The sequence below is a fragment of the Rhizobium sp. CB2179 genome, from assembly GCF_057653455.1.
In genome coordinates, this window is the sequence record NZ_JBYGKR010000003.1 from 504,431 (window position 1) to 618,601 (window position 114,171).

Sequence of the window (114,171 nt, forward strand, 5' to 3'; positions counted from 1 at the left end):
CGCCCATGATGATCGGGATGTCGACTTGCTGGATCGCCTGCCAGGCGAGCTGGCCGATGCCGGGCCAGCCATAGACCGCCTCGACCACGACCACGCCGCCCATGAACTGACCGATATCGATGCCGATCATGGCGATGATGGGCAGTACGGCGTTGGGCAATGCGTGGCGCAGGATGACTCGCTTCGAGGAAAGGCCCTTGGCGCGCGCCGTGCGGACATAATCCTGGTTTAGCACGTCGATCATCGACGAGCGGACCATGCGGGCGTACCAGCCGGCGCCGCAGATGCCGAGTGTTACGGCAGGCAGGACGAGATGCGAGAAGCTGCCATAGCCACTCATCGGAAACCAGCCGAGCGTTGCCGCCAGCAGGTAGAGCAGCAGAAGCGCGACGAGGAACTGCGGCGCCGAGGTGCCGACAAAGGAGGCCATCATCACCAGTCGGTCGATGAAGCCGCCGCGGCGCACGGCGGCGATGGTGCCGAGCGTCAGGCCGAGCACCACCTCGACGAAGATGCCGGCAAGCATCAGCGTCAGTGTTGCCGGCAGGCGCGCGGCGATCAGCGTCCAGACATCGGTCTTCTGCGCATAGGAGCGGCCGAGATTGCCGTGCAGCAGATTGCCGAGATAGGTGCCGAACTGGACCAGCAGCGGCTGGTCGAGGCCGAGCTCATGGCGGATGTTGGCGACCGTCTGGGCCGTGGCGCTGCGGCCGGCGATCATGCGGGCCGGGTCGGCCGGAAGGGCGTAGAGCAGCACGAAGGTGATCGCCGCGACACCGAGCAGGATCAGAGCCGCCTGCGCCAGCCGGCGGAGCATCACGAAACCCATCAGCCCCTCCCGCGCTGGGTCGGGTCGAGAATGTCGCGCAGCGCGTCGCCCACCAGATTGAAGGAAAGTGCCGTCAGAAGGATGATCGCGCCGGGAATGAAGACCAGCCAGGGGGCGGCCTGAAAATAGCTTTGGCTCTCGAAGATGATGTTGCCCCAGGAGGGCTGCGGTGGCTGGACGCCGACGCCGAGGAAGGAGAGTGTGGCCTCGAGCAGCACCGTCGTGGCGATGCCGAGCGTCCCCCAGACGATTGCCGTCGGCATGAGGTGCGGCAGGATATGCATGAAGAGCACACGCATGTGGCCGGCGCCGAGCGAGCGTTCGGCCATGATGAAATCGCGCTCCACCAGGCCGCGAGTCTCGGTATAGACGATGCGGGCGACCTGCACCCAGTTGACCAGCGCGATCACCATGGCGACGATCCAGAGACTCGGCTTCAGCAATGCGGCGAGCACGATGGCGAGCAGCAGCGCCGGAAAGGCCATCATCAGATCGGTGAAGCGCATCAGGATGTTGCCCAGCAGCCCGCGGAGATAACCGGCAACGATGCCGACGAGGAGGCCAATCGCCACCGCGATGCCGTTGGCGACAAGGCCGATGATCAGCGAGGTGCGGGCGCCAAAGAGCAGGCGGGAGAAGAGGTCGCGGCCGAGCGTGTCGGTGCCCAGCAGATAGGGCCCGCCCGGCGGTAGCGGCGCGCCTTCGAGCGAGAGGCCGTCAAACATCTGCTCGTCGGGGCTGAACGGCGCGATCCACGGCGCTGCGATGGCGAGCGCGATGACGAGGGTGACGACGATCAGGCCGAAGAGAGCCGTCGGCTGGCGGATCATCTGTTTCAAGACATGCATCAGCCGGCCTCCGGCAGGGGTTCGGCACCCGCCAGGATGAAGGCTGATATCTGCTCCATCGGCAGGCGGCGGCGCATGGCGCAATTGCGCAGGATTGCGTAAGCGCTCTCCTCGTCGATGCCGTGTGCGGCCTGAAGCTTCTCGACGGCGGCGTGAACGAGCGGCCGCAGCCGGACGCGCTCTTCGAGATATTGCAGTTTTTCCGCCGTCGCCTTGCGTTCCTGATGAATGGAGACGGCCATGACAAGCGCCGGATAGACGGCCGATGTGGCGATCGGCTTGGCGATGATCGCGCCGGCACCCTGTCCGAGCGCCCAGGCGATGCGGCCGGGGGCTTCCGAACCAAGCAAGGCGACGACGGGGCAGGCAGGTGTTTCGCCGTTCCAGGGCAGCAGATCGTCCCAGCCCTGATCGGCATCGACGATGACGAGATCGGGCAGTGCCGCGGCCGAGAGCGGCGCCCATTGCAGCGTTGCATGGATGCCGAGCAGGCGAAGTTGGCGGATCAGCTTTTCGGTGTTGCCGTCCTCGCGGTGCAGGACCATCGCCTGCCAACCGGTGAAATTGGGTGTCTCTCTCATGACACCACCCTTAGCCGTGGCAAGGCCTGGCGGTTGCGGCCGGTCAGATAGGGGTCGGCGGCGAGCGGCGGCCGTGAGGCGACGACATCGAAGCCGTTGTCGGCGTTGATCCGGCCGAGATGGAAGGGCAGGGCGGCATGATTGGTCTCGCGGTCGATCGAAAGCGTGCCGAACGGGGTCGGCCAGGATCGATTGTAGAGCTCGCGCCGGACGGCGTCGGGCTCGTCACCTTCGGCAGCGACGATCGCGTCGACGCAGAGCCGGACGGCCGTATAGGCGCTGGCAAAGACGCTGGAGACACGCCGCTCGGCGCCGTGACGCTCAGTGACACGGGCCTTGAAGGCGGCATTTTCGGGAGTCGCGATACTGTCGAAATAGGAAGCGGCGCAAAGCTGGCCGGCAGCAGCGCCGGCGGCGATATCGTCGAGCTCGCATTCCATCAGGTCGCAGCTCACGACCGGGCAGTTTTCCGCGCGGAAGGCCGGGTCGCGATCACCGAGGGCCTTGATCGCCTCCAGGAAGGCGTAGCTCGAGGGGCCGATCAGATTGTTGAGGATGAAGCTCGGGCGGCGTTGTGCGATCTCGGCGACAATGCGCTCGACGGCGGTCTCCTCAAGCGGAAGATAGCGTTCGCCAAGTATTTCGCCGCCGGCATTGGTAATCAGTTCGCGGGCGAGCCGGTTCATCTCCCAGCCCCAGACATAGTTGGCGCCGACGAGATAAGGCCTTGCGCCGAAACGCGGGATCAGGTGCTCGAAAAGCGGCAGCAGATGCTGGTTCGGGCAGCCGCCGACATAGATGACGTTCTCGTTGGCCTCGAAACCTTCATAGGGGCACATGTACCAGAGCAGGCCGTCATGTTTCTCGACGAGCGGGATGACTTCCTTGCGTGCCGCAGAGGTGATCGTTCCGACGATATGGCGGCAGCCGGCGCGCAGAAGATGGCGCGCGCCATCGAGATAGGCGGCAAGATCGGCATGCGGATCGAAGAAGACGGGTTCGATCGCCAGCCCTTCGACGCCGCCATATTCGGCCATCGCGAAATCGGCGCCATCGCGCGCGTCGCGGCCCATCGAGCCGTAAGGCCCGGTGGTCGAATAGAGGATGCCGATTTTCAGCGCGTCATTCATGAGGTGACCACATCAAAAACCCCACGACGCTGGTCCCATCGAGCGATGAGGCGTCATGGGGCGAAACTGCCCAGAGACATCGGAGTCATGTCAATGCGGCAGGCCTTCTGCCTAATCCGCAGGCTTGAGTAAAATACAGGCAGCTTGTCTTTGTCAAGTGTGCTGCGCCGCACTCGCGGTCATTTGATCTTGTTCTCTCTGTAGAGCCGCAAAGAACGCTCTTCTAGCTCAAATCATGCAGATCCCTAGTAATCGCCGGCCCAATCGAGAATTCGGAGAAGCGGACTGCCAATCCGCTGCGCTCCGGCGTGCAGGCCGTGGGTCCGACCTCGTAGTGATCGGCAGCCGGGAAGGGGGCGAGCCGCAGCAGCGGCCAGAAACTGCCATCGCGCGAAGCCTGGATGCGCATCGCGCCATTGGCGACGGTGACGCGGATATAGAAATCCTCGAGTTCCTTGAAAAGCTGGGCCACGGACCAGTCGGACCTGCCATCGGTGACGACGGTGCTGAGGAAGGGTTCGCCGTCGGTGAACTCGACGCCCGTCTTCACCCAGCGTTTTTCGTCGATGCGCACCATCAGGCCTGCCTGGTCGTAGAGCGTGCGGAATTCGCCCTGAACGCGGATTTGCGCAGTGAAGCCGTCGGCCGTGGGAAAGGCGAGGAAATGGCCGCTGTCGCGGGTGAAGCCGTAATGGGTCTCCCGCCAGAAATCGGTTTTTTCGTCGGTCGTCAGGGTGAGGCCGGCGTCGGTCGCCTGCCATTGAGCCGGCTCGTTCAGCCATTTGCCGTCGTTGAAATCGATGCTCATCCTGTTCTCCCGTTCCGTTGAAAGTCTCACCGCAGGGCGATTGGCTCATCTTGGCATAATGCCCGGTCTTGTTGCAGGCTGGCGCAGCCGAAGATTGTGTGTTTTTCCGGCGTCCCGATATCCGCCGAGGGCATAATCCGTCGCTCGTGCTTGACAGGATCGATCCATCTCCTATTCTGTTACAAAAAGATGAGTTACATAATTGTGGAACTAAACGGGAGACCTCACATGAAAACACTGGTCGCATTCCTTCTTGGCACTGCGCTCGTCGCCCTGCCTTCGACACTTCTTGCCCAGGAAAAAGGCGGCGTCATCAATGTCGCGACGATCGGCGAGCCGCCGACGCTCGATCCGATGTCGTCGACGGCCGATCTGGTCGGCATCGTCACGCAGCACATTTTCGAAACGCTCTACACCTTCGACAAGAGCTGGAACGTTACGCCGCTTCTCGCCGAAAGCCTGCCAGAGATCAGCGCCGACGGCAAAACCTATACGATCAAGCTCAGGACCGGCATCAAGTTCCACGACAATACCGATATGACCTCGGAAGATGTCGTCGCCTCGCTTGGCCGCTGGATGAAGATCGCCTCGCGCGGCAAGCAGGTGGCCGGCTTCATCGATAAGGTCACCGCCGTCGATCCCTCAACCGTCACGATCACGCTGAAGCAGCCCTATGCGCCGCTGACCTCGCTGCTCGCCTTCAACAATTCGGCCGCCATCATCATCCCATCCGAGAAGCAGGACGAGCCGATGAAGGACTTCATCGGCACCGGTCCCTACATGCTGAAGGAGCGCAAGGCCGACCAGTATATCCAGCTTGTCCGCTTCGATGGCTACAAGTCACGTGAAGGCGACAGCGATGGCTATGGCGGCGCCCGCCACCAGTATCTCGATGAGATCCGCTTCGTGCCGGTGCCGGATCCGAACACCCGCGTCGAGGCTGCCGTTTCCGGCCAGTACGACTACGTCGACTCGATCCCGGTCGAATCCTACGACAAGCTGAAGGCCTCCACCGCCTCGCAGCCGATCATCCTGAAGCCCTTCGGTTATCCCGTCTTCGTCTTCAATACGAAGGAAGGTATTGCTGGGAATGTCGAGGTCCGCAAGGCGATCCGCCAGGCGCTCAGCATGGAAGACATGCTGGCCGCGGCTTTCGGCAGCACGGATTTCTACGCGCTCGACGGCGCCATCTATCCAAAGACCTTTGCCTGGTCGACGGATGCCGGCGTCGAGGGCGCCTATAACGCCGCCGATCCGGAAGGGGCTGCCGCCGCCGCCAAGAAGGCCGGCTACAACGGCGAACCGATCCGTATCCTGACCAGCCGCCAGTATGAGTTCCACTATAAGATGGCGCAGGTCGCCGCCGAATATCTGAAGCTTGCCGGCTTCACCGTCGATATGCAGGTTGTGGACTGGGCGACGCTGACGCAGCGCCGCACCGATCCGAAGCTCTGGGATATCTACATCACCCATAGCCCCTTCCTGCCGGAGCCTGCCCTGATCGGCTCGCTCTCGACCAGCTCGCCGGGCTGGTGGGATACGCCGGCCCGCAAGGCTGCCGTCGATGCCTTCACCTCGGAAGTCGATCCGAAGAAGCGCGTGGCGCTCTGGGCCGATGTTCAGAAGGCGATCTATGCCGACGCACCCTTCATGAAGATCGGCGACTTCAACGCCGTTTCGGCGGAATCGACCAAGCTCGAAGGCGTCGATCCGGCTCCGTGGCCGTATTTCTGGAATGCTTCGATCAAGAAGTAAGCATCGCCACCGATACCGGCTATCCCTGGTCGGTATCGGTCTTCTTTTTCGTAGCATCTGCAAGGGTTTGCCAGGTATTCATGATACGCTACATCCTCCAGCGCCTGTTCGGCATGATCGTCGTGATGTTTCTCGTCGTCACGATCGTCTTCGTCATCGTGCGCGTGACCCCGGGAGATCCGGCCGCCGTCATGCTCGGGCCGGATGCGACGCCGCAGGATATTGCCGACCTCAGGGCTCGCCTCGGCCTCGATCAGTCGCTAGGCCTGCAATATGTCTATTATATCGGCCAGATGCTGAGAGGTGATCTCGGCCAGTCGATCTTCCTCAACATGCCGGTCACCTCGGCCTTGCTCGACCGGGCCGAGCCGACCTTCTTCCTGACTTTGTTTTCGCTCGCAATCGCCAGCATCATCGCCCTGCCGATCGGCATTTATGCCGCTTATCGGCGCGGCTCCTTCATCGACCAGGCGGCAACGACGCTCGCGATGTTTGCCGCCAGCATTCCGAGCTTTTGGCTCGGCCTGATCCTGATGCAGTTCTTCGCCGTCAGGCTCAATCTCTTCCCGGTCTCGGGTTATGGCGGTCCGGGCTCGACCTTCTTCGAGCGCATGTATCATCTGACGCTGCCTGCCTTTGCGCTCGGCATCGTCTCCTCGGCGCTGATCCTGCGTTTCACCCGCGCGTCGATGCTCGATGTGCTCGGCGACGATTATATCCGTACCGCCCGCGCCAAGGGATTGATCGAGCGACGGGTGATCCTCAAGCACGCGCTGAAGAATGCGCTGATCCCGATCCTGACGGTGATCGGCCTGACGGCAGCGGTGCTGATTTCAGGCGCCGTCGTCACCGAGACCGTCTTCGGCCTGCCGGGTGTCGGCAATCTCGTCGTCTCCGCGGTTCTGCGCCGCGACTATCCCGTCATCCAGGGGGCGCTGCTCGTCATCGCCGCTCTCTACGTGCTGATCAATTTTGCGATCGACATGCTCTATCTGTTGATCGATCCGAGGGTGCGCTACTGATGGCCGATATCGCAATCAAGCCCGCCGAAGGCGAGGGCAGCAAATTCACCAGGCGCCTGCTGAAGCGCAAGACGGTCGCCTTGGGTCTGCTGATCCTGACGATCTTCGTGCTTCTGGCAGTCTTTGCACCTGTTGTCGCGCCCTATTCGCCGTCGAAACTTTCCATCGTCAACCGGCTGAAGCCGCCGAGCGGCATGTTCTTCTTCGGCACCGACGAGTTCGGCCGCGACGTCTTTTCGCGTACGATCTTCGCCGGCCGCTTGTCGCTGCTCGTCGGTGTTGCGGTCGTGACGCTCTCGGCTGTGATCGGCGTGACGCTCGGCCTGCTTGCCGGCTTCTTCCAGAAGCTCGATACGCCGATCGCCCGGCTGATCGACGCGATGATGGCGTTTCCGGATATTCTGCTGGCGATTGCGCTCGTTGCTGCCCTCGGTCCCTCGCTGACGACTGTTATCATCGCGCTGTCGATCGTCTATGCGCCGCGCCTTGCCCGCATCGTTCGCGCTTCGACGCTTGTCATTCGCGAACTGCCCTATGTCGAGGCGGCGAGGGCGCTCGGCATTTCGACCTTCCACATCATGACACGGCATGTGCTGCGCAATCTGCTGTCGCCGATCCTCGTGCAGGCGACGTTCCTATTCGCCAGCGCCATGCTTGCCGAAGCCGGCCTATCTTTCCTCGGCCTTGGCGTCAGCCCCGAAATCCCCACCTGGGGAACGATGATCGCCGCCGGCCGGCAGTATATCGGCCAGGCCGACTGGATGACGCTTTTTCCGGGTGTCGCCATCATCCTCTCCGTGCTGTCGCTGCAGATGGTCGGCGATGGCCTTAGGGACATGCTCGATCCAAGACTGCGCAAGGATCTTTAATCCGCCGACCAAGCGTCGGCCCAATCGAAATTCGCCAAATCGAAAATTGCATGACAGGAGTTTGCGTGAATCAGTTTCCCACCGCCGCCGGCAAGGTCGAGAACTCGCCTTACGAACGGCTTGCCGCCCTCGGCATTGCGCTGCCGCCGCCGCCGCCGCCGATCGCCAATTTCGTCACGCACGTAATCGAAGGCAATATGCTCTATCTCTCCGGCCAGGGACCGCGTGAGGCCGACGGTTTCATGCATGCCGGCAAGGTCGGCGGTGGAGTCAGTATCGACGAGGCCTACGGCCATGCGCGGCTGACGGGCATCAACCTGCTTGCCGTCATGCAGGATGCGCTTGGCGATCTCGCCCGGGTCAAGCGGGTGGTGAAATTGCTCGGCATGGTCAATGCCGTGCCTGAGTTCGAGGATCATCCGAGCGTCATTAACGGCTGCTCGGATCTGCTGATTGAAGTCTTCGGGCCGGCCGGCGAACATGCCCGCTCGGCCGTCGGCTTCGGCTCGCTGCCCGGCAACATCACCGTCGAGATCGAGGCAATCGTCGCCTTGCACGGCTGACGGGAACTCGACACACTTGATCGACCGCCCCATGTTTCGTTTTTCGACCCAGAATCCTGGAGATCTCCATGTCCACTGATATCCGCCCGTCGCTCGGCCTTCGCCCTGTCATCAATGTATCGGGCACCATGACCAGCCTCGGCGCCTCGATCGTCGTTCCAGAAGCGATCAGCGCGATGGCATCGATCCTGCCGCATTTCGTCGAGATCAACGACCTGCAGCGCAAGGCAAGCGGCGTCATCGGCCGGCTGACCGGCGGCGAGGCGGGCTTCGTCACCGCCTCCTGCTCGGCCGGCATTTCGCTGGCTGTTGCCGGCGCGATCACCGGCAACAATCTGCTGGCGATCGAGAGGTTGCCGGATGTCGTGCCGGAGAAGAACGAAGTGCTGGTGCAGATGGGCCATGTGGTCAGCTACGGCGCCCCGGTCGACCAGGCGATCCGGCTTGCCGGCGGCAAGGTCGTGCTTGTCGGGCAGGCGACCTCGACGCATCGCTTCCACATGGAAAACGCCATCACCGACAAGACCGCGGCTGCCGTCTATGTCGTCTCCCACCATGTCGTCGATTACGGCCTTTTGAACCTCAAGGAATTCGTCGAGATTGCCCATGCCAAGGGCGTGCCCGTCATCGTCGATGCCGCCTCGGAATATGATCTCAGGATTTTCCTGGAGCAGGGGGCCGATATCGCCCTTTACTCCGGCCACAAATTCCTCGGCGGTCCGACTTCGGGCATCGTTGCCGGCAGCAAGGAGCTGGTGCGTCATGCCTTCCTGCAGAACATGGGCATCGGCCGCGGCATGAAGGTCGGCAAGGAGAGCATCTTCGGCGTCATGGCAGCGCTAGAAGCCTGGGAAAATCGTGACCATGCCGGCATCCGGGAACGCGAGACCGGCTATCTCAACCTGTGGAAGCGCACGCTCGACGGCCGCCCTGGCCTTACCGCGCTGATCGAGCCCGATCCGACCCACAATCCGCTCGAGCGGCTGCGCCTGATCGTCGATCCCGAGCAAGCCCATATCACCGCCTGGGATCTGGCCGATGCGCTTGCCAAGGGCAGCCCGCCGATCATCGTGCGCGATCATGAGGTGGAGCACCGCTATTTTTATCTCGACCCCTGCAACCTGCACCCGGGCGAGGAGACGGTCGTCGCGGAGCGCCTGGCGCAGGAGCTCGACAAGGCGCGCGCGTCCAATGAGATCATCGCAACGCCCATCGAGAACCGTAGCAGGCACCGCTTCGACGGTGCGCTGCGCTGGCCGGATTGATCCGCCGCTTACCTGTCGCAAGAGGAACCACCATGGCCAGTGCCCAAACCCAACCGATCCCGGCGACGACCGACGTTCTTTCCGTCGAAGGTCTGACGACATCCTTCCTGGTGGACGGTGTCTGGAAACCGGTCGTGCGCGATGTGTCTTTCACGGTGGTGCCAGCCGAGACAGTGGCGATTGTCGGCGAATCCGGCTCGGGCAAGAGCGTCACCTCGCTCTCGATCATGCGGCTGCTGCAGGCGGACACGAGCCGTGTCGAGGGCCGCGTCATGCTCGGCGGACGCGACCTTCTGGCCTTGCCGGAAAATGCCATGCGGCAGGTTCGCGGCAACGAGGTGGCGATGATCTTCCAGGAGCCGATGACATCGCTCAATCCGCTCTTCACCATCGGCGACCAGATTTCCGAAGCGCTGCTCTGCCATTCCGACATGAGCAAAACCGATGCGAAGGCGGAGACGATCCGGCTCTTGGAAAAGGTCCGCATCCCCTCGGCCGCCTCGCGCTTCGGCGAATATCCGCACCGTTTTTCCGGCGGCATGCGCCAGCGGGTGATGATCGCCATGGCGCTCGCCAGCCGGCCGAAATTGCTGATCGCCGACGAGCCGACGACGGCGCTCGACGTCACCATCCAGGGCCAGATCCTCGATCTCATCAAGATGCTGCAGGACGAGGAGGGGACCTCCGTTCTGTTCATCACCCATGACATGGGTGTCGTCGCCGAGATCGCCGACAGGACGGTGGTGATGTATCGCGGCGAACAGGTGGAAAGCGGCGCCACCGCCGATATCTTCCACCGCGGCAAACATCCCTATACCAGAGCGCTACTATCCGCCGTGCCGGTGCTCGGCTCGATGCAGGGCAGGCAAAGGCCGCTGCGCTTTCCCGTGGTCAACACCGCAACGGGTGAATCCGACATTCCCGTCGAGGTCACCGATACGGTGGCAGCGACGCCGGTCCTGCAGGTGAAGAACCTCACCAAGCGTTTCGATATTCATTCCGGTCTGTTCGGCCGGCTGACCAGCCGGGTGCACGCAGTGGAAAACGTTTCCTTCGACCTTCATGCCGGCGAGACGCTGTCGCTCGTCGGCGAATCCGGCTGCGGCAAATCGACGACCGGCCGCGCCATCATGCGGCTCATTGAGCCGCAGGCCGGTTCCGTTCTCGTCGAGGGCAGGGAGGTGCTCGGCCTCGACAGGAAGGATCTGCGCGAGATGCGCAAATCCGTGCAGATGATCTTCCAGGATCCCTTTGCCAGCCTCAATCCGCGCATGACGGTCGGTGCTGCGATCGCCGAACCCTATCTCGAACACAGGATGGGCAATTCGAAACAGGCAAAAGACGTCGTCGCCGATCTGCTGGTGAAGGTCGGTCTGTCGGCGGATATGGCAGCGCGCTACCCGCATGAATTTTCCGGCGGCCAGCGCCAGCGCATCTGCATCGCGCGCGCGCTTGCCTTGCAGCCGAAGGTCATCGTCGCCGACGAAAGCGTCTCGGCGCTCGACGTCTCGATCAAGGCGCAAGTCATCAACCTGATGCTCGACCTGCAGCAGAGCCTCAACCTTGCCTTCCTGTTCGTCTCGCACGATATGGCGGTAGTCGAGCGCGTCAGCCACCGGGTGGCGGTGATGTATCTCGGCGAGATCGTCGAGATCGGCCCGCGGGCCGCGGTCTTCGAAAATCCGCAGCATCCCTATACGAAGAAACTCATTGCGGCAGTGCCCGTGCCGGATCCGGACCGTCGCCACGAAAAGCGGATGGTGGCGAATGACGAGATCAAGAGCCCGATGCGCCCGGTCGATTATCAGCCCGCGAGCACGTCTTATCGCGAAGTCGGGCCGGGCCATCTGGTCATGGCCGATCGGTAAGCCATAACGCAGCCCGTTTTTTCGTGACGCCTGAAGATCGCGCTGTAACATCCTGAATTGCTGTCTAGTTTATCCTGAGGCCTGGTCCGATTTCAGGAATTATGCAGTCCGTCAGTTGGCTCCGCTCGGCCCATTGGGAGTTGCCTAACGTGCAAACGGCGCATAAAGCAGATGCATAACCAAATGCCGCGAAGCCTGGACCGATGAACAGAGATTATTATTCCAAACTCGGCGGATTGCCGCCGCAAACCGAGCTGCTTTCCAGCAAGGCCGTCTTCACCACAGCCTATGCGGTTATCCCACGCAGCGTCATGACGGATATTGTCACCAGCGTCCTTCCGCATTGGACGGGGACACGGGCATGGGTTCTCTCCCGGCCGCTCTCCGGCTTCTCCGAGACCTTCTCGCAATATGTCATGGAAGTTCAGCCGGGCGGCGGAAGCGACCGGCCGGAGCCCGACAAGCGGGCGGAAGCGGTCCTGTTCGTCGTCGAAGGCGAGATGACCGTGGAACTCGAAGGCGTCAGCCATGCGCTTCGCGCCGGTTCCTTCGCCTATATTCCGGCGGGTTCGGTCTGGCGCCTGAAAAACGGCGGCTCGACTGCGGCAAAATTCCACTGGATTCGAAAGGCATTTCAGGAGGTCGAGGGGCTGGAGCCGCCGCCGGCGATTGTCACGCATGAGGACCAGCACCCAATCTCGGCAATGCCCGATACCGATGGACGCTGGGGGACGACCCGGTTCATCGATGCGGCCGATGTCCGCTACGACATGCACGTGAATATCGTGACTCTGGAGCCGGGCGCCGTGATCCCCTTCATGGAAACCCATGTCATGGAGCATGGTCTCTATGTGCTGGAGGGCAAAGCCGTCTATCGGCTGAACCAGGATTGGGTCGAGGTCGAGGCCGGCGACTTCATGTGGCTGCGCTCCTTCTGCCCGCAGGCATGTTACGCCGGCGGCCCCGGCCGGTTCCGCTACCTGCTCTACAAAGACGTCAACCGTCACATGACGCTCTGGTAGGAGCTATGGTGAGGGACGATGCAGCTCGAAACTGAACGCCTGATTTTGAGACCCTGGCAACAACAGGATCGCAAGCCCTTCGCTGCGATCAATGCCGAGCCCGACGTCGTCCGATATCTCAATCCTCTGACCGACGAACAGTCGAATGCGATGCTCGACCGCATCGACCTTCACTTCGAGGATCATGGCTGGGGGTTCTGGGCGCTGGAAGAAAAGGCAAGCGGCGCGTTGATCGGCATGTGCGGCCTCGCTAAGGTTTCACCTGCTTTGCCATTTGCTCCGGCAGTCGAAATCGGTTGGCGGCTTTCAGCGTCTCGGCACGGCGCCGGCTATGCGCGCGAGGCCGCGGAACGGTCTCTCGACTTTGCATTCAACGAGCTGAAGCTTGACCGCATCGTCAGCTTCACGGTGCCCGCAAACAGCAATTCCTGGGGTTTGATGAGACGGCTAGGGATGAACCGGATCGGTGAATTCGATCACCCCAATCTGGCCGAGGGGCATCCGTTGCGCCGTCACGTGCTCTATGAACTGCGATCACCAAACGATATTTGAAAGCCGGATCTCAGGGGGGGCCCGGCTGAGTTTCCCAGGAAACTGGAGTGCATGTAGTGAATTGATGCAATCTATAATTGTAAAAGTGGCATAATCTATCTTATGGAACTGAAATATATTGAGCCGCGTTTCGCGCTGCTCGCAATCTCGTTTCATTGGGAACCCCTGTTGGCGTCCGACAGTCAAATTTGCGATAAAAGTTCGAGGACCTTGCCTCGTTGAAGACATTCATCGCGGAGAAGTCGGAACTGTTTTGCTGGGCGCTCGTTAAATCCGCGGCGGGGGAACCAGAGATGACCAGGTCGAAATTTGAATGGCTTGCGCGGGCTGGATATAGCGCCCGAGGCATTGTGTTTTTGCTCGTTGCTGCGCTGGCAGTATTTTCGAGCTTCGGCGGCGGAAAGGCCGATACCAAATCGGCGCTCGACGCTGTCTTGGAACAGCCATTGGGCCGGGTGTGGCTGGGCTTGATAGGGCTCGGGCTACTCGGCTTCGTAGCATGGCGGCTTGCCCAGTCCATCGCGAACGCGGACAACCATGACCACAGTGTGAAAAGCTACCTGATCCGTGCCGCCCTTCTCGGGAGCGCGGTGACGTACTTGGGGTTGGCGATATACGCCTTTCAGGACGCACTTGGCTTTGGATCCGGTGGCGACGGCGGAGAAAAGGGCTTGGCAGCCTGGGTCATGTCGCAACCGTTTGGTCGATTCCTAGCTGGTGCGATTGGTCTCGGGTTTGTCATTGGTGGCGCCGTTACCGCGCTGAAAGGTATCACGAGGCGGTTTGAGCGATATCTCACGCTCGGTCAAAGCCGACCTCTGTTATTGGTTTGCATCTATGGGCTCGTTTCCCGTGGGGTCGTTTTCGTGATCGTCGGCATCTTCTTTTGCTATGCGGCCTTTACCGTCGATCCGGGCCAGGCAGGGAGCATAAGTGATGCCTTGACCTTCGTGAGACAGCTTCCGTTCGGAGCTGTTCTCTACCTCGTCGTGGCTATCGGCTTGGCTGCGTTCGGAATCTATAATTTGGTCGAGGCACGATATCGAACCGTGTCGACCCCAAATCTCTCGCAGGTACGGTCGGAGCTGCCACTATCTCACACCTGAGAAGCATTCGAGAAAAGTCATGTCAACCTTGATGTCCATGACGGCTTTGACTTCGGCGGCGCTGGTGCTCATGCGTCCAACCCGCGCTTCTGCAGCGAGCGCCTGCGCTTTGAATGCCGCTGCCTCGGTTTACGGGTGGTGGGAGTTTTTCATTTAGGGGGAGATCAAACTTGAGTGTCGCGATCACGCGCGAGGATTTCGATAGAAGCAAATTTTTTGCAGGGATCGCACGCGGTATTGCGGGAGCATTGCTTTTCGCGCTGCCCATGTTCATGACCATGGAAATGTGGGAGCTCGGCTTCTACATGGACCGCAGCCGCCTGTTTCTCTTGCTGATCGTCAATATTCCCCTTCTCGTTATTCTCTCGGACCGGATCGGATTTGAGCGGACGTCAACCTGGCGACAAGCGATCCGTGATGCAAGCATTGCCTATGGCCTTGGGGTTCTGGGCAGCGCACTTATCCTCTTCGCCATGGGGGTTCTGAAATACGACCAATCTCCGCACGAGATTATCGGAATGATCGCGATCCAGTCCATACCTGCCAGCATCGGCGCGATGCTAGGTCGGAGCCAGCTCGGCGGACAATCGGACGATGGCGACGATGCCAAGGAAGGCGATAGTGATGACCCAATCCACGAACGGGAAACGAGCTACGCCGGTGAACTATTCCTGATGGCGGTCGGCGCCCAGTTCCTCAACCTCAACGTCGCGCCCACCGAGGAAATGATCTTGCTCTCCTACAAGATGACGCCGTGGCATGCCTTGCTCATGATCGCCGCCTCGCTGGCAGTCATGCATGGGTTCGTTTACGCCCTTTCTTTCAAGGGGAGCCACGATCTCGCCGAGGGTACGCCAAGCTGGCACGCTTTCGTTCGCTTCACCCTGCCGGGCTACGTAATTGCCGGTCTGATCAGTGCCTATTGCCTCTGGACGTTCCATAGAACCGATGACATCGGGTCTACCCAAATCCTTATGGCCGTTGTCGTTCTGAGCTTTCCCGGTGCCATTGGCGCGGCAGCAGCTCGCCTGATCCTGTGAGGCACGATGACAAAAATCTCCAACGGCAAAAATCTGGAAGCAGGCGAACCGCATTGGATTGAATGGGTGACGGGTGTCGTCTCGGCCGTAATTGTCCTTGGCGTGATTGCTTGGATTGGCAAGGATGCATTGGTTGACCGTGACTCTTCGCCGAACCTGGTCGGGGTCGTGCTGCAAACCGAAAAACGCGGCGATGGTTTTCAAGTTCTCTTCGAAATCCGAAACGATTCAAGCGCGACCGCGTCGCAGGTAACCGTCCAGGGCGAGATACGAGAACAAGATTCGGTCCTTGAAAACGTCGAGACCGTCTTGGATTATGTCCCGGGACACTCGAAGGCCAAAGGTGGGCTGATATTCCAGCAAGACCCCGCCGGGAAGACGTTGACGGTCAGAGCGTCCTCATTTGATGAGCCATAGTCGAGTTGGGATTTCTTGCGAGACCAGCGCCTCCCCAACCGTGCCAGGCTGATTAGCTCAACGAAGATCGGATATATGCTTGGGAGACATTTTTATGACCGAGGATGCCACTGACCCGGTTGTCGTACACGAGCTGCAGCTACAGCGAAGCAGCTGGGTGCCAAACAACCCGAAACTGTCAGTTCTAATCTATCGACGTGCGCTTTCAGCCGCAGCAGGCAGCAAGAGTTTCGAAGACCTGTTCGCGAGCAACGGATGGACCGGGATATGGCGGAATGGCATCTTCACCTACGACCATTATCATTCTGGTGCCCATGAGGTGCTTGGTATTGCCAGGGGCACGGCGAAGCTGTTGCTCGGCGGGCCAGAGGGCAAAGAAATCGATGTCGCAGCGGGCGATTGTCTGATCTTGCCAGCCGGGACCGGCCATCGGAACCTTGGGGCGAGTGCGGATTTTTCTGTGGTAGGAGGCTATCCGCCCGGACAGCATGCAGACATACTGACATCAGCTCCGTCTGAAGAGCAACTTTTGACCATTGCCGAACTCTCGATCCCGAGCAGCGACCCTATCGAGGGCGCCGATGGATACTTGGTTCGCGCATGGCGCAGAGATTGATTGAGGTTCATTGGGATGCCTGGTCAAACTGAATATGCGAGGGCGCGCTCCATGCCACTAATCACGCAGCCGCCGTGTAGTCAGCACGCCGCGCGAGACCGTTCGGATAGTCGGCATTCCGACAAGAGCGTCGATTATTCCCGGAGTTCTATTGGTCAGGCCGTTCGTCCAAGGGTGGAAAGTGCGTCCTGAAGTCTGAGCGTCGCCAGAGCCTTGGTTGCCTCGTCCGAAGACCATCCCGCTTCCAGCGCCGCAGACAGAACCAGCGATTCCGTTTGAAGCTCGAGCTTCTCATAAAGCGGCTCGATGGCTTCGCGCGCCGTTACAACGTGCTGGTCCGGTGGGGTGATGGGTGTGGCGGCAACCGTAGGCATGAAATGCTCCTCCTATTGAACGCTAAGGTTCGAAACCCGTTAGGGGCATCCTTGTTCCATTCATATCGCCTTTTCGGTCTTCGAGCGGCGATGCGAAAGATGACGACGCCACATATGGCGAAATTTTCTCCATCGCAGGAACGCGCGAATGATGATCGCCGGCGGGATCTTCTTGTGGTCGCCGACAGTCCCCTGCTTGGTGATAGTTGCGTTCGGGTCGAGCAGAAACGCGACCAACGTACTTGCACTCTGCGCCTCTACTTCGAGCTTGTCACCCGATAAATGCAGCCCCTGCTCGCCTTCGGCGAACGGTCGCGTACCGACGACAACGAAACCGCTAAAGACATAGAAATAGAGGTCTCGGCCATGTTTCTGCGGGAATTCCACCCGTATGCCTGCGTCTAGCCGGATATCAAAGACGTCGATCGCACTGCGGACATAGAAGGGCGCGCCCTCTCCTTCGGGCCCGACCAGGTGTCGCCAGACGTTTGCCGCGGCAGCTGCCATCGGCCCGTGCTGGATCTTCGGCTCCAGATCGACCGCGTAAGGGCGAACGAGGATCTGCAGCATTCGCAAAGGTGGATCGGATGCCAGCGTCTCTTCGGAATGCCAAAAGCTTGCTCCGGCATTCATCACCATCAGATGGTCACGGTCGATAACCAACCGGCCGGCAGCCTTGTCGTCGTGACGCATGACGCCTTCCGGCACCCAGGAAATAATCTCCTCGTTCCTGTGCTCATGCATGGCGATCAGGCGGCCAGGATCGAGGATGGATTCAACGACCATGGCGAGAGGGCCGTGGCCGTGATCAGTCGAATTGGGCTTCAACCACCCCGGCATGTTGAGGTGCGTGACGAAGCCTCCCATATCCCGCACCACGAATGTTCGTTCGCCCTTGAGCAGCATCGCAACCTCCATGCTTGCAAGGCAGTGATGAGCCCGGGCTACGACCGCGTCTGTTGTGATCAAGAACCAGGGCGCGCGTCGTCCCGCTTTACAAATCGATCACGATGTCGCCGTCAGGCTTCGAGCAGCAGATCAGCACATTGCCGTCCGCCGCCGCATCGATGGGGTCCGGGCGGTAGCGGACCCTTCCCTCGACAAGTCCGGTCTCGCAAGTATGACAGACGCCGGTGCGGCACGACCATCGCACTGGCACGTCGCAGGCCTCGGCCAACTCGAGCAAGCTCTGGAATGTCGGCTCCCAGCGCACATTGAGGCCGGTGCGGGCAAACGAGACCAGTGGCCCGGAACCTGCAAGCCCTTTCGGCAAATGTGGTGGCCGGCGCGGCGAGGCAGCTATGCCCGGGGTCATCGCGGGACCCGCGCTGAACATCTCGGTGTGGATCCGGTTCGGCGCGATGCCCAAGGCTGCAAGGCCGGCGCTCAGATCGCTCATGAAGCTCGACGGCCCGCAGACATAGACGTCACAATCGCGCGGCAGGTTGAGCGACTTGAGCGCCTGCGCATTCAAATGGCCGCGAGCGTCGAAATCTATATCGGGCCGATCCTTGGGGTCGGGAGTGCTGTAGCAAACATGGCTGTGGTGGTGAGGAAGCCTCTTAAGCAGCCCGCGCGCCTCCTCGGCAAAGGGATGTTCGCGGCCGTTGCGGGTTCCATATAGCCACCAGACTTCCCGGGACGATGCTTCGGCGGCCAAAACATGAAGCATCGCGAGCACGGGCGTCACCCCGATCCCGGCGCTCAACAGAACAACCGGCGTATCGCCCGGTCGCAACGTGAAACTGCCGCGTGCCGCACTTGCCTGCACGATGTCGCCGACCCGCAATTCCTCGTCGATGTAACCGCTGGCAGCGCCATGGGCTTCCCGCTTGACGCTGACGCGGTAATGCGTGCCGCCGGGCTCGCCCGACAGCGAATAGCTGCGCGTCAGCGCAGGCGCCGAAGCCGGGCCGAACCGCAGCACCACGAACTGCCCGGGGAGTGCTGCGGCAACAGGTTGGCCATCTGCCGGTTCGAGCACGAGGGAAACGACGCTACCGCTTTCGCGCACCTTGCGCGACACACGCAATGGGCGGAATCCGCGCCATGCCGGAGGCGGCCCGGACCCGGCTGCCAGCCCGGCATTCCCTGTCGTCGCGCCCTCCTTTCGCTCCTGCTTGAGCAGCGCCTCGAATGAACCGCGCCATCCTGCGCTTAGTGCCGGGATGCGCAGGGCGCGCTCCAACTGATCGTGAGGGTGACCCGGCATATAAAGTAGCGCGTTGATCTCGAAAACGCTCATGCCCTCCGGTCCGGACCCGACCTTGGTGATCTCGTCGCCGGCCTGCACTTCGCCTTCCTCCAGCACACGGAAATAGAAACCAGGTCGGCCGTGCTTGACCACCAGCGCGGCCATCTCCGGCTCCTCCATGCGTATGCCGAGCCGGTAACAGGTGACGCGCGGTTGCGTCACTTCGAACAGGGCACCGCCGATCCGGTAACGGTCTCCTATGCATACCTCTACGTCCGGCAAGCCATCGACGGTGAAATTCTCGCCGAACTGCCCGTAGACGAAGTCGTCTCGGCGCAAGTGCTCCTGCCAGTACCCATAGGAATCGGTCTGATAGACAAAGACTGCGCGGCGTTCGCCGCCGTGGCCGGCCAGATCGCCTTGTCCATCGCCGTCAACGTTCAGGCGCCGCGCCATGCGCGGGCCGTCGACCGGCGTCTTCCAAATGGCAGTGTTGACGATCTTGCCTTGCCAGTTGATCTCGCGCGGCAGGCCCACATTGACCGAAAGCAAGCGTCCCATGACATTTCTCCCGAATGATGATCACCGCAATTTCGAGATCGACGAAGGACGGCTACAGCGTCAATCTCAGGTCGAGATAGTGTTCGGTCAATGTCGTCAAGGTGAAGGCTCTGTTGAGGCCGCTCGGATTTGGCAACAGCCAGACGTCTGCGCCGGCAAATACCTCAGGCTGCCGACCCCATTCAACATCGGCTCGAAGACTGATCGCCGCGTATGCCGCCTTTCCGAGAAAGGCCAAATTGGCTGGCGCAATCTTTCGTATCTTGTTTTCCAGGACGGGCGCGGCGCTGCGATAGTCCTGCGTCTTGAGCTCGCTTGCGCTTTTCGTAGGACGTGACACCGCGGATGTCAGACCGCAGCCATATTGCAGCAGCTCGCGCTCTTGATCCGCCCGCAGCAGACGCGGTGTAAATCCGGCTAGATGCAAGACCCGCCAAAAACGGTTGCTCGGGTTCGAGAAATTATGGCCGTCGCGAACCGCGGACAGAGCCGGATTCAATCCGCAGAAAACCACGGAAAGGCCAGGAGCGAGGATCTCCGACAATCCGGCTCCCGGTATTGTGGAGGCGTCTGGACTATCGAGATCCGCGGACCTGGCATCATCTTGCATTATGGCACATCGCTCGAATTAAGCCTGTCAAATACACCAACCATGTGTCGATCGGACGATGCTTATCATCTTGCTGAAAATGCCGATGAATGGCCTTAGTGGCAATTTGAAAAATATCGGCGCAATCGATTCTTTGACAGGATCTGCAATGACCATCGAAGCACGTAGTTCGCATCCCATCTACTTCGTCGGCGCTTTCGCCACGGGCGGGCTCCTGACTTTCATGGTGCACCTCAACGGCGAGTTGGCCCGTTATGGCAATCCTCTGTTCTCATCTTGGACCGCACACGGCACAGGCATCATCGCCGCCGTCCTTCTTCTCCTGATGGTCCACCGCCGGCGCACGCCCAGGGTAGAAAAAGCTCCCGATGCACCTTGGTGGGCTTATCTCGGAGGGATATCCGGCGCTGCAACGGTAATTCTGACCTCTACTGCGGTCAACTCACCGCTCGGGCTCTCCGGCACCTTGGCTTTGGGTTTGGCAGGCCAGGTCGCCTTCAGCGTCGCGGCCGACAGTTGGGGACTGTTCGGTCTGCCAAAGCGGCGCCCAGACAGACGAGACATCGTAGCACTCGGCTTGGTCGTCACGGGGGCTGCACTCATTATACTGTTTGGGCGAGGTGCGGCGTGACAATGTTCATTCTCCTGGCGTGCCTGGGCGGTGTGCTCGTCGGCCTCAGTCGTCAGCTCAATGGACGGTTGAGCGTATCGACGACGCCGCTGATCGCATCCTTCTGGAACCATGCGATAGGCTTTGCCGCCCTCACCTGCCTCGGTCTTTTTGTGGGAGGTTTGCTTCCTGCGGGTGCGGCCGAGGCGCCTTGGTATGCCTATCTGGGTGGTCCCATCGGCGTCATCTTCGTGGCGGCGGGCAGCTGGGTCATTGCTCGAATAGGCGCGGTCAATTCGGCTCTGCTGATCATCGGTGGTCAGATGGTGACAGGGGTGGCGTTTGATTATATCAGCGCCGTGCCCGCGTCGTTTTGGGCGAACGCGACCGGAATTGTTCTCATCGTCGGCGGAATGATGGTCAGTCGGGGACGACGCAAAGCCGGCGGCTCGCAATAGCCAAGCGCAGTGCTGCGATTCCGGTGCCATTGCAGCACGAACAATTTTATCGGCCGGTCGCAAGCAGTGGGGATTGATGGACGGCGGAGACATGGCTCCGCGCCGCATTTGCTCTTTCACCCAGCTCCTAGTCGCCTGGCCAGATCAATGAGCATCCTGTCGGCGCCCCTTGCGCCGAACAAGGAAAGCGAACCGCTCCCCGCGCAATTGACAATGGGAAAAGCCAGTTGCGGGCAGCCGCTAAGGCCTGAAAGACACAGAAGCTTGATGCAGGCGGAACGAAATGCGGCAAAGCTTTCCGGTTCTGCGTCGCGCCTTGGCGGGCTCGTGGCCAAGGTCGGAAGAGCGACAACCACATTTTCGCGGAGCAATCGGTCGATCTCCGCGGAAAAAAGTTTGCGGATCCTGCCTGCCTCGCGCACCTCCTCGTCGACCAGGTGAGATCCTGACAGAAGACGCGCCGCAATATCGGGCGCAATGGCTTCAGGGCTCCGCTCGAAGAGTGTTCTGTTGCTTTCCCAGGCTTCCCTTTGCAGGATGGTGATGAACGTCAAAGCAAGATCGGCGAGGCTGAACGAGGCGATAGCATTGGTCATGCGAATAGGCATGCCCGCTGATCGAAGGCGGGCGATCATCTCGTCGGCGACCGCGTCGTCAATGGTTGCGAAGATATCCTTGGGAATGAGAATAGATGATGGTTGGTCATTTACCGCGGGCATGCCGACGGCGCTCATCACCGCGGCCATTGGTTCCAGGCTTCTCGTCATGAAGCCCGGCACGTCGAAGCTTGGCGCCAGCGGACGCAGCGCTCTGTTGTCGAGGCTTCCATGTGTCGGCCGCCAGCCGATGAGGCCGTTGACGGCGGCGGGCAGACGGATGGAGCCGGATGTGTCTGTTCCAAGGCCGATATCGGCGAGACCAGCGGCAACCGCGACGGCCGAGCCCGACGACGATCCGCCGGGAACGAGGTGGGGATCGCGCGGATTGATCGGCATGCCGAAGTGGATGTTGCCGCCGATCAGGGAATAGGCGAGCTCATCCGTATTGGTTTTGCCGACGAAACAGGCGCCGGCATCCAGCAGCGTCTGGACCAGAGGCGCCGTCGATGTCTTGATGCCGGAGGCAGCGAGTACCGCGGCGTTGCCGGCCGCGGTCGGATAGCCGGCAACGTCGAAAAGGTCCTTGACCGCCAGGCGAAGGCCGGAAAGCGGACCGATAGCCGCGCTCCCGACATCCGCATCCAGATAGGGCATGAATGCGTTCCATGGGTCTCGCACTTGCCCCGGCTCCCTAGATCTTAAGGTGTTGCAGGACGTGGTCGCGGCTGTCTGGACCATTGGGGCTTTCGTCTTCGATCGCCCCAAGTTTGAGAATGGCCCAGCGGTCGGCCACCGAAAGGGCAAAATCCAGGTTCTGTTCGACGAGCAGAATGGTCGTGCCACGTTTCTCGCGATCGTCCCTTAATGCTTTGGCGATGTTCTGAACGACGGAGGGTTGCAGGCCTTCGGAGATTTCGTCGATCAGCAGCAGTTTTGGACGCAGCATCAGTGCCCGTGCGAGGATCAGCATTTTCTGCTCCCCGCCCGACAGGGTGCCGGCCTTCTGCGCCAGCCGGTCCTTCAGGAACGGGAAATAGCCATAGACCCGCTCCAGGGCGGATGGCAGATCCAGATCGCCCTTGAGCGCCAGGCGGAGATTGTCGCGGATGGAGAGATCCTGGAACAACGGCAATTCCTGAGGGGCGTAGCCGATGCCGGAAGCGATCAGCTCCGCGGGCTTCCTGTCGGTGATACTAGCACCGTCCACCTCGATCGTGCCCTTGCCGGCACGCAGGAAGCCGAGGATCGTCTTCAGCAGCGTCGTCTTGCCCATGCCGTTCTTGCCCATGAGCGCGAAGATCTCCCCCGGCCGGATGGCGAGCGACACGCCATTGACGACATCGACCGCGCCATATCCGCTCGAGACCTCGCCGAGCTTGAGTTTGAACGTATCAGCCATGGGCGCCTCCTGCGTAGATGGTGCGAACCGTTTCGGAATTGACCACGTCATTCACCGTGCCGTCGAGAACGAGCTTGCCCTGGTGGAGAACCACGATGCGGCTCGATATGTTGCGCACGAAATCCAGATCGTGTTCGACCAGGATGGCGGCGAAACCCATTTCGTCCGTCAGTTTCTTGAGGATGGTTCCGATGGTCATGCGCTCAGTCTTGGTAAGACCCGCAGTCGGCTCGTCGAGAAGAATGATGCGTGGTTCCAGAGCGACGACCATCGCCAGTTCGAGAGCCTGTCTTTGACCATGCGACAGCAGCAAGACCGGCTTGTCCAGCATATCAGCCATGCCGGTGAGCGTCAGGATCTCGGCTGCCGCTGCCGGCAGCATGATCTCGCCAAGCGACCGCATCGCGTTGGGTCTCTCGCGGCTGAAACGCGCCATCTTGAGGCATTCACCGATGGTCATGCTGTCGAAGATGCTGGCAACCTGAAATTTTCGGCCGACGCCGAGGGCGACGATCCGTTCGGGTGCACGACCGGCGATATTTGTACCGATGATGTCTACCTGACCTTCGATCTGCTGGGTACCGTCCGACAGACAACGCATCAGCGTGGTCTTGCCGGCGCCGTTGGGGCCGACCAGGCTGACGAGTTCTCCAGCGCCGATTTCAAGGTCGATGCCCTTGAGGACGGAGAAGCTGCCATAGGACTTGCCGAGACCGCGGATCGACAGAAGGCTTTTGCCCGCCAACGCACCATCCTTGGCGACGATGCGGGTCGGCAAGGACTTTAGAGTGCTGCTGGAGTTCGCCGACTGCAGGAACCGCGTCACCAGGGAAGCGAGGCCGCCCGGCAAAAGGATGATCATGGCGACGAAGAGCGCACCGATGATCAGTTGCCACAGGAAGGGCAGATCGCCCGAAAGACTGGCGCTCAGATAATCGATGCCGATTGCGCCAAACAGCGGTCCGATAATCGTTCCCCGGCCGCCAAGCGCCGTCCAGACGACGAGTTCGGTTCCAAAAACGAAACCGGTGTTTTCAGGAGCGACGACACCGGAAGCGTTGGCAAAAAGGAAGCCCGCCAGGCCGCATACGCCAGCCAGAACGCCCGTCAGGACGATCTTCAGCCGGGCGGGGTTCATGCCCAGATAGGCAACGCGGGCTTCATTGTCGCGGATTGCGACGAGCAGGCGGCCGGCGTCCGACCGGACGAAGACGATGGCAAGAACGGCCAAGACCAGCAGGCACGCGCCTGACAGGCGGAAATAGCCAGGAAGCCCGAGCGGGAGGGTTTCGTAACCGACGAGGCCACTCGAGGAACCAGTCCACGTGCCGCCCGAAAAGACGAGCTGTGTGACGACGATCGGCACCACGAGCGAGATCACGGTGGCATAGAGCGGTGTCGAGCCGTGATAGAACGACAGCCAGCCAACGGCGAGGCCAAGCACGAGTGGAACGAGCACGGCGGCGACAAGCGCGACGACGAAAAGCGCCGGGCTTGCGCCGATATGGGTAAGAACCATGGCGGTGGCATAGGCGCCCACGCCAAAGAACGCCGCCTGCCCGAAAGTGAGGACACCCGTGTAGCCCCAGAGCAAGTCGACGGTGACCGCCAGCATGGCGTAGATCATCGAACGCGTCAGTACGTTGAGGCTGAAGCGGCCGAGAAACATCGGTCCGAAGACGATCAACAGCAGAGCTGTGAGCGCCAGCGCCAGAAGAAGGAAAAGCCGGAGTCTTTGTCTGTCACGCACGGGCAAATCCCTTCGGACGGATGCGCAGTGTGATTGCGCAGAGGACGGCGACGGTGATGCCGCCGAGGATTGGACTGAAATAGATGCTGACAAGCACCTGAGCGGCCCCGAAGATGAGGCAGGCGGCGGCAAGCGCGCCGAAGGAAGAGCCTGCGACCATCACCAGCATGAAGGCGCCCGTCAGCCAGGCGACACCCATATTGGGATCGACGCTGGTCAGCGGCGCGAGCAGCACGCCGGCAAGGGCGGCAAGGCCGGTGCCGATCATGAAGGTCGCCAGCCGCACCTTTTCGGTATCGATACCAAGTCCGCGCGCCAGCGTTTCATTCATGATGACCGCCCGGGCGGAAAGACCAAGCCTTGTCCCATCGAGCAGCAAGGTGAAGCCGAGCCCCAGACCGACAGCCGCGACAATGGCGAAAAGACGGTAGGCCGAGTAGCCGGCGCCAAAGAGATCGAAAGTGCCGGGCAGCAGCGCCGGCGTGAACTGGACATCACGGCCAAACCAGAGCGTGATCAACTGGCCGATGACGATGCCAAGGCCCCAGGTTGCAAGAATGGCATCGAGCGGCCGACGATAGAGAGGCCGCACGATGAACCGTTCGGCAACACCGCCGAGGATCGCTCCGACCAGAAACGCGAAGGGAATGGCAAGCCACGGATTGAGGCCGATCCGGCTTACGACGACAGCGCAGTAGGCCCCGATGGTCAGCCATGCGCCATGGGCGAAATTGATGATCTTCAGCACGCCGAAGATCGCAAGCAGCCCGGCGGCAACGATGAAGAGAATGGCCGCAGTGCTGACAATATCGAGAAAGAGCGTCATTTCTAGAACTCCGATGCTGGAGGCGGGGCACCCTGCCCCGCCACGCTGGTTTCAGAGATTCGGGCACTGATCGCCGGGATCGACGTCCTTGAAGCTATCGACGACTGCAACGCTGCCATCGTCCTTTACCTGGCCAAGATACATCGTCAGCGGCGCGTGGTGCTGTTTGTTCATGGAGATCTTGCCGCGCGGACCGGTGAAGGATGCGTCCGGGAGGGCTTTGAGCACGTCCGCCGTATCCGTGCTGCCGGCCTTTTCGACGGCTGCCTTGTAAAGGTAGATCGCTTCATATTGTGGCACGGAAAGATCGTTCGGCGTGCGCAGTTCCTTGCCGAACTTCTTATCCATGGCCGAGAGAAAAGCCTTGTTTTCCGGGCTATCGATGCCGGTGACGTAGGATGCCGAGAGGAAGATGTCCTTGGCATCCGCGCCCATGCTCTTGGCGGTGCCTTCGTCAACGGCGAGATTGCCGTAAGGCAGGGTGACGCCAGACGAGCGCAACTGCTTGGTCAAGGTCACGTTCGGTGCGCCGCCGGCTGTCGAGGTGATGATGGCGTCGGCGCCCGAGGAGCGGACCTTGGAGATGATGGCCGTCCAGTCGCTGCCGTCCATCGGCAGATATTCCTCGCCGACGACCTGAGCCCCGGCTTTTTCGATATAGCCCTTGGCGAAGGTCAGCATGCCGCGTCCGAAGGCATAATCCGAACCGATCAGGAAGAATTTCTTTGCGCCCTGTTTGCTGATGAAATTGTCAACGACAGGCGGCACCTGCTGTTCTGGAACCCAGGCATCGACGAAAAGATTGGCGTTGCAGGATTTGCCTTCGTAGAACGACGTGTAGATGTATGGCACGTCACCCTTGGAAATAATCGGCAGTCCGGCATTGCGCGCAGCACTCGTCTCCATGGAGATGATCACGTTCACCTCCTTTTGGAAAACCAGGGAATCGAAGGCCTTTTGCGCGCCGGCCGCCCCTGATGCGTCGTCGGCGATCTCAAGCTCCAATGGCCGCCCGAGCACGCCGCCTTTGACATTGATCTCTTCGACGGCAAGCTCCGCAGCTTGGACGACGGATGGCGCGACCACGCTGTTTGCGCCAGACAGCCCGACCGGCACGCCGATCTTGATCGGGTCCTCGGCGAAAGCTGCGGTGGCGAATGCCGCAGATGCCAGCGTCAGGATTATGGTTTTCATTTGCATTTTGTTCCCCTTTCTTGAGTGGGTCGATGTTACCCGTAGACATCGGCTCGGCGGTCGCCGAGCAGATGATTGAAACTGTTGAGCGTGCGGGTTTCCGTCACGCTCGACAGAGCGATATGCGCAAGGAGGATTTCCTCGCGATCGGCGCTGGCCGGACCAGATACGGGCCAGCCTTGCGGGCCGACGATAAGGCTTCGGCCGATGAAGGACTGGCCGCGCTCGATGCCGATCCTGTCGGCGCAGGCAATGTAGAGACCATTGGTGTGGGCAGCCGCCTTGTGGAGGATATTGGCCATCGGCTCGGGAACGCTTTCCGCACCGGCCATCGGGACCCAGTTGGTGGGGACGCAGACCAGCTCGGCGCCGGCCAGCGCCAACTGACGAAACGTTTCCGGAAACCAGCCGTCGTAGCAGATAGCGATGCCGATACGGCCGAATGGCAGGTCGAATACCGGCAGCCCGAGATCGCCTTTTCTGAAAAAACGGTTTTCGTTGTTCCACAGATGAAGCTTGCGGTATTTGCCGATATATCCCTCGGGACCGCAGAGAAGAGCGCTGTTGTAAAACCGGTCGCCATCCTGCTCGGCAACGCCGCTGACGATGTAAAGGCCAAGCTCCTCGGCAAGACGGCAGAGCGTCTCGGCACTCGGGCCGCCGGGTACCGGGCCGGCCAATGTGGCAACCTCATCGCCGTCACGGAAGTTATAGCCGCTATCGGCGAGTTCCGGCAGAACGACGATCTCCGCGCCCCTGGTCTTTGCCGACCTCACCAGCCGCTCGATAGCCGCAAGATTACCGGCGCGATCACCGACGATCGGTTCGAATTGGACGGTTGCGACGGTTACCGTCCGTGCGGCTGAGGTCTTGACGGTCAATCTTGTCTCCAAACGCAAAAAACCTCTGGCACGGAATTCAATCCGTGAACCAGAGGCTACATAGCCATGATGTGAATGCGGCAGCCCTGCCGCCGAGCAAACCTGCTCGTTGTCTTTAGGCTTGCACGAAAGAATGTGACCGTCAAGCGGCTTTAGCAGGCATCTTCAGGGCGCATAGGTTCGGCGACTTAAGGTTGAGTTTTTGCGCTTATGGAAAGTCCGAGGCTTTTCATGGTGTCTTGCGCGGCGATGATGGATTCGGCAATCGTCGCCATCGGAACGCGCTTTGACGTCGCCTGATCGCGCAACAGCTTATAGGCCGCCTCCTCGTCGAGACCGTTCATGACCCGCAGCGCCGAAACGGCCTTTTCGACCAGCCGGCGACTTTTCAAGGTTTCCTCGAGTTTTTGCACTTTGCCGGCGAGCCGTTTTTCGTAGCTATGCCGATAACGTGCAAGCGCAAATTGCGTCAGAATGCCGAGTGGCCGCAGCGGTTTACTGATCACGCCGTGAGCGTTGAGATCGATGATCGCTTGGAGGGCGGTCGGGCTCTCATAGGTTACGATGGCGATGATCGCCGTCTGCTGGAGGTCGATAATCTGCAGCGCGTGCTCGACATGCACATCCTCGACGTGCAGAAAGACGGTGTCTACGTCAGGAGGCAAGGCTGGCGGAAGCGGCCAGGTGGCCCGAACCTCACAGCCAAGGCGCTTGAGGTGGGCGATCAGAACGTCGCCGTCCTCGTCGCGAGGATGGACGACCAGAACGCGTGCGCGCCGCAGATCCTGAACGATCCTGCTCGGTCCCGCCATCTCAGGCCTCCAGCCAAACGTCTTCGAACCGCGAAGCCGTCAGGTAGGGATCCGGCCGGATCGGGCCAGGCGCCTGCCAGGCAATGTCGAAAAGTCCATCGGCGCGCGCCACGCCAATGCGGGGATGCAGCCAGAGGTGGCGGGTATCGGCGTCGAAATTGATCCGGCCTTCCGGAGCAAGAAAGTCTTCCAGGAGAATTTCCTCGGAAATGCGATGGGTTTCAAGCGAGCCGGCCCGAGCAAGCGCTCGGGCGAAAAGGTGAACCTGCGCATAGGCCGGCTGCGACCATACGCTCGTGGTGAAATCCTGGCCGAAGCGGGCTTTGAATGCCCCTACGAAGCGCTCATTCGCCTCGTTTTCGACCGTCTGGAAATAGGTCGCAGACAGAATATGGCCGGTGCAAGCGTCGGCTCCGATCTCGCGAATCTCGCTCTCGGCCATGGTCAGACTGGCAATCGGGACCCGCCTGCGATCGATCCCGGTCTCGGCATACATGCGGTAAAAACGCTGCGCCGGCCGGCCGATGATCGTCGAGAAAATGGCATCGGGCTTGAGACGAACGATATCGGAAATAACCGAACGCAAGGTTTGTTCGTCGGCATGAAGAGGAAGATATCGTTCGCTGACGACTTCACCGCCCTTTGCCTCCACCACATCGCGCATGACCCGATTGGATTCGCGCGGATAAATATAATCTGCACCGACGAAGAGGATCCGGCGTCCATGGTGGCGGAGAAGGTATTCCGCGAGCGCGAAAGTATTCTGATTGAGGGTGGCGCCGGTATAGACCACATTCTCCGAATATTCGAAACCTTCATACATCGACGGATAAAACAGCAGTCCGTTGTGCCGCTCGACGATCGGCAGCACCGCCTTTCGGCTGGCTGACATCGACGCACCGAAAATGATGTTGACGTCGTCATCGGCCAGAAGTCGCCGCGCCAGATTGCGATAGGCGGTTTGATCCCCGCCCGGATCATAGGCGATCGGAACGATGGGCTTGCCAAGCACGCCGCCCGCCGCATTGACTTCCTCGATCGCAAGTGCGGTGCCAAGAAAGTGCTCGGTTTCCGTAATTTCGCTAATTCCGCTTCTGGAAAACAGCACTCCCACCCGCCATTCGGAGCTTGTCATCTTTGCCTTTTCCGAGATGTTGGAGGTTCGAAAGCGGTGAATGCCTGAGTTCCGCGCTTTCGACTTCCATACCCTTAGTGCTTTTTCATGCAGTGCTGCAAGCGGGTACAATGCAGGTCACCCGCGTATCACCCAACGATGGAGACAGGTTACCGGCTATGAACCGATGCAGGCATCACATCGTCGGGTATCGGGCACACATAGGCTTTGCCGCTGGTCTTTTCCCGCCACTCGGCCGTCGCGGCTGCCAGAAGGTCGGATGACGACATCAATGCGAGCCCCGTTGTCGCAAGCGTCTTGGCCGCATGCGCCATGGCTTTGTGCGCGGCCGGGCTTTTTCCCTGCGCGACGACCTGCCAGGTATGGGGATTGGTGCCGATCGCCCAGGCTGGTGCCCAGCATTGCGCGGTCGGCGTCACCCAGCTGACATCGCCGACATCGGTCGATCCGGCCCGGAAATGCGATTGTCCCTCGAAATCGCGCAGGCCGGTGTGCAGGGGCGCCGAGCCATCGACCTTGGCGTTGGAGAACACATCGCCCTTGATCTGATAGAGGCGGATGCTGCTCCTGATCGCTTCGGGTGTGAAGGTATCCTGGATTTTGCTCGCGAAGGCGATGTCGGCCTCGTCAAAGGCTATCGGCCCGAGGGCGACCATGTTCTCGTGCATCGCCGTTTCAAGTGTGATGTTGGGAAGAAGGTTCGTCGAGGCGGTGTCGAACACGATCTCGACCTCTGTTTCGGTCATCATCGCCGCACCTCGTGCAACCTTCTCGACCCGCCCGGCAAGCTCAAGCGCCTGCGGCATGTCAGGCGCCCTGATCAGATAGAGAACCTCGGCGCTGGCCTGCACCACATTGGCGGCCCTGCCGCCGGTGTCGGTGATCGCGTAGTGAACGCGACAATCCTGCGGCATGTGTTCACGCAGGAAATTGACGCCGACATTCATCAGTTCGACCGCATCGAGCGCCGAGCGGCCGAGATGGGCGCTGTTGGCCGCATGTGCTGCGACACCCCTGAAGCGATAGTAATATTCGAGAACGGCAAGATTGTTCGTCGAGCGAACACCGTTGAACGGAGCCGGATGCCAGGTCAGTGCGGCATCGACGTCATCGAACGCGCCGGCGCGAACCATGAAGGTCTTGCCGGAACCGCCCTCCTCTCCCGGGCAGCCATAATAGCGCACCGTCCCGGGCAGGTTGTTCTCCTTGAGGTGGCGGGCAAGCGCAACCGCCGCCATCAGCGATCCGACGCCAAGCAGATTGTGCCCGCAGCCGTGACCGGTTGCTCCCGCCGCCTCGGGAAGAGGCTCGGCTAGGTCGGCGGTCTGGCTCATTCCGGCCAGGGCATCGAATTCTCCGAGGAAAGCAATCACCGGCTTGCCGCTGCCGGATTCGCCGATGAAGGCCGTTTCCATGCCTGCGACGCCGCGGCGCACGGCAAAGCCGTTTTCCTCGAGTGTCCTTGCCAGCAATTGCGACGAGCGCCGCTCCTCGAACTTCAACTCTGCGAAGTCCCAGATGCTGTCGCTGAGGGCAGTATAGTCCGGCTTGATCTTTTCGATCGTCGCGGCAATGGAGCTGATCGCGTCAAGATTCATGGTATTCCTCGCTGTCTGCCCTGCCGCCACAGGGATGTGTTGCACCGGACCCGGCAGGACTGCCTGCCGGATCTCCTGTTGACTGTTGAGTGGGATGGTGGCGCCCGACCATCGGGCGCGGAGTTCAGGATCAGTTGTCGAGCGAAACTTCCCAAAGACGGGCATTCGATTGCCAGACGGGCTGGCCCTTCAGCTTCTTGGTCGCGCCCCAGACATCGACCATGTCATAGAGGAAGATGCCCGGCATTTCCTTGAGCATCAGCGTGTGAAACTCGTCGAAGATCGCTTGACGCTTCGTCTGGTCGGGTTCCGCATAGGCGGCCTTCATCAACTCGACGGCCTTTGGATCATCCCACATCAACGACGCATTCTTATCCTTGTTGCCGACATAGAAGCCGTACATCAGCGCCGGATCGAGCCGCGGCGCGACCGATTGCGAGATGATCTGGTAGTTGCCGGACCGGCGGCGATCGACCTGCGTTGCATAGTCGAGCACCTCGATCTGCACATTGAGACCTGCCTGCTGCATCATGGCCTGCGCCATCACCGCGGCCGGGAAGCTTGGCACGTTGCTGCGCTTGTTGGCGATGATGGTAATCGGCTCGCCCTTATAGCCGGCCGTCGCAAGTTCTTTCTTCGCGGCCTCGACGTCGTAGGGCAGACGCTCCTTCTGGACATCGTCGAAATAGAGCGAGTCTTGCGAAACCATCGAACCGTTGGCTGCGCCGGTGCCATTGGAGGCGGCCTCGACGAGTTGGTCGAGATCGAGCGCCATTGCCATGGCGCGGCGCACGCCGGGATTGCTCAGAACCTTGTCGCGCGTCTGGATGTAGAAGAGGTTTTTGCCGTTGTTGCGCGCCACGATCAATTGCATCGTGTCGCTCGTCTTGAATTCGGGAATGAGATCCGGCGAAATCTCCGCGGTATCGAGCACCCCGGACTGAAGGCCGGCCTTTACGGTCGAAGCATCGGGAATCACCATGAACTTGATGCCATCGACGAGAGGGCGTTTGGAGCCGACCATGCCGTCGGGCTTGCCGTCATTCTCTGGCGAGACATAATCGTCGAACTTGGCGAGATGGATATACTCGCCCTTTTTCCATTCATCCCATTTGAAGGGACCAGTGCCGATCGGCTTGACGAAATTTCCGTCTGCGCCGACCGATTCCGGGGAAATGATCCCGGTGTAACCGCATTCGGGGCGCGACATCAGGCCAAGGAAAACCGCGGATGGCTTTTCCAGCGCGATGGTGACGGTCGACGCATCGACTGCCTTGACCCCCGTAACATGCACGCTGCCGCTGCCGTCGAAGTCAGGAAGGCAGGTCCATTTCGTTTCGGGCTTGAGATAGCGGTTCCAGTTCCAAACGACGTCATCGGCGGTCAATGTCTTGCCGTTGTGGAATTTGACGTCGTCACGCAGTTTGAAGCTGTAGGTCAGCCCATCGGCCGAGACTTCGAAGCTCTTTGCCAGCAGCGGCTTGACCTCGCCGTTGTTGGCATAGCCGACGAGCCCTTCGACGATATGCAGGATGACGCCATCGGTATTGCCGTCGCGATTGACGCCCGGATTGTTGCTGCGCAGATCGGAACTTTGAGCCACGACGATGTCGCGGGCGTGGATCACGCCGGTCATCGCCATCAACATGGTGCCTGCAAGAAGAAGCTTGTGCATCGTTCTACCCTCTTTTTATGATCGTCAGGATTGGAATTCATCCCAGCAGGCGCGTGAAAGCCTGCCGATGGTTTCAAGCGCGACGGTGTAGCCGGGGGTGCCGTCCGGCATCTCCTGCGGCACGTCGTCGGTATAGGCGGCGATGATGTAGAAGGGGGAACCGTCGCGATAGACGATACCGGCATTCATGCGGCCGCGCTTTCCCGTGCCGCCCTTGTGGGCGACGAGCACACCGAAGGGCAGCCTGGAGGGAATGGCATAACGCAGGATCTGGTTCTTCAGGGTCTGAAGCGCGTAAGCGCTGAGCGCCTGCGAGCAGCCGAGCCGGTCCGCGGCTTCCCGCGAATCCTGCGCATCCAGGATGGTCTGCAGCAGATAGACCTGATCCCGCGCCGTCGTCGTGGTGACGGCTTTCAATGAGTGATCGGGCGACAGCGCCAAGGGAGGGATGAGGAAGCGATGGTTGGTGCCCGTCATGCCGATCGACTTGCAATAGCTGTCGACCTCATCGAGCGTCAGCCTTTCGAAGACCATCTTGGTGCAGACATTGTCGCTCAGCACCATCATGCCGGTGATGGCATCGCGCAGCGATATGACGATACCGGGCGTCAGATAGCGGAACATCCCGCTCGCCACTTCCTCGGCGAAACGCTTTTCGTAGGTGATCCGTTCGTCCAGGTCCAGGCGGCCTTCATGGGCGGCCTTCAAGGCTGCCATCATGATCGAGGTCTTTCGGGTGCTGGCGGAAGGGGTTTCCTCGTCCGCGCCTCTGCCGATCGTTTCACCTGTGCCAAGCGCACGCACCATGAAACGCGTGACGAAAGGTTGGGCATCGCAGATCGCGTTCAATCGCTCGCCGAGCTTTGCGGATTCAATCATCGTCGTCATGTCAGTTCTCCAGGCGCCATTTGAGGATCACGCCGCCCTGAGCATTGTGGTCCAGAGCGGGGATGGCCGAGAGAAGCCTTTGCGTATAGGCCTCCTTCGGGCGGTCGAAAACCGTATCGCGGTCGCCCTCCTCGATGATCCGGCCGTCCTGCATGACGACGACGCGATCGGCCACCTGTTCGACCACGCCGAGATCATGGCTGATGAACAGGCAGGAAAAGCCGTAGCGTTTTTGCAGATCGGACAGGAGTTCGAGCACCTGCGCCCTGACCGTCACGTCGAGCGCCGATACCGGTTCGTCGGCGATCAGGAATTTCGGCCGGCGCGCAATGGCGCGGGCAATCGCCACGCGCTGCCGCTGGCCGCCCGAAAGCTCATGCGGGTAGCGCCCGGCATAGTCGGACCCAAGACCGACTTCCTCCAGCGTCTCCAGGGCGCGCTTGCGCTTAGTCATGGCGTCGAGATCGGGAACGAGCCGCAGCGCTTCTTCCACGAGCGCGAGGATGGTCATGCGCGGATCGAGCGAGGAATAAGGATCTTGAAACACCATCTGGCAATTCAGCCGATAGTCCATCCAGTCGGCGTCGCGGCTGCGTCCCTTGAACCGGATATCGCCTTCGCTCTCGCGGACCAGTCCGGCAATGGTGCGGCCGAGCGTGGTCTTGCCGGAACCCGAACCGCCGACCAGCGCCACGACTTCGCCCTCGTGGATATCGATGCTGACGCCATGCAGCGCCCGTTTCGGCGTTGCCTTCTTCATCAGCGACCGCCGGCCCGGATAGTCGACGACGATATCGCGCGCAGAGACCATCGGCGCCCTAGTCTTGTCGATCGTCCGCGTCTCTCCGCGAAACGGCAGGGAGGAAAGCAGTTTCTTCGTATAGGCACGCTGCGGTGCGTCGAGCAGATCGGCGGTGCGTCCTTCTTCGACGATCACGCCCTTTTCCATCACGACGATGCGGTTCGTGTAGCGGGCAACCATCGGCAGATCGTGACTGATCAGCAGCACGGCGGTGCCTTCCGCCTGCGTCAGTTCCACCATCAATTCCATGACATCGCGCTGGATCACGGCATCGAGCGCGGTCGTCGGCTCGTCGGCGATCAAGAGCGCCGGTTTCAGCAGCATCACCGATGCCAGCATGATGCGCTGGCGCATGCCGCCTGAGAATTCATGCGGATAGGACGTGAGCGCCCCGGCGGGGTCGCGGATCCCGACCCGGTTCAGCATGTCGAGGATCCGTTTGCGTCGTTCCTCCTTCGAAAGTTTCGTATGCAGCTGCAACCCTTCTTCGAGTTGGCGGCCGACGGTCATCGAGGGGTTGAGCGAGGTCATCGGCTCCTGGAAGACGACACCGATTTCCGCACCACGCAACTGGCGCAATTGCGCGCCGTTCATGGAAAGCACGTCGCGTCCCTTGTAGGCAATGGAGCCGCCGATCACCCTGATGGGTGCCGGCAGCAGCGAGATCAGGGCGCGTGTTGCCAGCGTCTTGCCCGATCCGCTTTCTCCGACGATGCCGAAGATTTCGCCCGGCGCGATGTCGAAGCTGACGTCCTTGACGACCTGCACACCGGTCCCAGTGACCTGAAGCGACAGGTTGCGGACATTCAAAAGCGTTCTATTGGTCATTTCAGCCCCCTCATCCGCGGATCAAGCTTGTCCCGTAGAGCGTCGCCCAGAAGATTGATGCCGAGAAGCGTCAGGGCGATCGCCAGGCCCGGGAACAGGCCCAGCCAGACAGCCTGCTCGATGAATGGTCGCCCGGCAGCCAGCATGTTGCCCCAGGTTGGCGCTGGTGGCGGGACGCCGAGACCGAGAAAGCTGAGCGCGCTTTCCGAAAGGATCGCCCAACCGAACATCGAGGTCGCCAGCACGGTGATCGGGGCGATGCAATTGGGGAGGATATGGCGGAACATGGTGTAGAGCTCGCCATTACCCATCACCTTGGAGGCCTCGATGAATTCCCGCTCGCGCAGCGACAGGACGGCACCCCGGACAACGCGGGCCATGGAGGGAGAATAGGCAATGCCCAGCGCGAAGATGATGCCATATTGGTTGGCGCCGAAGACGGCGAGCAATCCAAGCGCCAGAAGGATGCCCGGAAAGGCGAGAAGCGCATTGTTGACGGCCATGATGGCGGCATCGATCCAACCGCGGGCGTAGCCGCTGACGAGACCGATCAGAGTGCCGCAGACCGTTGCGAATGTGACCGTCAAGGTGCCGATCCAGACGCTCGCCCGGGCGCCGACGATCAGGCGGCTGAGCACGTCGCGGCCGAATTCGTCGGTTCCGAGCCAGTGGGCGCTGCTTGGTGCCGCCAGCCGTGCGGTGAAGCCGAGCTTCATCGGATCATAGGGGGTCCAGAAGAGGCCGATCGCAGCGGAGATGAGCAGTGCGGCAATCAGAATGCTGCCGATGAAGCCGTTGAAGGTGACGTTTTTCATTCGGCGACTACCCGCGGATCGAACAGGGGATAGAGCAGGTCGACGACCAAATTGACCAGCACATAGGAAAGCGAGACGAACAGCAGACACCCCTGGATCACGGGGTAATCGCGGGCAAAAATACTGTCGACCATCAGTCGCCCGAGCCCCGGTATGGTGAAGACAGTTTCGATGACGGCAATGCCGCCGAGCAGATTGCCGAGGATCAGACCGATGACTGTCCAGGTCGGGCCGAAGGCATTCTTGAAGGCGTGCCGCCAGAGGACGGCGCTCTCGGAAAGCCCCTTGGCCCGGGCGTGGGTGATATAGTCGAGACGCAGCACTTCCAGCGTCGAGGCGCGTGCCATGCGGATCAACACACCCATCTCGTGAATGACCAGGGTCATGATCGGCAGCACGAGGTAAAGCAGGCCGCCGGTGAGATTACTGCCGATCGAGACATAGCCGAGGACCGGTAGCCAGCTGAGTTTCAGGCCGAAGAAAAGCAGGAGCAGGAGGCCGAGCCAGAATGTCGGGATCGACAGCAGGATCGTGGCCGTGCCGACGAGCGCCAGGTCCGTCAGACTGTTCTGCCGCCAGGCGGCGATGACACCGGCCGGCACGGCGATGAGGCTCGCCAGAAGGACGGCGATGACGACGACTTCGGCGCTGACCAGAAAACGTGATGCAACGAGCGGCAGAACCGGCTCGTCATTGACGATCGAGCGGCCGAAATCACCCTGGACGACATTGGCGGTCCAGATCAGGAACTGTTCCGGCAGCGATTTGTCGAGGCCGAGTTCGGAGCGCATCGCCGCGATCTGACCCGGCTCAGCCATATCACCCAGCATCAATGCCGCCGGATCGCCGGGTATGAAGCGGATCAGCGTGAAGACCGTCACCGAAACGAGGACGATCGTCGGCAATGCCATCAACAGGCGGTTTAGAACGAATTTCAGCATTTTTGTTCCCCGCGATGGGTAACGGATAGTGCCCGGCGCCATCGGTTTCGTTGCCGCAGACTATGATCGAATGAGGAAATATCCGCAATATTATGCGATTCTGTCATAAGTCTATGCGGAATACGACCGCAACCAAAGCGGCTGCGCTGGAATAGGAATGCAGGCTAAATATTTAATTTCAAATGTCTTTTTGCGATAGCTTGATCTGTCGCTTTAAGGCGTCGCTGAGAGCATGGGCGGCAATCGAGAGTGGCGTTCCGACCGCCCTCGCCAATCCGAACTCCTGGGTCGCGCGTGGCACGAAAGGACGGTGCACCACCGGCAGGTGGCGATAGAGATTCGCATAAAAGCTGCTGATGATCGTGACCCCAAGGCCATGCGCGACATAGGAACAGGCGGAACTGTTGGTATGCGTCTCGATCTTGACGATCTGCTTGATGCCGGCCCGCCGGAAGGTCTGGTCGAGCGCCATGCGGTTCGGCCGTTGGCGGCCGATCAGAATGAGGGGCACGTCGCGCAAATTTCTGACTGTGATTTCCTCCAGTTTCGCTAGAGGATGATCCTTCGGAACGACGCAGACGCTTTCGCCGGTTGCGACCCGCTCGACCTCGATGCCCGGTCCGCTCTCGCCCTCCATGCGCAGAAAGCCGAAATCGATCACCCTCTGCTCGACGAGCTTGTTGATCGCGGTCGTCGTCTCGAAGAAGGTTTCGATCCGCACACCGGGGAAATCGCTGAAGTAATCGGCCAGCATTGCCGGCGCGAAATGCTCCCACATGCTGCTCGGCAAGCCGACGCGGACGATCTCCGGGCCGGCAGCGCCGCTTCTCAAGTCCTCCGCGTGGCCCGACATCCGATCGACTGCGAGCAAGATGTTCTCGGCATCGCGGGCGAGAAGCAGGGCCTCGGGGGTGGGGATGAGACGGCCTTTGTCGCGCACGAAAAGCGACATCGAAAGGTCCGCCTCGAGCTGCTGGAGAAGGCGGCTGACGCCGGACTGACTGAGGCCCATCGTCTTTGCCGTGGCAATCGTCGACCCTGTCGCCAAAAGCGTGCGCAGGACTTCCAGTTGCTTGATATTCATGCGTTTGCGACCCCCCGGTACGGTTCAGGCGCCGTCATCATACCCAGTCCGAAATGCTTTGAAGGAAGAGGCTGGCGGCCTTGGGTATCGGAAATTTCTCTCCGCTGATCAGCGCGTAAGCAACCGGCAGTTCCGGTTCGAGCGGAATGAACTGCAGCGGCAGCGTCGCATATTCGCGGGCGATGATCTCGCCGACCAGTGCAATGCCGAGCCCCTGCGCGGCCAGCGCGCAGGCACTCGCCACCGAATGCGCCTCGAGCAGGGGGCGTTGACGGATGCCGGATTTGTAGAACAATGCCTCAAGCTCATGGCGAACCGGTCGCTCCCTGTTCAGCATGATCAGATCCTGCCCCTTCAGGTCGCCGACCGACAATTGGCGGCTGCCGGCCTTGGGATGATCGTTGTGCAGGGCGCAAATGACCCGCGACGACAGGATCTTCTCCTGTTTCAATCCCGGGCTCATCAGCGGCAGACGCGCGAAGCCGAGATCGGCCTCGCCGTCAGCCACCATCCGTTCAATTGCCAGATAGCTGCCGGATGCGACTTCGACGCGCATCGGTCCATTCGCTGCGAGAAAGTTCTTCACCAGCTTCGGAATGCGCGTCGAGGAAAGACTGGAGGGAAAGGCTAGCCGCAGCATGATCTCGCGCGATCGACCGCTCTCGAGTTCCATCGCCGCCGTTTTCAAGGCGCGTAGCCGGTCGGAAATGGCCCGGATTTCCGGGCCGAGCTGCAGGCCCTCGCGGGTTGGTTGAAGCCGGTTCTTTTCCCGGTCGAAAAGCCGGACGCCGAGATAGTCTTCCAGTTGCTGCAACAGGCGACTGGCGTTCGATTGCGAGATCCCAAGCTCGACGGAAGCGGCGATCGTCGAGCCCGTCGCGGCGATCGCGTCATAGGCCTCGATATGCTTCAGGCTGATCGCCGCACTCGTGTGTCGCGCCATTCTATCTCCAACGTCGATAGCCCTACCCGCAAACCGCATAAGATTGCGGAGCTGCGGAAAGTTGAACATTTTCCGCTGAGAACCAAACTCACGGAAAGACTTTCGTCAATGGCCACCATTCTCCGGAAGATCGCGGAACAGCTCCTGTCGCGAACGACGTTCTCAAACCTCGCGATGGACCGGGCAAGAGATGCTGCGGTGGACACCATCGGCTGCATGATTGCAGGCAGGGGCGATGACAGCGTTGCCGCACTCACCCGTGCCTTCGACGGGGAAATCGCCGGAGGCGGGCAAGCGCGGCTCGTCACCGGCGGCTCCGCCTCGCCCTCTTTGGCCGCACTCATCAACGCAACGGCGGCGCATGCGCTCGATTTCGATGACAATTTCCATCCGGCAAGGGCGCATGCTTCCGCGGTTCTGGTGCCGGCGCTGCTGGCCGTTCTGACGCGCGGCAAGGCCACCAGCGGAAGACGGTTTCTCGAGGCCTACCTGGCCGGGCTGGAAGCGCAAGCGGCGGTTGGCTTTGGCGTCAATCCCTCCCACTACAACAGGGGCTGGCACGCAACGGCGACGGTCGGCGGCATCGGGGCCGCGGCTGGCGTAGCACGGCTTCTCGGCGCCGACGAAAACGGCTTAGTCGCGGCGATGAGCCTGGCGACGAGCTTTGCCTGCGGCCCGAAAGGGCAATTCGGCACGACCGCCAAACCGCTTCACGCCGGCATTGCCGCGCGCAATGCCGTGGACGCGGCGCGAATGGCGCTGGCGGGCATGAGCGGGCGGCCGGATATCCTCGAACGGCCGCAAGGCTTCCTCGATCTTTTCGGCGGCGATGACGCCAAGGGCTGGGACGGCCTGACATTCGAGGCGGAGCACATCATCGAAAGCCGGGGCGTGGTGACCAAGCGCCATCCCTGCTGCGCCTCCACTCATCGCGCCATCGACGCGCTTCTGGATCTGAAGCAGGAGCATGGGCTTTTGGCGGACAACATTGCCAGGATCGAGACGAAAGTCGGCATATCCGCTGCCCGTAACCTCGCCTATCCCGAGCCCACCGACGAGATGCAGGCACGCTTCTCGATGCAATATTGCCTGGCGACAGCTTTCCTCAGAGGCTCCCTTAGCCTTTCGGACTTTACACGGCAGGAGATTGGGCGAGCGGAAATCCGGGAATTCATGCCGCGGGTCGACATGCAGTCCTATTCGGCTGATGAGGAAAAAGGCGTGGAGCGCCTCCCGCATGTCGTCACGGTGACGATGCGCGACGGGCGCATTTTGAACAAGTCCCGCTTGCATGCGAAGGGATCGCTCGAAGCGCCGATGAGCGTCCATGAACGCGAAGTCAAATTCATGGACTGCTTGCGCTGGGGAAATCGGAATGTGTCCGGCGCCGCTTTCCTGCGGCTTCGCCGGCTTGCCGATTTGGAAAACCTGTCCGGCGACGATCCCTTCTGGAGCCTGATCACAGACCGTCAGTCGCCTTGACAAGCCGCGGGACGGAAAAGCGGCGGGGAATGGCTCCCCGCCGCGGCTCGTTCAAGTCCGGTTTCTCAGGCGAGGTATTTCGTAAACCAGTCGACCGTTCGCTGCCAGGCGAGCTTGGCTGCCGCCTCATCGTAGCGCGGCGTGGAATCATTGTGAAAGCCGTGGTTGACGTCAGGATAGACGTAGGCCTCGAATGTTTTTCCCGATGACTTCAGCGCAGCTTCGTAGGCCGGCCAGCCCTCGTTGATGCCCTTGTCCAGTCCGGCATAATGGAGAAGCAACGGGACCTTGATCTTCGGCACGTCTTCGGCGCGCGGCTGCCTGCCGTAGAAGGGCACGGCTGCGGCAAGCTCCGGATAGGCGACCGCCGCAGCGTTGGCAACGCCGCCGCCATAGCAGAAGCCGGTGATACCGACCTTGCCGGTGGTGAGATCGCTGTGCATCAAAAATTCGACCGCCGCGAAGAAGTCGTTCATCAGCTTCTCCGGGTCGACCTTCTGCTGCAGTTCCCGTCCCTTTTCGTCGTTGCCGGGATAGCCTCCGACCGAGGTGAGGCCATCCGGCGCAAGTGCAATGAAACCTGCCTTCGCCACGCGACGCGCCACATCCTCGATATAGGGGTTCAGGCCCCTATTCTCGTGAACGACCACCACGGCCGCGACTTTGCCGGTCGCGTTTTTAGGGCGGACGAGATAGCCACGGACATCGCCATTTCCCTTTGGCGAGGGATAGGTGATGTATTCGGCTGAGATATCGGGATCGGTGAACTCGACCTGGGTCGCCAGCGCATAGTCAGGGCTCAGCGATGAAAGAATGGCAGCTGCGGTCAGTCCGCCGACAGCGAATTTGCCGGCCCGGTCGAGAAACTCGCGCTTGGTAATTCTCCCGTGCGCGTAATAATCGTAGAGTTCGAGAAGTTCCTGAGGGAAATCCTTGGCTGTCATACGTGTCATGATGGCTCCTCCTTGCCTCCGGGTTGTCGCGCCCATCCTACACACGTAAACTCGCGGCTCTTTTCAACATTTCGCGAGTTCCGCGTGAGCTTGCCGGGGCGATCGCTGGCTGTGCCAACAGTCGCTGAATTCGCTGCCCCGGCGTTAAGTGATGCGCACACGTCCCTTGTGCAATCTGCGTCCGGCCGGTGACAGCCAGCAATCGACCGCCGGCTATCGATCTATGAAAATTAATTTCATGCTTGCGCTTCGATGCCCGTTTTCTATTGACGCCCCCCGATTTTTGTCCCAACTTAAAGAAAATAAATTACTAAATGGGAACTTGATCGGCATGAAAGTGGGAATCATCGGGCTAGGATTCCGGCTCGGCTATCTCGGCTATGTTTTCAAGGCAATCGATAGCAGCTTCGACATTGTCGGCTATGTGGATCCGGAACCCGCCGGACTTCCGGGATTGACGGAAAAGGGAATTTCGGTCGGCAAGGCCTATGGTTCGCCGGAGGACCTCCTTGCCTCTGAAAAGCTCGATCTGCTGATGATCGGCTCCCCCAACCACCTGCATCTCGACCATATCAGGCTCGGACTTCAAGCCGGCCTCAAGGTCTTCTGCGAAAAGCCGATCGTCACGACGATCGCCGAAAGCATCGAACTTGCCCATCTGATGGCAAAATTCGGACATGAGCGACTGATGGTCGGTCTCGTCTTGCGCTATTCTCCTCTTTATAAGGATCTTCGCGCCATCCAGGCCGAGGGCAAGCTTGGTCAGATCGTGTCGATCGAGGCTTCCGAACATATCGAGCCTTATCACGGCGCCTTCTTCATGCGCGACTGGCGCCGCTATGAGCGCTATTCCGGCAGCTTCATGCTGGAGAAATGCTGCCACGACCTCGATCTTTATAATGGCGTCGCCGGCGCACGGCCGGAGCGCGTCGCAAGTTTCGGCGGCCGCAAGAGCTTCATTCCGGCAAACGACCCGGCGCGCGAGGGCATCAACGACCTCGAGCTCTTCCACCGCAAGCCGAGCGGATGGATGGGATCGGACAAGGTGTTCGACAGCGATGCCGATATCATCGACTATCAGGTCGCGATCGTCGAATATGCCAATGGCGTCGGCATGAACTTTCACACCAATCTCAATGTGCCCGACCAATTCCGCCGTTTTGCCATCATGGGTTCGCGCGGCATGGCCGAAGGCGATTTCGTTCGCGGCTATCTCGACGTTCACGAACAGCTGACCGGCAACAAGGTGCTCGAAAACAAATATGCCGCCACCGAGCTCTCTCAGCACTACGGCGCCGATGAGCAGATGGCGAGCGACCTGCTTGAAAGCGTGCGCACCGGGCTCGAACTTCCTGTTTCCACCCTGAATGCGCTCGAAGCCGGCATCCTCGCCTTGGCGATGGACGAAGCGAGGATGAAGAAAGCGGTCGTCGATCTCAGACCCGTCTGGGACCGCTTCGACGAAGCCCTTCACGCGAGAGCGGCTTGAGGAGGGCGGCAAGATGAGTGTTCAAAGAAGCACCTTCATCTTCGCTTGCGTCCTTCTTCTTCCGGCTGTGCTCTATGTTCTGGCGATCGTCGCCTATCCGCTGGTCGATACCTTCATTCTCTCCTTCACCGACGCGTCCCTCAGGAAGACCACCAATTGGGTCGGCTGGGCCAATTACGAGAAGATCTTCAACGAGCGGTTTGCCGAAGTCATCATCCGCACCTTCATCTGGACCTTCTTCTCGGTCGCCCTGAAAATGGTGATCGGCACCTTCGGTGCGACCATGCTGAATGCCGCGGTCCCCGGCCGCTCATTGTTCCGGCTTTTGACCATGCCGCCATGGATCGTGCCGATGGCCATCGGCATCTTTATGTGGGGCTGGATGTATAATGGCCAGTTCGGGATGATATCGGGCATGCTGCAGCGCTTCGGTCTCGTCGACGGCCCCGTCGCCTTCCTCGCCTATGGAAACACCGCCTTCTGGGCAACGATCATCACCGACGTATGGATCGGCGTGCCGCTGGTGACGATCTACTTCCTGGCGGCGATCCAATCCATTCCGAAGGATCTCTACGAGGCCGCCTGGACCGACGGCGCCGGCCGCTGGTACCGCTTCCGCCGCATCACGCTGCCGCTGATGGTGCCGGCGATCATCACCATGTCGATGCTGTCGCTGATCGCCACCTTCAACTCGTTCGACATCATCTGGATCCTGACGCAGGGCGGACCGAGCGGCGAGACGACGACGATGATCATCGATACCTATCAGACCGCGATCGGCTCGAAGAAATACGGTGAAGGTGCAGCGCGCGCCGTTTTGATCTGCATCTTCCTGTCGCTGTTCTGCTTCGCCTATTTCCGCGTCACCCGCCGCCTCAACCCGGAGAAGCGCGCATGAGCAATGCAGCCATGATCGACCGTTACCGTTGGTGGGAAATCATCCTGATCTATTGCGGCATCGCGCTGTTTCTTTTCTTCGTGCTGTCGCCCTTCGTCGAAGGTTTCCTGGTTTCGCTGAAGCCGCTCAGCCAGCTTTTCTCTTCGCCCTACCGTTTCTGGCCGGAGAACGGCTCGTTTGAAGCCTATCGGACGATGTGGATCAGCGTGCCGGGCTTCGGACGTTATATCTTCAACTCGTTCTTCATCTCGATCATCGTCACGCTGATCGTGCTCTGCCTCGTCATTCCGGCGGCTTATGCCTTTGCGAAGTTCGAATTCAGGGGCATGGGCATTCTGCTCGGCGCCTTCCTGACGGTAAACATGTTCTCCGGCGCCGTGCTGTTGATCCCGCTCTTCCGGCTGATGCGCAGCATCGGCGTGCTCAACACCTATCTCGCCATGATCGTGCCGGGCGTCGCCTTCCTGATCCCCTCGGCGATCTGGCTGCTGCGAACCTACATGATCCGTATTCCGCAGGAACTCAACGAAGCGGCCTACATGGATGGCGCCAGCCACTTCTACACGCTGCGCCGGGTCATCCTGCCCATTGCGATGCCGGGGATCATCGTCGTCGCCATCACCACCTTCATCGGCGCCTACGCCCAGCAATTCATCTTCGCGCTGACGTTCAACTCGAAGACCGAATACATGCCCTTGCCGGTGGGGCTCTTTGCTTACTTCGGCAAGCAGGAGGTCATCTGGAACGAACTGATGGCGGCTTCCTTCGTCGGTATTGCGCCGGCGATGGTCGTCATCTTCTTCCTTCAGCGCTACCTTGTCGGCGGGCTGACCGCCGGTGCGGTGAAACAATAAGACCAAAAAACGAGTGAACAGCTAACACAAGAATGGGAGTCACGACGTGAGCATATCAATCAAGACAGGCCTTATGGCGCTCGCCCTGCTCGGTTCGACGGCACTGACGGCCGTCACTGCCCAGGCCGCCGACAAGGAAATCAGCTGGATCTATTGCGGCGACACGATCGACCCGGTCCACACCAAATACATCAAGCAGTGGGAAGAAAAGAACACGGGCTGGAAGATTGCCCCTGAGGTCGTCGGATGGGCACAGTGCCAGGACAAGGCAACGACGCTCGCTGCCGCCGGCACGCCGGTGGCGATGGCCTATGTCGGCTCGCGCACGCTGAAGGAATTCGCGCAGAACGACCTTATCGTTCCTGTGCCGATGACGGACGACGAGAAGAAGACCTACTATCCGAACATCGTCAACACCGTGACCTTCGAGGGCTCACAGTGGGGCGTTCCGATCGCCTTCTCTACCAAGGCGCTCTATTGGAACAAGGATCTCTTCAAGCAGGCCGGCCTCGATCCCGAGACGCCGCCGAAGACCTGGGCTGAAGAAATCGAGATGGCAAAGACCATCAAGGAAAAGACCGGCATTCCGGGCTTCGGTCTCTCCGCCAAGACCTTCGACAACACGATGCACCAGTTCATGCATTGGGTTTACACCAACAACGGCACGGTGATCGATGCCGACGGCAAAGTTACGCTCGACAGCCCGCAGATACTCGCCGCGCTAAAGGCCTACAAGGATATCGTCCCCTACTCCGAAGAAGGCCCGACGGCCTACGAGCAGAACGAAGTCCGCGCCATCTTCCTCGACGGCAAGGTGGCGATGATCCAGGCAGGATCGGGTGCAGCCGACCGCCTGAAGGCGACGAAGATCAGCTGGGGCATCACGACGCTGCCGCTCGGTCCCGACGCCAAGGGCCCCGGCACGCTGCTGATCACCGACAGCCTGGCGATCTTCAAGGGTTCGGGGGTCGAGGACAAGGCGACGGAATTCGCCAAGTTCATCACCTCGCCCGATGTGCAGTCCGAATACGAATTGCAGGGCGGCGCCGGCCTCACCCCGCTGCGGCCGTCTGCAAAGGTCGATGAATTCGTCGCCAAGGATCCCCATTGGAAGCCGCTCATCGACGGCATCAGCTACGGTGGTCCCGAGCCGCTCTTCACCGACTACAAGGGCTTCCAGAACTCGATGATCGAGATGGTACAGTCCGTGGTGACGGGCAAGGCCGAGCCGGAGGCTGCTCTCAAGAAGGCTGCCGGCGAAGTCGAGGCGTTCAAGTAAGCCCATTGGGCTCTTCGGGATCGCGGGAGACCATCCGCGATCCCTTCTCTGATGATCGAATGTGCGACGGCCGCCAGCGGAGACAGATTTTTGGGACAGCTCCTTCTCAACAAAGTTCAGAAGTTCTATGGCGACTACGAAGTTCTGAAGGGCGTGCAGCTCGATGTGAAGAACGGCGAGTTCGTCGTCTTCGTCGGTCCGTCCGGCTGCGGCAAATCCACCTTGCTGCGCATGATCGCCGGTCTCGACGCGACGAGCGCGGGCGACATCGTCATCGATGGTATCAGGGTCAATGATCTGCCGCCGGTCAAGCGCGGCATTGCCATGGTGTTCCAGTCCTACGCGCTTTATCCGCACATGACTGTTTTCGAGAACATCGCTTTCCCGCTTCGCGTCGAAAGGATGGAGGAGGAAAAGCTCAAGGCCAAGGTGGAAAACGCGGCGCGCATCCTTCACCTCGAACAGCGGCTGCAGCAGAAACCCGGCATGTTATCCGGCGGCCAGCGCCAACGCGTCGCGATCGGCCGCGCGATCGTGCGCGAACCGAAGATATTCCTGTTCGACGAGCCGCTGTCCAACCTCGACGCAGCACTTCGCGCCGACATGCGCATCGAGCTTGCCAAGCTGCATAGGCAGTTGAAGGCGACGATGATCTATGTGACGCACGACCAGGTCGAGGCCATGACGATGGCCGATCGTATCGTCGTGCTGGATTCCGGCGATATCTCCCAGACGGGGGCGCCGCTGGAGCTCTATCACAAGCCCGCAAATCAGTTTGTCGCCGGCTTCATCGGCAATCCGAAAATGAATTTTCTGCCCGTAATCTGCAAGGGCGTCAGCGCCAATGGTGTCGAAGTTGATTATCAGGGTCAGACAGCCGTTCTGCCCGTGACGCCGCGTGACGGTATGGTCGGCAAGGCTTTGACGCTCGGCATCCGGCCGGAACATATCCAGCTTGGCGGCGGCGATATCGTCTTTACCGTGACGCCGACGGTCATCGAGCGCCTTGGAGCAAATACGGTCGCTTACGCTTCGCTCAATGGAGAGTCCGAGAATTTCTGTGCCATGCTGCCAGGAAGCGTCGGCATCCGTGCGGACGCGCCGGTTGCAACCGGCATCAATGCCGCAGATTGCCATCTCTTCGACGAGGCGGGCATAGCCTTTGAGCGGCGGGTTGAACTGACCGAAATCGATATGAACGTGATCAACCCGACGGCGGCGTGAACCGGCGGCCAGGTCGGCGTTTTTCCTACCGGGGGCGGCACCGGATAGGGGCTAAACGACGCCCTAAGCAATTTTGGCTGCTCGCCGGTAGGGTTCGGGGTGATTTTCACCCCACGAACGTCGTTGGACAATCTCCTGCAGATGGCAGAGGCCGGCCTATTTGAAGTCATGCAAGACTCGGGCTGATTGACGCGTTTTGTGGAGCGTCTGAAGAAGCCGGGCACTGCGATCCAGACCGCCGTTCTCGCACAGCGCATATCCGTTGATCAAGTCCTCGAACGCGTCGGGATTGTGCCCACCCGCTGTCACATCTCCGGCAGGCCGGCCTTTCGGAAGCCGTCAACAAAGTGGTCTCGTACAGATGCATCGCGCAGCGGCTGGGAGCTGAGCCAGTGGCCGATCGTGAAATGAGGGTGGGCGATCAGGAACAATTCTGCTTCTCGCCGCGCCTCCTCGCGGTGGCCCAACTGCACAAGCGTAGCAGCCAGGAATTTGCGTGAGTTGGTACGATACGTGTCTTTCCTGCGGAGCGTAGCGGCTGCCGCCTCATAGTCATGCGCGGCGTATTGCGCCTGCCCAAGATGACAAAGATACCAGCAGGCTGGGTAGGGATTGAGCCGCAGAGCTTTTTCAATCTGCGCCAGTCCGTCGGCAACCCTGCCGTCCAGCACGGACATGTCCGACATGGCGGCCCAGGTGTCGGCGTGGTTGGGGTCCAGCTCCAGGGCCTTGGCGAAGGCGGCCTCCGATTCCTCCCATCGCCGCTCATAAGCCAAAATGGTCCCCAGAACGTAACGGCAGCCTGCATCGTTGGGATCCAGGTCGACCGCCTTCTGCGCGAACGTCGCCGCCATCCGACGATTAGGATCTTCGGGCTCGCCGAAATGAGTCCAGGCAAGCCAACGGTTATAGGCGAGCAGACCGAGCGCCTCGGCATATGATGGCTCGAGCTCAACCGCGCGTTGGAGCAGCATATAGGCCTCACGCTCAGTTTGCGGCGACTCTTCCGTCAGGAGGCGGGCGCGCACACACAGATCGTACGCCTCAAAGTTCTTCGGCCGATTACGCGGCGTCGGGATGGTCAGCCGGCCGACGAGGGCTTCAACAATCTTGGCGTTAACTTCATCCTGTAGTTCGAAAACATCTTCCACCGTCCTGTCAAACCGGTCGGCCCACAAGTGCTGGCCGGCAAGCGTGTCGACCAATTGGGCATTGATGCGGACACGGCCCATTGCGCGTCTGGCGCTCCCCTCGAGGACATAGCGGACGCCGAGTTCCTGGGCGACCAGCCGTACGTCGACCGGTTTGCCCTTGTAGACGTACACGGAATTGCGCGCGATGACGAACAGACCAGCCGTACGGGAAAGGTCGGTGATCAGGTCTTCAGTCAAGCCGTCGACGAAAGGCGCGTCCGCATCATCCCCACTCATATTCGTGAACGGCAATACAGCAATCGAGGGACATTCGGGCAGCGGCAATATGCTCTGCAGCGCATCCGGCCAATGCCACACGTGGACCGGGCGAGTCAGGTTCTTCAGGTAGCGTTCGCCTGCATCAAAGAACCGGTCGCTAATCTTGCCGACGATCTCGCCGTGAACATTGGCTGAAATGCAGATACCTCCCGGTGCGGCCTGCGTCTGGAGGCGCGCCGCGACATTGACGTCGTCGCCGAGGACGTCTGAACCGTCGTCAATGACATCTCCCAGATTGACGCCTACACGCAAAAGCAGGCGCCGGTCTCCGGAAGCTTCAACAGCAGTGGTGGCCCGTTGCATTTCCAACGCTGCTGCGACCGCGTCCACTGCGCTACCGAATTCGATTAGGAACCCGTCGCCCATGACCTTGAAGATGCGACCGTGGTTGCGCATCACAGCCGGCTCGATAACGCCGGAACGGAGTTCCCTGAGGGTCGCCAGCGTTGCGACCTCATCAGCCTCCATCAGGCGTGAGTATCCCACCACATCGGCAACGACGATGGCGGCAAGGCGACGCTGAATAGATTGATCCGTCATGTGAGGACAAGCCTAACGACCGAATTAGCAAGTTATTGTTCAACCGCGGGTGAGTCAACAAGTGGTAAAGAGGTAATGCCCAGGCGATCTCCACCTCCATCGAGCCGTCATCCTTCTTTGTGACCGACGGCGTCGAGGTGGACGACACGGAAATGAGTATCCACGGAAAGCGGACGGTTCTTGAACGTCTGGTTATGGGCGGCGAGCGGGGGCCTCGGCGGAAGTGCCCAGTTCTGTCCCGGGGAGCCCGAACTGCAACTGCGCTAAGTCTGCATTTCTGGCTAACTCTCCAGATGCGGCCAGTCTCCTTCCGGCCCCAAATCGGTCACTCACTCAATCTCGCCAAATGTCAGCTCTTGGCGCAACCAGGTCATCCCTTGCGCGCACGTCTCGCAACATCGGCTACTGTATTTTGCTGATACCGAGATCGCGAGCGATCCACCGATAACCGCAACCTTCGGCAATCGGTATCATTTCGCTCCAACCGGAACCGCCCCCTACCAGACGAGACCGCGGGCGGCGACCTGCTCGACGCGGGTGACGACGCCGCCCCGATGGAAGACCATGGTGTCGAACAGGTTCGACACGACGCAGGTGTGGTTCGGGATGATGAACAGCTTCTGGCCGATCTGCGGCCGGGGGCCGGTACAATTCGACAGGTCGATCACGCCGTGTTCTTCCGAGAGGCTGCTGATCCGCGCCTCGGGATAGCCGACCACCAGGCCGTAATCGCTAAAACCCTGAAGATCCGATGTCAGAGCCTTCGACCCGGCATCGATGACGGCGCGGTCGGCGTTTGGCCGCGACACGACGGTTGCCAGCACATGCATGGCGCAATCGTCCTCGGTGCAATGGCCCATGCGCACCATCTGGCGATCATTGTAAATATAGGTGCCGGCGCGGTGTTCCGTGGCCGATTTGACGAGATGCGCCTCGAAGAGGCTTGGCGTTCCTCCATTGCTGATGATCGGGCAGGTTATGCCTTCCGATGTCAGCTGTTCGAGCGCCTCTGTGATGAAGGCTTCGACGGCGGGGGCCGATTGCGGCTTCGGGTAGGTTACGATGCCGCCGAAGATGAGGCCGTCGGCAGCGGCGATGCGCTTGGCGAGCGAGGCCGCCTCCCCCGGCGTCTGCACGCCGCAGCGGCCGCCGCCGGTATCGCATTCGACCAGCACGTTCAGCGGCTTGTGGCCGGAGAAATGTGCCGCGAGCCCGTCGACCGTCACTTCGCTGTCGGCGACGACCTTGAGGGCCGAAATCTTCTCGTTCAACTTGGCCAGGCGCTCGAGTTTCTGCGGTCCGAGGATATTGAAGGTGATGAGGATGTCCTCGAAGCCGGCTTCGGCAAAGACTTCGGCTTCCGTCACCTTCTGGCAATTGATGCCCTTGGCGCCGGCGGCAACCTGCGCGACAGCGAGAGCCGGGATCTTGTGCGTCTTGATATGCGGGCGGAAGTTCAGCCCGTGCTGATCCATATAGGATTGAACGCGGCCTATGTTTGCAGCCAGCCTGTCTTCGTCGATCACAGGACGCGGCGTCGAGAGATCGGCGATCCTGTCGCCTGCCTTGGCGACGACGGCAAACCTGTTGTCATGCATCTAGGCGGCTCCGCGTTCTGGTCCGTGTGGATCGGCGACGATCGGCCATATGGTCTTCGGTGCCCGCTTGTACGGCGTCGTTGCCGGATTATTGGGATAGGGCGTTCCGGCGGAGCAGTAAAAGATCTCCGCCGCGATCTTCGAGAAGGACGCGAAGAAGTGGTTGGTGGATTTGATCACCAGGATCTTCTGCCGGGCGGGATCGATGCCCATCACCGAAAAGAGGCTCGGATCGAAGCTTTGGGCGCGCGTCGAATTGAGGATGATGTCGAGGCCGTCAAGCACGATATGTACGGCATCGCCGAAAGGTGCGAGGCTCTCGCCGAACTGCATCTCGGCATTCTTCACCAGCTTGACGATCTTGACGGTGCCATCGACGGGATTGCCGGTGCCGGGCGCCGACTTGGCGCCGAAGCGCAGTGGAATTTCCGCCCCCTCGCCCGCCGCAAAACAAATCTGGACGGCCACCGGATCCCAGATGGTGCCGATCGCAGCACTGGTGACGCCGCGGGCGATCAGCTCCCCGAGGATGACGGTCGCGTCCCCTGCCGTGCCGCCACCCGGATTATCCCAGACATCGGCGATGACAACCGGCCATGCGGTGGCAGTCATCGCGCGTGAGACGGCTTCCTTCTCGTCGATCTGCGGGACCATGAAGGTGCCGCGCTTCGAAAATAGCTCAAGGCCGAGTTCGCGGGCCAACGCCGCGCCCTTCTCCGGCTTATTATCAGTCACGACAAGCAGCTTCGTTCCCATTTCGGGAACGTCGCCGACCATGAAGCCGTGGATCACCGAGATCGACAGGACGTCCGGATCATCCTTCTCGATCTGCATGATCTTGTCGACGAAGGAACGCATGGGCTCGCGCGATGTCGGGAAGACGTCGATCATCTTGCAGTCGAACACCGACATATCAGGCTTGATCCGGCCCTCGAGCGTCGCGACCGCAATGCGCCAAAGGTCCTCGGCGCGGTCGACGAAGTCCGTGTGCGGAAACTCTTTGAAATAGACGGCGAAATCGAGAGCGGCGACACGTTTTGCGGTGAGATGGCTGTGCGGATCGAGCTCGGCGCAGATGAGGACATCAGGCCCGACGATCTCGCGGATGCGCGACAGAAGATCGCCTTCGGTATCCTCGTATCCGGCGGCCACCATGGCGCCGTGCAGGCCCATGACGACAGCGTCGACAGGCATTGCTGCGCGGAGTTGGTCTATGATTTCGTCACGCAATTCCTCGTAGGTTGTCCGGTTGACGAGGCCTGCGGGGTCGGCCCAGGTGGCAGTTCCCTCAATCAGTTCCCAACCCTTTTCTCGGGTGACGCGCCTGCCAACGGTGATCGGCGCGGTGCAGAGCGTCGGTGTTTCGGGATGCTGGCCGGGCGGAGCATAAAGAGAGGCTTCGAATGCGCGACGATCGACGCAGATCGGGGAAAAGGTGTTGGTCTCGGTCGCCAGTGCTGCGGTGAAAATGCGCAAGAAAGTGGCCTTCGTGTTGTCGGCCCCGCGTCAACCCATCGGGTTCGGCAGGTAGCCGGTGAAACCTGAGATCTTCCAGCGTCCTTGGTGAAGCCTGCAGTAATAGAGCGTCTGCCATTGCAGGACGTCCCGGGAATCGTCGCTCTTGGTAATGCCGCCATCGAATTTCTTGCGAACAAGCGCCATGTCGCCCTCGATTTCGATATCCTCAAGCGTCGTCGTGGTGAAGATCGCCGTGCGCGCGTCTTCTGCGAAACTCTGCTCGGCGAAATCCTTTGCCTGCCTCAGCCATTCCTGGCGATAGGCCGACAGCGTCGGAAATGCGAGACGCCACCTGTCGGGGTTGACCTGCTTCTGGGCATCGATACCGATGAAGCCCTCCTCCACGAAGTCATGCTCCACCATCGACCAATCGGCGGCCAGAAACGCATCGATATCGCGCGGAACGAGCATTTCCCAGATGGCATGCCGGGCGCTGTCTGACGGGAAAGGATTCTGGAAAGGATCGCGCATATCAGCCCCGGATTGAAATTCTTTTCATAAATAGTGTTTTTCACTGGTCAAATTCTGCTTTCTATGGTCACTTGTCAACTTATCAAGAAAATAATTTGCAAGGACTTCAGCATGCCGATCAAGCGCTATGGCACTGTTCAAACGGGCGCCGGCGGCAAGGCGCTGCCTTTCGCACGTGCGGTCGAAGCCGACGGATGGCTATATGTTTCCGGCCAGGTTGCGATGGAAGATGGCGAAATCATCGACGGCAACATCATTGCTCAGACCCACAAGACGATTGCCAATGTCCTTTCGATCCTCGATGAGGCCGGATATGGCGTCGAGGACGTCGTGCGCGTCGGCGTCTGGCTCGATGATCCGCGCGATTTCTGGACCTTCAATAAAATCTATCAGGAGTATTTCGGCGAACACCCGCCGGCACGCGCCTGTGTGCAATCGTCGATGATGGTTGATTGCAAGGTTGAGATCGACTGCGTGGCTTATAAGAAGAGGGATGGATAGAGAACCATCGGGGGGACGGGCTTGGATATCTTTTCAACGCTGCAGGAAGACAAGGGTCGGCTCTCTCCCTCCGAGAGCCGCATTGCGGAGATCATCGTCAACGACTTCGAATTTGCCGTGAATGCCTCGATCATCGAGCTGGCGGAACGGGCGAAGGTATCGCCGCCAACCGTCACACGCTTTTGCCGGCGGCTTGGTTGCGAGAGCTTTTCCGACTTCAAGGTGCAGCTTGCCCGCACCGCCCATATCGGCGTTCGCTACCTGAAACCGGAATCGAAAAGCACCGATCCGGCCGATGTCGCCCAGGATATCATCACCAAAGCCCAGAACGCGCTCTTTCTCCTGCATCGGTCGCTCGATCTTGCCGCGATCGAAGCCGCCGTATCGCATATCGCCAAGGCCGATATGATCTATGCGTTCGGGTCGGGCGGCAATTCATCGATGATCGCCGACGAGCTCCAGAACCGGCTCTTTCGTCTCGGGCTTCGCATCACGGCAAGTTCCGACCACAGCATGCAGCTGATGATGGCTGCCGCGGCAAGGCCCGGCGACGTGTTGATCGGCTCGTCCTTCTCAGGGCGCAATATGGAGCTGGTGCGCGCCTTCGAGCTTGCCCGCCAGACCAAGGTGAAGACGATCGCGCTCACCCAGACGGACAGCCCGGTTGCCAAGGCCGCCGAAATCGTCGTGCCGATCGACCTTCCCGAGGGCCACAATATCTATCGCCCGACCTCGACGCGCATCGCCTACATCGCGACGATCGATATCTTGTCGAGCCTGGTCGCTTATGCCGTTCAGCCGAAGGCGACGACCACGCTTCGGCGTATCAAGCAGCAGCTTGTCATTCACCGTGACGGCGACGACCGGCAATTGCTTGGAGATTGAAGTTCATGAACGGGAGCGACGGAAAATGACGCAGTCGATAGCCATCGTTACCGGCGCTGCAGGCGATATCGGCGCGGCGATCGCCGCACGGCTCGCCGATGACCACGACGTCGTGTTGCTCGCCGATATCGATGCGGAGGCCGCTGCTGCCGTGGCATTGAAGCTCGGGCCGGACAATCGCTTCGTCGCCGTCCAATGTGATGTAACCAGCGAGACGAGCATTGCGGAATTGGCAAGACGCGCCGCCGACGTCGGCGTGTGTCGAACCCTGGTCAACAATGCGGGTGCTGCCCGCGCGACCAGCCTGCACGACACGACGCCCGAGATCTGGCGGGCGGACAATGCGCTCAATCTCGAAGCGGCATTCTTATGTTTCCGCGCGTTCGAGCCCATGCTGACGATTTCGAAGGGTTCCGTCGTCAATATTGCCTCGGTCAATGGCTTGCATGTCTTCGGGCACCCTGCCTATAGCGTCGCCAAGGCAGGCCTTTTGCATTTCACCCGGCTGGTTGCGGTGGAATACGGCAAGTTCGGCATCCGGTCCAACGCCGTCGCACCCGGGACGGTAAAGACGCAGGCCTGGGAAGCGCGCGCGGCGGCCAATCCGAATGTTTTCGAGGAAGCACGCCGCTGGTATCCGCTGCAGCGCGTCGTCGATCCGAAAGATGTTGCCAATGCGGTGGCCTTCCTTGCCGGTCCCCTGGCCGCAGCCATCACCGGCGTCTGCCTGCCTGTCGATTGCGGCCTCACGGCAGGCCAGGCCGAGCTCGCGCGGACCTTCTCGCAATCGGAACATTACTGAAACCTAGAGGAAGACGAGAGGAGCAGGTTGTGAAGCCGGCTTACTTCTGATCGATCACCGCATGAGCCGACTTTTCCCTGACGTCTTCCGCAATCCGGCGATCCGCGCCAGCATGATCGCCATTTTCACCTTCGGCATGGCGGGAGCGATGACCGCACCCTACCGTTCGATCATCGGCATCCGCGAATTGGGGCTGAGCGACGGCCTCTATTCCTTCCTGAGTTTCGTCTCGGCGGCGGTGAATGTCGTCATCAGCATCCTGCTCGGCAATCTCGCCGACCGGCTTGGTGAATACCGTTCGACGATGATCGGCGCCTGCCTGTTCGGCATCGTCGGCTACGGCGTGGTCTACGCCTTTCCCAGCGCCGCCGTCTTCGTCATCAGCGGGTTGCTGCCCCTGCCGATCTACGGGGCGCTGAACTCGCTGCTGTTTGCCAATGCGCGCGCGGCTATGCACGGCATGAACCGAAGCGACATGGTGACGGCCAACTCCGGCGTGCGCGCCATGATCTCGCTGTCGTGGGTACTGATCCCAGGGATAACTGGCCTGCTGCTGTCTGGCGCATCGAGCATGCTGCCGGCCTACCTCTTTGCCAGCATCTCATGTCTGTTGTGCCAGGGGATCATCGTCTTCGCCTTGCCGAAGCGAGCGGCAACGGAAATGGCAGCAGTTCATCATCTCACTTACCTCGGCGCGCTTGGCCAAGTGGTTTCTCCGCGGATTTCGGCGCATATTTGCGGGGTCGCGCTGATCACCAGTACGCTGCATCTGAATGACGCCCTGCTGCCATTGATCGCCACTGGTGCTGCGCATGGCAAGCTGAGCGACGTCGGCATTCTCGTCGGCATCGTCGCATTGCTGGAAGTCGTCTTCATCATCGTCTGGTCGCGGATCGCGCGGAAGACCGGACAGATGACGGCGCTTGCCGCCGGTACCATCATCTATGCCGTCTTCCTCAGTCTGCTCGGCTTTGCCTCCGAGCCGTGGCACCTCTATGCGCTCACCTTGCTTGCCGGCATCGGAGCGTCGGCGATCATCACCATTCCGATCACCTATCTGCAGGATCTGATCGCCGACCGGCCGGGCCTCGGCAGCGCACTGATCTCCGTCAATATCTTTGCCAGTGCCGGGATCGGCGCGCTGGTCTTTGCCGCCGGCACCTATGTGACCGGATATTCGGGAACCGCAATCCTCAGCGCTGTCACCGGATTGGCGGGGATAGCGATCATCGGCCTCCTGTATAGAGGCAAAGCCCGCTAGTCGACACCATTGGCAAATGGGACCAGACGAAGAATGCGGCTTTCATCGGTGTTCGTCTTGTGACAAGGGTGACGCACCATTTCCTTTGAAGGCGACATGAAGGCGATCTCCGGCACGAATCTCGAGCAGGCCAAGTCTCACAACCGGCGTGTGGTGATCGAGGCTGTCCGCACGAACGGTCCCTTGTCGCGCGCGGCGATCGCCCGGATGACGGCGCTGACTGCCCAGACCGTGTCGAATATCGTCGAGGAACTGGAGAGGTCGCACCTTCTCGTCCCATCCCAGGCACAGAAGCTATCGCGCGGCCAGCCGATCATCCCCTACTCCATCAATCCGCGCGGCGCTTATTCGATCGGTCTCGAACTTGGCCGCCAGCGCGCCAGCGGGGTTCTGACGGATCTCTCCGGCGCTGTCTGCGCGCGCATCGAGCGCCACGTCGAACATCCCGATCCGCAAAGGGCCATGCCGGCGCTCCAAGCAATAGTCGAGGATCTTCAGGAGGCCTTCGCATTCGACCGGAACCGGCTGCTGGGCGTCGGGATGGCCCTGCCCGGCCGTTATGCCGATGGCGGCACCACGTCGCTCAGTCCGCTGAACCTGCCCGGCTGGCAGGATTTTCCTGTCCGGCATGAGCTGGAACAGCGGATAAAAGTGCCGGTGCTGGTCGAGAATGATGCGACGGCAGCAGCGATCGGCGAGCGTCTTCATGGTGTCGCCCGCGGTTTGGGCAGCTTCGTCTATCTGTTTCTTGCGGGCGGCGGTGGCATCGGCGCCGGAATGTTCCTCGACGGCCACCTCTACAAGGGCAGCCGCAACAATGCCGGCGAGATCGGCCATATCATCGTCGAACCGCATGGCAAGCTCTGCAGCTGTGGCAAGCGCGGCTGTCTGGATCGCTACGTCTCGCCGGCCGTTGCATACGAATTCATGGGCATTGCCAATGCCGAGGAGCTGTCGTCCGACGATCTCGATGCGCTGATCGCCAAGGGCGGCGAAGGCCTCGATGTTTGGCTGGATCAAGCCGTCCAGCCGCTGCGACAGACCGTCGATTTTCTGGAGCTTGCCTTCGATCCGCAGACCATCGTGCTCGGCGGCAGCATATCGACCTCGCTGATGCTTCGGCTTGCAGAGCGGCTGGAGCCGCTGCACACCCCCATCGATCCCAACCAGAAGCGGGCGGTACCTCGGGTGATGATCGGCATGACCGGCAAGGATACGGCAATCCTCGGCGCCGCCGCCCTGCCGATCTTTTCCGAAACCAATCCGCGCTTCGACGTCCTGCAAAAGCCGCTCGGTTAGCTACCTCCGCCCCGGAGATTGCCGAGGCCGGCCCCTCATCCGCCAGCGGGCAGCCTCGCATCTGACTGCGGGCGACGGGCTAGAGGTGGCGCAAAGATGACCACGTTGCCGAGAAGCGTCAGCGCCAGGCCGAACAGGCCCAGACCGCTCCAGTGGTAGCCCTCGAAAACCGTCGACAACGACAGGGCGACGATCGGGAACAGGACGGTGGCATAGGCGGCGCGCGAGGAGCCGATGCGCGACACCAGCATGAGGTAGGTGGTGAAGCCGATCACCGATCCGATTGCCGCAAGATAGAGCATGGCGGCAAGATAGGTGATGTTAGGCGGTGCCACGATCGGCGTTCGCGTCACGGCAATCAGGAAGAGCAGGATAATCGCGCCATAGGTCATGCCCCAGGCGTTGGCGGTCAGCGGTGAGATTCCGACCGCGCTGTTTCGACGCGATGCCATATTGCCCAGCGAGAAGAACAGCGTGCCAAGCGCTGCGAGTCCGATCCCTTTCAACGTGGCCATATCGAAATCGACGACAACGTCCTGTCCGAAAAGAAGCAGAAGCCCGGTTGCTCCGAGCGCGGCTGCGAGAAGCGTGCGGCCGGTAATGCGGTCGCCGAAGAAGAGGCGCGCATTGACGGCGTTGTAGATCGTTGCGAGCGAGAAGATCACCGAGATCAGCCCGGACGGGATAGAGGCGGCGGCGTTGTAGAAACAGATGAAATTGAGGCTGAACAGGCAGAGCGCTTGCGCAAGGATGAAAGGTTGATCGCGCAAGGCAGGCAGCTTGAGCCGCCGCATGACAACCAGGATGGCGACGAGGATAGCTGCTGCAACCGCAAATCTGTAGAAGACCGAGACCAAGACCGGCACGGGACCGACCTGCATCGCAATGGCGATCCAGGTCGTGCCCCATATCAGGACGGTGGCGATGAAAAGAGCGGCATTTGCCATGGCGTGATCCTCGTTTTCCCGACCAATAGGCGAACCATGAGCAGGCCTCTTGCAGATTCTTGCTACGAAATCGATTTGCCCGGACTTCCGGCTCGCCATGCTGGTCGTCCGCCGGTATTGTTCGCGCGGCATGATCAGGTGTGGGGAAGAATTGGTGAAATATAGTCACCCCTCGGTTTTCAGGTTTCTATCCGCATCTCCCACTGCGCAGATGTCACAGTCCATCGATCTGGGGTTCGGGCGATCAGCTGCCATCTGGAGCAATGCACACGACAGGATGAGCTATCAGCGGCCGAACGATCATACGTTCAGTCTTTATCTGAGAGGCGGCGCCGGAACGCGTCGTCTGGATGGCAGCCCCGCCGCTCGCGGCCGTCCGGGAGTGCTGTGCATCATGCCACAGGAGCACTCTTCCGAATGGGAAATCACCGATTTCTCCCAATTCGTCCATCTGTATGTTCCCGACGACCAGATGCGCCGGATGTTTGCCGAGACGTTTGACCGCGATGCTCGGCTCATGGCTCTTCCCGAATTAACCTTCGCAGATGCGCCCGTCTTGGCGCACACGCTTCGGCAGATGACGAAAGCGATGGTGACGGGCGGTCATCTGCTGGCTGAGGAAGCGATGACGCAGGCGATCAACGATTTCTTCGTTGATCCGCGTTATGGAGGGATGCGTCCCTGCGCGATCAGCGGCGGGCTCGCTCCTCATGTGCGGCGCCGGAGTCTGGAGTATATCGAGGCCCATCTCGGTGAGACGATCCGCTTGCAGGATCTGGCGACGATCGGGCAGCTCAGCGCCTTTCATTTTCAGCGGATGTTCCGGGCAAGCTATGGTGTGTCCCCGCATGGCTGGGTGGCTCACCGGCGTATCGAGCGCGCCAAATCGATGTTATCAGGCATGGACCCGATCGCGCAGATCGCTTCGGCCTGCGGCTTCAGCAGCCAGAGCCACATGACGCGGGCATTCAAGTCGGGCACAGGTGTTACACCCTCAGCCTACCGGCAACGACCGTGAAGCCGCTTCGCTCGAGCGCACTTTTCTTTTCCGAAATCAATCCGCGCTTCGACGTCCTGCAAAAGCCGCTCGGCTAAACCGAGCGCTCTTCGGCCTTCCCAAACCTCACTTCACCGCGATGACGACCTTTCCCTTGACGCGTCCGGTTTCCACATAATCCAGCGCCTCGTTGGTCTTCTCGAACGGGAAGGCCCGGTCGATGACGGGGCGGATGGCGCCCGCCTCGATGAGCGCGGTGATCTTGCCGAGTTGCGCGCCGTTTGCCGTCATGAAGAGGAAGGAATAGCCGATCCCCCGGCTTTTCGATTTCCGCCGGATGCCGAAGCTCAAGAAGCGCATGACCTGCTGCAGCGGAAAGCCGAAACCGTTTTGCCGGGCGAAATCGGGATCGGGCGGACCTGATATCGAGATCAGCTTGCCGCCGGGCTTCAGGACGGCGAGCGATTTCTCCAGCGTCTCCTTGCCGAGGCTGTTCAGCACCACGTCATAGCCCTTCAGCACCTTTTCGAAGTCGTCCTTCCTGTAATCGACCACCACATCGGCGCCGAGGCTTTTCACCAGATCGATATTTGCCGTGCTCACGGTCGTCGCCACATGGGCGCCGAGATGTTTGGCAAGCTGGATGGCGATGGTGCCGACGCCGCCGGAGCCCGCATGGATCAGCACCCTTTGGCCCTTCTGCAGCTTGGCGCGCTCGACCAGCGCCTGCCATGCGGTCAGTGCCACAAGCGGAATGGATGCGGCTTCTTCCATGCTGAGATTGGCGGGTTTCAGCGCAACATCGGCAGCGTCGATGGCGATATACTCGGCGAAGGTGCCGATGCGATCCTTGCCGGGGCGCGCATAGACCGCGTCGCCGGGTTTGAATTGCCGGACATTGGCGCCCACCCGGACCACGACACCAGCGACATCGTTGCCGAGCACCAAGGGAAGCCGGTAAGGCAGGATCAGCTTGAACTCTCCGTCCCGGATCTTGGCATCCAGCGGGTTCACGCTTGCGGCATGGATCTCGACCATGACGTCGTTCTCGCGCAGCTGCGGTTCAGGGCTCTGGCCGAGCCTGAGGGCGCCGCCTTTCTTGTAGCGATCGATCAGGAATGCTTTCATGGTGGCGAACTTTCGTTTTTGTGATGAGCCGACAATGCGGCAAGCCAGGATCAATCGGGAAGTTTGTTGAATTTCCGGAGGTTCTTGTCGACGAAGGACTCGGGCAAGAAGCGGCGGATGAAACGCACCTGTCCTGCGGCCTTCCCGGCTGTGTAGCGTCTCTTGGGCGATGGCGTATTGGCGGCCTTGACGACGGTTGCGGCGACCACCTCGGGCGCATCGCCTTTCGAAACAATTTCGCGCATCAGCTTCTCCGCATCGGTGCGCACTGCATCATAGACCGCAAGCGGCCGGTCGGGGCGCGTGATGTTCTCCTCGAAGGAGGTGCGGGTGACGCCTGGTTCGACGAGCACGACGCGGATGCCCTGTGTGCGCACTTCATGGTCGAGGGATTCCGAATAACCTTCGATCGCGTGTTTGGTCGCTGCGTAAAGCGCGTTGAAGGGCGCCGGGATCAGCCCGAGGATCGAGCTCAGGTTGACGATCCGGCCGCTGCGCTGCCGCCGCATCACCGGCAGCACTGCATTGGTCATGCGCATCGTGCCGAAGACGTTGACGTCGAACACGGCTTTGGCCTGCGCCGTCGTCGATTCCTCGGCGCCGCCGAGCAGGCCGATCCCGGCATTATTGACGAGAAGATCGATCCGTCCCGTGCATTTCAGAACCTCGTCGACGACGTTCTGCACGGATTGATCGTCGATGACGTCGCAGACCAGCATGGTGATGCCGTCGGCGATGTCGGCCATCGGCTTTCGGCTGGTGCCGAACACACGGTAACCGTCGCGCTTCAGCGCCTTCGCCGTCACCAGCCCGATGCCGGAGGAAGCCCCGGTGACCAGGGCAATGCCGCGTTCTCTCTTGCTCATTGACGTCTGCCTTCGTTTTGTCGTGGAACATCCATGCGCATTCTGTTACTATCAAAAAGATAGCAAGTCACTACTAAAAAGATATCGACATGAAGAATCTTTCCGAACAGCCCTGCCTGATCGCCCGCAGCCTGGCGCTCGTCGGCGATGCGTGGAGCATGCTGATCATGCGCGACGCCCATGCGGGACTGACCCGCTTCGATGAATTTCGCAAAAGCCTCGGCATCGTCCCGACAATGCTGACGGGGCGGCTGTCATCGCTGACCGAGGAAGGATTGCTGGAAAAGCGTCGCTATTCCGAGCGTCCGCCGCGCGATGAATATGTGCTGACCGAAGCCGGCCGCGACTTTCTGCCGGTGCTGTTTGCGATCGGCGCCTGGGGCCGCAAGCATCGCAGCGGCGGTGCAGTCACCCGTTTCTTTGACGCTGCAACCGGAACGGAGATCGATCCCCTCACAATCGACCGCGCGACCGGCGCGGAGATTGGAACCCGTCCTATTCGTATCGCCGCACCCGAATGCGAGCTGCCCGCGGCAGATGGAGCGGCACCTGACAACGCCCTTTGAAAGCGATGTCAGTATCCTTGCCATCACCGCCTCCGGCAATGGCAAGGGTGATCCTTAAATCAAAACCGGCGGCCCAAACGGAGCGCTACGACTGTTGCAGCCCGTAGAGCAGCGGCATCAGTCCTGCGAGCGCCCTGAAGCGCTCCCACGACTTGGATGACGGCTTCGTCCAGCCCGTTTCGGCAAGTGCGGAAAGGCGGGGGAAGACGAGGCGGTCGAAAACGGCGCGATCCGTCATCGGCTCGGACCAGATGCAGGCCTGGATGCCGAGGAGTTTCTGTTTCTGGCTCGCCGTCCAGCCGCCGATGGGATCAAAATTGTAGAGCTTCTCGGCGTCCGAAGTCCCCGCCCAACTGGCGCCGGGCTCATCCCAGTCGGGCCTGAGCGCCATGTCGAGGTAGTAGACCTGTCCGGGGCAGACGACCATTTCGTAGCCGCGCTCGGCAAGTTCGGCAGAGACCTCGACATTGCGCCAGCTGCAGAGATAACTCTTCGATTTGTCGATGACATCGCCGTGGGCCGCCTCTTCCCAGCCGCCGGTGATGCAGCCCTTGCTCGCAAGGAAGCGCTGGACGCGGTTCAGGAACTCCGCCTGCAGGATGGCGGCGCCCGAGCCGTGGATGTCGTCGGCACCGTGGGTATTGGTCACGACGTTCAGCCGCTTGGCATGCGCATCGGCAACCTCGTCGCCCGCCACCGTGCGCAGGCGCTCGAGCGCTTCCGGCGAGCCGGACCACGCGCCAAGCGGAACTTCGTCGGCGCCGAGATGGATGGTCTTGAACGGAAAGAGCTCGATGAGTTCTAAGAGGATCGTCTCGACGATCTCATAGGTCTTCTCGCGGGCCGGATTGATGCAATTGTCGGGAAAGCCCTGAACCGAATTTTAGCTGCCGGCCTCGGCCGGATCGCGCAGCTCCGGTATCGCCTGCAGCATGGCGTAGCAATGGCCGGGGACATCGATCTCCGGCACGATCTCCACGCCGAAGCTCTTGGCATGGGCGACGATCTCGCGGATCGAAGCCTTGGTGTAATAACCGCCGGTGCGGGCCGGGCTCGAACCGAGCAGCGGCGGAACGGCAAGACCGTGGCCGCGCCAGGCACCGACCGCGGTCAAATCAGGATAGGCGTCGATCTCGACGCGCCATGCTTCGTCGTCGGAAAGGTGCCAGTGGAAACGGTTGAGCTTGTTCCAGGCAAGCACCGCCAGCAGTTTCTTGACCTCAGCCGCGCCGTAGAACTGGCGGGCGACGTCGAGATGCAGGCCGCGCCAGCCCATTGACGGCTCATCGACGATCTCGCCGGAAGCCGGAAACTGGAAGACCTCGGGATGCAGCCTTGCACCGCGCCAGATCTGGCCGAGCGTGACGAGGCCGTAGAGAAAGCCGGTCTGGCTGCTTGCCTCGATCGTGATCGCCTCACCCTCGAAGCTCAGCCGATAGGCCTCCGGCCCGAGCCCGGCGGCATCCTTCAGGGCAACCGGAACCGCGCCTTCCGCCTCGCTCCGCATAATGCCTTCGACGGCAAAGAGATGCTCGACCAGCGCTGCGAAACTTCTTGATGCCGCCTCCCCTGCAGCGCTCTGCGACTGCGGCGCAAAACCGGCCGGCAGCGGCCGGCGGGAAGTGACCGCCACATGGTTCGGCCAGGGGATGATCGACACCTGAACGGGCGCATTGATGGGAACCGGATAGATCTCGGCGCCACGCTTCAGCGGCGCATTGCTGACCGAAGATCGCGTCGGCTCTATGCTGAGCACGATCGTGCTTCCATCGGAAAGCGCGAGATAACCGCTTGTCGCGCCGTCCGTCCAGTGACGGAACTGCCAGCTCAGTGCATAGACCGATATCGTCCACGTCTCGCCGGCGCCGAGAACGAAATTGGCCGGTGGCTGGAATTCGGTGAAATTCGAGAGCCGCTGCGAAACCGTGGCGCCTTCGACACGACCGGCCGGATCGACACGGCCTGGGCCGCTCACGCAGAGGGAGAAATTCGAAAGCGGCTCGGTGCCGAGGTTCTTGAGACGCAGGACGTAGGAGAATTCCTTACCGTCAGCAGGCGGGTTCCAAAGGGTTTCAAGCCGCAGGGCTTTCGGTCGAGATGTGGACATGGTCGCTCTTTCTTCTTGGAGATCGGATCATGAGTATTCCGGCACACTACCGGAGCGGAATTGGTGATCGGCATGGGGCAAGCGGCCTTTTCGTGGAAGGCCGAGGGTGTGACGTTGCCGACGATCGCGTAGGCCCAGCCGGTCGGAGGCGGTTGCTGCCGCGAAGCTGGCTCCGATGGAAGTGGCGCGGTGCAGCCTTGCTCAACCTCATGCCCCGCGAGCCCGGTGTTTTGAAGTCAATCAAATTGATTTAAGATTGATAGTCAGTTTCCCGCCGAGACGTCAATTGCCGGTTGGAAATTTCTGAAGCGCCTTTCGGACCGGCTCCCGGCAGACATTGTCTGGGCATGACCCTCACCGAAAAACGACCGTCAAATCAAGCAGCCGAGCCTTCGCGGCGTATTCATGCAAAAAGTGTCGACTCGTCCTTCGCGTTAACTATTAAGGTACTTTTAAGTACCATAATTAACTCAACGATGGCGAATTGACCTTTCCGAACACGGGTCGATAAGGAGTCGAGCAGGCTGTCTGCCTTGCAAACGCAACAGCAGCTTGCGATCCAATCGCTATCGATCGCGAATTCGTCGTCGCAGAATATTCTGTCGCTCTTCCGCAGTTAAGCGCCTGACATATATTACGCCTGAACCAAATCCGTTGAAAAGACGATCGAGCCTGACCCACCTGGTCAGGCTCGATCGCAATTGGGGATGGAAATGCCAACAGCGCCGCGGTCTTGCAAACGCGGCGCTGTAGCACTTTGAATTGCCGCATATTTTACTCTCGATTGATTCCGATTTAAGAAATTATGCAGTAGTCTTCGCACCCTCGGCTGAGAATGCAGCGCGCCGGATCATCGCATGTCGGAACGACTTGAATCTGCCCGCCCTGATGAAACCCCCGCCATCGTCTGGCTCGGCTTCATGGCGATGTGCGTCGGCATGTTCATGGCGATCCTCGACGTTCAGGTGGTGGCGACATCGCTGCCGACCATTCAGTCGGCGCTGGGTATCGATCCCGATCAGATGAGCTGGATACAGACCGCTTATCTCATCGCCGAAGTGGTGGCGATTCCGCTCACCGGCCTCTTGACCCGACTGCTGACGATGCGATGGCTGTTCGTTACCGCCATCAGCCTGTTCGTCGCCGCCTCGGCCGGCTGTGCGGCGAGCGGCAGCTTCGGCGAGCTGGTAGCCTGGCGGGTGCTGCAGGGCTTTTCCGGCGGAACCCTGATCCCCTCGGTGTTTTCAGCCGTGTTCATTCTCTTCCCGAACGAGCGCCAGGCGCTTGCGACGACGATCGCCGGCGTTCTCGCGGTGTTGGCCCCGACCGTCGGACCGATCGTCGGCGGATGGCTGACTGAGACCTACTCCTGGCACTGGCTGTTCCTGATCAACGTTATTCCGGGCATCGTTTCGGCAATCGTCGCTGCGTGGTTCCTGCCGCGGCAGGCGCCCGATCCGTCTGAACTCGGGCATCTCGACACGCTCTCGCTTCTGCTGATGGCAACCGCATTGACGACCCTGGAACTCAGCCTGAAAGAGGCGCCGACGAGCGGCTGGACCTCGGCCTATGTGCTCAGTCTGCTGACGATCTGCCTCACATCGGGAGGCGCGTTCATATGGCGAACGCTGCGCCGACGCCGTCCGATCGTCGATCTCGGCAATTTCGGCGACCGGAACTTTCTGGTCGGCTCGGTTTTGAGCTTTATGCTCGGCATCGGCCTGTTCGGCTCGGTCTATCTCATGCCGGTTTATCTCGCTTTCATCAGGGGACACGACGCCCTCGAAATTGGCATGACGATGCTGGTCACCGGCATCGCGCAATTGATCACGGCGCCGATCGCGGTGGCGCTGGAGAAGCGGATGGACGCGCGATTGCTGTCGGCGGCCGGTTTCGCTCTCTTTGCGATCGGTGTCGGGATGAGCGCTTTTCAGGATCCTCGTTCGGACTATGACGCGATGTTCTGGCCGCAGGTGGTGCGCGGCGTCGCTATCATGTTCTGCCTGCTGCCGCCGACGCGGCTGGCGCTCGGTACACTGCCGCCAGAGCGCATCCCCGATGCCAGCGGACTTTTCAACCTGATGCGCAATCTCGGCGGGGCCATCGGCATCGCTCTGATCGATACGATCATCTACACGCGCTCGGAGCCGCTGGGACAAGGCCTGTGGACCCGCCTTCAAGCCGGCGACGTCGAGGCTGCGTCATTCGTCGGCGCGCCTCTTCAGACGATAGCGGGGCATAATGGCAGCTTCGACGCGGATACCACGGCACTGCTCGATCCGCTGGTCCAGACCGCGGCAAGCGTCCAGGCCATCAACGAAGCCTGGATGGTGATTGCCGTCCTGACCGGCTGCGCCCTGCTCTCAGTGCCCTTTGCCAGGCGGCCAACGCCAACGTGAAAACTGGGGTTGACGAGGCCGCTCTGAACAGAATCAACCAAGTTGTTGAAAAACCTGGAGCCGAGACTGATGCTGAGATCGGGCTTTCAACTTCCTCGCCGCGAGTTAGTCTCGATGCTCAGGCATGTCTTTCAGCTGATCTTTTGTCCAGGACGTAACTGCGTGAACGTCACCATCTTCATCGCGCATGAAGTCCAGATCGCTGATCGGCACGGAAACAGGTTTCGCGCCAATGCCGAGAAACCCACCGACGTCGATGACGACATTTGCGCTGCTGCCTGAACCGTGCACGTGGTCCACGCTTCCAACCTTGTCGTCATCTGCGCCGTAGACAGTAGCGCCTTCAAGGACTGCGGGCGTTAGTTCGTCGGTGCCAAGTCTCACGTGCTTGCTGTGGTCCATTTTCAAACTCCTCCGTTCGAGCCCATGTGAAAGCCGCCGGGGTGCTGTTTGTTCCTGCGTGAGGCTAAAAGCTGACGCTCAAGAGCTATCGGCCTTTGGGAACCGTTGTCGCTCTTGGTTGTCTAAGCTCCTGTAGATGAACGGTTAACTTGGCGAATGGGTTGAAATCATCAGCCGTGCCGAGCCCCATGGCCCGATCGCGCATTTGGAGCGAAAACTGACCTACGATTTCGGCTTAAAGAACCTGTCGGCTTCCTTCATCGCGTTCTGCGCCGAGCCATACAGCGCGCTTACGGCATCGCGCATTTCGGCAAATGCCTGCATGGTTCGTGGCGAAATGTAATCGCCTCTTGCTTCAGCATTGAGCCGCAAAGCTCTCTCGCAATCGGCGGCAATTCTATCCAGCTCCGGGGAAACCCGATAGAGCCGTTCCAAAATGGCGTCGATGTCACCCTTGGCGCGTTCAGACATTCGTTCTGCCATCAAACCCTCACCGCTGTGTCCCTTTTCCCTGCAGGAGCCGAAGAACTCCTAAAACAGTGTTCCCTGCTCGGCTTCGTCAGCTACTTTCATGTCCGCGTCGCCTCGCCGGCGAAGTTCCGTCTCCGCGCTGAAGCGGAGGTCGGCATCCCGATCGCGAGCAAACGCCTGCAATGCCGCAATATCCAGCCGATCCCAGCTTTTGCCACGCTCTGGGCCAGAAGGCACTCGTGGCAAAAGACCGGGCTCGCTGCTCCATTTCACCAGTTGCTCGAAGGTGGATTCATTCAACATGTCCCGCAAATGGTGTGCGGTTACGTATGCATCGGGCATTGCGCGATGGGCGGGAAGGCCAATCGCGTGCACCAGTCCCTCGGGCATACGCAGATACCGGAGCATCTGGTTGGAGAACCTCGGCAGTTCAGGCCACAGCCGAAGTGCGCATTTCCACGTACATATCCAGGCCGCTCCGCCGGTAAATCTGGGGGTGCAGTAGCGCTGCTCGAAACTTGCCCGATGTGCAGCCAGCGCGATCACTCCACCTTCCGGCCGTAAGACGCTGGAGGCGATTTCTTTCCAAAAAGGTGCCGTCGCGACCTCCGCGTCCACGATGTGATGTATTGCCATCGTCTCAGGAGAGATCGGTCGCCCTGGATTTATAAGCAATGATCCGCGCTCTTCGTCAACCTGCCATCCCCCGTCATGGCCAAGCACGACGTCCTGCCATCCGACCTCGCAAACATCATTCAGGCCATTCCCGGCTGTTTCGAGGTCAACGACCCGGATGCGAGACTTATGATCTACCGGTTTTGATAGGATCCCACTGCTCTCGATCAACATAATTATCTATTTCGGCCGAATGCCGTAAAAGTCCAGATATCGCTCGGACACGATGCGACGGGCTTGCTAACGATTGTCGACAAGGTCGACGTGCTTAACCTGAGCGACATGGCTAAAAGAGGCCTGCTCCGCCACCAGCACTGATCAATTTGGAGAATGTTCCGAGCGGCAGGTCACTGTGCCCAATGTTCCGGAAAATAACCGGGACCACTTACCAGGCCTGAGAGATCGGGACTTTACGCGACGGCGTCACGCCTGTATTGCAGCGCCACTTCAAATCGCCTGCCGACTCGTTGGTTTTCGCGCTTTGAGCAACAAAAAGGGCGCTCCCCGGACACGGGTTGAGCGCCCTATAAGTTTTTCTCCATTGCAATCGCGGACCGAAGCCAGCGCCTGGGAATTGGGAGGCCGGTCGATCAAACCCGGCGGCAACGCGTGATTTTCGGAGACAAAAAAAGAGGGCCGACGGTAAACCGTGGCCCATTAATTGTGGAGATATAAACCTCCAGAGGGGAACAGCTGAAACGACGGAACTGGGAGGAAAGCCGTCGTGTTGCATCAGTCATGATCGTTATGCTCCTTTTTTGACCAGTTGGAAAACATTTTTTGTGCAACGCAGCTATGCAATGGCGGACCATCTAGCCGAAAGTAGTCCGTGTTTGAAGGCTGCTACCGCGCCTGGATCTTGAACTTTTTAGAAGGCGTCGATCTGGCGCCGGACTACGCCGCAATGGAACGAGCCATCCACTGGAGAAGAGGCCATGCGTGAGGATGCGATGCCTTTGATCGGGTTCGACGATTTCGCTTGATTTTACTCGGCGTCGTCGTTCGCCTTTGGGAACAGTTGGAGCACATTTGACCCGCTCGGGTGCGCGACAGTGCGAGCCTTTGGGCGCTGCGAGTTGTTTTCCCCAGCCTTTTGGACAGCTGAAACGAGACCTTCCCGCTGGCGATAATAATCTGGCTTGCGAGGCAGGGTGAGGTCAAACTCTTCAAGCATGCGCTCAATAATGTCCATCGCTTCAGCGGCCAGACCAGCATAACCTTCTTGGCGTCGTTCAAAGAAGCCATCGTATCCGGGCCTGGAAAGGTCGAGGCTATCCAACGCATAAGAAAGCGTCTTCACTCGGTTCGACAACCACAAAATTTCTTCTGAAAGCTCGGTATTAAAAAGCCCCCAGTTTGCCTCACGCGGAAGAGCAAGGGTTGGATCGGGAACGTGAAACGCGAATTGGCCTTCATCCATAGGATTGAATTCTGGCATGTCGTGAACGGCCGCATAGCTGGCTCCGACAAAATCGTCTAGGGCCAGCACCGTCAGCATCGCCAGATTTCTAACCTCGGCTTTCGGGCGCCGGTTGATCCCAGACTTCGCAAGTCGAATGACGATGGGAAGCAAGGAGCCAGCGGCTAAACCGCCAGCGCCGATCAACGCTCCCATTGCCATGATCCCTTGAGTGGTTTCGAAGAACTGCGTCAATAGTCACCTCGTTGAATAGGAGCTGCGAGTTGCATCAAGAAGCACGCACAGACGGAATCAGCGGTTTCCGTCCCAGTTTGCCTTGAACTTAAACGATAGGGAACTCCGTTCCCGCCGGTATGGCGCCATCGGGCAACCTGACGCCTCGTCACCGGCGACCACTGTTCCTTTGAGGCCTTGGCAATGACCTATCGCTGCAACTATCGAATTAGAACATCAAGTGATATCGACTGGCCTGGCTTTCAAGGACCAAATCGAGAACCGGCGATGTTGGTAAGATTTCTCTCAACCATTTTGCGTCATCCTCCAATTCCCCTCTGAAGCCAATCGACGAGATCTCAATGGCCACGGACCTTGACCGCAGTTTTCAAATGCCCCGACGCGACGAGCTTGGCCTCTTCACGATCAGCAACGGTTCCGGCCTGTCGATATCGGCGCTGCCGAACGGCACCCTGTTTGCCATCGAATATGCCGACGACAAGGGATCGGTGCAGATCAACCAGATCCAGGGCTCGCCGCTGACCGGCGGCGTCAGTCGCCTTTATCTGCGTATCGGTGGTGCGGCACCCGATGTCGTCGAGCTTGTCGGGTCTTTCGCCGATGGCAGCTTTGGGCACGATGCGACAAGTCTCTCCTGGAGCGGCAAGAGAGGCGATATCGGCTACAATGTCCGCCTCGAGCTTCATCCCTCCGAAACGGCCTGGTTCTGGCGTGTTTCCATCCGGCATCTGAAGGATGGCACGCTGCCGGTCGATCTGGTGCTGATCCAGGACGTCGGTCTTGGCGATCGCGGCTTCCTGATGAACAGCGAAGCCTATGCCTCGCAATATGTCGATCACCATATCGCCGATCACGAGACATTCGGTTCTGTCGTAATGAACCGGCAAAATCTCAAGCAGTCGGGTGCTCGCAACCCCTGGCTCGTGCAGGGCTGCCTTTATGGGGCGGCTGCCTATGCCACCGATGCGATCCAATTGGTACAGGCGAGTGACCGTCTCGGCGACTTGCTGGTCGGCCCCTTCGGCACCAACCTGCCGAGCAAACGGCGCCAGCAGGAGACGGCATGCCCCGCCATCCAGTCAAAATCGCTTTCCGTCCCGGCAAGCGGTGCGACCGCGACCTTCTTTGCCGTCTTCGCCGCGGATCATCCCGAGGCATCGAGCGATGCCGACCTTTCACGGCTTGACGAGCTTGCGGCGACAGAGGGGACGGCGGCCGATATTGCCGAGGCCGCGCCGGTCCGCAGCCTGCTCCAGGATGCTGCTTTGCTGAAGGCCGAGGCGCTGGATAAAAAAATGATCAGCCAGCTCTATCCGCAACGGAGCCTGGAAGAGCGCGTCGACGGAAAGCTTCTTTCGTTTTTCGTCTCCGACGGCGTTTTGAACCGCCATGTGGTCCTGCGCGACAAGGAGCTCTTGGTAGCGCGCCGTCACGGGGCGATCGTCAGAAGCGGTGAGAATATGCTGCTCGACGATAGGACGCTTGCCGCGACCTGCTGGATGCAGGGTATTTTCGCGGCCCAGCTGACGATCGGCAATACGTCCTTTCACAAGCTCTTTTCGGTCTCCCGCGACCCCTACAATCTGACCCGCGCCAGCGGGCTGCGCATCATGGCCGATGTCGGCGCCGGCTGGCAGCTTCTGGCGGTGCCGTCGGCTTTCGAAATGGGGCTCAGCGATTGCCGCTGGATCTATCGCCTCGCTGAACGCACGATCATCGTGTCGGCGGTCGCCTCCGGCGAGGATGCGGCGATGCAGTGGACCGTCTCCGTCGAGGGCGAGCCGTGCCGCTTCCTGGTGTTTGGTCATGTCGTGCTCGGCGAGCGCGAATATGATGCGGGCGGGCAGATCGAATTCGATACGTCGGGCAAACGCATTCTTTTCCGGCCGGACCCGGCTTGGCTCTGGGGCGAGCGTTATCCCGACGCCGGCTACTGGCTGGTGAGTTCGACGCCCGATGCCATCGAAGAGATCGGCGGCGACGAACTGCTCTACAGCGATGGGGTAACACGCAACGGCGCTTTCGTGGCACTACGATCACTGATGACGCAGGCGCTGTCGTTCGCTGTCGTCGGCTCGATGACAGATGCGGCGGAAGCCGAGCGCCTGGCGCAGCGTTATCAGGCCGGCGTCACCGATGAAGCCATGCTTGCCCCGGCATCGAAATTCTGGCGGAACACCGTGCGCGGCCTGACGGTCGGCAGCACGTCGCCCGACCTTGCCGCGCAGACGACCCTGCTGCCCTGGCTCGCCCATGATGCAATCGTGCATCTAAGCGTGCCGCACGGCCTCGAGCAATATACGGGTGCGGCCTGGGGCACACGCGACGCCTGCCAGGGGCCGATAGAATTCCTGCTCGCCTACGAGCATGACCGCGAAGCCAAGCAGGTGCTGAAAACCGTCTTCAGCGAACAATACCTGGGAAAAGGCGACTGGCCGCAATGGTTCATGCTGGAGCCCTATGCCAACATCCGGGCGGGCGATAGTCACGGCGATATCGTCGTCTGGCCGCTGAAGGCGCTCTGCGACTACATCGAAGCGACCGGCGATCTCGCCATCCTCGACGAGAAAGTCTCCTGGCGCGATGAAAAGACAATGGCCAGGGCGGAGCTCGACACTATCGCAATCCATGTCGAGAAGCTGCTCGATACCGTTCGCGAAGCTTTCATCCCCGGAACGCATCTGATCCGCTATGGCGAGGGAGACTGGAACGATTCTCTGCAGCCGGCCGATCCGCATCTGCGCGACTGGATGGTCAGCAGCTGGACCGTTGCCCTGCTCTACGAGCAGATCGTGCGTTATTCGGCGATCCTGCGCCGCCTCGGCCATGGCGGCAAGGCCAAAGGCTTGAGGAAGATCGCAACGGCGATGCGCCGGGATTTCAACCGCCATCTCGTGCGCGACGGCGTCGTGGCCGGCTACGGTATCTTCGATCCCAGCCATGACGGCGTCGAATTGCTGCTGCACCCGAGCGACCGGCGCACCGGCCTGCATTTTTCGCTGATCTCGATGACGCAGGCGATGCTCGGCGGCCTCTTCACACCGGCTCAAAGACAGGGTCATATGAAGCTGATCGAAGAGCATCTGCTCTTTCCCGACGGCGTACGACTGATGGAGAAGCCCGCGACCTATGCCGGCGGACCCGAGACGCTGTTTCGCCGCGCCGAATCCTCCTCCTTCTTCGGCCGCGAGATCGGGCTGATGTATGTGCATGCGCATCTGCGCTACTGCGAAACGCTGGCGCTCGATGCCGAAGCGGAAGAGCTCTGGAAGGCGATCGCCCTCGTCAACCCGATTTCGGTCACATCGGCGCTGCCGCATGCATCGCTGCGCCAGCGCAACACCTACTTCAGCAGCAGCGATGCGGCTTTCCATGACCGTTATCAGGCAGCGGCCGAATGGGAGCGCGTCAAGGCGGGAAAGATCGCCGTCGACGGCGGATGGCGGATCTATTCAAGCGGCCCCGGGCTTTACACCCGAAGCTTCGTCGAAAATATCCTCGGCTTCAAACGGCGCTTCGGCCGCCGCAAACGCAAACCGCTTCTTCCCGCGGTCCACGCCTCTGCCGATCTGCAAACCGACCACGCCGTCTGGCGGCGGCTGATGAAGCCGAAGCCTGAGGCGTGAAGCGGGCGCGCCTCATGCACCGCGGCATTATGCGGTAGCGTCACGCAACTCCTCGAAGCGCGCGGCGCTCTTCGACAGGTGGCTTCGGATGGCGCGGCGCGCGGCGGGCTCGTCACGGTCGCGGATCGCCGCGAATATGGCATGGTGTTCCCTGCGCATGCGCGCCGCATGGCGCTTGCGCTCGGCTGATGTCATCTTGTCCAGGCGCGCCCATTGCCGTGGCACCATGATGTTGCCGAACGTATCGAAGAGACGGCCGTAATAGGAGTTCTGCGTCGCGACCAGAATGGACCTGTGGAAGGCGTAGTCTTCTTGCGCGCCGTATCCACCCTCCTCAAGCGCCTTGTCGAGGGCATCGAGACGATCCTGCATGCGGTCGATATCCTCCTGGGTGCGCCGCAACGCGGCAAGACCGGCGGCTTCGTATTCGACCCCCATGCGCAGCTCCAGCACGCGCAGAACCTCGTCGATCGACTGCAGGTCGTTGGGAATGATGGAGAAGGATCGGGGCGTCGGATCGTTCGAGACGAAAGCCCCAAGGCCTTGCCGCGTGGTGATCAGCCCCTTCGCGCGCAGCGCTGCGAGCGCTTCGCGAACGATCGTCCGGCTGACGCCTGTCGCTATCATGATCGCCTGTTCGGTCGGCAGGCGCTGGCCGGGCTTCAGGTCGCCGGACTCGATTTGCGCCGTCAACATATCGGCAAGGTTGCTACGCAGGTTCGGCGCCTGCTGAATGGTGTTGAAGACCGCGTTGTCCTTGTCTGCCATCCTGTTTCGAGATCCTGGTGTCGAGGCGGCCGCGCCGACCCGTTTCCTGTTCGCATTCCACATATAAGTCGAGAGCGTCGGCAGCGGCCCTCGCTCACAATCCCGAAAATCCGAATCGATTTTCGGGGTTATGCGCAGATCGAAGCGATAGAGCGTCCTGGCACGTCTGAAAAGACGCGAGGCGCTCTCGGTGTGATCGGTTGGTGAGACCGATCAGCGCGCCAGCCAGCCGCCATCGACGGGCAGCACCGTTCCATGCACGTAGTCGGATGCCGACGATGCCAGGAATACCGCCGCACCGCCGAGTTCGGACGGCGTTCCCCAGCGCCCGGCCGGGATGCGGGAAAGGATGGCGGCATTGCGGTCGGCATCCTCGCGCAGCGCCGTGGTGTTGTTGGTGACGAAGTAGCCAGGGGCGATGGCGTTGACGTTGACGCCCTTCCCGGCCCATTCGCAGGCAAGCAGCTTGGTCAGACCGGCGAGGCCGCTTTTCGATGCGGTATAGGACGGAATCCGGATGCCGCCCTGGAAGGAGAGCAGCGAGGCGATGTTGATGATCTTGCCCCTGCCCTTGTCGACCATATGGCGGCCGGCTGCCTGCGACAGGAAGAAGGCGGTCTTCAGATTGACGTCGATCACCGCGTCCCAGTCTTCCTCGGTGAAATCGAGCGCATCGGCGCGGCGGATGATGCCGGCATTGTTGACGAGGATGTCGAGGCCGCCGAAGGTCTGGATGGCCTCAGTGACGATCCCCTTGACCGGTTCGATGCTGGCAAGATCGGCCTTGACGACATGGAAGCGGCTTCCCGCTTCCTTCACCAGCGCCTCGGTTTCGTCCATCGAGGAGCGCCCGACGGCGACGATCGACGCACCGGCTCCTGCCAGTGCGGCCGCGATGGCCTGGCCGAGGCCAGTATTGGCGCCGGTGACGACGGCAGTCCTGCCGGAAAGGTCGAAGGGATTTGCCACGACGCTCACCTCAGATCCGCAATGGCGATATGGTCCATGTCGGTGAAGCTCTTATTGTCGCCGGCCATCGCCCAGATGAAGCTGTAGTTCTTGGTGCCGGCGCCCGAATGGATCGACCAGGGCGGCGAGATGACCGCCTGTTCGTTGGCGACAAGCATATGCCGGGTCTGCTGCGGCTCGCCCATGAAGTGGAAGACGCGCTGCTCTGCTTCGAGATCGAAATAGAGATAGGCTTCCATGCGGCGGTCATGCGTGTGGGCCGGCATTGTGTTCCAGACGCTGCCCGGCTCGATCATGGTGAAGCCCAGAGTGAGTTGGCAGGACTGGCAGACCTCAGGATGGATGAACTGGTAGATCGACCGCTTGTTGGCCGTCGCGGCTTCGCCCGGCGTCAGGTGACGGGCCTTTTCGCGGGTGAGCAACACGGTCGGGTGCGTTTGATGGGCTGGCGTCGAGACCAGATAGAACTTTGCCGGATTGGCGGTATCCGTGCTCTCGAATCTGATGTCCTTGGCACCCTTGCCGACGTAGAGGCAATCATATTTGGCAAGATCGTAATTCGTGCCGTCGACGATGATGCGGCCGGCACCGCCGATGTTCAGAGCGCCCAGTTCACGTTCGGCAAGGAAGGTTTCCTGTCCGATCGCTGTCGGCGCCGTCAGCGTCAGCCCGGGGCCGATCGGCGTCGCGCCGCCGATGACCATCCGGTCGTAATGCGAATAGGTGAGCCGGATCTCGCCGCTCGCGAAGACGGTTTCCACCAGAAAGTGACGCCTCAGCGTCTCCGTGTCGAAATCACGCACGGCCTCCGGATGGGAGGCGTGCCTCACGTCGATCTGCATGTCAATTTTCCTTCCGCTTCATTGTCGCCAGGGGTCGTCGCTATTGCGCAAGCCGGTCTTGTCCGGCGTATTCCGCTGCGGCGGTATCCATCCGGTTACATAGTTGTACGACAAGTTTGGTGTCAACAGCTTTGTCGGTGCGCGCTTTAGGAGATGCACGGGCCGGCAAGAGCACGAAAGCAAAATTGGGATAAGAGCAAAACGCCGGAGGTGATGACACCATCGTCATGCGATGGATCGATCGCTGGCGGTCGCTCTTGGCGAGATCCGGCAATGCTATCGCCCAAAACGAAAAAGCCTGCCGCGGGAGGAGGTGCGGCAGGCTTTCGTAAAAAACCGAACGACAGCTGGGAGGAGGAGTGCTGTCATTCCACAGACGACCCTGGGAGGAGGATGGGGCGCCTGTATATCGAAGGGATGCGGGAGGAGGTGCATCGCTTCGATAGAAATAATCATACTTATTTCTTGCTCAGTTGATAGGCATTTCTTTGCAGGGCAGCTATGCGTTATGCGAAAAGCGGGAGGCTCGATCGCCTTGATTCCACCTTGCCGGAAGCACAAAAGCAAAGCGCCCGCTCGGGAAGAAGCAGGCGCTGGCATGGTCTTGAAGATGCTTGGTCTAAGCTGCCGTTAGCGGGCGATGGCTGCGCGCGCGACGTTGCGGATGTCGCCGCGGCCGATGCCGAGGTCGTCCAGTTCGCGTGCGGACATACGACCCAGTTCGGCGACCGTCTGACGGTACTTGCGCCAGTTATTGAAAGAGCGTGCTACGTTCATGATGATCCCCTTTCGTGGGCTTTCGAAGCTTAGCTGCCAGTCCTTGGCGCTTTGTTCGCTTCGATGAGTTGTATATAGTATGGGGCATCCGGTTATTGCAGCGCCAATGCATCACTGCACCTATGCGGCAGTTGCATGGGTCGCCATATCTAGCAGCCAATCAGGATCCGAACCGCTTCGCGGTCAGAGTTTGAAACGATCGAAGGCCGTCAGCCGCACCATCGGCGGCTCCGCTTCGGCCCATCGGTAAATATCCGAGCGCAGATAGGAGAGCTCGTCGTTGAGATCCTCTTCGCCGACTTCGATCCACCAGGACTTCAGGCGGCCGTCGCTGCCGTCCGACCAGCGATAACCCCTCGCCTTCAGATGATCCTTCATCTCGAACGGGCTGTGTTCGGCAAAGACGCGGATGCGCGAGCGCTGGCTGGCGCGGTAAAGCTCGGTGAACGGGCTTTCACCGTCGTGTTGCTCTCGATCGAGGATTTCCAGCAGCGCATGGCAGTCGTCCACGGCACGATGGCCTTCATGGAAATATCCGGCCTGGCCGACGAGATAGCCGAGCTTCGTGCCTTCGAAGCCGCGGGCGCTCCAGTCGATCTCCGAAACCGAGCATGCCCAGGCCTTGCCGGTGAAAACCTTCGAGAAGGCCTCGCAGAACGGCCGGTCGAATCCGGCATTATGGGCGATGATCAGATCCGCCGGCTCGATCAGAGTTCTCAGCGACTGGATATCGATGAGCTGCCCTTCGACCATCGCATCGGTGATACCCGTCAGCCGGGTGATCTCGGGCGGGATCGGCCGGGACGGCTGTTGCAGGCCGCCGTAAATGCCGACGATATCGCCGATCGCCCCATCATCGTTGAAGGTGAAGGCGACGGCGCCGATTTCGATGATCTCGTCGCTGCGGTGGTTGAGACCGGTGGTCTCCGTATCGAGAATGACGCCAAGGCGCGAAAATCCGGGCCGCTTGACTGACGCAATCGGGCGGGCGACCAGCTTTCTCAAGATGCGATAGTTGCCGCTCTCTTCGAGCGCCCGCGCCATGTTCTCATCGGAGTGGACGACCGGCTGCGACGGCCGCCGGCGCGCTGGACCGCGCGCCTTAGCCGTCACGGGCGATGCCTTGGCAAACATGTCGAGTTGCGAATCTCTGTGCACGCTCATCGAATCTATATGTCACGCAGACGCGATTTAATCCATCGCACGGACAGCGCTGCGCCTCTTTTCGAGAGGCGCAAAGGACGCAACAAAGCATGTCGCGCAAAAGTGTGGAGCGGTTTTGCGACAACGACATGCGCAAAACAAAGACCTAAAGCGTGGCAAGCGAATCTGAAAGATCGCGACGCGCTTTAGCGCGTGGAATTATGCAGTAGCCAGATGCGATGGGGTATAAACGCCTGCCGATTTGTCCGGCGGGAAGCGCAGCCGGCAGACCGCGCCGGGACTGCGGTTGTCGATCGTCACCTCGCCGCCGTGCATGCGCAGGATGTCGCGAACAAGGTTGAGGCCGAGGCCGGCACCGCGTCCGTCGTGATGGCGCTTGAAGAACGGCTCGAATATCCGATCCTCCATATCGGCGGGGATGCCCGGTCCCTCGTCGCTGACTTCGATCCAGTTGCAGCCTGATGTCAGCGAGATGATGCCTTTCCTGCCGCCGTGGTTGATCGCGTTCTGCAGGATGTTCATCAGGGCGCGCTGCAGCGCCAGGGGATCGCCCTCGATCTCGCCGGCGCCGTCGACATCGAACTGCACCGTGTAACCGGCGGCAAAGGCCAGTGGCGCCATCTCGATGATGACCTTCCTCGCCAGTTGGCCGAGATCGACCTTGATGAACTGGACCTTGCCCTGTTTCAGTCGCTGAAGATCGAGCATCTGCTCGGTGAGAACGGCAAGCCTTGCGGCATCTTCCAACAGGTCGGTCTTGATCGAACTGTGCGGCAAGGATCCAATTCTCGTATTCAGAATGGCGATCGGTGTGCGCAGTTCATGGGCGGCATCGGTCAGAAACCGTTCCTGCCGCTCATAACCCTCGTCGAGACGGCCGAGCGCGCGGTTGACGGCATGCACCAGCGGCGCGATCTCTTCGGGAGTATCGTTTTCCGACAGCCGCCCGCCACGCTGGTCGATATCGATCGTATCGGCCTGGAGCGCGGCCTGGTCGATCCCGACCAGCGACCTTCGCACGACCAGCGGCGTCGCGATCAACGCACCCAACGCCATCACTGCGACGATCGGAATAACAATTTTCGCAAGGACCAGCGAAAGCTTGAGCAGGATGAAGGTGGACGAGTTTGGGCCGTCGGTGCCCGTCAGAAACTGCACCTGTCCCCCATCCGTGGCAATCCACTTCATTCGGGCAGCCGGACGGTCGTGGTCGTCGAGATTCGAGCCGAATTTGGCCTGGCCGACATGATCGAGCGTGTTGCCGATTGCGGCGTATTCTTCCGGAACCGGGCCCTCGGTCAAAACATGACCCTGCAGGTCGCGTATGGTGTACCAGAGATCGGGCGCGTCCTTGCGCAGCTGTCGCAGATCCTCGGTCTCCCTCAGGCTCAATTCTCCGGTGGGCTGGCGGAACACGGCCTGGCGCAGGACCTCGATCGTGCCTTCCGTCGACCTGAATTCGGATATCTTGCCAACCGAAATCAGCACGATCATCACCAGGATGAGGACGACCGATTGGACGGCAAGGAGCCGCCAGAACAGGCGCTTGCGCAGCGAATAGGAGCATCGTTTGCTCATGATGCTTCACGCAGGAGATAACCCACGCCCCGGATAACGTTGATGACGACACCTGCTTGCGATGCCGCCAGCTTGCGCCGCAACCGCGATATGTGGGAATCGAGCGCGTTCGACTGGATCTCGTCGTCGAAGCCGAAGACCGCTTCCATCAAGGCCGGTCGCGGCACCATACGACCGGCACGGCGCATGAGGCATTCGAGCACCAACGCCTCCCGGCGCGGCATTTCCAAACGCAGGCCGGAGACGATGATGTCGCAATAGGTCGGATCGAACGAAAGCCGCCCGATCGAGATCAGCGCCGGGCGCAAGGTTTCGGAGCGGCGCATCACGGCACGCAGCCGCGCCAGAAGTTCGTCAAAGACGAAGGGCTTGGCAAGGTAATCGTCGGCCCCGGTCTCGAGGCCGGTGATCCTGTCTGGAACCTCTCCCTTGGCGGTAATGACGATGATCGGCAGCGTCAGCCCCTTCTTGCGGATCTTCGGAATGAGTTCGAGACCATCGCCGTCGGGCAATTGCCGATCCAGAAGCACGGCGTCGTAGGCGCCGTCGCCGATCACCATCTCGGCGTCGCACAGCGTCGAAACGTGATCCATCACCATGTCGTGCCTGGTCAGGGCGCCTCGGAGCGCCACGGCCATTTGAGGTTCATCCTCGATCAGTAGTATGCGCATCTCATATTCCTATCGGGGGTGCCTATCGGGGACTGCCGGTCCTCAGGTGGAAACCATATCACCATCAAGCAAGGCGGCGGTGCCTTCAGAGCATCGAATGGAAGATCGCCGCCTCGTAGCAAAGGATCCTATCCATCATGATGCACGGCGCTGCTCGATCAAAGCCATCGGTTGGTACCTGCGGCTGATGCGGTAGACTGCGGCCGGCGGGATATTGCGCAAGGTCCAGTCGATCCTCTTTGAGACAAGACCGAGGGAGTCGAGGATTTCGATGGGCACCGAGCATTTTGGGCCAAAGGTCAGGCCCGCAAGGCGCGGGCCTGATGGCGTGATCGAAGCGATGCACAGCGGCGCACGAAGCCAAGCAAGAAGAAAGCGTCGTCGATCGAAACGTGGCATTGGACCTTCACAGTGGCTGATTGATTCCACCCATGAACCGGCTCAACATTGCAGCAGTCTGTCATGTCGCAGTCACGGTGACGCAGACGCAGATTTTATGTCTGAGACGCGACCTTCCGCTGCGCTGTTCTGAGCCCCTTCCTGTCGATCCAGCTTTTGATTTCGGCGGCAATCGCCTCGGGCTGGTCCTCGGGGGCAATGTGGCGCGCCGGCCCGCACCCCCTGATCTCCAGGCCGGCGATATTGTCGCGGCACCACGATATCATCTCGCTGCCGATCAACAGCGTTTCGGAGGGACCGTCGAAGGTCAGCAACAGCTTGGGAGTCTGAGGACTGGCGCAAAGCCAGCGGTCATAGGCCTCGATCCTGGCGACCACGTCGGCCGGCTCGCCGTTGATCGGCATGGCGCGCGGCCATTCCAGCAGCGGGCGCCGGCTGTTACGGTCCGGATAGGGTGCTCGGTAGACATCCCAGTCGGCATCGCTCAGCCCTTTCAGCGTGGTCGCGCGCAAGGCCTGTTCGATGAAGAAATTTTCGTCGAGGACCTTGGTCTCGCCGGTTCCCGCGCCCCGCAACAGTTCATAACGCGCCTTTCCGCCGCCCGGCAGATCATACCAGCCCATCGGCCGCAGGATGGTTTCCATGAAGGCGATGCCGCGCACCCGCTCGACGTGGCGCGAAGCCCAGTCGAATGCCAGCGCGCCGCCCCAGTCGTGGCCGACGAGCACGACGTCGTCGAGGTCAAGCGCATCGAACCAGGCGTCGAGATAGGCGATGTGATCGCCATAGCGATAGCCGATATCGGGTTTGCCGGAGCGTCCCATGCCGATGAGATCGGGCGCTAGGTAGCGGCCAGGCCCGATACCGGGCATGATGTTCCGCCAGAGATGCGATGAGGTGGGATTGCCGTGAAGGAAGACGATCGGGTCGCCCTCCCCCAGCTCCTCGTAGGAGATGAACGAGTTGAGGATATCGATGGTCGGCATATGGAGCTCCACGCTTTCGTGCTATATAGGCAGGCGACTGTCCATCTATCATATAGACAGGTAACTGTCTATATCGCTGCGCGGGGTTTCATGTCGTCTTCTTCCCTTGGCCTGTTGTTGCGTCTGGTCCATCAGCATTGGACACAGGCCGTGGAAGCGGCACTCGATGAGGCCGGTTACGGCGATATCCGCCCGCCGCACGCCAATGTCTTTACCTTCGCGCGGCCGGAGGGCATCCAGGTCAGCGAGCTGACCAGGCTCGCCCGTGTTCGCAAGCAGACGATGACGCAGGCCGTGGAAGAACTCGAGCGCTTGGGTTATGTCGAGCGCCGGCCCGATCCGACTGACCGGCGTGGCCGGCTGGTGTTTCTGACGGAAAAAGGCCAGGGGGTCAGGCCGATAGCGATGGCGGCGGGCCGGCGCGTCGATGAAAGCTGGGCCGCCCTGGCCAGCCAGCAGCAGATGGACGATTTGCGGACAGCACTCCAGCGGCTGCTGGAGCAGCTGCAATAGCGAAGCGGGGCTGGCTTGAGACGACCCTTTCCACTTAACCGTCGCACGACCGAAGGAAAATACATGCCTGGTGACAACAACAAAGGTGCCGACGAGGACGTCGTCATCATCGGCGCCGGTGCCGCCGGCATTGCCGCCGCCCGTCGCCTACAGGCAATCCGCCCGGATCTTTCCATCCTCCTGCTTGACGCTGGCGATCGTCTCGGCGGTCGCGCCTGGACGGTTGGACTGCCTGAGGCCGCCGATATCGGGCTCGATCTCGGCTGCGGCTGGCTGCATGGCGCTCGGACCAATGCCTGGACTGCGATCGCCGGCGAGGTCGGACTGACGGTCGACCACACACCTGCGCCCTGGAACGATGGCGGACGGCGGCTTCAGCGCGATGACGCGGAGGCGCGCGCCGCAAGGCAGGCGATCGGCGCCTATTTCGAGCGGCTGGAGAGCCACGCGGGCAATGATGCAGCCATGGCCGATATGCTCGAGCCCGGCAATCCCTGGAACGGCCAGATCCGGGCGGTCGGTACCTACATCACCGGCGCCGAACTGGAGCGGTCGTCGGTCGTCGATTACAACAGATATGATCCCGGCCCCGGCCCTGACTGGCGGGTGCGCGAGGGCTATGGGACGCTGGTCTCGCTTTACGGCAAGCCGGTTCGGGCAAGGCTCGGCACCGAAGTCACGCGCATCGACCATCGTCATGCCGGCCGTATCGGCATCGAGACGAACCAGGGTGTGCTCAGTGCCCGCGCGGTGCTGGTGACGGTTTCGACGAATGTGCTTGCCGCCGGCAAGATCGCCTTCGACCCGCCTTTGCCTGACAAGATCGAGGCAGCAGCCCGTTTACCGCTCGGGCTCGCCGACAAGCTGTTCTTGAGGCTCGCAAATCGGGAGGCGTTGCCGGCGGACACGCATATGTTGGGCTCCAACAGTCGCGGCGCGACCGGCACCTATCAGCTCCGGCCGTTCGGCGCCCCCGTCGTCGAAGCCTATTTTGCCGGCGACCTCGCGCATGATCTTGAGGGGCAAGGCAGAGAGGCCGCCTTCTCCTTCGCTGGAGACGAACTGTCGGCACATTTCGGCGCGGATATCCGCGAGGAGCTGTCGGTCGCCGCGATGTCGGCCTGGGCCGCAACGCCCCATATCGGCGGCTCCTATTCCTACGCCGAACCCGGCGCCTCCGATCAACGCGGCCGTCTCGCCGCGCCGCATGACGAGCGGATCTTTTTTGCCGGAGAGGCCTGTTCGACGTCGCGTTATTCGACGGCGCACGGCGCCTACGAGACCGGTGTCGCCGCAGCCGATCGGATCGCCGGTTCGTTTTGGCAAAATCCGTGATCCTCGCCGGGCACGACGGCAGGCAGGAATATTTTTTTCTCACTTGGTCGCGCGGGCGGGATTGGTTATGCTGCCCTCGCCCCTGAGTTCCCAGCCCAGGGCGCTATACGTCATCCGGCGGCAAGCGGCCGCCTCAAGCACAATATTGTCATTGTCATTGATTGCAGGAGCCCCGGCTTCTACCCCGACGTTTGCACGTCGGCTGCGGGTATCCGCATGAGGAGGAAGAAATGGATTATCGCAAGCTCGGTCCCAGCGGGACCGTCGTCACCGCCTATTGCCTCGGAACCATGACCTTTGGCGCGGAGGCCGACGAGGCCGCGTCGCACAAGCTGCTCGACGATTATTTCGCCTGGGGCGGCAATTTCATCGATACCGCCGATGTCTACAGCGCCGGCAAGTCGGAAGAGATCATCGGACGCTGGCTGAAGGCCCGACCGACCGAGGCCCGCCAGGCGATCGTCGCCACCAAGGGACGCTTTCCGATGGGCAACGGGCCCAACGATATCGGCCTGTCGCGTCGGCATCTTAGCCAGGCGCTCGACGATTCGCTCCGCCGCCTCGACCTCGAGCAGATCGACCTCTACCAGATGCATGCCTGGGACGCGCTGACCCCGATCGAAGAGACGCTGCGTTTCCTCGATGATGCGGTATCCTCCGGCAAGATCGGCTATTACGGCTTCTCCAATTATGTCGGCTGGCATATCGCCAAGGCCTCGGAGATCGCCAAGGCGCGCGGCTATACCCGTCCGGTGACGCTGCAGCCGCAATATAACCTGCTGGTGCGCGACATCGAACTCGAGATCGTCGCGGCCTGCCAGGATGCCGGCATGGGTCTGTTGCCGTGGTCACCGCTCGGCGGCGGCTGGCTGACCGGCAAGTACAAGCGCGACGAGATGCCGACCGGCGCCACCCGCCTCGGTGAAAACCCCAATCGCGGCGGCGAATCCTATGCGCCGCGCAATGCGCTGGAGAGAACCTGGGCGATCATCGGCGTCGTCGAAGAGATCGCCAAGGTGCATGGCGTCAGCATGGCGCAGGTGGCGCTCGCCTGGACAGCGGCGCAGCCGGCGATCACCTCCGTGATCCTCGGCGCCCGCACACCGGAACAGCTCGCCGACAATCTCGGCGCCATGAAGCTCAAACTCTCCGACGACGAGATGGCGAGACTGAACGATGTGAGCGCGCCTCAGCCGTTCGACTATCCCTACGGCAAGGGCGGCATTAACCAGCGCCATCGCAAGATCGAGGGTGGGCGCTGAGCCCTCCTTCCGCCTCCGAACGAACCCTGTCCGCTTCTCGTCGAGGCGGACAGGATGCCAGTCGATGGCGGCGAGACGATCAGGCGACGCCCGCTTCCATGAAAAAGCCGCCATGTTTCCATGGCGGCTTGAGGGCCTGTCTGCTTGGGAGGCGATTTTAGGCCGGAAGCTGGAAGATCACATTGGCGATCAGGACGATCGCCAGGCCGCCGGCGAGTGCGAGATAGGGCAGCATGCCGGCTTTCTTGACGCCGAGATCCTGGCCGACCAGGCCGAGATCCTCCATCGCGCCTGCCGGGAACTTGCCGCCGTCGCGCACATAGTGGCGATAGGCGAAGACCGGCAGGATCAGGGCGGCGAAGATGAAGCCAACCCAGAGCGCATTGGAATAACCCCAGACCTTGGCGCCGGCGCCGAGAAACAGCGCGTTGACGAAGGCCAGCACGGTGTTAAGGCCGATCAGCCAGGTCGGAGCCTTCCAGGGGCGTTCGATATGGCCGGAATCCATCCGGTGAATCCAGCCGGAATTGAGGTTCAGGAAGTTGAAGATGATGTAGCCGACATTCGAGACGGCGAGCACGAAGAAGTAGCCGCCGACATCCGAGGCGATTGCCAGCAGGAAGAGATTGAAGGCGAAATCGGTCCACATCGCCCTGGTCGGCGCGCCGTGCTCGTTGACGTGGTCGAGATATTTCGGCAGCCAGCCGTCCTTCGAACCCTGGTAGAGCGTGCGCGAGGAGCCGGCCATCGCGGTCATGATGGCGAGGAAGAGTGCCATGATCATCAGTACGACGAGCAATTGAGTGACGATCCGGCCGGCGCCGATCAGGCCGCCGAGCGCTTCGGCAACACCTGTGCCGTCGACGATGCCGGGGGCCAGCATGCCTGCATGGCCGAGAACGCCCTGGAAGGCGAAGGGCACGAGGAAGAAAAACAGGCAGCAGGCAAGGCCGGAATAGAAGATCGCCTTGAAGGTGTCGGTCTTCGGGTTCTTGAGTTCGCGGGTGTAGCAGACGGCCGTCTCGAAGCCGTAGGTCGACCAGGCGGCGATATAGAGGCCGCCGAGGAACAGCGTCCAGCCACCATTGCTCCAGGTGCCGTCGGCAGCGGCATAGGCCGCCGTCGGCGGCACGAGGCCGGTGACGTTGGTGGCGAGGATCTGACCGCTGACGATCGGATAGAGGCCGATGATGAGCAGCGGCACCAGCACGATGATTGCCAGCCACTTCTGCACGCTTGCCGTTTCCGAAATGCCGCGATGCTGAATCGCGAAGATGATCAGCATCAGCATGCCGCCGATGAAGAAGGTGGCGTTGATATTGGCGGTGGCGAGGAAGGGAATGTTGAAGCTCAAGAGCGACCAGCTGCGGATCGCCGGCGTCAGCGCTGCGATACCGTCGGTGCCGAGCAATGCCTTGACGGCGTCATCCGGCGTGGTGCCGGTATGGGCTGCGATATATTCGGCGACGCGGGGGCTGTCGGCCGTGATGGAAGCGGCATGCGCTGAGATCCAGTCGAGGACCATTTGCGAATCCGCTGCAGGAATCGGGTAGAATGCGTTGAGGATGTAACCGGCGGCGATGGCGCAGCCGAGCGACAGCACCGGCGACCAGGCAAACCAGTTGCACCAGACGGAGAGCGGCGCGATGAATTTCGAATAACGCAGCCAGGCGGTGGCGCCATAGACCGAAGCGCCGCCGGATTTGTTGGCGAACATGCCGGCGATTTCGGCATAGGTGAAGGATTGCAGAAAACCCATCACCATCGAGATGATCCAGACGACGAAGGCGAGCTTGCCCGTCGTGCCAGCGATGCCGCCAATGGAGAAAAGAACGAGCGGCGGCACACCCGCAGCCACCCAGAATGCGCCCTTCCAGTCGAGCGCACGTACAAGCTTACCTTCGGTGCCGGATACAATCCCGGCCTCCACAACGTCTGTCATCGGTGAAATTCCCCATTCTATTTGTTCCGGACGTATCTTTGTACGTCTCCCTGAACGTGTCTCCCTGACGGTCTCAAGCCCGCTCGGATGATTTTGACGATCCGTGTTCCCGACGGATTCCCCGAGTCTCAACTCTTTATGCATAGTGAAGATATTTTCTTTTTAGTCAACATCACTTTACTTTCCCGGGGCATTTTGTAACCTGCATGGGTGGGTGTCCGAGGACGCCCGATCCTCCCATGAGGGCAGTATGCGAGAACTTCATCCTGCTATGACGGGCCTGCGGCCGGCCGCTCCGAGCCTCGTGCACTATCCCGGCATTTCCACCTTGCCGGAAGGAACCGAGCGCTACAGGGCAAAGGGCGGCGGATCGGTCGTTGTGCGCGTCGAGCCGGGCGATGGCGTCATCGTCATCGACAGCGAGGGCGGACAGGTCTGCGAAATCTCCTTCCTCGACGAGAAAGGGCGGTTCCTGGCGGCCGGTCTCGGAACGGCATTCAGCAATTCAGCCGATGGTTTGAAGGCCATTCTTCAAGCGGAGGATGAGGGTGCTGCCCGCACGCGTGCAGCGCTTCAGCGTCGCGGCGCCGATCTTGCAAAGGCCGGCGCGCTCAGCATTTTCGGGTCGGGATCGACCCCGGGCAGCAGGGCGGAATTCACGATTTCCATGAAGGGCCTGCTGATCGTCGCAGCACCGGCCAGCGCCATGTCGCCGGAGGCGCAGGATACAGCGACGCCGATCGAGATCAGGATCAAGCGCAGCCTGCTGATCCGCGATTATGCCTCCGCTTTGCCGGAACCGGCCGCCGATCCGGTCGAGGATATTCGCATCCGGGCGGCGACCGCGGCGGCCTATTTCGTGCGTGCCGGCGAATTCATCCAGATCATCGACGTCTATGGACGCCAGTGCACCGATTTCCAGGCGTTTGCCGCCCGCAAGGTCGACAAGGGTCTCGACCTCGCGCTCGATTCCACCGTCACCCGCACGCTGCTCGGCCGCAGCTATCCGATGCCGGGTCTCCCTTCGAAGGCCTTCGACCGCGACTTCGAGCCGCTGGTCGAAATCGTCCAGGATACGGTCGGCCGTCACGACGCTTTCGCGACCGCCTGCAATTCGCGCTACTACGACGACATGGGTTATCCCGGCCACGTCAACTGCACGGACAATTTCAATGCGGTGCTGGCGCCTTACGGCATTGCCGGCCGCAAGGGCTGGGAAGCGCTGAACTATTTCTACAACACCAATATCGACCACAATAACCAGCTCTATCTCGACGAGCCCTGGTCGCGTCCCGGCGATTATGTGCTGATGCGGGCGCTGACCGATCTCGTCTGCGTCTCCTCGTCCTGCCCTGACGATATCGACGCTGCGAACGGCTGGGATCCGACGGATATCCACGTCCGCACCTTTTCCGGAAAAGAGAAATTCTCACGAGCGGTGGCCTATCGCATGACCCCAGATGCCGACGCCGAACTGACGCGCGAAACCGCCTTCCATCCCCGCCTCTCCGCCTTGACACGTGACTACACCGAATATCGCGGCTACTGGCTGCCGAACCGCTTTTCCAGCGAAGGGCCGGTCGAGGAATACTGGGCCTGCCGCGAGCGCGCCGCCGTCATCGATCTCTCGCCCTTGCGGAAATTCGAGGTGACGGGGCCGGATGCCGAGGAACTGCTGCAATATTGCCTGACGCGTGACGTGCGCAAACTGTCGACCGGCCAGGTCGTCTATTCCGCCATGTGCTACGAAAACGGCGGCATGATCGATGACGGCACCCTGTTCCGGCTCGGCGACAAGAACTTCCGCTGGATAGGCGGCGATGATTTCAGCGGCATATGGCTGCGCCAGCAGGCGGAGAAGAAGGGCTTCAAGGCCTGGGTCCGCTCTTCGACCGACCAGATGCACAATATCGCCCTGCAGGGGCCGAAGAGCCGCGATATCCTGAAGGAGATCATCTGGACGGCGCCGCGCCAGCCGACGATCGGCGAACTCGAATGGTTCCGCTTCACCGTCGGCCGCATCGGCGGCTTCGAGGGTGCGCCGATCGTCGTCTCGCGCACCGGTTACACCGGAGAACTCGGCTACGAGATCTTCTGCCATCCGAAGGATGCGCTGACGGTGTTCGACGCCGTCTGGGAGGCCGGCCAGCCGCACGGGTTGAAGCCGATGGGATTGGAAGCGCTGGACATGGTCCGCATCGAGGCGGGCCTGATCTTCGCCCATCACGAATTCACCGACCAGACCGATCCGTTCGAGGCCGGGATCGGCTTCACGGTGCCGCTGAAATCCAAACAGGACGATTTCATCGGCCGCGAGGCGCTGATCCGGCGCAAGGAGCATCCGCGCCATCTGCTCGTCGGCCTCGACATCAAGTCCAACGAGGCCGTCGGCCATGGCGATTGCATTCATATCGGCCGGGCGCAGGTGGGCGTCGTCACCAGCGCCACGCGCTCGCCGGTCCTCGGCAAGACGATCGCGCTCGCCCGCATCGATGTGATGCATGCAAACCCGGGCACCGAGGTCGAGGTCGGCAAGCTCGACGGCCACCAGAAGCGCCTGCCGGCGACGATCGTGCCGCTTTCGCATTACGATCCGCAGAAGACGCTGCCGCGCTCGTAACGCCTGCTTTGGAGGTCGGGAAACGGCGATCGGTTGTTGATACTGTCGTTGACGCGCACGACCGGCGAGATGCAATCTTATGGCGATTTGGCGGCTCAAAAAAACTAAAAGTTGACATATCCGGCTTCGATGTTTATATCTCGGTGGTCGATATTGCTTGTTTGACTTTTGTTATCGCACGCTGGCAACGTGCCCTGGACGAACTTCCCTCTTCAAAATCGAGATCATCATCCGTCGTGCTTTCGCACGTGCGGTCGTCAATTGCTATGAAAGGGTTTGTTATGACCACTGGCACAGTTAAATGGTTCAATTCCACCAAGGGCTTCGGCTTCATTCAGCCTGATGACGGCGGCGCTGACGCCTTCGTCCACATCTCTGCCGTCGAGCGTGCTGGAATGCGCGAAATCGTCGAAGGCCAGAAGATCGGCTACGAGCTTGAGCGCGATAACAAGTCGGGCAAAATGTCCGCTTGCAATCTCCAAGCCGCTTAAACTGAAATCTGCTTTCCTTTGACCGCGGATGTACCGGCACAGTTGAAAGTATGATACTATCAAGGTCAGGCAAGTTGCCTGGCCTTTTTGCTGCGTTCCGCCAGCGGGCTGATAAATCCAGGATTGATATGACAGAGTCACACAGCAAATCACGCAAGCAGGCGGAGATTGCCTTCGGAAACGCGCAATCGCAGTTCCTGGCGCGAAGCCGCGCGGTCGAAGAGATCGATTCGACCATACGTGCCCGCGAGGAAAAAACCTTGCGGTTACGCGAAGCGCGTGAAGCCAAGGAATTGCAGGATCGCTTGACAGGGGGTACTGCTCCCAGCGCGAAGCGAAAAAAGAAAATCTGACCCAACGGCATAATTCCTTAAATCGGTCCGATTTCAGGATAAAGCGATGCAGCAGTTCAAGGTATTACAGCGCCCTTTGCGCGTCTTAAGACGTGCGGCGCCGTAGGGTCGAAGTCAAACAGTCAGGAAACAGATTTGAAAAACGCCAAAAACAACGAGCTTTCCGATCGCCGCAGCGCCGCTGCCGAAGCCAAGGCGGCTCTCCTCAATGCGTATCGTAGCGCCAAGGATTCAGCCGAACCGACAAGGCTGGCAAAGCAGGCGGAGCGTCAAGCCATTGCCGCGGCCAGGGAAGAACGTCGCGCTCAGCGAGAACGGGTCAAGCTCGAGGAACTGGAGCGGGCTCAGGCCGCCGAGGCCGAACGTCAGGCTGCCGCCGAGGCCGCAGCACGCGCCGATGCCGACGCGCGCGAAGCAGCTGATAAAGAGCGGATCGCCCGCGTGATTGCCGACGAAGCCGCCCGAAAGGCCGAACGCGACCTGCGTTACGCCAATCGCAAAGCCAGGAAGTCCTGATCGTCAGCGCCGCCTGTTGTCGCAACAGGCAGCGCTCTCTTTCAAGCAGCCTGAACGGCTGCGTTCAGCGGGATTTCGACGTCGATCTCAAGGGTCGAGACGTATTCGTTGCGATCGATCGTCACCTGCACCTTGTCGTGGTCGAGCTGCACATGCTTTGCGATCACCGCCAGGATTTCCTCGCGCAGCAGGGAGACCAGGTCCGACCCCGCCGAGGAACGTTCATGAGCGAGAAGGACCTGCAGCCGTTCGCGGGCGGCCGGTGCGGTTCTCTGCTTGTTGAATAGACGGAAAATATTCATGCTGCCCTCCGTCCGAAGATCTTGCCGAAAATGTTCCTCTTTTCCTCTGGGATGGCGATCGGCACAACTTCGCCGGCGAGCCGACGAGCGGCATCGAAATAGGCCATCGCAGCCGCGCTGCGGCTGTCTGCCAGCGTGACCGGCGCCCCGATATTGGATGCCCGCAGAACATCCATGCTTTCGGGTATGATGCCGAGCAGCGGGATGGACAGGATCTCCAGGACGTCGTCGACCTTGAGCATGTCGCCGCGTTCGGCGCGGTTGGCGTCATAGCGGGTGAGCAGCAGGTGCTTTTCCATCCGCTCGCCGCGTTCGGCCTTGGCGGTCTTGGCATCGAGCAGGCCGATGATACGATCCGAATCGCGCACCGAAGAGACCTCAGGATTGGTGACGACCACGGCCACATCGGCGTGGCGCATGGCAAGCGTTGCGCCGCGCTCGATGCCGGCGGGGCTGTCGCAGATGATCCAGTCGAAATAGCGCTTCAGGTCGTTGATGACGCGCTCGACGCCCTCGGCCGTCAGATTGTCCTTGTCACGCGTCTGCGAGGCCGGCAGCAGGAACAGCGTTTCCAGCCGCTTGTCGCGGATCAGCGCCTGGGTAAGCTTGGCGTCGCCCTGGATGACATTGATCAGGTCATAGACGACCCGGCGCTCGGCGCCCATGACGAGGTCGAGATTGCGTAAGCCCACGTCGAAATCGACGACGACGACCTTCTCATTGCGTTGCGCCAGCGCCGCTCCCAATGCGGCGGTCGAGGTTGTCTTGCCAACCCCGCCCTTGCCTGACGTGACGACGATCACTTTCCCCATCATTGTCTCTCCTTTGCCGTGGCCCCAGTAATTCAAAGTGTTAAAGCGTGCTGTGCGGCTCTCGAAGAGAGGCGCGGCGCTGCCGTCAGATCAGTTTCTCTGCCATGATCGCGTCGTCTTCGAGCCAGAGCTGAACAGCCTGTCCGCGAAGATTGGCGGCCATGTCTTCCGCCATTTTGTAGATGCCGTCGATTGCAACCAGCTCGGCCTCGAGCTTGCGGCAAAAGATCCGCGCCGATGCGTTTCCGATGGATCCCGCCATGGCTCGGCCACGCAAGGCGCCATAGATATGGACGGACCCGCCGGCGATGACCTCGGCACCCGAGGCGACCGATCCGATGACGGTGACGTCGCCTTCCGGAAAGATCACCGATTGCCCCGAGCGCACCGGTTCCCGGATGACGATCGATTGCATGGCCGGGCGGGCCTCCGCCGCTGCCGGTTTGCCGGGTAGATCGGCAGGCTCCTTTGCCTGAACTTCGATGTCGGAGACCGACCGACCGCCTTTGAGTGCCGGCGGCATGCCGGATCCGAGGATCGAAGGCCGCGCGCCCTCGATGCCCATGATGCTGACATTGCGCTTGGCAAGTTCGGCAATCAGGTCCTTCAGCTGTGGCCGGTCGATTTGCAGGTCCGTCAGATCGAGCACGACAGGCCGTCCGAGGAAGAAGCCGGCCGAACGCGCGGCCAAATCGTCCAGCCGGATCAACCAATCATCGATGGGAAGATCCGGAGACAGCATGACCGCGAGGAAAGAGCGGCCCTTGATGCGGATAGAGCGAGCGTCTGTTAGCACTTTGGTCATCTATGTGAAGAAATCGTTGACCATGTCTACCGCTGCTATGGTTAACAAAAAGTTAACGCGGCCTTAATTTCACCGACAATCACCTGAGATTCTTTAAGCGCAGAATTACCGCAAGCCATTGGAAAAGCGTTGCAATCTGCGGAAGCGCTGCCCGGTTAATATTGCGGCTTTCGACTTGAGCCGCAAATCTGCCGCTGCTTGGGTAAAGCTCAGCCCTCGGCCTTGCGTTGTGCGTTGGAAATGGCGCGTGCGGCCTCTTCCGAGGAGTTGGCGAGCGTGCGCATTTCTGCGGCCAGCACGGCAAAGCCCGATCCGGCCGTGCCGGCGCGGGCGGCCTCGATGCCGGCATTGACGGCGAGCAGCTTCAGGTAACGCAGCGATTGCAGGATCTCATTGGTCTTCGAGGCGGTGACGCGCATGCCGGAGGTTTGTTCATCGATTCGCTGATAGAGCGATTCGATGTTGATGATGCTGCCTTCGAGATAGAGAAGCTCGCCCTTCTCGTCCCAGATACCGCCGCCTGTCTCGGTGACCCAGATGAGATGCCCCATGGCGTGGCGGATACGATATTCCATCGTCCAGTCCGTGCGCTTCTCCAGCGCCCGTCCGACGATCTCATCCATCAAAGGCACGTCTTCCTCGTACATGATCGAGGTGAAGGTTCGCGTGCGGTTGCCGACGATTTCATCGACGGGATAACCGAAGATGCGCTCGATGCCGTTGGTCATCTCAAGCATCGTGTAGTTTTCATCGGCTCGGCAGCGGTAGAGAAAACCGCTCATGCGCCCGAGAATGCTCGTTTGAAAATCCATGAAGGCCACATCCGAAGAGAAGAGTTGCAATCGTCTCGCTCAAAGGCGCGGCTCACAATATGCCGGAGGAGAGTGCACGAACACCCTCCTCCGGCAATGCAGGCCCGCCTCATCAGTTGCGTAGATATTCCTCCATGGAATCGTCGAGCGCCTCGACCCAGGGGGTGTGGTGCGTCGGCGACATGTTGCCGGTCATCAGCGATCGGTAGGCATGATCGCGAAAGCCCATGATGTTGTGAGCCTTGTGATGTTCCCACTCCATGAAGGTCTGGTTGGTGCCCTCGATGTCGAAGGAGGGATAATCGGTTTCGGCAAGCAGTTCCTTCACATAGTCGCCCTGATACCAGATCATCTGCTCGGCATCCTCGAGTGTTTCCTCGCGGGCGCGCCACATGTCGAAATTGGCTTTCAGCTCCTCTTCCGGCGGCAGCGTGATGCGGCCCATCATCACGTCGCGTGCCCACCAGGCCTGCACGTCGAACATGTTGAAGGTATAGAACTGGTCCTGCATGCCGATATAGAAAAGCTGCGGGTTCTTGTCGAAGATCACCCCCTTGTAGAGGCTGTCAGCCCAGAGGCGGTTGGCGGTCTTCAGCCGGAGTTCGTCGGGCAGGAATGGGAAGTGGTGCTGGTATCCGGTGCAGAGGATCACCGCATCGACCTCCTTGGTCGAGCCGTCGAGGAAATGTGCGGTGCGGTTTTCGAGCTTGATCAGCAACGGCCGCTCCTCGAAATTCTCCGGCCATTTGAAGCCCATCGGCTTCGAGCGATAGCTCGTCGTCACCGATTTCGCGCCGTATTTCCAGCATTGCGAGCCGATGTCCTCGGCCGAATAGCTGCGTCCGACGAGCAGGATGTCCTTGCCCTTGAACTCCAGCGCGTCACGGAAGTCGTGGGCATGCAGCACGCGGCCGTTGAAGGTCTTCACGCCTTCGAAATAGGGCACGTTCGGCGTCGAGAAATGACCTGATGCCACGACGACATAGTCGAATTCCTCGTCATACATCCGGTCCTCGACGCGGTTATGCGCCGTCACCGTGAACTTCTTCGTCTGATCGTCGAAGCGGACCATGCGTACCGGCGTGCTGAAGCGCACCCAGTGGCGGACGTTCGCCTTCTCGACGCGTCCCTTGATGTAATCCCAGAGCACAGCGCGCGGCGGATAGGAGGCGATCGGCTTGCCGAAATGCTCCTCGAAGGAATAGTCAGCGAATTCAAGGCATTCCTTCGGTCCGTTCGACCAGAGGTAACGATACATGCTGCCGTGGACCGGCTCGCCATATTCGTCGAGGCCGGTGCGCCAGGTATAGTTCCAGAGCCCGCCCCAGTCCGACTGTTTTTCGAAGCAGACGATCTCCGGGATCTCGGCGCCCTTTTGGGCGGCCGATTGAAAGGCGCGCAGCTGCGCCAGTCCGGAAGGACCGGCACCAATGACGGCTACTCTTGTCATGAAGCATTCCCCTCTTGATTATATCGCATTGTCCTGCGTGTCAGTCCGGATAGATGCCGGGGCTGGTCGGCGCCCCATCGTCATACTTGGAAAACCAGTCGATCGTCGTCTCGCGGAAGCGGGTGAGGCCTTTGTAGTCGATGAGCTCCGGCGGCAGTGTCTTCAGCACGCGCGGAAAGCGTCGCGCCCATTTCGGCACGGTCACGAGCTCTTCCATGTTCATCAGGTAGCAGCGGATGACGAAAAGGATGGCGTTCGAGCGTGGCAGGCGCCAAAGGCTCTGCAGCTCGACGCGCAGATGCACCTTCTCGCCGACATTATCAGGTGTCACCGTGGTGCGGTCAGGACCCCATTTGTGATAATTCTCCGGGCTGGTGTCGAGCCGCGGATTGATCGTCATCGTCCAGTTGAAGCGCCGTGTCGGCTTGCCCTGCTGCAGGTTCAACAGGAATTTCAGCGCTCGGTCGAAGACGCCGATCTGGTGGGCGAGCGGCACCGGCCCATGCCATTCCATGAAGTTCATGCCGATGTCGAAATCGAGCGACCAGTCGGCCTGCGTCGTCACCATGCCGGCGTCCATCCAGAGATTGCTGTCGCGCTGGTCGACGATGCAGAAATCGCCCTGGGCCTGGCGGGTGATATATTCGAAGGGCTCATAGGGCAGCGTCGAGGCATCGCCAAAGGTGAAGCTGTCGTCGATGCCGAGCGGGCGGTTGATCCAACGCCACTGGTCACCGTTGCGGATCAGCGTGAAATGGTCGGGGTACCCTGCCGCCTGCTCTTCCATCAAAAGTTCGAGCGTATCCCATTGCGCGCTCATCATGTGCGGCAGCGCCTGATAGCGCAGCGGATCTTCCTTCAGGACCAGCGCCCGGTCGTGCATCTCGGCGACATAATGCTCGTCGACGTCGATCAAGCTTTCGTAGACGGTTCCCGCCCGGCCGTGGACATGCGGCTCCATATTGACCGAATACATGTATTCGTCGCGGTCAAAGGGAAACGGGAAACGCCGGATATTCTCGGGGCTATTCCGATAACTGAAATCGTTCCGGAAGGTTTCCTGCTTGAAGACGATTGCCATGTCCGGTCTCCTTGTTCCGCTTCCAATGCCGCTAGAGATCAAGATGCAGCGTGTTTCCCTCGAAGCGGGAAACGCAGATCATCACCTTGCGGCCGGATGCTTTTTCTTCGCTCGTCAAATAGACGTCATGGTGCAGCAGCTTGCCGTCGCAGGTGACGACGCCGGTCTCGCATTGACCGCAGGCGCCGCCGCGACAGAGGAAGGGCGCGTCGACGCCCGCCGCCTCGATTGCCTCCAGCATGCTTTCGTGATGGCCGACCTTCACGGTCTTGCCGGACCGCAGGAGCTCGATCGCGAAGGGCTTGCCTGGTAGAGACGACAGGAACCGTTCCGAATGCAGGTTCTGTTCCGGCCAGCCGGCGTCCAGTCCCGACTTCAGCACGCCGTCGATCATCCCTGACGGGCCGCAGACATAAAGATGCGTGCCGAGCGGCTGGGTGCCGAGCAGGCGCGTCAGCGGCATGGCGCCGCCTTCGGCATCGCAATAGATCTTGATGCGATGTCCGCCATAGCGCTCGACGAGATGCTGCCAATAGGCGCCGCGGTCGCGCGTGCGGATGGCATAATGCAGCTCGAAATTGGCGCCCTCGCGGGAAAACTGCTCCATCATTGCGATGAAGGGGGTAATGCCGATGCCACCGGCGATCAGAAGATGCTTGCGCCCGCGCCAGTCCGGCTGGAAGAGGTTGACAGGATAACTGACCTTGAGCTCGTCGCCTTCGCTGACCTTCTCATGCATGAAGGTAGAGCCGCCGCGCGAATTCTCGACGTGCAGCACGCTGATCTCGTAGGCTGCGCAATCATGCGGCGGCGACATCAGCGAATAGGCGTTGCGGCGCATATGGCCGCCATCGTTCATCAAGACGATGACGTGGGCGCCGCCGGAGAAATAAGGCATCGGCTTGCCGTCAAGGCGCTCGAAACGGAAGCGCTTGACGCGCTCGGCAATCGGCGTGATCCGCACCACGCGGACAGGAATTTCAGTACCACCGCTCAAAGGAACAACTCCTCGGGGTCAGGCGCGCTGCCCGGTTCTTCCGCATCGATATTGACGCCCTGGAAGGCGGCGAGCCGGCGCGAATAGTGATCGCGCACCAGAAGCGGCAGCCCGCAATGGCTGCAGGCAAACGGGCTGGTGGTGACGTCGTCGGTAATGCCCTTGCAATGGACGCATTGCACCCGCCGTGCCAGCGAGCCGCGATGCTCGGTGATGACGGAGGCATGGTCCATGCCGTAATCGAGCGCCACGAGCATTGCCTGGCCGATGAAGCCTTCCGTGCCCGACAGATAAAGCCGCGTGCCCATGTGAGCAGTGGCAAGCGAACCCTTCAATCGGAAGAGCAGCGTTGCGATGGTCGGAGCCGTGAAGAACATGTCGGCGCCGAGGTGGCGCAGCGTCTCGTCCAGGCCGGATCCTTGCGAACCGCGGGCGACATAGAGGATCTCGCTGCGGGCAAGAGCCGTTTCGTCAAGCGCCGGCTGCTGATCGAGCAGAGCCCTGGCGCCCTCCCCTTCGAGCGCGAAAATGTGCCGCCGGGCATTGGGCTGGATGGTCAGGCCCGTGTAGACGGGTCGGCTCTTGATGCCTGCAACGAGCATTCGCCTGCTCCTTAACCTACGGCAATCCTCTTTTTCTTCTCCGGATCGTCGAAGGGAAGTGTATGGGCGGTGGCGCTTGCCTTTACTGTCTTGCCGCGGACTTCGAGTTTCGTCCCATGCACCGCCTTGTCAACGTCCAAGCGGGCAATCGCCATGGATTTCTTCGTCAGGGAGGAATAGCTCGGGCAGGTAATGACACCGACCTTTTTGCCGTCGGCAAAGACTTCGTCACCGAGATCGGCCGGTCCGTCGGCATCGATCAGCATGCCGAAGATCTTGAAGCGTTCCTTGCCCTTGAGGCGGGCATGCTCCTCGGCGCCACGGAAGCCCGTCTTGCCGGGGCTGACGGTGAAGTCGAGGCCGAGTTCCCAGAGGCTATCGCCGGGCGGCTGATCGGCGAAGGGATACATTTGCGAATTGTCGTAAGGGTAGAAGAGCAGGTAGCTTTCGACCCGCAGCATGTCGAGAACGGAGAAGCAGCAGGGGATGATGCCCATCGGCTTGCCTTCCTCGACGATCCGGTCCCAGACCATGACGGCGTCCTGGCCGCGCACGAAGATCTCGTAGCCGCGCTCGCCGGTATAACCGGTGCGCGAGATCATCACCGGCGCGCCGAACAGCGTCGTCTGCATGTGGTGGAAGTATTTGAGATCGCGAATGCCGGGCACATATTTGGCCAGATAGTCGACCGCGAGCGGTCCCTGCAGCGACAGGTCGTGCAGGTCGTCATCGAAGAGCACGGCGCAATTGCGGCCCGCGGCCTGCTTGACGAGTTCCTCGTGGCCGGAGCCGGAGCCATGCACCAGCATCCAGGAATTCGGGCCGGTGCGATAGACGATGCAGTCGTCGGTGAAGTGGCCGCGCTCGTTCAGCATCGTCGCATAGACCGACCGGCCGGGGTAGATCTTCGTCAGGTCGCGGCTGGTGATGGAGTCGAGCACGGCGATGGCGTGCGGGCCGACCAGATGCACCTTCTTCAGGCCCGAAACATCCATGATGCCGGCCTTGGTACGGACGGCGACATGCTCCTCCGACATATCCTTGTCATAGGTCCAGGCGGTGCCCATACCGCTCCAGTCCTCGAGCTTCGATCCCAGTGCGCGATGCCGATCCGCCAAGACGGAGAAACGCCATGATAAAGCCATTGTCCGTTCCCTCTTATTTCCTCTACGGAATATTTATTTCCTGACTATATAAGTCTTTCGCGTCGTGGCAAGCCCGCCCGGCATGCATTCCCCAAACTTTGATGGCATAGGCGCTGTGGCGCGATGGGTGCGATGACGCCAATCATCTCTCAGCCCATCCGCTCCGACGCGTAACTTCCCGGGCTTGCCGGGAAGACCACGGTGCGGTTGCCGTTGATGAAGGTGCGGTGATGGATATGGGCGTGGATGGCGCGCGCCAGCACCTGGCTTTCGACGTCGCGGCCGATCGAGACATAGTCGTCGGGCGACTGCGCATGGGTGATGCGCGCCGTGTCCTGCTCGATGATCGGGCCTTCGTCGAGATCGGCGGTGACGTAATGCGCCGTCGCCCCGATCAGCTTCACGCCGCGTTGATAGGCCTGTTTGTAAGGGTTGGCGCCCTTGAAGCTTGGCAGGAAGGAGTGGTGGATATTGATGATCTTCCCGGACATCTTCTGGCACATCTCGTCCGACAGGATCTGCATGTAGCGGGCGAGCACGATCAGCTCGGTGCCGGTCTGCTCGACCACGTCCATGATATGGCCCTCGGCCTGCACCTTGTTGGCCTTGGTGACCGGAATATGGTGGAAGGGGATGTCATGGTTGACCACGACCTTCTGGTAGTCGAAATGGTTGGAGACCACGCCAACGATATCGATTGGCAGGGCGCCGATCTTCCAGCGGTAGAGCAGGTCGTTCAGACAATGGCCGAAGCGCGACACCATCAAGAGCACCTTCATGCGCTTCTCGCTGTCGTGAAAATCGTAATCCATTTCGAAAGGAGCGGCGACGGTCGCAAAACCGGTGTCGATATCGGCGCCCGAAAGCCCCTCCTCCGAAATGAAGCTGACGCGCATGAAGAACTTGCCGGTGTCGAGATCGTCGAACTGCGAACTGTCGATGATGTTGCAGCCCTTGTCGGCCAGATAGCTCGAAATCGCCGCGACGATGCCGCGCGTCGACTTGCAGGATACGGTGAGTACGAAACTCTTCATGCTGTTTCTTCCTTCGCTATCCCGAGCGCAGATGGCCTACTGCATAATTCCTTAAATCGGGATCGACTTGATAATTACGCAGCAATCCAAAGTGTTAGCGTCGTATTGGCGTCTGAAATACACGCGGCACTGCAACCACGCCGGAGCTTGTCTGCTCCGGCGCATCAGCGTGTCTTCAGAACGCCCGTCCGTTCAGATGTCGAGCGTGCTGTCGCGTTCCCACTGGGTGAAATGCGAGCAGAAAGCATTCCATTCCTGATGCTTGAGCTTGAGATAGGCGGCGGAAAACTCGGCCCCGATCGCCTGCTTCAAGCCCTCGTCTGCATCATAGGCGCGCAGCGCGTCGAGCAGGTTGAGCGGTAGGCGCGGCGCGTCCTTCACCAGATACCCTTCGGCATACATGTCGATATCGTAATGCCGGCCGGGGTCTGCCTGGCTGCGGATGCCGTCGAGGCCGGCCGCGATGATGATCGCCTGCAGCAGGTACGGATTGACCGCACCATCAGGCAGGCGCAGCTCGAAACGTCCAGGTCCCGGCACGCGCACCATGTGGGTGCGGTTGTTGCCCGTCCAGGTCACGGTGTTCGGCGCCCAGGTCGCGCCCGATGTCGTGCGCGGCGCGTTGATGCGCTTATAGGAATTGACCGTCGGATTGGTGATCGCGGCCAGCGCGGAGGCGTGCTTCATGATGCCGCCGAGGAAGGTTTTACCCTGAGCGGAGAGCCCAAAGGCCATTTCCTTGTCGGCAAAGGCGTTGACCTTGCCATCGATGTCCCAGACCGAAATATGGGCATGGCAGCCGTTTCCGGTCAGGGCTTTGAAGGGCTTCGGCATGAAGGTGGCGCGAAGGCCGTGTTTTTCGGCGACCGACTTGACCATGAACTTGAAGAAGGAGTGCTTGTCTGCCGTCTGAAGCGCGTCGTCATATTCCCAGTTCATCTCGAACTGGCCGTTCGCGTCCTCGTGATCGTTCTGATAGGGCTTCCAGCCAAGCTCGAGCATGTAGTCGCAGATCTCGGCGATGACATCATAGCGACGCATCACGGCCTGCTGATCGTAGCAAGGCTTCTCGGCGGTATCGAACTGGTCCGAAATCACCGAGCCGTCCGCAGAAATCAGAAAGAACTCGGGCTCCACGCCGGTTTTCACCCGGAGCCCTTCTTTCGCAGCTTCAGCGACCAGTCTTTTCAGCACCACGCGCGGTGCCTGTTCGACAGGCTGATCGTTCATGACGCAGTCGGCTGCAACCCATGCGACGTCTTTCTTCCAGGGCAACTGGATGACCGAGGACGCATCGGGAAGCGCGAACAGGTCGGGATGGGCTGGCGTCAAATCGAGCCAGGTTGCGAAGCCCGCAAAGCCGGCGCCATCCTTCTGCATATCGGCGATGGCTTCCGCGGGGACCAGCTTGGCGCGTTGGCCACCGAACAGGTCGGTATAGCTGATCATGAAATATTTGATGCCTTTGTCTTTGGCAAAAGCAGCAAGGTCCAGTGTCATTCTCGTTCCCCTTTGGATTTCTTGGAGACACTTTGCTTATGGATGCGAGACGGCCGGGACGTTTGCCCGGCCGGTAGTAGAAATCAGTAGCCTCCCTTGCCGGGATACCAGTTTGTGCCGGCGAGCGGGATCTGGGCCATGGCGGCCGCCTCCATCGTCAGCGCGCAAAGATCTTCCGGTTCCAGGTTGTGCAGGTGGTTCTTGCCGCAGGCGCGCGCGATGGTCTGGGCTTCCAGCGTCATAACCTTCAGATAGTTCGCGAGACGGCGGCCGGCGGCGATTGGATCAAGGCGCTTCATCAGTTCCGGGTCCTGCGTCGTGATGCCGGCCGGGTCTTTGCCTTCGTGCCAGTCGTCATAGGCGCCGGCCGTCGTGCCGAGCTTCTGGTATTCTTCTTCCCAATGCGGATCGTTGTCGCCGATCGCAACGAGTGCCGCCGTGCCGATGGCAACGGCATCGGCACCCAGCGCCAGTGCCTTGGCCACGTCGGCGCCCGATCGGATGCCGCCCGAGATGATCAGTTGCACCTTGCGATGCATGCCGAGATCCTGCAGCGCCTGGACGGCGGGGCGGATGCAGGCGAGCGTCGGCATGCCGACATTTTCGATGAAGACATCCTGCGTCGCGGCGGTTCCGCCCTGCATGCCATCGAGCACCACCACGTCGGCCCCAGCCTTCACCGCAAGTGCGGTATCGTAATAGGGACGCGCGCCACCGACCTTCACATAGATCGGCTTTTCCCAGTCGGTGATCTCACGCAGTTCCAGGATCTTGATTTCGAGGTCGTCCGGGCCGGTCCAATCCGGGTGGCGGCAGGCCGAGCGCTGGTCGATGCCCTTCGGCAGATTGCGCATGTTGGCGACACGATCGGAGATCTTCTGGCCGAGCAGCATGCCACCGCCGCCGGGCTTTGCGCCTTGACCGACAACCACTTCGATCGCATCGGCGCGACGCAGGTCCTTGGGATTCATGCCGTATCGCGACGGCAGATACTGGTAGACCAGCGTCTGCGAATGGCCGCGCTCTTCATCGGTCATCCCGCCGTCGCCTGTCGTGGTGGAGGTTCCGGCAATCGTCGCGCCGCGTCCGAGCGCTTCCTTGGCATTGCCGGAGAGCGCGCCGAAGCTCATGCCGGCAATGGTGATCGGCGTCTTCAGGTGAATGGGCTTTTTGGCGAAGCGCGCGCCGAGGACGACCGACGTGTCGCACTTTTCGCGGTAACCTTCGAGCGGATAGCGCGAGATCGATGCGCCGAGAAAAAGCAGGTCATCGAAATGCGGAACCTTGCGTTTGGTGCCGGCGCCACGGATGTCGTAAATGCCGGTCGCCGCCGCACGGCGGATTTCCGCCAGCGTGTAATCGTCGAAGGTCGCGGACTTGCGCGGCGGGGTATAGGGGTTGTGATAGCTCATGATGGTCCCTCGCCTTAATACGCGTCGGCGTTGTCGATATTGAAATTATAGAGCTTGCGGGCCGAGCCGTAACGCTTGAATTCCTCGGGCCTCACTTCGGTCACACCCGCCTTTTCGAGAAGTTCGGCCAGCTTCGTCAGATGCTCGGGACGCAGCTCCTTTTCGATGCAATCGGCACCCAGGCTCTTGACCGAACCGCGCACGAAGAGCTTCGCCTCGTAGAGCGAATCCCCAAGCGCATCGCCAGCATTGCCCAGCACCACGAGGTGGCCGGACTGGCCCATGAAGGCCGACATATGGCCGATATTGCCATGAACGACGATGTCGATGCCCTTCATCGAGATGCCGCAGCGCGATGCCGCATTGCCCTTGATGACAAGGAGGCCGCCGCGGCCGGTTGCGCCGGCATACTGGCTGGCATCACCCTCGATGACGACGGTTCCAGACATCATGTTTTCTGCAACACCCGGACCTGCCGAACCGTGAACCGTGACGGTCCCGCCGTCGTTCATCCCGGCGCAGTAATAGCCGACCGACCCCTTCACATCGACCGTGACGGGCGCATCGATGCCGACGGCAACCGAATGGCTGCCGCGCGGATTGACGACTTCGAAGGAAAGATCGTTCGAACCGTTCTGGATGTTGTGCAGGGCGCTGTTGAGTTCACGTAACGGCGTAGTGGCAAGATCAATCACAGGCATGTTTCGATAACCCTTGGAGAATGCGCATGAGGTGCCGGTCAAGCGACCTTCTGGTGATCCCAGAAATAGACGGTTGCAGGCTCCGGCTCCCAGACCCGGGCATTCTCGATGCCGGGCAGATTGACGAGCGCCCGGTATTCCGAACCGAATGCGACATACTGGTCCGTTTCGGCCATGACGGCGGGCTTGCAGGCGATCGCGTCGCGCACGACGCCGAAGCCGGACTTCGTGCCGACGACGAAGGTAAAGAAGCCGTCGAGGTCATCCACCGCGCCTTCCAGCGCTTGGCCGAGATTCTTGCCCTTGGCCATCTCTGCCGTCAGATAGGCGGCGGCGACCTCGGTGTCGTTTTCGGTTTCGAAGGTCATGCCTTCGCGCTTCAGCTCGCGGCGCAGATTGTTGTGGTTGGACAGAGAGCCATTATGCACCAGGCATTGGTCGGAGCCGGTGGAAAAAGGATGGGCCCCGAGCGTCGTGACGGCTGATTCCGTCGCCATGCGGGTATGGCCGATGCCGTGGGTGCCGGCCATTGAATTGACCGCGAAGCGGGAGACCACATCCTTCGGCAGGCCGGTTTCCTTGTAGATCTCGATGGCGTCGCCGCTGCTCATGATGCGGATGTTGGGACGCAATTCAGAAACGGCTGCCTTGCCCGCATCGAGCAGATCCTTCGCAAGCGTGATGACGGCATGGGTGCTCTTAACCTGGATGGCGACCGGTGCGCCGACCGCCTGGCCGAGCTCGGCCTCGAGGTCGGCGAAATCCTTCTTCGGATTGGCCGACTGGATGGTGATCTTGGCATTGCTGCCGCTGGCGTCGCCATAGATCGCGATACCGGCGCTGTCCGGCCCCCGATCCGTCATCGTTATCAGCATCGAGGACAGCAGTGCCCCGAGCTCCGGTTCGAGACTTTTATCCTTGAGGAAGAGCCCCACAATTCCGCACATGACCAGACCTCCGTTCGTGTTGAGAAAGGACTAGCAGGTCTGTTTTCGTTTTTCAACTCGGAAGAAAGATTTTTTCTTTTAAGGCAAGTCAGCCTTTCGAGCTCCGCTGAGGATAGGTGATGATCGAGAGGTATTTGCTCGGGAGTTTGACCAACTGCTCCGGCCCATGTGGTGCATCGGCATCGAAGAACAGGCTGTCGCCCGGCTCCATCTGGAAAAGCTGGTCGCCATGGCGGTAAACGACTTCGCCTTCGAGCATGTAGAGAAATTCCATGCCCTCGTGCTGGAAGGTCGGGAAGGTGTCGGAATCGGCCGTCAATGTGATGAGGTAAGGCTCGACGATGACGCCGCTGGTATTGTTGTCGATATGGCCGAGCAGATTATATTGATGGCCGGCGCGCGTGCCGCGCCGTTCGAGTTCGATGCCCTGCCCCGCTTTGACGAAGACGGCATTGCGCGGTTCCTCGAAACGGCGGAAGAAGGCGGTCAGCGGCACGCCGAGCGCCCGCGACAGCGATTGCAGGGTCGTCAGCGACGGCGAGATGTTGCCGTTCTCGATCTTCGACAGCATGCCGAGTGAAATGCCGGTCGCGGCCGCCAGATCGGTGACCGTGATGCCGAGTTTCTTGCGGTAGGCGCGCACCTCATGGCCGATCGCCATTTCGAGGTTGTTTTCCTTCGGCTCGCGGACGGCGTGCGGATCCTGGGAAAAGGGAGCGCGTCCACTCTGCGCCTGTTCCGGTTGCTCTGCCGCTTCACGCTTGGTTTTCATGGGTTTTCCACCGCCGCCTTCTCTTTTGTCCAAGGCAACCCTATCGTCATAGTGAAAATTCCTCAACCGTGAAGAAAACCTATTCCCGCCGCGCCGCGCGCGGAGCGATGCCGTAGACGGCACGGAACATCCGGGAAAAATGGCTCAGACTGGAAAAACCGGTGGCCACCGCGATTTCCGAGACGGAAAGCGGGCTCTGCTTCAGCAGGCGATGGGCATGCTGCAGCCTGATCCTGCGGTACTGATCGAGGAAGGTGGTGCCGAGATGGGCCGAAAAGAGCCGGTCGAGATGGCGGGTGGTGACGCCGGCGATGCGCGCCATGGCGGCACGCTCGAGCGGCATCTCGATCGTCTCTTCCATCCGTTCGAGAACGTTGAGCAGGCCGGAATGATGGACGCCGTAACGCTGCGCCAGCGAGGCGCGCTGGGGTGCAGCGGGCTCGTTGACCTCGGTGTGCAGATACCAGTCGCTGACCCGGCGGGCGAAATCCGGCCCCATGCGCTCGGCGATCAGCACATGCATCATGTCGAGCGGTGCGATGCCGCCGCCGCAGGTGATCCGGTTGCCGTCGATCACGAAGCGCGCCTGGCGCGGCGTCAGGTCCGGGAAGGCTTCGAGAAGGGCGGCCGCATGCTCCCAGTGGATGGTGAAGTCGCGGCCGCCAAGCAGTCCGGCGGCGGCCATCAGATAGGGGCCGCCCGAGATGCCGCCGATCCTCACCCCTTCGCGCGACAGCTGCCGCAAGCAGGCAAGTACGCTAGGATATCGCCAGTCGCGGGGCAAGCCGCCGGCGCAGACGAAGGCCGTTCCGAGCCCCGAGCCCCTGACCGGGAGAGGCTCGGCGGGGACGCTTGTGCCCGAGGAGGAGAGCGCCGGCGCGCCATCGGGCGAGAAGATCTGCAGTCGATAGATCTCGCGTCCGGCCAAAAGATTTGCCGCCCTGAGCGGTTCGGTCGCCGAAGCATAGGACATCAGCGCAAATCCCGGGATAAGGATGAAGCCGATTTTCTGGACATTTCTACTATCAACAGAGGGCATGTCTCTTTCTTAGCGATTTGTGTCCCTTCTGTGCAAGTCAGCCCTTCTCTTTCTGGCATCATGCAGCTGTTCTTTCCGGAGTGACCATGCGCTATTCCGCTCTTTCGATTTTCCTGAACGGCCTTCGCGGCAACAAAGGCTGGGCGCCGGCCTGGCGCGAGCCGGCGCCGAAGCCGCATTACGACGTCATCATCGTCGGCGGCGGCGGGCATGGTCTTGCCACCGCCTACTACCTTGCCAAGGAGTTCGGCGTCACCAATGTCGCTGTCCTCGAAAAGGGCTATCTCGGCTCCGGCAATATCGGCAGGAACACGACGATCATCCGCTCGAACTATCTGCTGCCGGGTAATAATCCGTTCTACGAGCTGTCGATGAAACTTTGGGAGGGGCTGGAGCAGGACTTCAACTTCAACGCCATGGTCTCGCAGCGCGGCGTTCTCAACCTCTTCCATTCCGACGCGCAGCGCGACGCCTATACGCGCCGCGGCAACGCCATGCGGCTGCATGGCGTCGACGCCGAGCTTCTCGACCGGCAGGCGGTACGCAGGAAATTGCCCTTCCTCGATTTCGACAATGCCCGTTTCCCCATTATGGGCGGCCTGTTCCAGCCGCGCGGCGGCACGGTGCGCCACGATGCGGTCGCCTGGGGTTATGCGCGAGGCGCCGATCAGCGCGGCGTCGACATCATCACCCAGTGCGAGGTGACCGGCATCCGCAGCGAAAACGGTCGGATTACCGGCGTCGAGACCAACAAGGGCTTCATCGGCTGCGGCAAGCTGGCGCTTGCTGCCGCCGGCAACTCCACCGTCGTCGCCGATATGGCCGGCCTTCGCCTGCCGATCGAAAGCCATGTGCTGCAGGCCTTCGTCTCCGAAGGGCTGAAACCGTTCATCGACACGGTCGTCACCTTCGGCGCCGGGCATTTCTACGCGTCCCAGTCGGACAAGGGCGGCCTGGTCTTCGGCGGTGACATCGACGGCTACAATTCCTATGCCCAGCGCGGCAATCTCGCCTCGGTCGAGCATGTCGCCGAAGCCGGGCTGGCGCTGATTCCGTCGCTGTCGCGCGTGCGTTATCTGCGCTCCTGGGGTGGCGTCATGGATATGAGCATGGACGGCTCGCCGATCATCGACCGCACCCATATCGACAATCTCTATCTCAACACCGGCTGGTGTTACGGCGGCTTCAAGGCCACACCCGCCTCCGGCTTCTGCTACGCCCATCTGATCGCCCGCAACGCGCCGCATCAGACCGCCCGCGCCTTCCGGCTCGACCGCTTCGCGCGCGGCTATCCGATCGACGAAAAGGGCGTCGGCGCCCAGCCCAATCTGCACTGAGGACATTTAAGATGGCGAGCTTGATTTCCTGTCCCCATTGCGGCGCCCGACCGAAGGAGGAGTTCTCGATCCGCGGCGATGCCGGCCTTATCAGGCCGGCGCCGGATGCCGGTGCGGCGGCCTGGTTCGATTATGTCTATCTGCGCGACAATCCGAGAGGCCGGCACAGCGAATATTGGCACCACTCTTCCGGATGCCGCCGCTGGCTGATCGTCGAACGCGATACCGTCACCCATGTGGTCCACGGCGTCAGGGATGCCGCTCTTTCCAAGCTCGGCGGAGAACCGGCATGACGAGCTTCCGTCTTTCCTCCGGCGGCCGCATCGACCGCGCCACGACGCTCGGTTTTACTTTCGACGGCAGGCCACTCGAAGGCCATCCGGGCGATACACTCGCCTCGGCGCTGCTTGCCAACGGCGTCCAGCTCGTCGGCCGCAGCTTCAAATATCACCGCCCGCGCGGCATCCTGACGGCGGGCGCTGCCGAACCGAACGCGCTGGTAACGACGGGCAGCGGCGGGCGCACCGAGCCGAATACGCGGGCCACGATGATCGAGCTCTACCAGGGGCTGACGGCAAAGAGCCAGAACCGCTGGCCTTCGCTCGGCTTCGATGTCGGCGCGGTCAACGGGCTGCTGTCGCCCTTCCTCAGTGCCGGCTTCTACTACAAGACCTTCATGTGGCCGGCGGCCCTCTGGGAAAAGCTCTACGAGCCGGTGATCCGCAAGGCGGCGGGCCTCGGCAGGGCTTCCTACGAGGCCGATCCCGATAGCTACGAGAAATGCTGGGCGCATTGCGATCTGCTGGTGATCGGTGCCGGCCCGACCGGTCTTGCCGCAGCGCTGACCGCCGGCCGCGCCGGTGCGCGCGTCATCCTCGCCGACGAGGGGTCCGAACTTGGCGGCAGCCTGCTTTCCGACAGCGCCACCATTGACGGCAAGCCGGCGGATGCGCTTCTCGGCGCGCTGCTTGCCGAACTGGCGAGCCTGGAGAACGTGCGCCGCCTGCCGCGCATGACGGTGTTCGGCTGGTATGACGACAATGTCTTTGGCGCCGTCGAACGGGTGCAGAAGCATGTGGCGATGCCGGATCCGGAACGCCCCGTGGAACGCTTGTGGCGCATCGTCGCCCGCCAGGCGATCCTTGCAACCGGCGTCGAGGAGCGTCCGCTGGTCTTCGGCGGCAACGATATTCCCGGTGTGATGATGGCAGGCGCGATGCGCAGCTATCTCAATCGGCAGGCGGTCGCGCCCGGCAGAAGCACGGTCATCTTCACCACCAACGATGCCGGATATCGAACCGCAGCCGATCTGGAGGCCGCCGGCCTCACCGTCGCGGCGATCGTCGACAGCCGCGCGGATGCGGCCGCGAGCTGGCAGGGCCGCGCCGAAGTGCTGAAGGGCGCCAGGGTCATCGATGCGCTTGGCGGCAAGCGCCTGCGCGGCGTCAGCGTCGAAACCGCAACCGGCACCCGCCGGATCGAAGCCGATGCGCTAGCCATGTCGGGCGGCTGGAGCCCGATCATTCATCTTGCCTGCCATCGCGGTGCGAAACCGCAATGGTCGGACGAGGCCTCGGCGTTTCTGGCGCCTGTCCAGCAGGAAGGTCTGACCGTTGCCGGCTCGGCTGCCGGCCTTGCGCAAACCGCGACCTGCCTCGGTGATGGCGCCGCAAAGGCAGTTGCCGCGTTGAAGACGATCGGTTTCGCGGCGGCGGAACCGGCCTTTGCCTTGGCGTCCGAGGCGGCTGCACAGGCAAAGCCGCTCTGGTCGGTCAAGGGCTCGAAGGGCAAGGCCTTCGTCGATTACCAGAACGACGTGCATCTCAAGGATCTCGGCCTCGCCGTCCGCGAAGGCTACGGCCACGTCGAGCTCGCCAAGCGTTACACCACATCAGGCATGGCGACCGATCAGGGCAAGCTTTCCAACATCAACGCCATCGGCATCCTTGCCGAGGCACGCGGCGTGTCACCCGCCGAGGTGGGAACGACGACCTTCCGGCCCTTCTACACGCCGGTTTCCTTCGGCGCCTTGACCGGGGCGTCGCGCGGCAAACATTTCCAGCCGGCGCGCAAATCGCCGCTGCATGGCTGGGCTAAGAAGAATGGCGCGATCTTCGTCGAAACCGGCCTCTGGTACCGGTCCGCCTGGTTTCCGCGCGCCGGAGAGACGACATGGCGTGAAAGCGTCGACCGCGAGGTGCTGAACATCCGGAAGAATGCCGGCCTCTGCGACGTCTCGACCCTCGGCAAGATCGAAATATCAGGGAGGGATGCCGCGACCTTCCTCGATCGCATCTATTGCAACGGCTTCGCCAAGCTCGCTGTCGGCAAGGCGCGTTACGGCATCATGCTGCGTGAGGACGGCTTCATCTATGATGACGGCACCACCAGCCGGTTCAGTGACGAGCATTTCTTCATGACGACGACGACCGCACTTGCCGCCGGCGTGTTGACCCATCTCGAATTCTGCGCCCAGACGCTCTGGCCGGAACTCGACGTCTGCTTCGCCTCCTCGACCGATCAATGGGCGCAGATGGCCGTTGCCGGGCCGAAGTCGCGCGCCATTCTTCAGGAGATCGTCGACGAGGATTTGTCGGATGCAGCCTTCCCCTTCATGAGCGCGCGCAAGGTCTCCCTGTTCGGCGGCCAACTTGAAGGGCGGCTCTTCCGGATTTCCTTCTCGGGCGAACTCGCCTACGAGCTGGCGGTGCCCGCCGGCTACGGCGAAGGCGTTGCGGATGCGATCATGGCGGCGGGCGAGAAACATGGCATCTGCGCCTATGGCGCCGAAGCGCTCGGCGTCATGCGCATCGAAAAGGGCCATGTCACCCATGCCGAAATCAACGGCACGGTGACGCCTGGCGACCTCGGTTTCGGCCGCATGGTTTCATCAACCAAGCCGGATTTCATCGGCAAGGCATTGCTTGCCCGCGAAGGGCTGCAAGATCCCGAGCGGCAGCGCCTTGTCGGCGTCAAGCCGCTTAATCCGGCGACCGGTTTCCGCACCGGCTCGCATATTCTCGCCGACGGCGTTGCGGCGACCCTCGAAAACGACCAAGGCTACGTCACTTCAAGCGCCTTTTCGCCAGGGCTCGGCCATACGATCGGCCTGGCGCTCGTCAGGCGTGGGCCGGAGCGCATCGGTGAAAAGGTGACGGTCTGGAACGGCCTGCGCAACGAATTCACCGATGCGGTGCTCTGCCATCCCGTCTTCATCGATCCCGAAAACGAGAAGCTCCATGCGTGATCTTCCGCAACACAAGCCGGTTCTGGCCGGGGCAGCATATAAAGGCATCTCAGGGGCGGGCGTCCGGCTGGAAGCCTTGCCGGAGGGCCATCTCCTGCATGTGCTCGGCGCAATCGAGCCCACCGCGCTCGCCGCAGAATTGGTGAAAGCAGGCTTTGCGAAAAGTTCGATCCGTAAGGCAGGCTTTTGGCAATGGTTCGTCGCCGGCGACGAGCCGCTCGTGCCCGCCAGCCTCCATGCTCTCGCGGCAGCACTTGCGGGAAAGGCTTTCGTCATGGACCAGAGCCACGGGCGCGTGCGTATCGGCGTTTCCGGCCGTTCTTCGCGCGCACTTCTCTCAAGGGGGGCCGCCGTCGATCTCGATCCTTCCGTCTTTCCGGAAGGCCATTCGGCCATGACGATGGTCGGTCATCTCTCCGTGCAGATCGTCCGCACCGGCGATGACAGCTTCGAACTCACGGTCCTGCGCAGTTTTGCCGAAAGCCTCTGGGACGATCTCGTGCATATGGCGGCGAGCGCTGAAAAGGACGACGTCTGACAGAGCATTATGCCGAAAAGTGTGAGGTTTTCCGATGACATCATGCTCTCACTATATAACGTAGACCAGGATGATTTTAGGCCGATCCGGCCCAAAATCACCCTGGTCTAGAGGCGGGTTTCGATCGTTTTCAAGCTGTATGCAGCGAGGCGGCGCCGACCCATTCGGGGCGCGCCGCGCCTTGCAGCTCCTCCAGCGCATCGGCGGCAAAGCTCGGTACTACACCGGTCCACAGCAGTGCGCCGTCGGGATTGGAATGGCCGTCGCCCTCGAGCTTGTAGATGCTTTCGACGATATACTGGCCGTCATTGTTCAGGCCCTTGATCTCGGAAATCTCGACCACCCGGCGCCTTCCTGTGCGCTTGAAGCGGGCGATCTGCACGACGACGTCGACCGCCGAGGCGATCTGGGCGCGCAGCGGCCGAAGCGGCATGTCGATATCAGACATCAGCGCCAGCGTTTCCAGCCGGTGCAGGGAGTCATAGGGCGTATTCGCATGCACCGTCGAAAGGCTGCCGCTGTGACCTGATGTCATTGCCTGGATCATATCGAGCGCCTCGCCGCCGCGGCACTCGCCGACGATGACCCGGTCGGGCCGCATGCGCAGCGACGAGCGGAACAGGTCGCGGATGCTGGCGCCGCCGCGGCCGAACCGATCGGGCTTCGTCACTTCGAGATAGACCACGTGTTCCTTACGGATCTGCAGTTCGGACGTGTCTTCAATGACGATGATGCGCTCGTGGTCGGCAAAGGCTTCCGACAGTGCGTTCAGCATGGTCGTCTTGCCGGTGCCGGTGCCGCCCGAGATGATGACGTTCTTTTGCAGCCCAACGGCCGCCTGCAGCAGCGTCAGCGACTCGTCGGTCAGGCTGCCCTGGGTGACGAGATCATGGATGCTGCGATGTTCTTTCAAAAAACGGCGGATGGAGATGCAGAGCCCGGTGCGCGACGCGGGCGGCTGGATCATCTGCACGCGCGAACCATCCGGCAGACGGGCCTCGACGCTCGGTTCCTCCGGCGTCAGCCGCTTGCCTGAGAACTGCGCGATGCTGCGCGCGGCCGATTCCAGATCCTCACGACTGGCGAAACGCGTATCGGCGCGTTCGAGCTTGCCTCGCCTTTCGACGAAAATGTCGGATGTGCCGTTGATCAGGATTTCGGACACGCTCGGATCATCGAGGAGAAAACGGATCGGCCCAAGCAGCTTGTCCAGCGCCCGGGTCAGGACCTGGAAGGTGGCCTGTTCGGCAGCGTCGTCGGATACGGCCTTCATCAGAGCGGCATCCCGACCAGGACCGTGCTCATGCCGAACAGCGTCGCCATCATCTGAACCGCGGTCGGAAAGAACATCATCAATGGAATGAGGACCAATCCAAGTATTAAGATGCTGCTCATCGTTTCCATCGTTCTCTCTCCGGATCGACTGGCGGGCGATACCCACCATTTCAGGAGCTTAATCCAGATCATCAAACAACGCCATGGTCGGGTGCCGTGCGGGCGGTGATTCTACCCGCGGTACGCCTTCTCTTCTATCGCTTTGAAAGAATTGGCCAATTATGGAGCAGTAGACGAAGCCGCGAAGGACCATCAAAAATTTCTTCTCCACAGGTAAAACTTCAGCCTGTTCAAAAGGTTAGTTAAAAAAACCCGGCGTCAACTGCGACTTTGTCGCCGATGCCTCCAAGACAATTGGAACCCTTCGTTTCGTTTGCTTGACGGAGGGCTGGCCTTGGGCGCACTCTTGGGTCTTAATGGTGTTGCTCAACAAACGTTGGCCGCCGGGGAAGATAAGCTGAAGCAGAAAATATCATTGGATCGAGCAACATGCTCGTTCGGATCGATAGCGTATGCTTGGTTCATCTTCACCAAGGCTTCGAACCGAAACAAACCTGGGAATGAGGAGTACTCACATGTTTGGTAAACTCAAGACTCTCGCAATTGCACTTCACAAGGACGAACGCGGCGACATGGCCCAGATCGTCCTGGCCGTCGCCCTGATCGTCATTCCGCTGATGCTGATCCTGCTCGCATTCGGCAAACAGATCGGCGAATGGTTCAACGAAAAGAACACGGCGCTCTCGGATGCCGAGAGAATTCCTGAGCCGGGTCAATAAGCGGGTCGGGATCATGGATACGACCTATGATCTGACCCTGATGCCTGCGGCGGCGGCTCTTGCCGTCGCCTGCACCATGACCGCGGCGGTGCTCGACCATCGCCACGGTCATATCCCGAACGCCGTCACTTATCCTTGCCTGCTTGGCGGGTTCATGTTGGCGGCAGTCAGCGGCGGTCTCGCGGGGATAGGGCTTGCTTTCGCAGGCCTCTTTGCAGCCGGCCTGATCTTCATCATCGCCTTCGCAGCCGGAAGCTGCGGCGGCGGCGACGTCAAGCTGATGGCGGCGCTCGGCGCCATTCTTGGCCTCGGGCCCGCCATCGACGTAACCCTTGCATCGCTGATGGTCGGCGGCGTGATTGCCGTTTTCTCCATGGCGCGGCGTGTTCAGTGGAGCGTGCTGGCCCGAACGGTCGGATTGTTTGCGCTTCTCCTGCCTGCCGGTTTCCGCGATGCCGCTTCCGTGCTGAAGCCGCGCGAAACCCATCATACCGTTCGCTTCGGCGTTGCCGCTGCTCTCGGACTTCTCTGGTGCCTTTTCATGCCCGATTTCACCCCTCTTTCATTCGTGAGGTAACGGCAATGCGCGCTGAACTCGAACGCCCCATCTTCGACGGTGCCTTCTGGAGTTCGATCCTGCACTCGCGGACCTTCTGGGTCCCTCAGGATCACGGCGCGCTCCTCGGTACCTTTGCGATCGCCATGC

The 114,171-nt window shown here is 60.8% G+C and carries 107 protein-coding genes and 2 pseudogenes (2 of these 109 only partly in view); 44 read left to right on the plus strand and 65 right to left on the minus strand.

Features of this window, described 5'->3' with window-relative positions:
* The 5 genes from AC244Q_RS30845 to AC244Q_RS30865 all read right to left on the minus strand — a co-directional run.
* Window positions 1–829, minus strand: partial view of an ABC transporter permease gene (locus AC244Q_RS30845; protein ID WP_128407228.1) — the 5' portion only. Its footprint begins 92 nt before the window's first position; 829 of the gene's 921 nt are visible here — the first part of the coding sequence; it begins with the start codon at window positions 827–829; its stop codon lies beyond the left edge, outside the window.
* Window positions 829–1,677 (minus strand): ABC transporter permease, encoded by an 849-nt coding sequence (locus AC244Q_RS30850; protein WP_128407229.1) that lies wholly within the window; start codon window positions 1,675–1,677, stop codon window positions 829–831. Before AC244Q_RS30850 ends, AC244Q_RS30845 begins: the two co-directional genes overlap by 1 nt.
* A complete protein-coding gene (locus tag AC244Q_RS30855; RefSeq protein WP_017996435.1) occupies window positions 1,677–2,258 on the minus strand; it encodes an ANTAR domain-containing response regulator in 582 nt (193 codons plus the stop codon). The genes AC244Q_RS30850 and AC244Q_RS30855 overlap by 1 nt, the downstream gene beginning before the upstream one ends.
* Entirely contained in the window at window positions 2,255–3,388 is a 1,134-nt protein-coding gene (locus AC244Q_RS30860; protein ID WP_128407230.1) for a transporter substrate-binding protein, read from the minus strand. The genes AC244Q_RS30855 and AC244Q_RS30860 overlap by 4 nt, the downstream gene beginning before the upstream one ends.
* 223 nt (window positions 3,389–3,611) lie before the next feature.
* Window positions 3,612–4,196 (minus strand): DUF1349 domain-containing protein, encoded by a 585-nt coding sequence (locus tag AC244Q_RS30865; protein WP_128407231.1) that lies wholly within the window; start codon window positions 4,194–4,196, stop codon window positions 3,612–3,614.
* A 228-nt stretch (window positions 4,197–4,424) separates the two neighbouring features.
* Here AC244Q_RS30865 and AC244Q_RS30870 point away from each other — a divergent pair, with 228 nt between their 5' ends.
* The 12 genes from AC244Q_RS30870 (at window position 4,425) to AC244Q_RS30925 (ending at window position 16,291) form a co-directional block, all read left to right on the plus strand.
* The gene (locus tag AC244Q_RS30870) at window positions 4,425–5,951 is read left to right on the plus strand and encodes an ABC transporter substrate-binding protein (RefSeq protein ID WP_128407232.1); all 1,527 of its coding nucleotides are present in this window, start codon (window positions 4,425–4,427) and stop codon (window positions 5,949–5,951) included.
* Between the two features lie 80 nt (window positions 5,952–6,031).
* Window positions 6,032–6,973, plus strand: coding sequence for an ABC transporter permease (locus tag AC244Q_RS30875; protein WP_003547937.1), 942 nt, complete (start codon window positions 6,032–6,034; stop codon window positions 6,971–6,973).
* A complete protein-coding gene (locus tag AC244Q_RS30880; RefSeq protein ID WP_128407233.1) occupies window positions 6,973–7,842 on the plus strand; it encodes an ABC transporter permease in 870 nt (289 codons plus the stop codon). The genes AC244Q_RS30875 and AC244Q_RS30880 overlap by 1 nt, the downstream gene beginning before the upstream one ends.
* A 50-nt stretch (window positions 7,843–7,892) precedes the next feature.
* On the plus strand, window positions 7,893–8,405 hold the full coding sequence (locus AC244Q_RS30885) for a RidA family protein (RefSeq protein ID WP_017996429.1): 513 nt from the start codon (window positions 7,893–7,895) through the stop codon (window positions 8,403–8,405).
* 68 nt (window positions 8,406–8,473) lie between these two features.
* Entirely contained in the window at window positions 8,474–9,670 is a 1,197-nt protein-coding gene (locus tag AC244Q_RS30890; protein ID WP_113547723.1) for an aminotransferase class V-fold PLP-dependent enzyme, read from the plus strand.
* Window positions 9,671–9,702: 32 nt separating this feature from the next.
* Window positions 9,703–11,538 (plus strand): ABC transporter ATP-binding protein, encoded by a 1,836-nt coding sequence (locus tag AC244Q_RS30895; protein ID WP_128407234.1) that lies wholly within the window; start codon window positions 9,703–9,705, stop codon window positions 11,536–11,538.
* A 203-nt stretch (window positions 11,539–11,741) separates the two neighbouring features.
* Window positions 11,742–12,560, plus strand: coding sequence for a bifunctional allantoicase/(S)-ureidoglycine aminohydrolase (locus tag AC244Q_RS30900; protein ID WP_012763227.1), 819 nt, complete (start codon window positions 11,742–11,744; stop codon window positions 12,558–12,560).
* A gap of 18 nt (window positions 12,561–12,578) precedes the next feature.
* Entirely contained in the window at window positions 12,579–13,112 is a 534-nt protein-coding gene (locus AC244Q_RS30905) for a GNAT family N-acetyltransferase (protein ID WP_012763226.1), read from the plus strand.
* A 218-nt stretch (window positions 13,113–13,330) separates the two neighbouring features.
* The gene (locus AC244Q_RS30910) at window positions 13,331–14,218 is read left to right on the plus strand and encodes a DUF1206 domain-containing protein (RefSeq protein ID WP_128407235.1); all 888 of its coding nucleotides are present in this window, start codon (window positions 13,331–13,333) and stop codon (window positions 14,216–14,218) included.
* 170 nt (window positions 14,219–14,388) lie between these two features.
* The gene (locus AC244Q_RS30915; RefSeq protein WP_164902340.1) at window positions 14,389–15,258 is read left to right on the plus strand and encodes a TIGR02587 family membrane protein; all 870 of its coding nucleotides are present in this window, start codon (window positions 14,389–14,391) and stop codon (window positions 15,256–15,258) included.
* A 6-nt stretch (window positions 15,259–15,264) separates the two neighbouring features.
* Complete coding sequence (locus tag AC244Q_RS30920; protein WP_003553118.1) at window positions 15,265–15,675, plus strand: TIGR02588 family protein; 411 nt, start codon at window positions 15,265–15,267, stop codon at window positions 15,673–15,675.
* 94 nt (window positions 15,676–15,769) lie between these two features.
* A complete protein-coding gene (locus tag AC244Q_RS30925; RefSeq protein WP_003553119.1) occupies window positions 15,770–16,291 on the plus strand; it encodes a cupin domain-containing protein in 522 nt (173 codons plus the stop codon).
* 155 nt (window positions 16,292–16,446) lie between these two features.
* On the opposite strand, the gene AC244Q_RS30930 is transcribed toward AC244Q_RS30925, so the two are convergent.
* From AC244Q_RS30930 to mug, 4 genes are all read right to left on the minus strand, one after another.
* Window positions 16,447–16,665 carry a hypothetical protein gene (locus AC244Q_RS30930; protein WP_003553121.1) on the minus strand — a complete coding sequence of 73 codons (219 nt, stop codon included), beginning with the start codon at window positions 16,663–16,665 and terminating at the stop codon, window positions 16,447–16,449.
* Window positions 16,666–16,725: 60 nt separating this feature from the next.
* Complete coding sequence (locus AC244Q_RS30935) at window positions 16,726–17,571, minus strand: pirin family protein (RefSeq protein ID WP_128407237.1); 846 nt, start codon at window positions 17,569–17,571, stop codon at window positions 16,726–16,728.
* An 88-nt stretch (window positions 17,572–17,659) separates the two neighbouring features.
* Window positions 17,660–19,420: an MOSC and FAD-binding oxidoreductase domain-containing protein gene (locus tag AC244Q_RS30940; RefSeq protein WP_128407238.1), complete on the minus strand. Its 1,761-nt coding sequence runs from the start codon at window positions 19,418–19,420 to the stop codon at window positions 17,660–17,662.
* A gap of 52 nt (window positions 19,421–19,472) precedes the next feature.
* A complete protein-coding gene (gene mug, locus AC244Q_RS30945; RefSeq protein WP_128407239.1) occupies window positions 19,473–20,030 on the minus strand; it encodes a G/U mismatch-specific DNA glycosylase in 558 nt (185 codons plus the stop codon).
* A gap of 148 nt (window positions 20,031–20,178) precedes the next feature.
* Between mug and AC244Q_RS30950 the strand changes: the two genes are divergently transcribed.
* Entirely contained in the window at window positions 20,179–20,661 is a 483-nt protein-coding gene (locus AC244Q_RS30950) for a DMT family transporter (protein ID WP_003553127.1), read from the plus strand.
* Window positions 20,658–21,098, plus strand: a complete 441-nt coding sequence (locus AC244Q_RS30955; RefSeq protein WP_041935776.1) for a DMT family transporter — start codon at window positions 20,658–20,660, stop codon at window positions 21,096–21,098. The genes AC244Q_RS30950 and AC244Q_RS30955 overlap by 4 nt, the downstream gene beginning before the upstream one ends.
* Before the next feature lie 116 nt (window positions 21,099–21,214).
* Here AC244Q_RS30955 and AC244Q_RS30960 read toward each other — a convergent pair whose 3' ends face one another.
* The 16 genes from AC244Q_RS30960 to AC244Q_RS31035 all read right to left on the minus strand — a co-directional run bounded on the left by AC244Q_RS30960 (window position 21,215) and on the right by AC244Q_RS31035 (window position 39,337).
* Window positions 21,215–22,375 (minus strand): amidase family protein, encoded by a 1,161-nt coding sequence (locus tag AC244Q_RS30960; RefSeq protein ID WP_128407240.1) that lies wholly within the window; start codon window positions 22,373–22,375, stop codon window positions 21,215–21,217.
* Between the two features lie 13 nt (window positions 22,376–22,388).
* Window positions 22,389–23,096 (minus strand): ABC transporter ATP-binding protein, encoded by a 708-nt coding sequence (locus AC244Q_RS30965; protein WP_003553132.1) that lies wholly within the window; start codon window positions 23,094–23,096, stop codon window positions 22,389–22,391.
* Window positions 23,089–24,852 (minus strand): branched-chain amino acid ABC transporter ATP-binding protein/permease, encoded by a 1,764-nt coding sequence (locus AC244Q_RS30970; protein WP_206641103.1) that lies wholly within the window; start codon window positions 24,850–24,852, stop codon window positions 23,089–23,091. The genes AC244Q_RS30965 and AC244Q_RS30970 overlap by 8 nt, the downstream gene beginning before the upstream one ends.
* Window positions 24,839–25,672 carry a branched-chain amino acid ABC transporter permease gene (locus AC244Q_RS30975; RefSeq protein ID WP_003553135.1) on the minus strand — a complete coding sequence of 278 codons (834 nt, stop codon included), beginning with the start codon at window positions 25,670–25,672 and terminating at the stop codon, window positions 24,839–24,841. Before AC244Q_RS30975 ends, AC244Q_RS30970 begins: the two co-directional genes overlap by 14 nt.
* 51 nt (window positions 25,673–25,723) lie before the next feature.
* A complete protein-coding gene (locus tag AC244Q_RS30980; RefSeq protein ID WP_003553137.1) occupies window positions 25,724–26,872 on the minus strand; it encodes a substrate-binding protein in 1,149 nt (382 codons plus the stop codon).
* Window positions 26,873–26,901: 29 nt separating this feature from the next.
* Window positions 26,902–27,747 carry a nitrilase family protein gene (locus tag AC244Q_RS30985; RefSeq protein WP_003553139.1) on the minus strand — a complete coding sequence of 282 codons (846 nt, stop codon included), beginning with the start codon at window positions 27,745–27,747 and terminating at the stop codon, window positions 26,902–26,904.
* 188 nt (window positions 27,748–27,935) lie between these two features.
* Window positions 27,936–28,559 carry an ANTAR domain-containing response regulator gene (locus AC244Q_RS30990; RefSeq protein ID WP_003553141.1) on the minus strand — a complete coding sequence of 208 codons (624 nt, stop codon included), beginning with the start codon at window positions 28,557–28,559 and terminating at the stop codon, window positions 27,936–27,938.
* Between the two features lies 1 nt (window position 28,560).
* Window positions 28,561–29,694 (minus strand): transporter substrate-binding domain-containing protein, encoded by a 1,134-nt coding sequence (locus AC244Q_RS30995; RefSeq protein WP_003553142.1) that lies wholly within the window; start codon window positions 29,692–29,694, stop codon window positions 28,561–28,563.
* A gap of 149 nt (window positions 29,695–29,843) precedes the next feature.
* On the minus strand, window positions 29,844–31,292 hold the full coding sequence (locus tag AC244Q_RS31000; RefSeq protein ID WP_003553144.1) for a M20 family metallopeptidase: 1,449 nt from the start codon (window positions 31,290–31,292) through the stop codon (window positions 29,844–29,846).
* A gap of 130 nt (window positions 31,293–31,422) precedes the next feature.
* On the minus strand, window positions 31,423–32,967 hold the full coding sequence (locus AC244Q_RS31005) for an ABC transporter substrate-binding protein (protein WP_128407242.1): 1,545 nt from the start codon (window positions 32,965–32,967) through the stop codon (window positions 31,423–31,425).
* Window positions 32,968–32,991: 24 nt separating this feature from the next.
* Window positions 32,992–33,855 (minus strand): serine hydrolase, encoded by an 864-nt coding sequence (locus AC244Q_RS31010; protein ID WP_003553147.1) that lies wholly within the window; start codon window positions 33,853–33,855, stop codon window positions 32,992–32,994.
* A gap of 1 nt (window position 33,856) precedes the next feature.
* On the minus strand, window positions 33,857–35,485 hold the full coding sequence (locus AC244Q_RS31015) for an ABC transporter ATP-binding protein (RefSeq protein WP_003553149.1): 1,629 nt from the start codon (window positions 35,483–35,485) through the stop codon (window positions 33,857–33,859).
* On the minus strand, window positions 35,482–36,300 hold the full coding sequence (locus AC244Q_RS31020) for an ABC transporter permease (RefSeq protein WP_003553156.1): 819 nt from the start codon (window positions 36,298–36,300) through the stop codon (window positions 35,482–35,484). The genes AC244Q_RS31015 and AC244Q_RS31020 overlap by 4 nt, the downstream gene beginning before the upstream one ends.
* On the minus strand, window positions 36,297–37,241 hold the full coding sequence (locus tag AC244Q_RS31025; RefSeq protein WP_003553158.1) for an ABC transporter permease: 945 nt from the start codon (window positions 37,239–37,241) through the stop codon (window positions 36,297–36,299). Before AC244Q_RS31025 ends, AC244Q_RS31020 begins: the two co-directional genes overlap by 4 nt.
* A 178-nt stretch (window positions 37,242–37,419) precedes the next feature.
* Entirely contained in the window at window positions 37,420–38,325 is a 906-nt protein-coding gene (locus tag AC244Q_RS31030; RefSeq protein WP_003553160.1) for a LysR family transcriptional regulator, read from the minus strand.
* A 37-nt stretch (window positions 38,326–38,362) separates the two neighbouring features.
* Window positions 38,363–39,337, minus strand: a complete 975-nt coding sequence (locus tag AC244Q_RS31035; protein WP_221971706.1) for a LysR family transcriptional regulator — start codon at window positions 39,335–39,337, stop codon at window positions 38,363–38,365.
* A gap of 39 nt (window positions 39,338–39,376) precedes the next feature.
* On the opposite strand from AC244Q_RS31035, the gene AC244Q_RS31040 reads away from it, so the two are divergent.
* Entirely contained in the window at window positions 39,377–40,750 is a 1,374-nt protein-coding gene (locus tag AC244Q_RS31040) for an MmgE/PrpD family protein (RefSeq protein WP_128405888.1), read from the plus strand.
* Between the two features lie 65 nt (window positions 40,751–40,815).
* Here AC244Q_RS31040 and yghX read toward each other — a convergent pair whose 3' ends face one another.
* A complete protein-coding gene (gene yghX, locus AC244Q_RS31045) occupies window positions 40,816–41,703 on the minus strand; it encodes a YghX family hydrolase (protein ID WP_128405889.1) in 888 nt (295 codons plus the stop codon).
* A 331-nt stretch (window positions 41,704–42,034) separates the two neighbouring features.
* Between yghX and AC244Q_RS31050 the strand changes: the two genes are divergently transcribed.
* From AC244Q_RS31050 to AC244Q_RS31070, 5 genes are all read left to right on the plus strand, one after another.
* The gene (locus AC244Q_RS31050; RefSeq protein WP_113547740.1) at window positions 42,035–43,192 is read left to right on the plus strand and encodes a Gfo/Idh/MocA family protein; all 1,158 of its coding nucleotides are present in this window, start codon (window positions 42,035–42,037) and stop codon (window positions 43,190–43,192) included.
* 13 nt (window positions 43,193–43,205) lie between these two features.
* Window positions 43,206–44,090, plus strand: coding sequence for a carbohydrate ABC transporter permease (locus tag AC244Q_RS31055; protein ID WP_003553168.1), 885 nt, complete (start codon window positions 43,206–43,208; stop codon window positions 44,088–44,090).
* Complete coding sequence (locus AC244Q_RS31060) at window positions 44,087–44,944, plus strand: carbohydrate ABC transporter permease (protein ID WP_003553169.1); 858 nt, start codon at window positions 44,087–44,089, stop codon at window positions 44,942–44,944. Before AC244Q_RS31055 ends, AC244Q_RS31060 begins: the two co-directional genes overlap by 4 nt.
* A gap of 73 nt (window positions 44,945–45,017) precedes the next feature.
* Window positions 45,018–46,223: an ABC transporter substrate-binding protein gene (locus AC244Q_RS31065; RefSeq protein WP_017996939.1), complete on the plus strand. Its 1,206-nt coding sequence runs from the start codon at window positions 45,018–45,020 to the stop codon at window positions 46,221–46,223.
* Window positions 46,224–46,313: 90 nt separating this feature from the next.
* The gene (locus tag AC244Q_RS31070) at window positions 46,314–47,447 is read left to right on the plus strand and encodes an ABC transporter ATP-binding protein (protein WP_012763210.1); all 1,134 of its coding nucleotides are present in this window, start codon (window positions 46,314–46,316) and stop codon (window positions 47,445–47,447) included.
* 305 nt (window positions 47,448–47,752) lie between these two features.
* Here the strand turns inward: AC244Q_RS31070 and AC244Q_RS31075 are convergent, their stop codons facing one another.
* The 4 genes from AC244Q_RS31075 to AC244Q_RS31090 form a co-directional block, all read right to left on the minus strand.
* Complete coding sequence (locus AC244Q_RS31075; RefSeq protein ID WP_128405890.1) at window positions 47,753–49,459, minus strand: adenylate/guanylate cyclase domain-containing protein; 1,707 nt, start codon at window positions 49,457–49,459, stop codon at window positions 47,753–47,755.
* Between the two features lie 497 nt (window positions 49,460–49,956).
* Window positions 49,957–51,057, minus strand: coding sequence for a D-TA family PLP-dependent enzyme (locus AC244Q_RS31080; RefSeq protein ID WP_128405891.1), 1,101 nt, complete (start codon window positions 51,055–51,057; stop codon window positions 49,957–49,959).
* On the minus strand, window positions 51,058–52,533 hold the full coding sequence (locus AC244Q_RS31085) for a M81 family metallopeptidase (RefSeq protein WP_128405892.1): 1,476 nt from the start codon (window positions 52,531–52,533) through the stop codon (window positions 51,058–51,060).
* A gap of 30 nt (window positions 52,534–52,563) precedes the next feature.
* Window positions 52,564–53,046 (minus strand): hypothetical protein, encoded by a 483-nt coding sequence (locus AC244Q_RS31090; RefSeq protein ID WP_128405893.1) that lies wholly within the window; start codon window positions 53,044–53,046, stop codon window positions 52,564–52,566.
* 111 nt (window positions 53,047–53,157) lie between these two features.
* Between AC244Q_RS31090 and AC244Q_RS31095 the strand changes: the two genes are divergently transcribed.
* The 5 genes from AC244Q_RS31095 to AC244Q_RS31115 all read left to right on the plus strand — a co-directional run bounded on the left by AC244Q_RS31095 (window position 53,158) and on the right by AC244Q_RS31115 (window position 57,794).
* Window positions 53,158–53,547, plus strand: coding sequence for a RidA family protein (locus AC244Q_RS31095; protein WP_012763205.1), 390 nt, complete (start codon window positions 53,158–53,160; stop codon window positions 53,545–53,547).
* Between the two features lie 21 nt (window positions 53,548–53,568).
* Window positions 53,569–54,432: a MurR/RpiR family transcriptional regulator gene (locus AC244Q_RS31100; RefSeq protein ID WP_012763204.1), complete on the plus strand. Its 864-nt coding sequence runs from the start codon at window positions 53,569–53,571 to the stop codon at window positions 54,430–54,432.
* A 25-nt stretch (window positions 54,433–54,457) separates the two neighbouring features.
* Window positions 54,458–55,234, plus strand: coding sequence for an SDR family oxidoreductase (locus tag AC244Q_RS31105; protein WP_012763203.1), 777 nt, complete (start codon window positions 54,458–54,460; stop codon window positions 55,232–55,234).
* A 61-nt stretch (window positions 55,235–55,295) separates the two neighbouring features.
* Window positions 55,296–56,495: an MFS transporter gene (locus AC244Q_RS31110; protein ID WP_017996931.1), complete on the plus strand. Its 1,200-nt coding sequence runs from the start codon at window positions 55,296–55,298 to the stop codon at window positions 56,493–56,495.
* Window positions 56,496–56,591: 96 nt separating this feature from the next.
* A complete protein-coding gene (locus AC244Q_RS31115) occupies window positions 56,592–57,794 on the plus strand; it encodes an ROK family transcriptional regulator (RefSeq protein WP_017996930.1) in 1,203 nt (400 codons plus the stop codon).
* Between the two features lie 35 nt (window positions 57,795–57,829).
* On the opposite strand, the gene AC244Q_RS31120 is transcribed toward AC244Q_RS31115, so the two are convergent.
* Window positions 57,830–58,741, minus strand: coding sequence for a DMT family transporter (locus AC244Q_RS31120; protein ID WP_017996929.1), 912 nt, complete (start codon window positions 58,739–58,741; stop codon window positions 57,830–57,832).
* Between the two features lie 154 nt (window positions 58,742–58,895).
* Between AC244Q_RS31120 and AC244Q_RS31125 the strand changes: the two genes are divergently transcribed.
* The gene (locus AC244Q_RS31125; protein ID WP_012763199.1) at window positions 58,896–59,759 is read left to right on the plus strand and encodes a helix-turn-helix domain-containing protein; all 864 of its coding nucleotides are present in this window, start codon (window positions 58,896–58,898) and stop codon (window positions 59,757–59,759) included.
* Between the two features lie 105 nt (window positions 59,760–59,864).
* Here AC244Q_RS31125 and AC244Q_RS31130 read toward each other — a convergent pair whose 3' ends face one another.
* Both AC244Q_RS31130 and AC244Q_RS31135 read right to left on the minus strand, forming a co-directional pair.
* Window positions 59,865–60,866 (minus strand): NADP-dependent oxidoreductase, encoded by a 1,002-nt coding sequence (locus AC244Q_RS31130; protein WP_128405894.1) that lies wholly within the window; start codon window positions 60,864–60,866, stop codon window positions 59,865–59,867.
* 50 nt (window positions 60,867–60,916) lie between these two features.
* Complete coding sequence (locus AC244Q_RS31135; RefSeq protein WP_128405895.1) at window positions 60,917–61,732, minus strand: oxidoreductase; 816 nt, start codon at window positions 61,730–61,732, stop codon at window positions 60,917–60,919.
* An 89-nt stretch (window positions 61,733–61,821) separates the two neighbouring features.
* Here AC244Q_RS31135 and AC244Q_RS31140 point away from each other — a divergent pair, with 89 nt between their 5' ends.
* Window positions 61,822–62,298, plus strand: a complete 477-nt coding sequence (locus AC244Q_RS31140) for a winged helix-turn-helix transcriptional regulator (RefSeq protein WP_128405896.1) — start codon at window positions 61,822–61,824, stop codon at window positions 62,296–62,298.
* A gap of 85 nt (window positions 62,299–62,383) precedes the next feature.
* On the opposite strand, the pseudogene AC244Q_RS31145 reads toward AC244Q_RS31140, so the two are convergent.
* Window positions 62,384–64,405 (minus strand): annotated as a pseudogene (locus tag AC244Q_RS31145) (beta-N-acetylhexosaminidase).
* A 503-nt stretch (window positions 64,406–64,908) separates the two neighbouring features.
* On the opposite strand from AC244Q_RS31145, the pseudogene AC244Q_RS31150 reads away from it, so the two are divergent.
* Together AC244Q_RS31150 and AC244Q_RS31155 are read left to right on the plus strand one after the other, a co-directional pair.
* Window positions 64,909–65,025: pseudogene (locus AC244Q_RS31150) on the plus strand (flagellin); the annotation flags it as partial.
* Window positions 65,026–65,262: 237 nt separating this feature from the next.
* Window positions 65,263–66,804: a DHA2 family efflux MFS transporter permease subunit gene (locus AC244Q_RS31155; RefSeq protein ID WP_128405897.1), complete on the plus strand. Its 1,542-nt coding sequence runs from the start codon at window positions 65,263–65,265 to the stop codon at window positions 66,802–66,804.
* A 105-nt stretch (window positions 66,805–66,909) separates the two neighbouring features.
* On the opposite strand, the gene AC244Q_RS31160 is transcribed toward AC244Q_RS31155, so the two are convergent.
* The 4 genes from AC244Q_RS31160 to AC244Q_RS31175 form a co-directional block, all read right to left on the minus strand.
* Complete coding sequence (locus tag AC244Q_RS31160; RefSeq protein WP_113547764.1) at window positions 66,910–67,206, minus strand: PRC-barrel domain-containing protein; 297 nt, start codon at window positions 67,204–67,206, stop codon at window positions 66,910–66,912.
* Between the two features lie 222 nt (window positions 67,207–67,428).
* Window positions 67,429–67,689 (minus strand): hypothetical protein, encoded by a 261-nt coding sequence (locus AC244Q_RS31165; RefSeq protein ID WP_012763191.1) that lies wholly within the window; start codon window positions 67,687–67,689, stop codon window positions 67,429–67,431.
* Window positions 67,690–67,737: 48 nt separating this feature from the next.
* Entirely contained in the window at window positions 67,738–68,526 is a 789-nt protein-coding gene (locus AC244Q_RS31170; protein ID WP_012763190.1) for a DNA polymerase III subunit epsilon, read from the minus strand.
* An 811-nt stretch (window positions 68,527–69,337) separates the two neighbouring features.
* A complete protein-coding gene (locus AC244Q_RS31175; protein ID WP_128405899.1) occupies window positions 69,338–70,006 on the minus strand; it encodes a hypothetical protein in 669 nt (222 codons plus the stop codon).
* 341 nt (window positions 70,007–70,347) lie between these two features.
* On the opposite strand from AC244Q_RS31175, the gene AC244Q_RS31180 reads away from it, so the two are divergent.
* Window positions 70,348–73,632, plus strand: a complete 3,285-nt coding sequence (locus AC244Q_RS31180) for a GH36-type glycosyl hydrolase domain-containing protein (protein ID WP_128405900.1) — start codon at window positions 70,348–70,350, stop codon at window positions 73,630–73,632.
* A gap of 27 nt (window positions 73,633–73,659) precedes the next feature.
* On the opposite strand, the gene AC244Q_RS31185 is transcribed toward AC244Q_RS31180, so the two are convergent.
* From AC244Q_RS31185 to AC244Q_RS31225, 9 genes are all read right to left on the minus strand, one after another.
* On the minus strand, window positions 73,660–74,400 hold the full coding sequence (locus AC244Q_RS31185) for a FadR/GntR family transcriptional regulator (protein WP_012763187.1): 741 nt from the start codon (window positions 74,398–74,400) through the stop codon (window positions 73,660–73,662).
* A gap of 213 nt (window positions 74,401–74,613) precedes the next feature.
* On the minus strand, window positions 74,614–75,378 hold the full coding sequence (gene kduD / locus AC244Q_RS31190) for a 2-dehydro-3-deoxy-D-gluconate 5-dehydrogenase KduD (RefSeq protein WP_281024061.1): 765 nt from the start codon (window positions 75,376–75,378) through the stop codon (window positions 74,614–74,616).
* Window positions 75,375–76,211, minus strand: a complete 837-nt coding sequence (kduI, locus tag AC244Q_RS31195) for a 5-dehydro-4-deoxy-D-glucuronate isomerase (protein WP_113547768.1) — start codon at window positions 76,209–76,211, stop codon at window positions 75,375–75,377. The genes kduD and kduI overlap by 4 nt, the downstream gene beginning before the upstream one ends.
* Before the next feature lie 630 nt (window positions 76,212–76,841).
* Complete coding sequence (locus AC244Q_RS31200) at window positions 76,842–76,988, minus strand: DUF1127 domain-containing protein (protein ID WP_003594835.1); 147 nt, start codon at window positions 76,986–76,988, stop codon at window positions 76,842–76,844.
* A gap of 183 nt (window positions 76,989–77,171) precedes the next feature.
* Window positions 77,172–78,152, minus strand: coding sequence for a 3'-5' exonuclease (locus tag AC244Q_RS31205; RefSeq protein WP_128405901.1), 981 nt, complete (start codon window positions 78,150–78,152; stop codon window positions 77,172–77,174).
* 198 nt (window positions 78,153–78,350) lie between these two features.
* Window positions 78,351–79,730: an ATP-binding protein gene (locus tag AC244Q_RS31210; RefSeq protein WP_128405902.1), complete on the minus strand. Its 1,380-nt coding sequence runs from the start codon at window positions 79,728–79,730 to the stop codon at window positions 78,351–78,353.
* Window positions 79,727–80,401 carry a response regulator transcription factor gene (locus tag AC244Q_RS31215; protein ID WP_012763182.1) on the minus strand — a complete coding sequence of 225 codons (675 nt, stop codon included), beginning with the start codon at window positions 80,399–80,401 and terminating at the stop codon, window positions 79,727–79,729. The genes AC244Q_RS31210 and AC244Q_RS31215 overlap by 4 nt, the downstream gene beginning before the upstream one ends.
* A gap of 135 nt (window positions 80,402–80,536) precedes the next feature.
* Window positions 80,537–80,800, minus strand: a complete 264-nt coding sequence (locus tag AC244Q_RS31220; RefSeq protein WP_128405903.1) for a hypothetical protein — start codon at window positions 80,798–80,800, stop codon at window positions 80,537–80,539.
* Window positions 80,801–80,895: 95 nt separating this feature from the next.
* Complete coding sequence (locus AC244Q_RS31225) at window positions 80,896–81,786, minus strand: haloalkane dehalogenase (protein ID WP_128405904.1); 891 nt, start codon at window positions 81,784–81,786, stop codon at window positions 80,896–80,898.
* Here AC244Q_RS31225 and AC244Q_RS31230 point away from each other — a divergent pair, their 5' ends adjacent.
* From AC244Q_RS31230 to AC244Q_RS31240, 3 genes are all read left to right on the plus strand, one after another.
* Window positions 81,787–82,299 (plus strand): MarR family winged helix-turn-helix transcriptional regulator, encoded by a 513-nt coding sequence (locus AC244Q_RS31230; RefSeq protein WP_128405905.1) that lies wholly within the window; start codon window positions 81,787–81,789, stop codon window positions 82,297–82,299.
* Window positions 82,300–82,362: 63 nt separating this feature from the next.
* On the plus strand, window positions 82,363–83,634 hold the full coding sequence (locus AC244Q_RS31235) for a flavin monoamine oxidase family protein (protein ID WP_128405906.1): 1,272 nt from the start codon (window positions 82,363–82,365) through the stop codon (window positions 83,632–83,634).
* A 230-nt stretch (window positions 83,635–83,864) separates the two neighbouring features.
* Window positions 83,865–84,896: an aldo/keto reductase gene (locus AC244Q_RS31240; RefSeq protein ID WP_222004432.1), complete on the plus strand. Its 1,032-nt coding sequence runs from the start codon at window positions 83,865–83,867 to the stop codon at window positions 84,894–84,896.
* Window positions 84,897–85,053: 157 nt separating this feature from the next.
* Here the strand turns inward: AC244Q_RS31240 and AC244Q_RS31245 are convergent, their stop codons facing one another.
* Window positions 85,054–86,838: a trimethylamine N-oxide permease gene (locus AC244Q_RS31245; RefSeq protein WP_012763176.1), complete on the minus strand. Its 1,785-nt coding sequence runs from the start codon at window positions 86,836–86,838 to the stop codon at window positions 85,054–85,056.
* A gap of 250 nt (window positions 86,839–87,088) precedes the next feature.
* On the opposite strand from AC244Q_RS31245, the gene AC244Q_RS31250 reads away from it, so the two are divergent.
* From AC244Q_RS31250 to AC244Q_RS31265, 4 genes are all read left to right on the plus strand, one after another.
* On the plus strand, window positions 87,089–89,458 hold the full coding sequence (locus AC244Q_RS31250) for a trimethylamine N-oxide demethylase (RefSeq protein ID WP_012763175.1): 2,370 nt from the start codon (window positions 87,089–87,091) through the stop codon (window positions 89,456–89,458).
* Window positions 89,459–89,739: 281 nt separating this feature from the next.
* Window positions 89,740–89,949, plus strand: a complete 210-nt coding sequence (locus tag AC244Q_RS31255; RefSeq protein ID WP_003548109.1) for a cold-shock protein — start codon at window positions 89,740–89,742, stop codon at window positions 89,947–89,949.
* Between the two features lie 128 nt (window positions 89,950–90,077).
* Window positions 90,078–90,302 carry a hypothetical protein gene (locus AC244Q_RS31260; protein ID WP_012763174.1) on the plus strand — a complete coding sequence of 75 codons (225 nt, stop codon included), beginning with the start codon at window positions 90,078–90,080 and terminating at the stop codon, window positions 90,300–90,302.
* A 135-nt stretch (window positions 90,303–90,437) separates the two neighbouring features.
* Window positions 90,438–90,818 carry a DUF6481 family protein gene (locus tag AC244Q_RS31265; RefSeq protein WP_012763173.1) on the plus strand — a complete coding sequence of 127 codons (381 nt, stop codon included), beginning with the start codon at window positions 90,438–90,440 and terminating at the stop codon, window positions 90,816–90,818.
* Between the two features lie 41 nt (window positions 90,819–90,859).
* On the opposite strand, the gene minE is transcribed toward AC244Q_RS31265, so the two are convergent.
* The 16 genes from minE to AC244Q_RS31345 form a co-directional block, all read right to left on the minus strand.
* A complete protein-coding gene (gene minE / locus AC244Q_RS31270; RefSeq protein ID WP_003574994.1) occupies window positions 90,860–91,120 on the minus strand; it encodes a cell division topological specificity factor MinE in 261 nt (86 codons plus the stop codon).
* On the minus strand, window positions 91,117–91,932 hold the full coding sequence (gene minD / locus AC244Q_RS31275; RefSeq protein ID WP_025397600.1) for a septum site-determining protein MinD: 816 nt from the start codon (window positions 91,930–91,932) through the stop codon (window positions 91,117–91,119). Before minD ends, minE begins: the two co-directional genes overlap by 4 nt.
* 85 nt (window positions 91,933–92,017) lie before the next feature.
* Window positions 92,018–92,737, minus strand: coding sequence for a septum site-determining protein MinC (gene minC, locus AC244Q_RS31280; protein WP_012763172.1), 720 nt, complete (start codon window positions 92,735–92,737; stop codon window positions 92,018–92,020).
* Between the two features lie 209 nt (window positions 92,738–92,946).
* Window positions 92,947–93,549 carry a methyl-accepting chemotaxis protein gene (locus tag AC244Q_RS31285; protein WP_128408091.1) on the minus strand — a complete coding sequence of 201 codons (603 nt, stop codon included), beginning with the start codon at window positions 93,547–93,549 and terminating at the stop codon, window positions 92,947–92,949.
* Between the two features lie 112 nt (window positions 93,550–93,661).
* Window positions 93,662–94,999, minus strand: coding sequence for an NAD(P)-binding domain-containing protein (locus AC244Q_RS31290; RefSeq protein WP_012763170.1), 1,338 nt, complete (start codon window positions 94,997–94,999; stop codon window positions 93,662–93,664).
* Window positions 95,000–95,039: 40 nt separating this feature from the next.
* Window positions 95,040–96,080 carry a heme-dependent oxidative N-demethylase family protein gene (locus AC244Q_RS31295; protein WP_012763169.1) on the minus strand — a complete coding sequence of 347 codons (1,041 nt, stop codon included), beginning with the start codon at window positions 96,078–96,080 and terminating at the stop codon, window positions 95,040–95,042.
* Window positions 96,081–96,111: 31 nt separating this feature from the next.
* On the minus strand, window positions 96,112–97,077 hold the full coding sequence (locus tag AC244Q_RS31300) for a PDR/VanB family oxidoreductase (protein ID WP_128408092.1): 966 nt from the start codon (window positions 97,075–97,077) through the stop codon (window positions 96,112–96,114).
* On the minus strand, window positions 97,074–97,679 hold the full coding sequence (locus AC244Q_RS31305; protein WP_128408093.1) for a dimethylamine monooxygenase subunit DmmA family protein: 606 nt from the start codon (window positions 97,677–97,679) through the stop codon (window positions 97,074–97,076). The genes AC244Q_RS31300 and AC244Q_RS31305 overlap by 4 nt, the downstream gene beginning before the upstream one ends.
* A gap of 11 nt (window positions 97,680–97,690) precedes the next feature.
* Window positions 97,691–98,824 (minus strand): aminomethyl transferase family protein, encoded by a 1,134-nt coding sequence (locus AC244Q_RS31310; protein WP_128408094.1) that lies wholly within the window; start codon window positions 98,822–98,824, stop codon window positions 97,691–97,693.
* 149 nt (window positions 98,825–98,973) lie between these two features.
* A complete protein-coding gene (purU, locus tag AC244Q_RS31315) occupies window positions 98,974–99,858 on the minus strand; it encodes a formyltetrahydrofolate deformylase (RefSeq protein WP_017996905.1) in 885 nt (294 codons plus the stop codon).
* A gap of 192 nt (window positions 99,859–100,050) precedes the next feature.
* A complete protein-coding gene (gene glnT / locus AC244Q_RS31320) occupies window positions 100,051–101,358 on the minus strand; it encodes a type III glutamate--ammonia ligase (RefSeq protein WP_128408095.1) in 1,308 nt (435 codons plus the stop codon).
* Window positions 101,359–101,441: 83 nt separating this feature from the next.
* Entirely contained in the window at window positions 101,442–102,770 is a 1,329-nt protein-coding gene (locus tag AC244Q_RS31325) for an FMN-binding glutamate synthase family protein (protein ID WP_003548137.1), read from the minus strand.
* Window positions 102,771–102,784: 14 nt separating this feature from the next.
* Window positions 102,785–103,471: a GltB/FmdC/FwdC-like GXGXG domain-containing protein gene (locus tag AC244Q_RS31330; RefSeq protein WP_128408096.1), complete on the minus strand. Its 687-nt coding sequence runs from the start codon at window positions 103,469–103,471 to the stop codon at window positions 102,785–102,787.
* Between the two features lie 38 nt (window positions 103,472–103,509).
* Window positions 103,510–104,418, minus strand: a complete 909-nt coding sequence (locus tag AC244Q_RS31335) for a class II glutamine amidotransferase (RefSeq protein WP_128408097.1) — start codon at window positions 104,416–104,418, stop codon at window positions 103,510–103,512.
* Window positions 104,419–104,506: 88 nt separating this feature from the next.
* Complete coding sequence (locus AC244Q_RS31340; protein ID WP_012763161.1) at window positions 104,507–105,190, minus strand: helix-turn-helix domain-containing protein; 684 nt, start codon at window positions 105,188–105,190, stop codon at window positions 104,507–104,509.
* 79 nt (window positions 105,191–105,269) lie between these two features.
* Window positions 105,270–106,229 (minus strand): GlxA family transcriptional regulator, encoded by a 960-nt coding sequence (locus AC244Q_RS31345; RefSeq protein ID WP_128408098.1) that lies wholly within the window; start codon window positions 106,227–106,229, stop codon window positions 105,270–105,272.
* An 86-nt stretch (window positions 106,230–106,315) separates the two neighbouring features.
* On the opposite strand from AC244Q_RS31345, the gene AC244Q_RS31350 reads away from it, so the two are divergent.
* The 4 genes from AC244Q_RS31350 to AC244Q_RS31365 are packed head-to-tail and all read left to right on the plus strand — an operon-like array spanning window position 106,316 to window position 111,351.
* Window positions 106,316–107,566 carry a sarcosine oxidase subunit beta family protein gene (locus AC244Q_RS31350; RefSeq protein ID WP_128408099.1) on the plus strand — a complete coding sequence of 417 codons (1,251 nt, stop codon included), beginning with the start codon at window positions 106,316–106,318 and terminating at the stop codon, window positions 107,564–107,566.
* Window positions 107,567–107,577: 11 nt separating this feature from the next.
* Window positions 107,578–107,859, plus strand: a complete 282-nt coding sequence (locus AC244Q_RS31355) for a sarcosine oxidase subunit delta (protein ID WP_017996899.1) — start codon at window positions 107,578–107,580, stop codon at window positions 107,857–107,859.
* On the plus strand, window positions 107,856–110,813 hold the full coding sequence (locus AC244Q_RS31360) for a sarcosine oxidase subunit alpha family protein (RefSeq protein WP_128408100.1): 2,958 nt from the start codon (window positions 107,856–107,858) through the stop codon (window positions 110,811–110,813). Before AC244Q_RS31355 ends, AC244Q_RS31360 begins: the two co-directional genes overlap by 4 nt.
* Window positions 110,806–111,351 carry a sarcosine oxidase subunit gamma family protein gene (locus AC244Q_RS31365; protein ID WP_128408101.1) on the plus strand — a complete coding sequence of 182 codons (546 nt, stop codon included), beginning with the start codon at window positions 110,806–110,808 and terminating at the stop codon, window positions 111,349–111,351. The genes AC244Q_RS31360 and AC244Q_RS31365 overlap by 8 nt, the downstream gene beginning before the upstream one ends.
* Window positions 111,352–111,481: 130 nt before the next feature.
* Here the strand turns inward: AC244Q_RS31365 and AC244Q_RS31370 are convergent, their stop codons facing one another.
* The gene (locus tag AC244Q_RS31370) at window positions 111,482–112,795 is read right to left on the minus strand and encodes a TadA family conjugal transfer-associated ATPase (protein WP_244432282.1); all 1,314 of its coding nucleotides are present in this window, start codon (window positions 112,793–112,795) and stop codon (window positions 111,482–111,484) included.
* A 466-nt stretch (window positions 112,796–113,261) separates the two neighbouring features.
* On the opposite strand from AC244Q_RS31370, the gene AC244Q_RS31375 reads away from it, so the two are divergent.
* The 3 genes in view from AC244Q_RS31375 to AC244Q_RS31385 are tightly spaced (at most 13 nt apart) and all read left to right on the plus strand, a layout consistent with a single transcriptional unit that may run on beyond the window.
* Window positions 113,262–113,465, plus strand: a complete 204-nt coding sequence (locus AC244Q_RS31375) for a hypothetical protein (RefSeq protein ID WP_003548168.1) — start codon at window positions 113,262–113,264, stop codon at window positions 113,463–113,465.
* A gap of 13 nt (window positions 113,466–113,478) precedes the next feature.
* Window positions 113,479–114,042, plus strand: coding sequence for an A24 family peptidase (locus AC244Q_RS31380; protein ID WP_128408102.1), 564 nt, complete (start codon window positions 113,479–113,481; stop codon window positions 114,040–114,042).
* 5 nt (window positions 114,043–114,047) lie between these two features.
* Window positions 114,048–114,171, plus strand: the 5' portion of a protein-coding gene (locus AC244Q_RS31385; protein WP_012763631.1) for a TadE/TadG family type IV pilus assembly protein. It continues 674 nt past the right edge of the window; 124 of the gene's 798 nt are visible here — the first part of the coding sequence; its start codon is at window positions 114,048–114,050; its stop codon lies off the right edge, out of view.

Bases quoted from the DNA above. Each gene is read 5' to 3' on its own strand.
- AC244Q_RS31015 (WP_003553149.1), bottom strand. From the start codon at position 35,485: ATGACCAATAGAACGCTTTTGAATGTCCGCAACCTGTCGCTTCAGGTC.
- AC244Q_RS30995 (WP_003553142.1), bottom strand. From the start codon at position 29,694: ATGACAAGCTCCGAATGGCGGGTGGGAGTGCTGTTTTCCAGAAGCGGA.
- AC244Q_RS31325 (WP_003548137.1), bottom strand. From the start codon at position 102,770: ATGAGCTATCACAACCCCTATACCCCGCCGCGCAAGTCCGCGACCTTC.
- AC244Q_RS30905 (WP_012763226.1), top strand. From the start codon at position 12,579: ATGCAGCTCGAAACTGAACGCCTGATTTTGAGACCCTGGCAACAACAG.
- AC244Q_RS30920 (WP_003553118.1), top strand. From the start codon at position 15,265: ATGACAAAAATCTCCAACGGCAAAAATCTGGAAGCAGGCGAACCGCAT.
- AC244Q_RS31330 (WP_128408096.1), bottom strand. From the start codon at position 103,471: ATGCCTGTGATTGATCTTGCCACTACGCCGTTACGTGAACTCAACAGC.
- AC244Q_RS31380 (WP_128408102.1), top strand. From the start codon at position 113,479: ATGGATACGACCTATGATCTGACCCTGATGCCTGCGGCGGCGGCTCTT.
- AC244Q_RS31230 (WP_128405905.1), top strand. From the start codon at position 81,787: ATGGAGCTCCACGCTTTCGTGCTATATAGGCAGGCGACTGTCCATCTA.
- AC244Q_RS31370 (WP_244432282.1), bottom strand. From the start codon at position 112,795: ATGGTGGGTATCGCCCGCCAGTCGATCCGGAGAGAGAACGATGGAAAC.
- AC244Q_RS31210 (WP_128405902.1), bottom strand. From the start codon at position 79,730: ATGAGCAAACGATGCTCCTATTCGCTGCGCAAGCGCCTGTTCTGGCGG.
- AC244Q_RS30870 (WP_128407232.1), top strand. From the start codon at position 4,425: ATGAAAACACTGGTCGCATTCCTTCTTGGCACTGCGCTCGTCGCCCTG.
- AC244Q_RS30925 (WP_003553119.1), top strand. From the start codon at position 15,770: ATGACCGAGGATGCCACTGACCCGGTTGTCGTACACGAGCTGCAGCTA.
- AC244Q_RS31095 (WP_012763205.1), top strand. From the start codon at position 53,158: ATGCCGATCAAGCGCTATGGCACTGTTCAAACGGGCGCCGGCGGCAAG.
- AC244Q_RS31140 (WP_128405896.1), top strand. From the start codon at position 61,822: ATGAAGAATCTTTCCGAACAGCCCTGCCTGATCGCCCGCAGCCTGGCG.
- AC244Q_RS31235 (WP_128405906.1), top strand. From the start codon at position 82,363: ATGCCTGGTGACAACAACAAAGGTGCCGACGAGGACGTCGTCATCATC.
- AC244Q_RS30880 (WP_128407233.1), top strand. From the start codon at position 6,973: ATGGCCGATATCGCAATCAAGCCCGCCGAAGGCGAGGGCAGCAAATTC.
- AC244Q_RS31075 (WP_128405890.1), bottom strand. From the start codon at position 49,459: ATGACGGATCAATCTATTCAGCGTCGCCTTGCCGCCATCGTCGTTGCC.
- glnT (WP_128408095.1), bottom strand. From the start codon at position 101,358: ATGACACTGGACCTTGCTGCTTTTGCCAAAGACAAAGGCATCAAATAT.
- purU (WP_017996905.1), bottom strand. From the start codon at position 99,858: ATGAAGAGTTTCGTACTCACCGTATCCTGCAAGTCGACGCGCGGCATC.
- AC244Q_RS31335 (WP_128408097.1), bottom strand. From the start codon at position 104,418: ATGTGCGGAATTGTGGGGCTCTTCCTCAAGGATAAAAGTCTCGAACCG.
- AC244Q_RS31090 (WP_128405893.1), bottom strand. From the start codon at position 53,046: ATGCGCGATCCTTTCCAGAATCCTTTCCCGTCAGACAGCGCCCGGCAT.
- AC244Q_RS31055 (WP_003553168.1), top strand. From the start codon at position 43,206: ATGAGTGTTCAAAGAAGCACCTTCATCTTCGCTTGCGTCCTTCTTCTT.
- AC244Q_RS31065 (WP_017996939.1), top strand. From the start codon at position 45,018: ATGGCGCTCGCCCTGCTCGGTTCGACGGCACTGACGGCCGTCACTGCC.
- AC244Q_RS30875 (WP_003547937.1), top strand. From the start codon at position 6,032: ATGATACGCTACATCCTCCAGCGCCTGTTCGGCATGATCGTCGTGATG.
- AC244Q_RS31255 (WP_003548109.1), top strand. From the start codon at position 89,740: ATGACCACTGGCACAGTTAAATGGTTCAATTCCACCAAGGGCTTCGGC.
- AC244Q_RS31340 (WP_012763161.1), bottom strand. From the start codon at position 105,190: ATGAAAACCAAGCGTGAAGCGGCAGAGCAACCGGAACAGGCGCAGAGT.
- AC244Q_RS31035 (WP_221971706.1), bottom strand. From the start codon at position 39,337: ATGTTCAACTTTCCGCAGCTCCGCAATCTTATGCGGTTTGCGGGTAGG.
- AC244Q_RS31290 (WP_012763170.1), bottom strand. From the start codon at position 94,999: ATGACAAGAGTAGCCGTCATTGGTGCCGGTCCTTCCGGACTGGCGCAG.
- AC244Q_RS31030 (WP_003553160.1), bottom strand. From the start codon at position 38,325: ATGAATATCAAGCAACTGGAAGTCCTGCGCACGCTTTTGGCGACAGGG.
- AC244Q_RS31170 (WP_012763190.1), bottom strand. From the start codon at position 68,526: ATGTTGATCGAGAGCAGTGGGATCCTATCAAAACCGGTAGATCATAAG.
- AC244Q_RS31060 (WP_003553169.1), top strand. From the start codon at position 44,087: ATGAGCAATGCAGCCATGATCGACCGTTACCGTTGGTGGGAAATCATC.
- AC244Q_RS31130 (WP_128405894.1), bottom strand. From the start codon at position 60,866: ATGAAAGCATTCCTGATCGATCGCTACAAGAAAGGCGGCGCCCTCAGG.
- AC244Q_RS31000 (WP_003553144.1), bottom strand. From the start codon at position 31,292: ATGAATCTTGACGCGATCAGCTCCATTGCCGCGACGATCGAAAAGATC.
- AC244Q_RS31200 (WP_003594835.1), bottom strand. From the start codon at position 76,988: ATGAACGTAGCACGCTCTTTCAATAACTGGCGCAAGTACCGTCAGACG.
- AC244Q_RS31285 (WP_128408091.1), bottom strand. From the start codon at position 93,549: ATGGATTTTCAAACGAGCATTCTCGGGCGCATGAGCGGTTTTCTCTAC.
- AC244Q_RS30935 (WP_128407237.1), bottom strand. From the start codon at position 17,571: ATGCTGCTCAAGGGCGAACGAACATTCGTGGTGCGGGATATGGGAGGC.
- AC244Q_RS31155 (WP_128405897.1), top strand. From the start codon at position 65,263: ATGTCGGAACGACTTGAATCTGCCCGCCCTGATGAAACCCCCGCCATC.
- AC244Q_RS31205 (WP_128405901.1), bottom strand. From the start codon at position 78,152: ATGAGCGTGCACAGAGATTCGCAACTCGACATGTTTGCCAAGGCATCG.
- AC244Q_RS31120 (WP_017996929.1), bottom strand. From the start codon at position 58,741: ATGGCAAATGCCGCTCTTTTCATCGCCACCGTCCTGATATGGGGCACG.
- AC244Q_RS31220 (WP_128405903.1), bottom strand. From the start codon at position 80,800: ATGCCACGTTTCGATCGACGACGCTTTCTTCTTGCTTGGCTTCGTGCG.
- AC244Q_RS31240 (WP_222004432.1), top strand. From the start codon at position 83,865: ATGGATTATCGCAAGCTCGGTCCCAGCGGGACCGTCGTCACCGCCTAT.
- minD (WP_025397600.1), bottom strand. From the start codon at position 91,932: ATGGGGAAAGTGATCGTCGTCACGTCAGGCAAGGGCGGGGTTGGCAAG.
- AC244Q_RS31225 (WP_128405904.1), bottom strand. From the start codon at position 81,786: ATGCCGACCATCGATATCCTCAACTCGTTCATCTCCTACGAGGAGCTG.
- AC244Q_RS30850 (WP_128407229.1), bottom strand. From the start codon at position 1,677: ATGCATGTCTTGAAACAGATGATCCGCCAGCCGACGGCTCTCTTCGGC.
- AC244Q_RS31260 (WP_012763174.1), top strand. From the start codon at position 90,078: ATGACAGAGTCACACAGCAAATCACGCAAGCAGGCGGAGATTGCCTTC.
- AC244Q_RS31080 (WP_128405891.1), bottom strand. From the start codon at position 51,057: ATGCATGACAACAGGTTTGCCGTCGTCGCCAAGGCAGGCGACAGGATC.
- AC244Q_RS30865 (WP_128407231.1), bottom strand. From the start codon at position 4,196: ATGAGCATCGATTTCAACGACGGCAAATGGCTGAACGAGCCGGCTCAA.
- AC244Q_RS31005 (WP_128407242.1), bottom strand. From the start codon at position 32,967: ATGCACAAGCTTCTTCTTGCAGGCACCATGTTGATGGCGATGACCGGC.
- AC244Q_RS31305 (WP_128408093.1), bottom strand. From the start codon at position 97,679: ATGCTCGTTGCAGGCATCAAGAGCCGACCCGTCTACACGGGCCTGACC.
- AC244Q_RS30990 (WP_003553141.1), bottom strand. From the start codon at position 28,559: ATGGCGGGACCGAGCAGGATCGTTCAGGATCTGCGGCGCGCACGCGTT.
- AC244Q_RS31245 (WP_012763176.1), bottom strand. From the start codon at position 86,838: ATGACAGACGTTGTGGAGGCCGGGATTGTATCCGGCACCGAAGGTAAG.
- minE (WP_003574994.1), bottom strand. From the start codon at position 91,120: ATGAATATTTTCCGTCTATTCAACAAGCAGAGAACCGCACCGGCCGCC.
- AC244Q_RS30975 (WP_003553135.1), bottom strand. From the start codon at position 25,672: ATGACGCTCTTTCTCGATATTGTCAGCACTGCGGCCATTCTCTTCATC.
- AC244Q_RS30930 (WP_003553121.1), bottom strand. From the start codon at position 16,665: ATGCCTACGGTTGCCGCCACACCCATCACCCCACCGGACCAGCACGTT.
- AC244Q_RS31135 (WP_128405895.1), bottom strand. From the start codon at position 61,732: ATGAGCAAGAGAGAACGCGGCATTGCCCTGGTCACCGGGGCTTCCTCC.
- AC244Q_RS31050 (WP_113547740.1), top strand. From the start codon at position 42,035: ATGAAAGTGGGAATCATCGGGCTAGGATTCCGGCTCGGCTATCTCGGC.
- AC244Q_RS30860 (WP_128407230.1), bottom strand. From the start codon at position 3,388: ATGAATGACGCGCTGAAAATCGGCATCCTCTATTCGACCACCGGGCCT.
- AC244Q_RS31165 (WP_012763191.1), bottom strand. From the start codon at position 67,689: ATGGCAGAACGAATGTCTGAACGCGCCAAGGGTGACATCGACGCCATT.
- AC244Q_RS30940 (WP_128407238.1), bottom strand. From the start codon at position 19,420: ATGGGACGCTTGCTTTCGGTCAATGTGGGCCTGCCGCGCGAGATCAAC.
- AC244Q_RS31355 (WP_017996899.1), top strand. From the start codon at position 107,578: ATGGCGAGCTTGATTTCCTGTCCCCATTGCGGCGCCCGACCGAAGGAG.
- AC244Q_RS31110 (WP_017996931.1), top strand. From the start codon at position 55,296: ATGAGCCGACTTTTCCCTGACGTCTTCCGCAATCCGGCGATCCGCGCC.
- AC244Q_RS31375 (WP_003548168.1), top strand. From the start codon at position 113,262: ATGTTTGGTAAACTCAAGACTCTCGCAATTGCACTTCACAAGGACGAA.
- AC244Q_RS30950 (WP_003553127.1), top strand. From the start codon at position 20,179: ATGACCATCGAAGCACGTAGTTCGCATCCCATCTACTTCGTCGGCGCT.
- AC244Q_RS31250 (WP_012763175.1), top strand. From the start codon at position 87,089: ATGCGAGAACTTCATCCTGCTATGACGGGCCTGCGGCCGGCCGCTCCG.
- AC244Q_RS31350 (WP_128408099.1), top strand. From the start codon at position 106,316: ATGCGCTATTCCGCTCTTTCGATTTTCCTGAACGGCCTTCGCGGCAAC.
- AC244Q_RS31310 (WP_128408094.1), bottom strand. From the start codon at position 98,824: ATGGCTTTATCATGGCGTTTCTCCGTCTTGGCGGATCGGCATCGCGCA.
- AC244Q_RS30855 (WP_017996435.1), bottom strand. From the start codon at position 2,258: ATGAGAGAGACACCCAATTTCACCGGTTGGCAGGCGATGGTCCTGCAC.
- AC244Q_RS31215 (WP_012763182.1), bottom strand. From the start codon at position 80,401: ATGCGCATACTACTGATCGAGGATGAACCTCAAATGGCCGTGGCGCTC.
- AC244Q_RS31040 (WP_128405888.1), top strand. From the start codon at position 39,377: ATGGCCACCATTCTCCGGAAGATCGCGGAACAGCTCCTGTCGCGAACG.
- AC244Q_RS30885 (WP_017996429.1), top strand. From the start codon at position 7,893: ATGACAGGAGTTTGCGTGAATCAGTTTCCCACCGCCGCCGGCAAGGTC.
- AC244Q_RS31365 (WP_128408101.1), top strand. From the start codon at position 110,806: ATGCGTGATCTTCCGCAACACAAGCCGGTTCTGGCCGGGGCAGCATAT.
- AC244Q_RS30890 (WP_113547723.1), top strand. From the start codon at position 8,474: ATGTCCACTGATATCCGCCCGTCGCTCGGCCTTCGCCCTGTCATCAAT.
- yghX (WP_128405889.1), bottom strand. From the start codon at position 41,703: ATGACACGTATGACAGCCAAGGATTTCCCTCAGGAACTTCTCGAACTC.
- AC244Q_RS30965 (WP_003553132.1), bottom strand. From the start codon at position 23,096: ATGGCTGATACGTTCAAACTCAAGCTCGGCGAGGTCTCGAGCGGATAT.
- AC244Q_RS31180 (WP_128405900.1), top strand. From the start codon at position 70,348: ATGGCCACGGACCTTGACCGCAGTTTTCAAATGCCCCGACGCGACGAG.
- AC244Q_RS31185 (WP_012763187.1), bottom strand. From the start codon at position 74,400: ATGGCAGACAAGGACAACGCGGTCTTCAACACCATTCAGCAGGCGCCG.
- AC244Q_RS30900 (WP_012763227.1), top strand. From the start codon at position 11,742: ATGAACAGAGATTATTATTCCAAACTCGGCGGATTGCCGCCGCAAACC.
- AC244Q_RS31020 (WP_003553156.1), bottom strand. From the start codon at position 36,300: ATGAAAAACGTCACCTTCAACGGCTTCATCGGCAGCATTCTGATTGCC.
- AC244Q_RS31360 (WP_128408100.1), top strand. From the start codon at position 107,856: ATGACGAGCTTCCGTCTTTCCTCCGGCGGCCGCATCGACCGCGCCACG.
- minC (WP_012763172.1), bottom strand. From the start codon at position 92,737: ATGACCAAAGTGCTAACAGACGCTCGCTCTATCCGCATCAAGGGCCGC.
- AC244Q_RS31105 (WP_012763203.1), top strand. From the start codon at position 54,458: ATGACGCAGTCGATAGCCATCGTTACCGGCGCTGCAGGCGATATCGGC.
- AC244Q_RS31295 (WP_012763169.1), bottom strand. From the start codon at position 96,080: ATGGCAATCGTCTTCAAGCAGGAAACCTTCCGGAACGATTTCAGTTAT.
- AC244Q_RS30980 (WP_003553137.1), bottom strand. From the start codon at position 26,872: ATGCAAATGAAAACCATAATCCTGACGCTGGCATCTGCGGCATTCGCC.
- AC244Q_RS31345 (WP_128408098.1), bottom strand. From the start codon at position 106,229: ATGCCCTCTGTTGATAGTAGAAATGTCCAGAAAATCGGCTTCATCCTT.
- AC244Q_RS30895 (WP_128407234.1), top strand. From the start codon at position 9,703: ATGGCCAGTGCCCAAACCCAACCGATCCCGGCGACGACCGACGTTCTT.
- mug (WP_128407239.1), bottom strand. From the start codon at position 20,030: ATGCAAGATGATGCCAGGTCCGCGGATCTCGATAGTCCAGACGCCTCC.
- AC244Q_RS31025 (WP_003553158.1), bottom strand. From the start codon at position 37,241: ATGCTGAAATTCGTTCTAAACCGCCTGTTGATGGCATTGCCGACGATC.
- AC244Q_RS31115 (WP_017996930.1), top strand. From the start codon at position 56,592: ATGAAGGCGATCTCCGGCACGAATCTCGAGCAGGCCAAGTCTCACAAC.
- kduI (WP_113547768.1), bottom strand. From the start codon at position 76,211: ATGCAGATCGACGTGAGGCACGCCTCCCATCCGGAGGCCGTGCGTGAT.
- AC244Q_RS31160 (WP_113547764.1), bottom strand. From the start codon at position 67,206: ATGGACCACAGCAAGCACGTGAGACTTGGCACCGACGAACTAACGCCC.
- AC244Q_RS31010 (WP_003553147.1), bottom strand. From the start codon at position 33,855: ATGACGACGATGATTGAATCCGCAAAGCTCGGCGAGCGATTGAACGCG.